This is a genomic window from Corallibacter vietnamensis, from assembly GCF_039537875.1.
Classification (GTDB): Bacteria; Bacteroidota; Bacteroidia; order Flavobacteriales; family Flavobacteriaceae; genus Corallibacter; species Corallibacter vietnamensis.
The window spans coordinates 82,839-198,181 of the sequence record NZ_BAABBI010000001.1 but is presented as its reverse complement, the minus strand read 5'-3'; the positions used below and the strand labels follow the sequence as shown (position 1 = coordinate 198,181).

The window sequence follows — 115,343 nt, the reverse complement described above, 5'->3', positions numbered from 1 at the left end:
GTTGATTTTAGCAATGTATCTAGCATTGTAAGTGTTAGGTTTTAAAACCTCTCGTATAGTTACATAAATGTTTGATGTACTAGTTTTAGAAAAATCATAAATACTTGAGTAATGACTTTTATAAAGCTTTTGATTATGGATGTTTACAGTGAGTATGCCTATGGATAACATAGCAAGATATGATACTAATCCAAACCAAACAGTTGGTTTAAAAGCGCGCAAACTTGTTTGATAAATAACAAAAAGTATGATGATAAGAGTGATTGATAATAGCAAAGAAACATCAAGCGAGATTGTTGAATAATATCCCACTAAAATACCAGCAATTAACCAAAAAGCTAGTTTAACTATTGCAAAATCAAGAAGTTTCACAATAGTAAGTTACAGAAAAAAATTATAATACGCGGCGTGCCTGTACAAAAGCAAAGTACCAGTAACGTTCTGATAATGAAGAAATCATAACGCCTTTACTTGTTGAGGCATGAATAAACTCAACATAACCAGTACGTGTGCTAGTAACAATACCAACATGGTTTACTGACCGACTATTTTTTCTTGTAGCAAAAAACACCAAGTCACCTTTTCTAACTTCTTTTAAATCTATCCAGTTACCATGAGTAGCAAGACTTCCGGTAGTTCTAGGTAACAAAATATTTTCACTTTTATAGGCTGTGTTTACCAGTCCAGAACAATCCATACCTTTTCTAGTAGTGCCACCATATTTATATTTTACACCTTCAAACTGTTTAGCGTACTTAACAATTTTATCAGCTTCAGCTGAACTTGAATAGTGCTTTGTGGTAGGTTTGGTAACTGTTTTTGTTGTCCTTGTTTTAGAAGTTGATTTACCTTGTTTTGTAGACTTACAAGACGATAAACATAAACAGAAAAATAATAATAAAACCAGTTTTTGCATGGCTCGAAAATAAACAATTTTGTTATTAAAAATGATATAACATTATAAAAAGTTGATTGGGATTATTTTAAAAAACAATTACATTTACCTCATAAAATGTATTGATGTTTATGAATGTTATTGACTTGTTTTCTGGATGTGGCGGATTGGGATTAGGTTTTAAATGGGCAAATTACAGCACAGTATTAGCAAGTGATATAGATGAAAATTGCGAAAAAACATATACGCATAACTTTCCCAATGTTCCTTTTATTCAAAAGGATTTAAGAGACATATCAACCAAGCAAATACAGGATATTGTTTCAGGAAAATCTATCGATGTTGTGGTTGGAGGACCTCCATGTCAAGGCTTTTCTCTAGCTAATAAAAACAGAAATAAAGTTGAGGACGACCCGAGAAACGAGCTTTTTTATGAGTTTGTTAGAGTGGTGAAAGATTTACAGCCTAAAGCATTTATTATGGAGAATGTAAGAGGTTTGTTATCTATGAAAAAAGGTCAAGTTATTAAACTAATGAAAGAAGCATTTGAAAATGCAGGAATAGGTTATGAGGTAGATTATAAAATTTTATTAGCTTCAGATTATGGCGTGCCTCAAAATAGGCAACGTGTTATTATGATGGGAATAAGAAAAGACTTAAATATCAAGCCAGAATTCCCTAACAAATCTTATTCAAGGCCTGTTACAGTTTGGGAAGCTATCTCTGATTTACCTCAAATTAAAGCCTCTGAAGGAGATGAGAAAATGTCTTATCCAATTGAAGAAGCAAATACTTACCAATCATTTATGAGAACCAAAAGCAAGTCTGTTTTTAATCATGTTGCTATGCGTCATACTCAAAGATTAATAAACAGGTTTCAGGTAATTAAGGCAGGCGAATCTTTAGCTCATGTTTCGCAAGAGCATGCGGCTGTGAAGCGAGGTAATCCAAAAGAAAAATCAAAAATTGTATTTTCTCAAAACAATCAACGGTTGCATGCAAACAAACCTGCGCCTACCATTGCTGCGTCTTTTCAGAGTAATTTTATACATCCTTTTTTACATAGAAACTTTACAGCAAGAGAAGGTGCAAGGCTTCAATCTTTTCCAGATACATTTATTTTTAAAGGAATGCGAACCAAAATGAGTTGGGAAAAAGGTTTGAGTCAGTACCAACAAATAGGAAATGCTGTACCGCCTTTATTAGGATTTGCAATTGCAAAAAAACTTCACGAGTTGTTAGAAGGTTCTAAATTTAAAGAGTCAGATTTTAGGCTGTTTGAAGCGCCTGAATTACAGGAGACTTTTAAAGATTAATTCGGCTGTTTTTTTACTAGCACCTTTACCACCAAGTTTCTTTTCAAGCTCATAATAATTCATGAAAAATTTTGTGCGTTGATATTCGTCAAGTATCTTATCAAGTTCTTTTTTTAGGTTTTTAGAGTTGAAATCATCTTGAATAAGTTCTGTAACAACCTCTTTATTCATAATTAAGTTTACTAACGATATAAACTTTAAGTTGACAATACGTTTTCCTATTTGATAAGATATCCAGCTACCTTTATAGCAAACTACTTGAGGTACTTTGAATAAGGCTGTTTCTAGTGTAGCAGTTCCTGAAGTAACTAGCGCTGCTGTTGAAACGCTTAATAAATCATATGTTTTATTTGATATAAAGTGTACGTTGGAGTTTTTTATAAATTGTTTGTAAAAGCTATATTCTTGACTTGGAGCTCCTGCAATTACAAACTGATAATTAGGATAATCATTTACTAAATTTAACATTACAGAAAGCATTTTTGAAATCTCCTGTTTTCTACTGCCTGGTAGTAAAGCAATAATAGGTTTTTCACTCAATTCATGTTCTGCTCTAAAAGTGTATTCATCAACTTGTGTTCTACCTGCAATAGCATCAATTAAAGGGTGTCCAACAAAAGTAACATCATAATCATAGGTTTTGTAAAAGTCTTTCACAAAAGGTAAAATCACATACATAGCATCAATGTCATGTTTTATGGCTTTTACTCTTCCAGCTCTTGAAGCCCAAACTTGTGGGGAAATGTAGTAATTGGTTTTAAAGTTTTGTTGTTTTGCCCATTTGGCAATGCGTAAATTGAAACCAGAATTATCAATGAAGATAATAACATCAGGTTGGTAGTTTTGAATATCAGTTTTGCAAAACGAGATGTCTTTAAATATTTTAGAAAGATTCATTATAACTTCAGCAAAACCCATAAAAGCACGCTCTTTATAGTGTTTTACTAAAGTACCTCCAACTGCTTGCATAAGATCGCCACCCCAAAATCTAAAATCGGCATTAACATCTTCTTTGTGTAATGCTTTCATTAAATTAGATCCATGTAAATCTCCAGATGCTTCTCCTGCAATAATGTAGTATTTCATGTGTTATTTAAATCTTACAAAAACTTAATTATAAATGTTGCTATAGCTATTAGCACGGTTGCCAAAAGCACACCACGCGCACGATAGTCTTGTTTCTTTTTTATAAAGATAAAGAAAGCTCCTAAATTTAAAATAGCACCAAGGCTAACAAGTTTTCCTAGGAAACCTTCAGCAGAAGCAGATTTTAAAACCGAAATAAAGCCTTCGTCATTTCCTAATATCATACTGGCTAAAAACAACCCGACAGTATTGGCTACAATACCTATGATAAACCCTGTTAAAACTTCTTTTTTAATCATTAAAATCCCAAGTGTTTAATTGTTGAATACTGTGATGTGCAGTTAAATCAAATTGTACCGGAACTACAGAAACGTAGCCGTTTTCTAGCGCCCATTCATCGGTATCTTTTCCTTTATCTAAATTTACAAATTTTCCAGTAAGCCAATAGTAATCTTTACCATGAGGTGTTTGGCGTTTGTCAAACTCTTCTTTCCAGTTGGCTCTAGCTTGCCTACATACTTTAATGCCTTTTATATCTTTTTTACTGATATTAGGAATGTTTACGTTAAGAACAATATCATTAGGAATTCCGTGTTTTAACGCGTTTTTTAAGACCGTTTTAGCTACTTTTTTTGCCGCTGTAAAATCAGCATTATAATTATAATCTAATAAAGAAAAACCAATAGCAGGAATTCCTTCTATGCCTGCCTCAATAGCAGCACTCATTGTTCCTGAATAAATAACATTTATAGACGAATTAGATCCGTGGTTAATTCCTGAAATACAAATATCTGGTTTACGGTCTAAAATTTCATTAATAGCTAGTTTAACACAATCAGCAGGAGTTCCAGAGCAACTATATTCGTTTTTAGAATCATCGTCAATATGCACATGATCTAAATGTAATGTAGAATTTATTGTAATAGCATGACCCATGCCACTTTGCGGACTATCAGGAGCTACTACAACAACATCTCCAATTTCCTTTGCAACACTTATTAAAGCTCTAATTCCAGGAGCGGTTATGCCATCATCATTAGTTACTAAAATCAAAGGTTTTTTTGCCATATTTATGTTCTTTTTTTAGTCTTGCTAAAATACGTATTTTATGTTTGAAACACCTAAATTCTTTGGTTTAACAAAAAATTAGTAGCATTTGGTTTTATTGGCATGGTTTTTTCTTTAATTTAGTGAAAAATAACCCATGCTTTTTTTTAGAATTATGAAAAGGAATTATAAAATATTATTGCTTTTGCTATTACTAGCATTTGCATCCTGTAGTTTTACTGCAAAAACTTTTGAAAACCCAGATAAAGATAAATTGTTGGTTCAAGTGATAACCTATGTTTTAGAGCGAGGTCATTTTGATCCTAAAGATTTAAATGATGATTTTTCAGAGCAAGTTTACTCTCATTATTTAGATCAAATAGATCCGCTTAAGCGTTATTTTTATAAGTCAGATATAGAAGAGTTTGAAAAATATAAAAATCAGTTAGATGATCAATTAAAGGTTTATGACATTTCTTTTTTCAATATTACTCATGAGCGTTTAATTCAGAGAATTGAAGAAGCAAAAGAAATTTATAAAGAGGTTTTAGAAAAGCCTTTTGATTATACTGTTGATGAAGATTTTAATTCTGATTATGAAAAAACAGATTATGTAAAAAACAAAAGGCAAATGAAAGACCGTTGGAGACAACAGCTTAAGTTTACCAATTTACCTAATTATGACGCCTTAATGGAAGAGCAAAAAGCTCTAAAGGATGGAACATTAAAAAATGATTCAGAAAATAAAACTGTTTCAAAAACAACAGAAGAAATAGAACAAGAAGCGCGAGCAGAAACTTTAAAGTCAATAAATATGTACTTTAATGATTATGTAGATGACCTTGAACGTAAAGATTGGTTTTCTATGTTTGTAAATGCTGTTGTTGAAGAATTTGATCCGCACACATTTTATTTTGCACCAGAAGACAAAGATAGATTTGACCAACAAATGTCTGGTAAGTTAGAAGGAATTGGAGCACGCTTACAAAAGCGTATGGATAATACCAAGATTGTAGAACTTATTTCTGGAGGTCCAGCTTGGAGAGGCAAAGAGCTTGAAGTAGGTGATATCATTATGAAAGTTCGTCAAGAAGATGAAGAGCAGCCTGTAAATATTGTAGGTATGCGTCTTGATGATGCAATCAAATTAATCAAAGGCCCAAAAGGAACTAGTGTCATTCTTACTGTAAAAAAAGTAGATGGTAGCATACAAGATATTCAAATCACTAGAGATATTGTTGAGCTAGAAGAAACGTATGCAAAGTCTTCAACAGTTGAAAAAGATGGAAAACGTTTTGGTGTTATTGATTTGCCAAAGTTTTATGTAGATTTTACTGACTATAAAAAACGAAATGCGGCATCAGATATCAAAAAAGAGATAGAGCGCCTAAAAGAAGAAAACATTGAAGGGCTTGTGCTAGATTTAAGAAATAACGGAGGTGGCTCATTACAAACTGTGGTTGATATTGCAGGATTGTTTATAAAAGATGGGCCTGTGGTTCAAGTGCGTTCTACTGGCGAACCAAAAGAGGTTTTAAAAGACACTGATAAGTCTATAGTTTGGGATGGACCATTGGTAATTATGGTAAATGAGTTGTCGGCATCTGCTTCAGAGATTTTAGCTGCTGCGATGCAAGATTATAAGCGTGCTATTATTATTGGAAGTAAGCAAACCTACGGTAAAGGAACTGTTCAAAATGTGCTAGATCTTAACCGAATGGTAAAAAATAATAAAGAAGGCGATTTAGGAGCTTTAAAGTTAACAACACAAAAGTTCTACAGAATTAACGGAGGCTCAACACAGCTAGAAGGTGTAAAAAGTGATGTGGTTGTTCCAGATAGATATAGCTACATTAATGTAGGCGAGAAAGACCAGGATAATCCGTTGCCTTGGGATAAAATAGATGCTGTAGATTATACCAATTGGGAAAATTACTACGACTATGAAAAGGCTATTCAAAATAGTAAAAATAGAATGAGTAAAAATGAGCAGCTTAAACTTATTGATGAAAATGCTAAATGGGTAAAAACTAGAATAGATGAAACAAATCATTCTTTAAATTACTCAAAATATAAAGCTTCATTAAAGCTAAACGAAGAAGAAGCTGAACGTTTTGATAAGATTTCTGACTATAAAACAAATCTTACTTTTGAATCTTTGCCTTACGAAAAAGACCTATTTGTTCAAGACACAATTCTTAAAGAAAAAAGAACACGTTGGCACCAGAGCTTAAGTCAAGATGTTTATATAGAAGAAGCCTTAAATGTGCTTAACGATTTAAAAATGTCTTATACTATAAAAAAAGTAGCAAACATCAAAGATTAATAATATCAATGAGTCATACATCAAACTCATTAGGCCAATTAGCGCTCCTGAAGTTCAAACAAAACTTCTGGGGCGTTTTTAGTTTTGGTTTTATTACTGTTGTTGGGTTAATATCAATATTTGCTTATGCATTTGCTCCAGACAATTCACAGCATGCAAACCAGATGCACTTGTCTATACATTCTAAAAAGCCAGGTTTTACGGTGAATATGCTAACTATGCCTGCAATGATTGAATCTAATCAGTCAAGTATTAGTAAATTATTTTTTGGTAAAAAAGATGTTCAAACCGAAATTCCAATTTCAGATTATCGCCTTGAAGGAGATAATCTTTTTTACACGGAATTTACTTCAGATGGATTGCAAGGTATTGAGAAACATGTAGTTTTGAATAAGACAGTAACAGCTAATGATGTCATAAAAGAAAAAACCTTTTGGTTTGGTACAGATAAGTATGGTCGAGATATGTTAAGCCGAATTTTAGTAGGAGCTAGAATTTCTTTTTTTATAGGGTTTGTGGCGGTTTTTATCTCATTAGTAGTTGGTGTTTTTATGGGGAGTTTAGCAGGTTATTATGGTGGAAAATGGGATGCATTTATTATGTGGATTATAAATGTAACTTGGTCTATACCTACTTTGTTATTGGTTATAGCAATTACATTAGCTCTAGGAAAAGGGTTTTGGCAGGTCTTTATTGCAGTGGGCTTAACAATGTGGGTTGAAGTGGCAAGAGTGGTGCGCGGACAAATTATTAGCGTTAAAGAAATGCAATATGTTACTGCGGCAAGAGCTTTAGGATACACAGATTTTAGAATTATCACAAAGCATATACTGCCTAATATTTTAGCGCCAGTTATTGTGATTTCAGCAGCCAATTTTGCTGCGGCTATATTGATAGAAAGCGGGTTGAGTTTTTTAGGAATTGGGGCACAACCACCTATGGCTAGTTGGGGCGCTATGATAAAAGATCACTACAACTATATTATTCTAGGAAAACCATATTTAGCGCTTATCCCAGGTTTTTGTATTATGAGTTTGGTAATGGCTTTTATGTTGATTGGTAATGCTTTAAGAGATGCGCTAGATGTGAAGCATTGAGAATGTAATTCTAAAAATAAAAAAGCAATTATTACAACAGGAAATTTGTTAGTTTATGTTTTGGTTAATGTTAGAAATGTAATTTAAAACATCATCTTTTCCAATGTTTTTAGAAGATGAGGTTACAAAATAATTTGGCATTTCTACCCAAGTTTCAAGCATGATGTTCTTGTAGTCTTCTATATGGCGTTCAATAGCTTGAGGCTTTAATTTATCGGCTTTAGTAAATATAATAGAGAAAGGAATGTTGTTTTCTCCCATCCAAGCCATAAATTCTAAATCAATAGGTTGTGGTTTGTGTCTGATATCAACTAAAACAAACGCAGAAACTAATTGTTCGCGTTTGCTGAAATACTCGGTGATAAACTTTTGAAATGTTTTTTTTGAGCTTTTAGAAACACGTGCATATCCATAACCAGGTAAGTCAACCAAATACCAGTTCTTGTTTATTATAAAATGATTTATAAGTTGAGTTTTTCCCGGTTTTCCAGAGGTTTTAGCTAGACTTTTTCGGCTAGTTAACATGTTTATTAATGATGATTTTCCAACGTTGCTTCGCCCTATAAACGCATATTCAGGTAATGCATTTTTAGGACATTTTTCTACGTCAGAATTACTCATTACAAATTCAGCCGATTTTATTTCCATGAAGATTTCTTTTTTTACGTTTTAAAAACCTCTTTTAGAGAGCCAGTTTTCTAATAAATTATTAAATTCTTCAGGATGTTCCATCATTGCGGCATGTCCACATTTGTCAATCCAGTATAAGTCAGAATCCGGTAAAAGCTCGTTAAACTCTTCAGCAACTTCAGGAGGAGTTACTGTGTCATTTTTTCCCCAAATAATACAGGTTGGTGTATTCATTTTAGGTAAATCAGCAGCCATATTATGACGAATGGCGCTTTTTGCAATGGCTAATGTTTTTATTAATTTGTTTCTGTCATTTACTGTTTCGTAAACTTCATCTACAATTTCTTTTGTAGCTACTTCTGGGTCATAAAAAACATCTTGTGCTTTCTTTTTTATAACGTCATAATCACTGCGTTTGGTATAACCGCTGCCCATTGCACTTTCATAAAGTCCAGAACTACCTGTTATAATTAATGCTTTAACTTTTTCAGGAAAAAGCTTTGTGTGGTATAAGCCTATGTGTCCGCCTAATGAGTTTCCTAAAAGAATAACTTGGTCAAAGCCTTTAAATTCAATAAAATCGTGTAGATATTTAGCAAAACTCTTAACATTGGTTTTAAGTAAAGACATGGTGTAGATTGGTAATTCAGGAACCAAAATCTTGTAGCCCTTCTCGCTAAAATTTCTTGTAACAGAATCAAAGTTGCTTAATCCGCCCATTAACCCGTGTAAAACAATGATTGGTGTGCCTTCTCCAACTTCAATATAACTAAAGTTTTTCTCTTTTTTTAAACGATGCGTCATTAACTAATTAGTCTATTTCATTAAAAACAAATATAGGTAAATCATTGTTAATATTTCGATAATAATTAAACGGCATTTTAAAGAATCAAATTATACATGTTAATAAGTAATTGGTAGAAAGAATTTTTTTGTTTAATCTATTGATTTGTAGTGTTTAACTGTGTTTTCAGCTTTTTTGCATGTTACGTTTCCTTGTTTTGAGAAAAAATTTATCAACAAAGTGGTATAATGTGGTAAAAAGTGGTATATTTTTCAATATATTTGAAACTTAATCGTTATAACTATATAAAATCGCTTTGAGCTCATTAATAGGAACATACGAATGTAAGGTTGACGCAAAAGGAAGGCTAATGCTTCCTGCTGCGCTAAAAAAGCAACTTGCTCCTGTGCTTCAAAATGGATTTGTATTAAAGCGAGCTGTTTTTCAGCCGTGTCTAGAATTGTATCCTATGGAGCAATGGGAAACGCTTATGCAGCGAGTGAATAAGTTGAACAGATTTAAGAAAAAGAACAATGATTTTATTCGTCGTTTTACAGCGGGAGTAAAAATAATTGAGGTAGATGTTACTGGTCGTGTTTTGATTCCAAAAGACTTAATTGGGTTTGCTGGTATCTCAAAAGAGATTGTGGTGTCGTCCTCTATTGATATCCTTGAGATATGGGATAAAGATAAGTATGAGCAGGCTATTGATGATGCTATGGGAGATTTTGCAGATTTAGCTGAAGAAGTAATGGGACAAGACGATGACGATGGAATATCATAATCCAGTATTATTAAAAGAAACCGTTGATGGTTTAAATATAAATCCTGATGGTGTTTATGTAGATGTGACTTTTGGTGGTGGCGGACACAGTAAGGAGATATTAAGTAGGTTGAGTGAGAAAGGGCGATTGTTTGCTTTTGATCAGGATCCAGATGCATTACAAAATAAGATAGATGACGAGCGTTTTACGCTTATACATGAAAACTTTAGATACTTAAAAAGGTTTTTGAGGTTTTATGGTGTTAAAGAAGTTGATGGTGTTTTAGGAGATTTTGGAGTTTCGTCGCATCAATTTGATGTGGCAGAACGAGGGTTTTCTACCAGGTTTGAGGCGGATCTTGATATGAGAATGAATCAACAAAGTGCTTTGTCGGCATATCATGTGGTAAACGATTATGCTGAAGAGCAAATTCGTCAGGTTTTGTGGCAGTATGGTGAGTTGAGGCAGGCACCTGCGATGGCGAGAGTTATTGTTGAGTCTAGAGAAAATGAGCCAATAAAAACTAGTGAGCAGTTAAAGGATGTTTTAAAGCGCTTTTTGCAGCGCAAAAAAGAAAATAAAGTGTTGGCACAGATTTATCAGGCTATTCGTATAGAGGTAAATCAGGAAATAGAAGTTTTAAAGGAGTTTTTATTGCAAACACCAGAAGTGTTGAAAAAAGGTGGGAGATTAAGTGTGATATCGTACCATTCTTTAGAAGATAGATTGGTAAAACGATTTATAAGAAACGGTATGTTTGAGGGAGAGCCAGAAAGAGATGTGTTTGGGAATTTTGAAGTGCCATTAAAGAAGGTTGGGCGTTTAATTGTGCCAACTAGTGATGAGATAAAAATAAATAATAGAGCAAGAAGTGCAAAACTTCGTATTGCTGAAAAGTTATAAATGAAGCGTAGTGTCTATAACATATTAAAAGGAACATTTTTAGTAAGTGATGATGCTTTTAAAAACTGGCGAATGATTTTGTTTATTTCAGTTTTAGCAATTGTTATGATAGCGAGTTCGCATAGTGCTGATAGAAAGGTGCATTTGATAGCAAAGCTTAATAATGAGGTGAAAGAACTTCGTTCGGCATTTGTAGAAGGAAGAGGAAAGTTGATGCGGCTTAAAAAAGAATCAACGGTGGAAATTAAGATGAAAGAAAAAGGAATTGTTCTTTCTGAAATACCACCAACAAAAATTAAAGTAAAATCTAAAAATTGAGTTCAACTTGGCAGTAAACGAGAAGAACATATTAAACCGATTGTATTTTGTGGCAGGATGTATGTTCATCTTCGCACTTCTCGTTGTGTTTAAATTATTGTCTATTCAATTTGTTCAGGGAGATAAGTATCGAAAATTAGCAGATAAGCGTTTGATTAAAGATGTGGTTATCCCGGCTAATAGGGGTAATGTATATTCGGTGGGAGGTAATTTGTTGGCAACATCAATCCCAAAATATGATATTCGTATTGATGCCTTGACACCGTCAGCAGAAACTTTTGAGGAATATTTAAAACCGCTTTCAGATTCGTTAGCTGCTTACAGTGGTAAGTCTAGTTCTTATTATCAAAAGCAAATAAGGAAAGCGCGAGCTTATAAAAATAGATATCATCTGTTAGCAAGAAATATAGGGTATTCAGATTATTTGCGTATCCGAAATTTTCCGTTGTTAAATCTTGGTGCTTATAAAGGAGGTTTGATAGTTGAGCAAACAACCAAGCGAGAATACCCAATGGGAGGTGTTGCTCATAGATCTATCGGTTATGAGCGTTTTGATGATAAAGGGAATGTAACCAGAGCAGGTATTGATGGTGCTTTTGGCGATAAGTATTTGCGAGGTAAAGACGGTAAGAGGTTGAAGCAAAGTATTGGCAAGGGACAATGGAAGCCAATCGCAGATTATAATCAAGTAGAGCCAAAAGATGGTTACGATGTGTATACAACTATAAGTACAAATATTCAGGATATAGCCCATAATTCATTGTTGCAACAGTTGGAGTATTATGAGGCTGAACATGGGTGTGTGGTTGTTATGGAAGTGGCTACAGGAGAGATTAGAGCTATTTCAAATTTAGGAAGAACAAGTAAGGGAACTTACTATGAAAAATTGAATTATGCTGTAGGTGAATCTCATGAGCCTGGTTCTACGTTTAAAACTATGGCGTTAATGGCAGCTTTAGAGGATAAAATTGTAGATACGGCAACAGTTATAGATACAAAAAAAGGTAGGAAACATTTTTACGGTCGTACTATTACAGATTCTAAACATGGTGGTTATGGAAAAATATCTGTGGCTAGAGCTCTAGAGGTGTCTTCAAATATAGGAATAGCAACTATTATAGACGAAGGGTATTCAAAACAACCAGAAAAATTTATAAATCGTCTTAAAGCTTGGAAACTTAATGAGGTGTTAGGCGTTTCTATTTTAGGGGAAGGCAAGCCAGTTATACCGGAGCCAGGCCATAAAATATGGAGTAAAAACGCATTGCCGTCTATGGCTTATGGGTATAATATGGAGTTGACACCGCTTCAAACATTAGCTTTTTATAATGCTATAGCTAATAATGGAGTTTTGGTAAAACCTAGGTTTATTAAAGAAGTAAGAGAGCTGAATAAGGAGGTTGAGGTTTTTGATAGAGAGGTAATTAATGAAAAAATATGTTCTGATAAGACTCTAAAAGAGATTCAGGAGATATTAAAAAATGTGGTTGAGCGTGGTACTGGAAAGTCTTTGTATTCACCATATTTTTCAATGGCAGGTAAAACAGGAACTGCAAAGTCCGAATATTGGATGAGTGATTGGGAGGATAAGCCGAGATATGTTTCCTCTTTTGCGGGATATTTTCCTGCGGATAACCCTAAATATTCTTGTATTGTGGTTATTCATAAGCCAAGTATAAAGAAAGGATATTATGGGGCAGATGTATCTGGTCCTGTTTTTAAGCGTGTGGCTCAAAAAATATTTACAGATACACCAATAATTGATGAGGTGAAATCATTAGAGGTTAATAATGATGATGTAAGTAAAGAGTTTGATGGGTATTATGAAACAGCGCAAACTTACAGAACTATTATGCCTAATGTAACAGGATTGCCACTTATGGATGCAATAACATTGTTAGAAAACATGCAAGTTGATGTAAAGGTAAAAGTGTTAGGGAATGGAGTGGTAACATCTCAATCAGTAGATAAAGGAGTTAAGTTGAAAGATAAGCAAACCGTTGTGTTAAAAGCATCATGATGAATTTAAAAGACATATTATACAAAGTAACCTTAAACGCAGTTGTAGGGAATACATCGGTGTCTATTAATGGTATCCATTTTGATTCTAGAAAGATTGTTAAAGGAGATGTGTTTGTTGCGGTAAAAGGAACTGTGTCTGATGGTCATGAATTTATAGATGCAGCAATTTCGCAAGGGGCAACTGTGATTGTTTGTGAGGTATTGCCTAAAAATAATGTTGCTGGAGTTACGTATGTAGAAGTAGAGAACTCATCTATGGCTTTGGCTATAATGGCTTCAAATTATTACGGTAATCCATCTGAAAACTTAAAGTTAATTGGTGTTACAGGAACAAATGGAAAAACAACCATTGCATCTTTATTATATCAGTTGTTTAAAAACGCTGGCTATAAAGTTGGGCTTTTGTCTACTGTAAAAATTATGGTTGATAATAAAACATATCAAGCTACTCATACAACGCCAGATTCTTTAACTATAAACAGGTATTTAAAAGAAATGAATGATGAAGGTGTTGAGTTTTGCTTTATGGAGGTAAGCTCACATGGAATTCATCAAAATAGAACAGAAGGATTGCGTTTTGAAGGCGGTATTTTTACAAATCTATCACATGATCATTTAGATTATCATGAAACATTTGCAGAATATCGGGATGTGAAAAAACGTTTTTTTGATCAGTTGCCAACAACTGCTTTTGCATTAGTAAATACTGATGATAAAAATGGTGAGATTATGGTGCAAAACACCAAAGCAAAAAAAATCACCTATGCATTAAAAGGCTATGCAAATTACAAAGCGCAGATTTTAGAAAATCAGTTTAGTGGTTTACTTCTTAAGGTAAATGATAGTGAGGTTTGGACGCGATTAATAGGAAGTTTTAATGCGTATAATATCTTGGCGATTTTTGCAACAGCAGAACTTTTAGGTCTGGAAAAGGTTGAGGTTTTAAGGTTGATAAGTGAGCTTGAAAGTGTTGCAGGGCGTTTTCAGTATGCTATTTCTGATGACAAAATCACAGCTATAGTTGATTATGCTCATACTCCAGATGCGCTTAAAAATGTTCTTGAAACCATTAATAGTATTCGTACAAAAAACGAAGAATTAATTACGGTAGTAGGTTGTGGAGGGAATAGAGATAAAACCAAGCGTCCTAAAATGGGGCACATTGCATCGGCATTAAGTACAAAAGTCATTTTCACAAGTGATAATCCTAGGAATGAACACCCTGAAGCTATTATAGAAGATGTAGAAGCTGGTGTTGAACCTCAAAATTTCAAAAAAGTTATATCAATCACTGATAGAAAACAAGCTATAAAAACAGCTTGTCAAATGGCGCAATCAAATGATATTATTCTAATAGCTGGAAAAGGGCATGAGACGTATCAGGAGATTAGTGGTGAGCGTTTCGATTTTGATGATTTTAAAATAGTAAGAGAATTTTTAAAGCAATTACAAAAATAATATGCTGTATTACGTATTCGAATATTTAGAAAAACATTACCAATTTCCGGGAGCATCGCTTTTTGGGTTTTTAACCTTTAGGGCGGCTATGGCAATTATATTGTCGTTGCTGATTTCAACCATATTTGGGCGTCGTATCATTCGTTTTTTGCAAAAACAACAAGTAGGAGAGACTATTAGAGATTTAGGTTTAGAAGGGCAAGTAGAGAAAGCGGGTACACCTACTATGGGTGGTATCATAATTATTTTGGCAACCCTAATTCCTGTGTTGCTTTTTGCAAAACTTGAAAACATTTATATCATTTTATTGGTTGTGACCACGCTTTGGATGGGTGTTATTGGTTTTATAGATGATTACATTAAAAAATTTAAAAACGATAAAGAAGGTTTAAAAGGCAGGTTTAAAGTATTAGGGCAAGTTGGTTTAGGAATTATTGTAGGAGCAACTCTATATTTTAATCAAGATGTTACTATCAAGGAGAAATTGCCTGTAGCGCAACAGCAAGAAATACTGGCTCAAAACCCAGATGTTGAGGCGTCAAAGTTGTTCAAGCCAGAAGAAAAGTCAACCAAAACAACCATTCCTTTTGTTAAGTCAAATGAGTTTGATTATGCAAACTTGATTACTTGGATTAGTCCAGATTTGGCAAAGTATGCATGGGTTATTTTCATTTTAGCGGCTATATTCATAATAACTGCAGTGTCTAATGGCGCTAACTTAACAGATGGTATAGATGGATTAGCAGCAGGAACATCGGCTATTATAGTACTTACGTTAGGGATTTTTGCTTGGGTTTCAGGTAATATTATTTTTTCAGAATACCTTAATATAATGTACATACCAAGGGTTGAGGAAATCACAATTTATATTGCAGCATTTGTAGGTGCGTTAATAGGTTTTTTATGGTACAACACATATCCTGCTCAAGTGTTTATGGGAGATACTGGGAGTTTAACAATTGGTGGTGTTATTGCGGTTATTGCTATTGCGGTACGAAAAGAATGGTTGATACCTGTATTGTGCGGTATTTTTCTAGCAGAAAACCTATCGGTAGTTATGCAGGTAAGCTACTTTAAATACACTAAAAAGAAATATGGCGAAGGTAAGCGTATTTTCAAAATGTCGCCTTTGCATCATCATTATCAAAAATCTGGATATCATGAAAGTAAAATTGTTACCAGGTTTTGGATTGTAGGCATTCTATTGGCCATATTAACAATAGTGACATTGAAAATAAGATAGATGAAACAATTAGTGGTTTTAGGAGGTGGAGAAAGTGGCATTGGTACTGCGCTTTTAGGAAAGGCAAAAGGCTACAATGTATTTGTTTCTGATAAAGGAAAAATTAAACAGAAATATAAAGAAGTTCTTATACATAATGAGATTGAATGGGAAGAAGAAATGCATACAGAAGCACGTATTCTTGATGCTGATTTAATCATGAAAAGTCCGGGTATTCCTGAAAAGGCACCTATGGTGAAACATATCAGAGAATGCGGTATTGAGGTGGTTTCAGAGATTGAATTCGCATCAAAATATACCAATGCAACTATAGTAGGTATTACAGGAAGTAATGGAAAAACAACAACAGCTAGCTTAACACATCATATTCTTAAACAAGAACTTGAAGTGGGTTTAGCAGGTAATATTGGAGATAGTTTTGCCAAGCAAGTGCTTGATAGTGATTATAAAAACTATGTGCTAGAGATAAGTAGTTTTCAGCTAGATGACATTGCTACTTTTAAGCCTAATATCGCTATCATAACCAATATCACGCCTGATCATTTGGATAGATATAATTACCAATTTGAAAACTATATCGCTTCAAAATTCCGAATAGCGATGAATCAAACAGAAGACGACTATTTGATTTATGACGCCGACGACGAAGTAATAACCAATTGGCTAAAGGCTAACCCAGTAAAATCAACATTATTGCCATTTTCATTAACCAAAAAGGTTGATAATGGCGCGTATTTAGAAGATAAAATAATTAAAATAACAATAGATAATAACCAAATAGATATGCCAACATCAAATTTAGCATTAGAAGGTAAACACAATGTAAAGAATGCTATGGCTGCTTCGACGGTAGCGCATTTATTAAAAATAAGAAAACAAACAATTAGAGAAAGTCTAGAAAACTTTCACGGCGTAGAACATCGTTTAGAGCCTGTATTAAAAATTAATAAAGTGCAGTATATAAACGATTCTAAAGCAACCAATGTCAATGCTACGTACTATGCTTTAGAAAGCATGGATAGGCCAACAGTATGGATTGTTGGAGGTGAAGATAAAGGAAATAATTATCAAGAGTTGTTTTCTTTTGTAAATGAAAAAGTAAAGGCAATTATTTGTCTTGGAGTAAATAACGAAAAGCTTTTAGAGAATTTTAGCTCTATGGTTGATGTTATTGTGGAAACACAATTCATGACTGAAGCTGTTAAAATAGCATACAAATTAGCTGAAGCAGGTGATAATGTTTTATTATCTCCAGCTTGTGCAAGTTTTGATTTGTTTGAAAATTATGAAGATAGAGGGCGTCAATTTAAAGATGCTGTTAGAAACTTATAAGAAATTAAAATTTCATGCAATCTGTTTTTAAAAACATAAAGGGTGATCGATTAATATGGGCTATTGCTGCGTTGTTGGCAATATTCTCATTTCTTCCTGTTTATAGTGCGGCTAGTAATTTGGCGTATGTAGGAGGTAATGCCAGTACCTTTAGTTCTTTTGCAAAACATTTTATGCATTTGTTTTTAGGGTTTGCTATTATGTTTGGTGTTCATAAAATACCTTACAGATATTTTAGAGGGCTGTCTATGGTTATGATTCCTGTGGTTTTGGTTTTGTTGGTGTTAACCATGTTACAAGGAACAACAATAGAAGGCGCTAATGCTAGTAGATGGATTCAAATTCCTATTGTAAATATGTCTTTTCAAACATCAACGTTGGCATCTGTGGTGCTAATGGTTTATGTGGCAAGATATATGTCTAAAATTAAAGATGAAAAAATAACTTTTAAAGAGTCTATTTTGCCGCTTTGGTTGCCTGTGTTTTTGGTGTTAATTATGATATTACCCGCAAACTTTTCTACAGCTGCAATTATCTTTTTAATGGTGTTGATGTTAGTTTTTTTAGGAGGATATCCAATACGATATTTAGCAGTAATTATAGGAGCAGGCGTTTTGGGTTTGACAATGTTTATATTGGTAGCAAAGGCTTTTCCGGATGCTATGCCAAACAGGGTTGATACTTGGATGAGTAGGATTGAAAACTTTTCTAATGGTGAAGATACTGAAGAAGACTATCAAATAGAAAAGGCTAAAATAGCTATTGCATCTGGACAAATACGAGGTTTAGGACCAGGAAAAAGTCTTCAGAAAAACTATCTGCCACAATCTTCTTCTGATTTCATTTTTGCGATTATAGTAGAAGAATACGGGTTAATAGGAGGCTTTATATTAATGCTTTTTTATCTCTGGCTACTGTTTAGAATTGTTATAGTGTCTCAAAAAGCTGATACCATTTTTGGTAAATTGTTAGTATTGGGAGTTGGTTTGCCTATTGTATTTCAGGCATTGATAAATATGGCTGTTGCAGTAGAGCTGTTTCCTGTAACAGGGCAAACCTTGCCGTTAATAAGTAGTGGAGGAACATCTATTTGGATGACGTGTTTGTCAATAGGCATCATATTGAGCGTTAGTGCCAAACGAGAAGAAATTAAAGAACAAAAAACACAAGAAGACAATCCGTTAGAAGTATTGTCTGAAACAATATAATGAGCGCATATAAAATCATATTATCAGGAGGTGGAACAGGTGGTCATATCTATCCGGCTATTGCGATTGCTAATGAGTTAAAGTCGCGATTCCCTGATGCTAAGTTTTTATTTGTTGGAGCCAAGGATAAAATGGAGATGGAGAAAGTTCCACAAGCAGGTTATCAAATAGAAGGGCTTTGGATTTCTGGTATTCAGCGTGAGTTAACACTGAAAAATTTAAGTTTCCCATTTAAGCTAGTAAGTAGTTTATTGAGAGCAAGAAAAATTGTAAACTATTTTAAGCCTGATATAGCAATAGGTACTGGCGGATTTGCTAGCGGACCATTATTGCAAATTGCAACTACAAAAAAAATTCCTAGTTTAATTCAGGAACAGAATTCTTATCCAGGAATTACAAATAAGTTGCTTTCTAAAAAGGCTAATAAAATATGTGTTGCTTATGATGGACTTGAGCGTTTTTTTCCTGAAAACAAGATTGTAAAAACAGGAAACCCTGTAAGGCAGGATTTGCTAGATGTAGATACAAAAAGAGAAGAAGCAATTAAGGCTTTTTCTTTAAAAAGTGACAAGAAAACGTTACTTGTTTTAGGAGGTAGTTTAGGGGCGAGACAAATAAATAAGCTAATAAAAAAGGAACTCGATTTTATACAAACTCATAATATGCAGGTTATTTGGCAATGCGGAAAACTGTATTATGATAAGTACAAAATTTATAACAATACAAAAGATGTTCAGGTGCATGCTTTTATAAATAATATGGATTATGCTTATGCCGCTGCAGATGTTATTATTTCTAGAGCAGGAGCCATTTCTGTTTCAGAATTATGTATTGTAGGAAAGCCAGTGGTTTTTATTCCTTCGCCAAATGTGGCAGAGGATCATCAAACAAAAAATGCGCTTTCGGTTGTTGAAAAGCAAGCGGGAATTATGATAAAAGAAGCTGATTTAGAGGTTGATTTTCAAAATAAATTTTCTCAATTAATGGCTTCTCCAGAAAAACAAGCTGAACTGTCAAAAAATATTAAAAGTTTAGCATTGGTCAACGCTACAAAAGAAATTGTTGATGAAGTTGAAAAATTATTAAAAAAGTAAATGAATTTAAATAACATACATAACGTATATTTTATTGGAATAGGTGGTGTTGGTATGAGTGCATTGGCGCGATATTTCCATGCTAATAATAAGCGTGTGTCTGGTTATGATAAAACACAAACAGAGATAACAAATGCACTTGTTGATATGGGTGTTTCTGTGCATTTTAATGATTCGATAAGTAATATAGATACGCAGCAATTACAGGTAGATAATACGCTAGTGGTGTTTACACCAGCGGTGCCAAACACCCATAAAGAGTTGAGTTTCTTTTTAGATAATGGGTATCAAGTTATGAAGCGATCTAAAGTATTAGGTCTAATAACTGAAAACACCTTTTGTTTAGCTGTTGCGGGTACGCATGGTAAAACAACTACAACAAGTATTCTAGGGCATTTAATGAATTGTTGTGATGTGCCTGTTACGGCATTTTTAGGAGGAATAAGTGAGAATTACAATTCTAATTTAATTTTGAAAGGAACCGATGTTTCAGTAGTTGAAGCTGATGAATTTGATCGTTCATTCTTAACGTTGTCTCCAGATATTGCTTGTATAACGTCTATGGATGCTGATCATTTAGATATTTATGGTGACGCTTCAGAATTAAAAAAATCATTTCAAGATTTTGCTGGAAAAATAAAACCTAACGGAAAATTATTCGTTAAAAATGGGTTACCATTACAGGGTGTTACTTACGGCATTGAAGACGATGCAGATTATAGCGTGCAAAATATTAAAATTGACAATGGAGCCTATGTTTTTGATGTGAAAACACCAAAAACAATAATAAAAGATATTCAATTTAACCTACCAGGTAGACATAATTTGTCAAATGCGTTAATAGCCTTGGCAATGGCTGCTGAATACGGCTGCCCTCACTTACAGCTTGCCAAGGCATTAGCGTCTTACAAAGGGGTTAAGAGGCGATTTTCATATCATATTAAAACTGATGATTTGGTTTATATAGATGATTATGCACATCATCCGGAAGAGATAAATGCTGTTTATCAAGCTGTTCGCGAAATGTATCCAGGTAAAAAGGTGTTAGCTATATTTCAGCCTCATTTGTTTAGTAGAACAAGAGACTTTGTAGATGAGTTTGCAGCTAGTTTATCGCAGTTTGATGAGTTAATGTTGCTAGATATATATCCGGCGAGAGAGCTTGCAATAGATGGCGTGACGTCACAATGGTTATTGGGTAAAATTAATAATGAAACAAAAAAAATAATCTCTAAAAAAGAGCTTATTAATGAAATAAAGAAAAGCAAAGCACAAGTTGTTTTAACAATAGGTGCTGGAGATATAGGAGAGGAAGTAAAACACATAAAACAAGCTTTACAAGTTGCAAGTTAATTGGAATTACATAAAAATGTTTTTACTACTAGTACTAGTAGTGTTTCTTTTTGCATTTGCATCAGGTAGAAATAATGTAAGAAAAATTTCTAATCCTATTGTAGAATTTAAAGGGGATAACAATCTATTTATAACGCAAGAGGCTGTTAGTAAATTGTTAATACAAAATCAACAAGAGGCTAAAAACACATCTAAAGAAACCTTAGATTTGAATGATTTAGAAGCTGCCCTAAATTCTAATCCAATGATAAAGTCTGCTGATGTCTATGTGTCTGTAAACGGGATGCTTAAGGCGGAAGTGGAACAAAAAAAACCAATAGCACGTGTGCACTCTGAAGCATCATATTATATCGATGAGCAGGGAGGCTACATGCCATTGTCATCAAATTATTCAGCCAGAGTTCCGCTTGTAACAGGTGCTGTTGATAAAAATAATTTATCAGATGTTTTTAAAGTGGCGCAAAAAATTCAAAATGATGCGTTTTTAAAAACACATGTAATAGAGGTTTATCAAGATGAATCAAAAGGTATTTTTTTAAAATTAAGACAATATCGTTTTACAGTGCAATTAGGAAATCTAAATAATTTAGATAAAAAAATAAATAATTTAAAAGCATTCTATAAAAAGGCATTAAAAGATAAAAAGCTTAATGCTTATTCAAATGTGAATTTGAAATTTGATAGTCAAGTTGTCTGTACTAAAGCGTAAACTATGGAAAATAATATAGCAATAGGATTAGATATAGGAACCACAAAAATTGTGGCTATGATAGGTAGGAAAAATGAGTACGGAAAGGTAGAGATTTTAGGAATAGGAAAATCTAAAAGCCTTGGTGTACATCGTGGTGTTGTAAATAATATAACCCAAACCATTCAATCTATACAACTAGCAGTTCAAGAAGCTGAAGCTGCATCTCAAGTAAAAATAGAAGAAGTAACAGTAGGAATTGCAGGACAACACATACGTAGTTTACAACATAGTGATTATATAACAAGACCAAACTCTGAATTAGTAATAGATGAGAGTGATATAGAACGTCTTATTAATCAAGTGCACAAACTTGTTATGTTACCTGGAGAAGAAATTATACATGTACTACCTCAAGAACATAAAATAGATGGTCAAGCCGAAATAAAAGAACCAGTTGGTATGTACGGCGGAAGACTAGAAGCTAATTTCCATGTTGTAGTTGGGCAAGTTTCATCTATTAGAAACATAGGTCGTTGTGTGAAAAGTGCTGGCTTAAACCTTGAAGGTATCACACTAGAGCCGCTAGCATCTGCAAATGCCGTTTTAAGTCAAGAAGAAAAAGAAGCAGGTGTTGCATTAGTTGACATTGGTGGTGGGACTACCGATTTAGCAATCTTTAAAGACGGAATTATTCGCCATACGGCTGTAATTCCTTTTGGAGGCAATGTTATAACAGAAGACATAAAAGAAGGATGTTCTATTATAGAAAAACAAGCAGAGCTATTAAAAATTAAATTCGGTTCCGCTTGGCCTGGAGAAAACAAAGAAAACGAAATTGTATCAATACCAGGATTACGAGGGCGTGAACCAAAAGAGATTACTCTAAAAAATCTGTCAAAAATAATTCATGCTCGTGTTGTAGAAATTATTGAACAAGTATACGTTGAAATAAAAAATTACGGACACGAAGAGCAAAAAAAGAAGCTTATAGCAGGTATTGTACTTACTGGAGGTGGAGCTCAATTAAAACATTTAAAACAACTTGTAGAATATATTACAGGGATGGATACCAGAATTGGATATCCAAATGAGCATTTAGCAGGTGATAGCGATGATGAAATAACAAGTCCGCTATTTGCTACAGCTGTTGGTTTGGTTATGGATGGTTTAAAACGTCAAGAACGAAAAAAACTAGAAATAATAGAAGAAGAGCAACAAGCTATAATAGAAGAAGAAACCAATGATGAAACAGTGCAGGAAGAAGAAATAGTTAAACCAAAACCTAAACGACAATCATTTTTAGATAAACTTACAGAGCGTGTAAAAGATTTTCTTGATAACGCAGAATAAACAAAATAGAATAAAAAGTAAAAACCGATAAATTAGAATTTATGAGCAGCAACGAAGAATTCGAAACCAATATTTCATTTGATTTGCCAAAAAATCAATCAAATGTTATTAAAGTTATTGGTGTTGGCGGTGGTGGTAGCAACGCTATCAATCACATGTTTCAACAAGGCATAAAAGGTGTAGATTTTGTCATTTGTAATACAGATGCACAAGCACTTCAAAATAGTGGTGTACCAAATAAAATACAGTTAGGTGTTAATTTAACTGAAGGTTTGGGTGCAGGAGCAAATCCAGAAATTGGAGAAAAATCAGCCGTAGAAAGCGTAGAAGACATTCAGCGTATGTTAGACACAAACACTAAAATGGTGTTTATCACAGCTGGAATGGGTGGTGGAACCGGAACCGGAGCTGCACCTATAATTGCTAAAATGGCTAAAGATTTAGATATCCTAACTGTAGGTATTGTAACAATGCCATTTCAGTTTGAAGGAAAAATGAGAAATCAACAAGCCCAAATAGGTATTGAAAAACTACGTGATGTTGTAGATTCTTTGGTTGTTATTAATAATAATAAACTTCGAGAAGTTTATGGAAACCTTGGTTTTAAAGCAGGATTCTCAAAAGCAGACGAAGTGTTATCTACCGCTGCTCGTGGTATTGCAGAAGTTATTACTCATCACTACACACAAAACATCGATTTACGTGATGCCAAAACTGTATTAAGTAATAGCGGAACTGCAATTATGGGATCTTCTACTGCAGCAGGACAAAATAGAGCACATGAAGCTATAAGAAAAGCATTAGATTCGCCATTACTTAATGATAATAAAATTACTGGAGCTAAAAACGTATTGTTGCTTATCGTTTCTGGTACCCAAGAAATTACTATTGATGAAATAGGAGAAATTAACGATCATATTCAAGATGAAGCCGGTCATGGAGCTAACATTATTATGGGTGTTGGTGAAGATGAGTCTTTAGAAGAATCTATAGCTGTTACAATTATTGCAACGGGTTTTGACATAGATCAACAAGACGAAATTTCTAATACTGAAATAAAAAAGGTGATTCACGCGTTAGAAGATGACAAGCCATTAGAACAAGATCTAACAAAAAAAGAAAGTGATCCAGTTATTATAACACCAAACATTGAGTTAGAGAAAAAGGAAGAAGTTCCAGTAGTAAAACATACATTAGATATTGATGACTACGAAGAACTTCAAAGCCCGAAAGACACTGTTGTAACACCAGAAAAACCATCTGATATTGTAAAAACAACCGAAACAATAAAAGATATTAATGTTGTTTATGATGAAGTGTTAAATGTAAATGAAGATGATTTTGTTATAACACCTGCAAAACATGAAAATACTGTTGATAATACTAATGAAATTCAAGAGGAAGAACAGCAAATCACATTAACGTTTGATATGCCAATCCATGAAGACACAATAGAGGAAAAAACAGAAAAAGAAGACTTTGTAATTCATGATTTAGACGAAAGTATAAAAAAGCTTCCTGTTAATGATCATGTAGAGGTTATACCAGTAACAGAATCTAATAAATCAGGAGAGATTCGTTATGCTTTAGATGATTATGAGGAGACATCACAACCTCATAACGCTAGTAGAAAGCAAGAGAAAACAATTGAAATAGAGCAGAATCTAGATAAAGAAATTGTTTTTGAAAAGAAAGTAGTTGCTCCTGAAGTTGTTGAAGATGCAACTAGTGAAGAAATAGACCCAATGAATAGCCCTATTTCTGACATGCTTAAAGAACGAGCAGAAGAACGTAGGCGTAAAATGAAAGACTTTAACTATAAGTTCAACAATTCAAAAATTGATGACATAGAAAAAGTTCCAGCATATAAACGCCAAGGAGTAAACCTTGATCAAGTTCAGCATTCATCAGAAGCAAATATGTCTGGTACAAGTATTAGTGTTGATGATAATGATGATATTCAATTAAGAAATAATAACTCTTTTTTACATGATAATGTAGACTAGAATTTACAAGTAAGTTTAGTGTTTAAGCTTCATGAAATCCCGAATAGCTAATTACAGTTTATTCGGGTTTTCTTTTTTATCTTCGCATAATAAATTACAAGTTATGAGTTTACAACAAGATGTTATGACAGCTATGAAAGCTGCAATGAAAGATAAAAATCAAACAGCGTTAACAGCTTTAAGAGCTGTGAAATCTGCTATTTTACTAGCGCAAACAGAAAATGGTGCATCAGGTGACTTAACAGAAGAAAATGAGCTTAAAATGCTTCAAAAATTAGTAAAGCAAAGAAAAGATAGCGCTGCTATATATTTAGAACAAGGTCGTGAAGATTTAGCTCAACCAGAACTTGATGAGGCAGAAGTGATTAGTCAGTTTTTACCCGAAGCTTTAAGCGAAGAAGAAATTGAAAAAGTAGTTGTAGCAGCCATTGATAATTCTGGAGCAGATGGCATGAAAGATATGGGGAAAGTTATGGGAATAGTAAGTAAAGAGCTTGCTGGAAAAGCAGATGGAAAAACTATTTCATCAATAGTAAAAGCAAAATTAGCTGAATAAATCTATAAGGTGAATTTCTAATAAATTAGAAATTTGAGGCCTCGTAGTTCAACTGGATAGAATATCAGATTTCGGCTCTGAGGGTTAGGGGTTCGAATCCCTTCGAGGTCACGAATGAATATTAAAGCTGCATATTAAAAATCATGCAGCTTTAATGTTTTTTATAAATAGTTTTAGTAAGATGTTAGTATGTGTTTAGTTTATGATAGAACTCCCAGATTTACCTAACGAAACATTAATAATGTTAGCTATTTTGCTAATAGCTTTGGTGTTTTTAGTTTTTTATGCCATTGTTAATATGATTGATATGGTTTATGTTATGTATGCTAAAAGACCACTTTATAGGTTTTTGATGCCTCCTTTTAGCAAGCTTTCAAAACCTCACTTAAAAGTTTTAGAGACGCAATTTCCTTTTTATAGTAAACTTTCTCAAAAGAATAAACGTGTATTTCAGCACCGTTTAGCAAAATTTATAAAACGTAAAAATATTGTAGGGCGTGACGGATTAGTTGTAAATGATGATATGATTGTTTTAATATCTGCAACATCAATTATGCTAACACTAGGGTTTAGAGATTATGCTTTAAGAGGTGTAAAGCATATTATAGTTTATCCATCAATATTTTATTCAAACACTAATGAATCACATCATAAAGGTGAATACAATCCAAAACTAGAGACGCTTGTTTTTTCTTGGGAACATTTTTTAGAAGGATACGATGTAACCAATGATAATTTAAATTTAGGAATTCATGAGTTTGCTCATGCAATTCATTTAAATAGCTTAAAAAACAAAGATGTAAGTGCTACTATATTTGTAGATGGTTTTAGTAAGCTTACAGCGATGTTATCAGACAATAAGTCCTTAAAAAATAGATTGATTAGTTCAGAGTATTTTAGAGACTATGCCTTTACTAATCAATTTGAATTCATTGCGGTTCTTATTGAAAATTTTATAGAGACACCGCAAGAATTCAAAAGTCAGTTTCCAAGCATTTACGTTAGTATAAAGCAAATGCTCAATTTTAATTTTAAAGGATATTAAGTGTTACGAATTAGCTATTTTTCGTAAATCTTTAATAGTTTTTATTTGGTTGTCACTTTTAAATACATAACTACCAGCAACTAAAACGTCAGCGCCAGCATCAACAAGCGCTTTTGCATTTTTGTTAGTTACACCACCATCAATTTCTATTTTGGTAGAGGCACCTTTTCTTTCAATTAAGGCTTTTAGTTGTTTTACTTTTTCGTAAGTGTTTTCAATAAAACTTTGACCGCCAAATCCAGGGTTTACACTCATTAAGCATACCAAGTCTATATCGTTTATAGTATCTTCAAGAACATTAATGTTTGTATGCGGATTAAGCGCTACGCCAGCTTGCATGCCTTCAGCTTTTATAGCTTGTAAGGTTCTGTGTAAATGTGTGCAGGCTTCGTAATGCACAGTAAGTATGTTACTGCCTAAATCGGCAAATGTTTTAATGTATCTGTCTGGATCTACAATCATTAAGTGAACATCAATGGTTTTTTTTGCGTGTTTTGAAATTGCTTCAAGAACAGGCATTCCAAAAGAAATATTAGGAACAAAAACGCCATCCATAATATCAATGTGAAACCAATCGGCATCACTATTATTTACCATTTCTATATCGCGTTGTAGGTTGGCAAAATCTGCTGCTAAAACTGAAGGTGCTATTAATTTACTCATTAGTGTGTTGTTGTTTTTTGCAAAAATAGTGCAAAAAAATGAACCCTCGGTAATCAGCCGAGGGTTCTTTCATCAATCAAAAAACGAACAGTTATGTTTTGTAACTGTTGTTACGGTTATTTAGTCGTAAAAACATTACGAACCTAAAAATATGTTTAAGGAAATTTTTATTGTTTTAATTTACACAAAGCCGAATATAAGAAATTAATTCAACTTTTGATAATCAAACAATATTATCCTAAATAAGTTTTCAGTATTTTACTTCTAGAAGTATGCTTTAATCTACGAATAGCTTTTTCTTTAATTTGTCTTACACGCTCACGTGTTAAATCAAAGGTTTCGCCTATTTCTTCTAGAGTCATAGGGTGCTGGTTTCCTAAACCAAAATATAAACGAATCACATCAGCTTCACGAGGAGTTAATGTCTCTAAAGCACGCTCTATTTCTGTGCGTAATGATTCGTGTAATAATTCCTTGTCAGGATTTGGAGATTCTCCACTATTTAATACGTCGTATAAGTTAGAGTCTTCACCTTCAACAAGTGGTGCATCCATACTTACATGACGTCCAGAATTTTTCATAGACTCCTTAACATCGTTAATAGTCATGTCTAACTCTTTTGCAATTTCTTCAGCACTTGGCGGACGCTCATGCGCTTGTTCTAAAAATGCGAAAGTTTTATTAATTTTATTAATAGAACCAATTTTGTTTAATGGTAAACGTACAATACGCGATTGCTCTGCAAGCGCTTGTAAAATAGATTGACGAATCCACCAAACAGCGTAAGAGATAAATTTAAAACCACGAGTTTCGTCAAAACGTTGTGCCGCTTTTATTAATCCTAAATTACCTTCATTAATTAAATCTGGTAATGTTAATCCTTGGTTTTGGTATTGCTTTGCTACCGATACCACGAAACGTAAGTTAGCTTTTGTCAACTTCTCTAAAGCTACTTGATCTCCAGCTTTAATGCGTTGTGCTAATTCTACTTCTTCGTCTGCAGTAATTAAGTCAACTTTACCAATTTCTTGTAAATATTTATCTAGCGAAGCTGTTTCTCTGTTAGTAACCTGCTTCGTAATTTTAAGTTGTCTCATTTAAAAATGCTCCTGTAAATAATTAAGTGAATATTACTTTGTCTATATGGTTATACGTAATAGGTTCTCTTTTTGTTACAAAAAACTTTAATTTTTTTTCAGGGCATTCCTTCTCCTGTTTAAAGTAAACAGGAAAAGTCGCGCTATTCGTTATATCTTTTGTTTTACAAAAGGATGTCACTACTATCGCTAATGCATTTTTATAGCTGTTACTATAATGTCTCTCTCGTATAAAACAGAAATTTGTCTAACAAGCTCTCTTAAAACAGGGCCTAAAATTCTTTTGTCTTTGTTTGTTAAAACGTTGGTTCCAACTTTAACAACAATTCTTTTTATAGTGTCTTGCATGTTATTTGTCTTTACCAAGTTCTACAGCTCTATCAAAAGCAGCATAAGCAGCGTCTTGAATAAGTTGTTTTACATTATTGTCTTCCATGCTATCAATTGCAGCTTGTGTTGTACCGCCTTTAGAGGCAACTTTATCAATCCAGCGTTCAGGAGAAATATTTGATTGATTAAATAGTTCAATAGCGCCTTCAAAGGTATTGCTTACTAGAATTTTTGAATCGTAATCCGAAAATCCCATTTTTTGAGCTGCTTCTAGCATTGATTGCATAAAGTAAAAAACATAAGCAGGTCCACTTCCTGAAATACCAGTTGATGCATCTATAAATTTTTCTGAAGTAACATGTATTGACGTACCTGTTGTATCTAAAAGTTGCCTTATCATAAGTAGCTCTACTCGAGATACAGCATTTGCTTCTGTATATGACGTAACACCTTTACCAACCTTTGCAGGTAGATTTGGCATAGTTCTTATTACTTTTTGTATGCCAAGCTCTTTTTGTATAGTCTCTATATTTACACCAGCCATAAGTGATACAAAAATTTGTTCATCATTTATAAGCGGTTTCATATCCTTAAAAAGGTCTTCACTGTGATAAGGTTTAACAGCTAGAAAGACAATGTCAGATTTAGGTAAGGCATCATCTAGCGATGTGTAAACATCAAATTTTTGTGTAGCTCTTAAGCTTTCAATTTTTTTTGGATCGGTATCAAAGATTCTTAATTTTTGTTTTCCTAAAAGAACGGAATCTGCCATACCTTCGGAATAGGTTAAGCCCATATTACCGGCACCTATTACTAATACTTTCATAATTAAATTTTAATTAAACTTCTGTTGTCAGTGTTATTAAGCCTCAAGGACTGTGCGATAGTGCCAAAAATTAAAATTGATTTAAAAAATCACGAATATGATAATGATTGATGAAATGGTTATGAGTATCTTAATTTTTAGGAGGTTATTATTGATAATCTCTAAATATGAGGTTTTTTTATGTGTGACATCTTGTCCCGAAAGTGAGATAATGTCAGTGTATTTTATAAAAAAAACCTATCCAAAATGGATAGGTTTTTAGTTATTTGAGTAAGAGAAAAAGGGTTTTTACTTATCTTCTCTTGGTTTTCTGTCGTCACGACGATTATCTCGGTTACGGTTATCACGTCCTTTATTGTCGCGATTTCCACCTTTGTTGTCTCTTGGAGCTCTTTCTTTATAACCTTCTGGTTTTGGTAAAAGTGCTTTACGAGATACTTTGTCTTTTTTAGTTCTTGGATCTACTCCAAAGTATTTTACATCAAAAACGTCACCCATGTTTACAACATCAGAAACATTTTCTGTACGTTCCCAAGCTAATTCGCTTACGTGTAATAATACTTCGTTTCCTGGTGCTTCCATATATTCTACAACAGCTCCAAAATCTAACATTTTAATTACTTTTACTTCGTAAACGCTACCAACTTGAGGCTTAAATAACATGGCATCAATACGCGCTAAAACAGCATCAATTCCTTCAGATCCTACGCCTAAAACTTCAACAATTCCTTCTTCTGTAACAGGGTCTTCGTTAATAACGATAGTTGTTTCAGTTTCTTTTTGTAATTCTTGAATGTTTTTTCCGCCAGGGCCAATTAAAGCACCAATAAACTCATTAGGTATACGTCTTGTTACCATTTTTGGCGCGTGACCTTTAACATCTGTGTTAGGTTCAGAAATAGTATCTGTTAATTTGCTTAAGATATGTAAACGACCATCACGAGCTTGTTTTAGTGCATTTACTAAAATCTCGTAAGATAATCCTTTAACTTTAATATCCATTTGGCAAGCTGTAATACCATCTGCAGTACCAGTTACTTTAAAGTCCATATCACCTAAGTGATCTTCGTCTCCTAAAATATCAGATAATACAGCGTATTTACCAGATTCTGTATCGGTAATTAATCCCATTGCAATACCAGAAACAGGTTTTTTCATTTGTACACCTGCATCCATTAATGCCATAGTACCAGCACATACGGTTGCCATAGATGAAGAACCGTTAGATTCTAAAATCTCTGAAACTACACGTACAGTATAAGGACAGTCCTCTGGTACCATACCTTTTAATGCACGTTGCGCTAAATTACCATGTCCAACTTCGCGTCTAGAAGTACCTCTAATTGGTCTTGCTTCTCCTGTTGAAAATGGAGGGAAATTATAATGTAAATAGAAACGCTCTTCACCTTCAAAAGATGGCATATCTATTTGATTTGCTTCTCTACTTGTTCCTAAAGTTACGGTTGCTAATGCTTGCGTTTCACCACGAGAGAAAATAGAAGATCCGTGTGTAGATGGTAAATAATCTACTTCACACCAGATTGGTCTAATTTCGGTAGTTTTACGACCATCTAAACGTAATCCTTCGTTTAAAGTTAAATCACGTACAGCCGCTTTTTCTGCTTTGCTGTAGTATTTAGAGATTAAGTCTCCATAATCTTCAACTTCTTCTTCAGAAAAAGTAGCGATTATTTCTTCTTTAATTTCAGCAAAAGCTGCGCCACGTTCTTGTTTAGAAGATCCTGCTTTAGCTACAGCATATACTTTGTCGTATGCCATATCGTGGATCTTTTTAGCTAAATCTTCGTCTGCTCTTTCAGGTTCGTATTCTCTGGTTTCTTTTTTACCAAATGCTTCTGCTAATTTTGTTTGAGCTTCACACTGTATTTTAATAGCTTCGTGAGCAGCTTTAATAGCTTCAGTCATTTCTTCTTCAGAAATTTCATCCATTTCACCTTCAACCATCATTACAGAGTCAGCAGATGCACCAATCATCATGTCGATATCAGATTCTGCTAATTGTGCTAATGTTGGGTTGATGATAAATTCTCCATTAATACGACCAACTCTTACTTCTGAGATTGGAGTTTCAAAAGGAATGTCTGACAATTGTATAGCAGCAGATGCAGCTAAACCAGCCATAGCATCTGGCATAACTTCTGGGTCATGAGACATTAATTGAATCATTACCTGAGTTTCGCTGTGGTAGTCTTTTGGGAATAATGGACGTAAAACACGGTCTACAAGACGCATAGTTAATACTTCTCCGTCACTTGGTCTTGCTTCTCTTTTGAAGAATCCACCTGGATATCGTCCAGCAGCAGCAAATTTTTCGCGGTAATCTACTGTTAATGGTAAAAAGTCTACGTCTGCAGCTTTATAGTTAGATACTACAGTACATAATAGCATACATTTACCAGATTGTACAACAACAGAACCATGTGCCTGTTTTGCTAATTTTCCGGTTTCGATAGAGATTTCTCTACCGTCACCAAGGTCTATGACCTCTTTGTAAGTTTGTGGAATCATAAATTTTTTAATTCTAATTAAACAATGGTCGTTGTGTTGTTGTTGTGTGTAGTTGTTGTTTTGACCAATGAAAAACTATAATTAGCTTCTTCAAAATCCGTTAGTTATACTCAAACGAATGAGTTGTTATAAATGAAAAAAAGAGGCGCGAAGCCTCTTTTTGATTATTTTCTTAATCCTAATTCTTTTACAATTGCACGGTATCTCATGATATCCTTTTTAGTAAGATAATCTAAAAGCGCACGACGCTTACCTACTAATTTTACTAGAGAACGTTCTGTGTTAAAATCTTTACGATTTTGTTTTAAGTGCTCTGTTAAGTGGTTTATTCTGTAAGTGAATAATGCAATTTGTCCTTCAGCAGAACCAGTATTTGTTTTACTGTTACCGTGTTTTGCGAAGATTTCTTCTTTCTTTTCTTTTGATAAATACATTCTAATATTATTGTAAATGATTGTTATGTACACGAAAGGTTTTCTTTCGAGCGGCAAATATAGTAAATATTTATTATTTTAAATTGGTAAGTGTATTTTTTTAGCGTAAAATACTTTGTTACTAACTTTTACGTTTTATAAATGTTTTAGCATAAATAATAAACCTATCTAAAAATTCAAGCGTATGAAACGATTTTTTTTAAAAGCAAGTGTTTTATGTTTTCTGTTATTTATAGCTGTGTTAACATCTTGTAGTGATAATGAAGATAATAGCACTGTAAATATGCAGTCTCAAGACCAAGATATTTCTGAAATGATCTTATCATCTGATATGGATGTTGTTACAGCTTCAATAGAAGATTACATGATAGAGATATACGAGAATCAAGAAGACGAAGAAGCTAGAGGTGTAGCTGGCTCAAGTAAATTAATGCCCGAATGTGCTACGGTAACTATTGATGCTGAACAGAATTTTAGAGAATTAACTATTGATTTTAGTTCTCAAGGTTGTGTAATAAGAGGGCATCTTTATAGAGGGCAAATTGTGTTGACTTATACACGCGATATTGATGCAGAAGAAATTAGTTTGAGTTATGTATTAAACAATTTCTATTTTGATAATAAGCAAGTGTCAGGCAGCAATACAATTTTAAAAACTTTATCTAATGTAAACGGCAACCCACAATTTACACATAATGTAAACTTAACGGTTACTTGGCCAAATGGTGTAGAAGCTACAAGAGATGGTCAAATTGTTAGAGAATGGGTTGAAGGTTTTGGTAGTGGTGTTTTTACTGATAATGTTTTTGAGGTAACTGGATATTGGGCTTCTGGATTTGTAAATGGAAATACGCACAATTATGAAATAGTAACGCCTTTACGAAGAGAAATGACATGTTATTACTTTGTTAGTGGTGTTTTGTCAGTGGAACGAACTTTGTTTTCAGGTGAATTAGATTATGGTGATGGCAATTGTGATAATCAAGCAGCCTTTACTTTTGAAAGTGGTACGGTAATAAATATCTTTATTTAAAGTTCTTAATATATAAGATAAAAAAAGCGAGCCAATTGGCTCGCTTTTTTTATGCTCTTAATGGTTGATTTGTAATTAAATCAATATAAAGATTTACTTTGTTTTTTAACTCTTTTCTATGGGTTATAAAGTCAAGGAAACCATGCTCTAATAAGAATTCAGATGTTTGAAATCCTTCTGGTAATTCTTGACCTGTAGTATCTCTTACTACACGAGGACCAGCAAAACCAATTAAAGCTCCAGGTTCGCTAATGTTTATGTCTCCTAGCATGGCAAAAGAAGCTGTAGTACCTCCTGTTGTTGGGTCTGTACATAATGATATATAAGGTATGCCAGCATCTGCTAATTGAGCTAACTTTACAGAAGTTTTTGCTAATTGCATTAAAGATAACGCGGCTTCCATCATTCTTGCTCCTCCTGATTTAGAAATAATCATGAAAGGTGTTTTGTTTTTTAAGGCGTAATCAGCAGCACGTGCTATTTTCTCACCTACAACACTACCCATAGAACCACCGATAAACGAAAAATCCATACAAGCAATTACTAAATCTTGCCCTTTAGATTTTCCTACAGCAGTACGAACAGCATCTTTTAGTTTTGTTTTTTCTTGAGCAGCTTTTAAACGGTCTGGATATTTTTTAGTGTCTTCAAACTTTAGAGGGTCTTTAGATTCTAATTTAACATCTAGCTCTTTAAACTTGTTATCGTCAAAAAGAATTTCAAAATATTCTTTACTGCCTATTCTTACGTGGTAACCATCTTCTGGGCTCACGTAAAAGTTTTGTTCTAATTCTTTAGTATCAACTATTTTTCCGGTAGGAGATTTATACCACAAGCCTCTAGGCGTGTCTTTTTTCTGTTCGGTTGTAGTCTGAATTCCTTTTTCTTTTCTTTTAAACCAAGACATATCGATTTACGATTTTAGATTTATGATAAACGATTTTTTTTAGGAAAATCGTAATTTATCTTTGAATTATAGTGTGTTTATGTTGTTAAGATCGTCGAATGCTTTCTTTAATCTTTCTACAAAAGTTTTTTCTCCTTCTCGAAGCCAAACTCTTGGGTCATAATATTTTTTGTTTGGAGCGTCATCACCATCTGGGTTTCCTATTTGAGATTTTAAATAGTCAGATTTATCACTCATATAATCTCTCACGCCGCTCATAAATGCATATTGCATATCTGTATCAATATTCATTTTGATAACACCGTAGCTTATTCCTTCTCTAATTTCTTCAACTGTAGATCCTGATCCTCCGTGAAAAACAAAATCGATGTGGTTATGACCAACACCATATTTTTCTGAAATATATTCTTGAGAGTTTTTAAGAATTTTTGGAGTTAATTTTACATTTCCTGGTTTGTATACACCATGAACGTTACCAAAGGCAGCTGCAATTGTAAACTGACTGCTTACCTTGCTTAATTCTTCATAAGCGTAAGCTACTTCTTCTGGTTGCGTGTATAATTTAGAATCATCTACATCTGTATTATCCACACCATCTTCTTCACCACCAGTTATTCCTAATTCTATTTCTAGAGTCATACCCATTTTGCTCATACGCTCAAGGTATTGCTTACATATTTCTATGTTTTCTTCAATGGGCTCTTCACTTAAATCAATCATGTGAGAGCTATATAAAGGCTTTCCTGTTTCTTTAAAATGTTGCTCGCTAGCGTCAAGTAAACCGTCAATCCAAGGTAATAGTTTTTTAGCACAGTGATCTGTATGCAAAATGACAGGAACACCATAGGCTTCAGCCATTAAGTGTACATGTTTAGCACCAGCAACTGCACCAGCTATAGCTGCTTTTTGATTGTCGTTTGATAATCCTTTACCGGCATTAAAAATAGCACCGCCGTTAGAAAATTGAATAATCACAGGAGCGTTTAAGTCTCTAGCAGTTTCTAATACGCCATTTATGGTATTTGAACCAACTACATTAACTGCAGGAAGTGCAAACCCTTTTTCTTTTGCTAACTTGAAAATCTCTTGAACTTCGTTTCCTGTTGCAACTCCAGGTTTTATATTGTGTGCCATTTTTTAAATTTAATTTTGTTTAAAAAGCAAAAATAAGAAAATTAAATGGCTTAAAAAGGGTAATTTATACCAATGTTATAAACAGCATTTCTAAAGTTGTAATCATTAAACCATCTGTTTTGATTTCCGTAAGATGGATCATAGGTTTTAAAACCTATATCAAAACGAAATACTACAAAGCCAAAATCATATCTAAAACCAAAACCAGAACCAACGGCAATGTCTTCTAAAGCGCTAAAACTATCAAAAGTGGCTTTGTCATCTTCTACATTATCTAAAGCATTCCAGATGTTTCCGGCATCTATAAATAAGGCACCATGTAGGTCTTCAAAAATGTTAAATCTATGTTCAACATTAAATGCGAGTTTTAGGTTGGCTTCATTAAACTCGTTATTACTATTAGATCTTCCTGGTCCTAAACGGTAAGCAGACCATGCCCTGTTGTCATTTGGGCCTCCAGCAAAAAAACTTTTCGAAAACGGAATACTGTTTGAGTTACCATATGGAATTGCAATACCGCCAAATGCTCTTATAGCTAAAACATTTTTTCTACCTATATCCCAGTGCTTAATATAGTCAAGCTCGGTTTTGATATATTGAGAGTAAACTACGTTGAATAATTCGTAATTGCCATCAATGTTTTTGTTTACATCTGCTAATTTTGAAATGGCTGTTAAGAAGTTTCCAGCAGATTCTAACTTAAATCTGAATATAGAAAAGTCTTCGTCATATAAATTCTCTCGTTTATCTTTTATAAAACTATAGCTTGTTGCAAATATTAAGTTATTCTCTGTAAGTCGCTGTCTTCGTTCTTCTATATTATTTATGGTGGCAATGTTTGTTGTTGTTAATCCTGAAGGTGGATTGTTACTTAAGGATTCGTTTATAAATGTTTGGGCTTGATCAGGAATATTTAATGGTTCACCTGGATTAACATAATTTATGTTTGTAGCTATATCATTTAATGTGTTGAATGAATTCTGGTAAACATTAAAATAGTTTGAAGGGTTTAGGTTTCTTACATACTGAATATTAAACAAGTCAAATCTGTTTGTTACTGTGTTTGATGGTCGCCATTTATAATTAAAAGCTCCTGTAAATGTCTGTTTGTCTAAACCTACATTGGTTTGACTCGATGTTGATAAACTGATTCGTGTACTCGGAGACATGTTTTTAGGAATAATTTTTTCGGTGTTGAAAAGAAAAAATATTCTTGGAAATGTTAGGTTCAGGTTTACACCCATTTCTTGAATGTCAAAAAAACGATCATCACCATTTGATGCATCTTTTGAGGCTCCTATAGATCCGAATGCAGAAATTTCTAATGTTTCAGCACCTCTAAAAATGTTTCTCATTAGTAACGATGGGTTTAGTGACACACCAAAGGCTTGTATGTTACTTTGTGAAACTTCTGTGCTAAAACCTAATTGGAATTTTTTTAAAGGTGTTAAATAGATATTTGCTGTTAGTGTTGTGTCTGGGTTTTCAACATACTCTATGTTAGGATACTTAAAGGTTCGTAACTCGCTAATGTGTTGATAAGAGTCTGTCCTGTCGCTGTCTTTAAAAACATCGTTTGGTTTTATAAATACAACATCTGTTAAGGCTTTAGGTCTGTGACGTAATTTAGAATAGCTATATAAATTGTACCCTTTGTAGGTTGTTGAATCTAAGATAGGTTTGTTTCTATTACTATAAGAGAAATCTGGATATATATTTACATCTTTAATGTTGTAAATTTTAAAAGGCTCTCTAATAGTTGTGTCTTGTATTCTGATGGCTCGATTTTCAATTTGAAGCTCTACATTTACTTTTTTGTTTGTGTTTATGGTATCCATTTCAAAAAAGACGTAATCTTCACTAAAATGATAAACACCAGAATTTCTTAAGTAGTCTGTAATTCTATTTTTTTCGTTTTCAAATGTAGCCGTTTTGTATTGTTTTCCTGATTTTATAAGTGATTTATGTTCCTGTATTTTGTATAGTGAATCTACAACAGGCGATAGTATTTTAGTAGATAAGGAATCTATAATATAAGGTTCGCCGGTTTTTACAAAGTAAGATACCTCTGCTTTTTGGTTGTCTTCTTTTTCAGTTTCAGATGTCGCTTTAACATTAAACCAGCCGTTATTAAAGTAATATGCTTCAAGTCTGTTTGTAGACTTTTCAGTTTTGTTGTCGTCTATGATAACAGGAGCTTCCCCAGTTTTTTTTAACCACTTATTAAAGTTAATTCGGGATTCAACATATTTATCTAATTGTTTTTTAGATAAGAAGTTTTCTAAATGTTCACGCTTTTTAGGTTTTTTATCAATTCCAGCATTTATTATAGAATCTATATTAGGCCTTGCAGAATTATAAATGTATAGACGTAAAGGTATACGAGCAAGTTTTCTGTTGGGTCTTTGGTAAAGTAAATTGTTTATAGTTTCAGTTTTGTTTACTTTATCATTGACAGTAATGATGTTTTTTGTTAGTAAATGCTCATTGGCAGGAACTCTTTTTACAGAGTTGCAAGACGCTAAAAATCCTGTAATTACAATAAATAATGCTATTTTTGATAAAAATATTTTCAAGTATTACGTATTAATTATTTAGTAATTATATAAGTATTGTTTTTGAGCGGTAAGCTATGTGTTTCATAATAAACCCAAAAGTACACTATTTCCGCTGAAAAATATTAAAATGATATAATTTGAAATATGATTTTAGGATAAAATTATAATTCTATTTTTTTAATCATTCAAAAAAAAGAAACACACATTTGATGTTATCTAAAAACCAAATAAAACTTATAACAAGTTTAAAACAAAAAAAATATAGGCAAAACCACGGTTTGTTTGTAGCTGAAGGTTATAAAACCATCCAGGAACTGTTGCAATCTTCAATAGAGCTATATCATTTATACACCACAGAACCTTTCAATATTGATGCCAAACATCAAACACTGATAGAAGATTCTGATTTAAAAAAAATAAGCTTTTTAAAATCACCAAATACAGCTTTAGCGCTATTTAAAATCCCTGAACCCAAACCTGTTGCAACAAATGAATTGATAGTTGCTCTTGACGACGTGAGAGATCCAGGTAATTTAGGTACAATAATTCGTCTTTGTGATTGGTTTGGTATAACAAATCTGGTTTGTAGCGAGGCAACTGTAGACTGCTACAATCCTAAAGTGGTTCAGGCAACTATGGGGTCTATAACACGTGTTAATATAAATTATAAGCCATTAAGTGTTTTTCTGGAAACATGTAAAACTGAAACTTTTGGAGCCTTTATGGATGGCGAAAACATCTATAAAAAATCACTTCCAAAACAAGGTATTATTGTTTTAGGGAACGAAGCAAATGGAATTTCAAAAGATGTTGAAAACCTTGTGAATTCAAGAATATCAATTCCTAGATTTGGTAATATTCAAGCCACAGAAAGCTTAAATGTAGCTACTGCAACAGCAATACTTTTAAGTGAGTTTAAGCGGGCTACTATTGAAAAGTGAAATTTATAAATATACCTTGAGTTTTCATGCTGTGAATATTTCCTGTCCAAGGGCTATTTGGGTCAACATCTCTGACTAGCTCATCATTAATAGCGAAAATACCACGAATAGAAGGTGTGAATTTAAAGAAGTATAAATAAAAATCGATACCAAAACCAATTTCATAAAAATACATGTTTTTCTTAATTCTGAACTGACCATTACTGTTGTCATCAGGATTATTTTCGTTACTTGATAAGTTTAAAGCAGTAGAAACACCACCTACAATAAAAGGTTTAAAGTTGTTAAGGCGTTTTGTTGAAATTTTAAGTAACAACGGTATATGAATGTATGTTGACCTTATTTCTCTGGTTAAATCAGAATCTGTGTATTCAAAACCAGTAAAGTAACTTTCGTCATAAGTTATTGTTCTGGTGTTAAAAACAGCCGTAGGCTCTAGTCTAAGGTCTAAATACTCGTTAATTCTTAAGTTACCAATAAGTCCAACGTTAAAACCTGTGCTTTTCTCAACTAAAATATCTTTTTTATCTTGAACATAGTCAAAATTAAATGAGTAGCTATTAACACCAAGCGTGTAGCCATAGGATAGCCTTTTTTTATCAATATTGTCAAGATTTCTTATTCGCTCTTTACTGAAAAGTTGTGCGTTAACAGATTGTGTTAATAACAAAAAGGAGCATATAAAAAGAATGTGCTTCATAGTTTTATTTTGATGATGTATAGATTGTGGCCACGCCAAATGTTTGTGGTAAATCTTTAACATCTATAAACCCAATTTTACGTAAAATATTGTTTAAGGCTTCACCGTAAGGAAAAACAGATGCCGATTCAGATAAATATTTGTAAGCACTTCTGTCTTTAGAAAAAATCTTACCAATAGCAGGTAAAATATTTTTTGTGTAAAAATTATAACCTTGTTTAAAAGGTGTTTTTGTAGGAACAGATGTTTCCAGAATTACAAATGTGCCGTTTGGTTTTAAAACCCTGTATATTTCGGCAAGCCCTTTTTCTAAAGTTTCAAAGTTGCGCACACCAAAAGCAACGGTTATAGCGTCAAAAGTATTGTCTTCAAAAGGCATGTTTTCAGAATCACCCAATACCATTTCAATAGTACTATTTAGGCCTTTTTTTTCTATCTTTTGTTTTCCAATTTCAAGCATACCGCTGCTTATATCTAAGCCAACAATTTTTTTTGCTTTAGTTTGAGCTAGGTTTATAGCTAGATCACCAGTTCCAGTAGCAATATCTAATATAGTGTCAGGATTTTTACGGCCTACTATTTCAACAACTTTTTTACGCCACTTTATGTCTATACCAAAAGAGATAACACGGTTTAAACCATCATAATCACCAGAAATAGTATCAAACATTTTTGTAACCTGTTCTTTCTTTCCTAGGTTACTATCTTTATAAGGAGTTACTTTTGACAAAATGTAATTTTTTCGCAAATATAAGCTATTCGCCTTGCATTAAACAATCTGTCGACAAATATTTGTATTCTAACGAATTAATATATATATCGTAAATTTTGCAGTATATTTGCACTACTTTATAGTATAACTACACATGAAAATTATTATTGCCGGTGCTGGTGAAGTAGGATTTCATTTAGCAAAATTACTATCTTATGAGTCCCAAGAAATAACTCTTATTGATACTAAAAAAGATAGCCTACTTTATGCAGATACTCATTTAGATATCAAAGTTGTAAAAGGAGACGCAACGTCTATTTCTATTTTAAAAGACTCTCGTGTTTCAGAAAGTGATTTGGTTATTGCTGTAACCTCTTCAGAAACTACCAATATCACAGTTTGTGTATTGGCAAAACAATTAGGGGCCAAGCGAACCATTGCTAGAATCTCTAACACAGAATTTATAAGTCATAAAGAAGAAGTTGGTTTTACCAAGTTTGGTATAGACGAGCTTATTTCTCCTGAATCTATTGCTGCTTCAGAAATTAGGTTATCTCTAGATCAGTCAGCTTTTAATGATAGTTATGCCTTTGACGATGGCGCCTTAACTATGGTTGGTTTAAGCTTACCTAGAACAGCAAATTTTGTTGGTAAAACGGTAAAAGAAGCAGCTCAAATATTTCCTGAAATACATTTTGTGCCTATTGCAATTCAACGTTTTGGAACACAATATACCATAATTCCTAGAGGAGACACACAGTTTAGAGAAGGTGATAATGTAGTTTTTATTACATCTGAAGGTGGTGCAGAAGAATTATGTAGCATTACAGGTAAAACCAATACCGAGATAAAAAATGTCATGATTCTAGGAGGAAGTAAAATAGGTTATAAAACAGCTAGAGATCTTTGTCAAAGTAAGTTTAAAATTAAGCTAATAGAAAAAGATAAAGAGCGCGCTTTTGAACTAGCTGATGAACTACCTAAAGTTCTTGTTATTAATAGCGACGGTAGAAATGTAGACTTGCTTGAAGAAGAAAATATAAAAGACATGGATGCTTTTATAGCGGTAACAGGTAACTCTGAAACCAATATTATGTCTTGTTTGGTGGCAAAGTCAAAAAATGTGAAAAAGACAATTGCTTTGGTTGAAAACATGGATTATTTTGAGCTATCACAATCTATTGGTATTGATACCTTGATAAATAAAAAACTACTAGCTGCCAACAATATTTTTAGATATGTAAGAAAAGGTGAAGTTGTGGCTATGACAAAGCTTAATAATATGAATGCCGAGCTATTAGAGTTTAAAGTAAAGTCGAGCTCATTAATTTGCAACAAGCAAATTAAAGATGTAGATTTTCCTCGTTCTGCAATTATAGGTGGTGTTATTCGTCAAGACAAAGGTTATACAGCTTTAGGTGGCTTTAAAGTGCAAGAAGGCGATCGCGTTGTAGTTTGTGGTTTGCCAAGGTCTATTAAGCAAGTAGAAAAACTATTCTTATAGAATGCGACTAAATTATAAAATCATTTTTCATTTTTTAGGACTGTTATTATTATTTAACGGCGGTTTCATGTTATTAGCAACATTGATAAGTTTGATTTATAATGATGGCGTTACTTTTAGGCTTTTTCTTTCGGGTATTTTAGCATTGCTATCTGGTGCAACAACCATGTTTGTTACCAGATCCCATAAGAAAGAAATGAATAAACGTGAAGGTTATATTGTTGTAGCTTTAGGTTGGGTTATTATGTCATTGTCAGGAGCATTGCCTTATGTTATAACAGAAAGTATTCCGAGTTTTACAGATGCATTTTTTGAAACCATGTCAGGCTATACAACAACCGGAGCAACAATATTAAACGATATAGAGGTTGTGCCAGAAGGTGTTTTGTTTTGGCGAAGCCTTACACATTGGATTGGTGGTATGGGAATTATTGTATTAGCAATAGCAATCTTACCATTATTAGGAATAGGAGGAATGCAAATGTTTGCTGCCGAAGCACCAGGTCCTGGAGGAGATAAACTACATCCTAGAATAACAGATACAGCAAAGCGATTATGGCTTATTTATGTAGGTTACACATTAGCAGAAACACTTTTGTTAAAAGTGGCAGGAATGTCGTTTTTTGATGCCATTAATCACTCGTTGGCAACCTTATCAACAGGTGGTTTTTCAACTAAAAACGCAAGTGTTGCTTACTGGAATAATGAGCCTATTATTCAGTACATAATTATTTTCTTCATGTTTCTAGCTGGAACAAATTTTGTTTTAAGCTACTTTGCTTTTAAAGGAAAAGTTCAAAAAATTATACACGATGAAGAACTTAAACTTTATTTTAAGTTTATAACAATATTTACAATTATAGCAGCTGTAATTATTTATTTTAAAGCAGATTTATCTATATCTACAATTGATCATCCTATGGTTTGGGGGCGTGCTGAAAGCGCTTTTCGTCATGCGTTGTTTCAAGTTTTAACTGTGGTTACAACGACTGGCTTTATTACGGCAGATTATACATTATGGACACCATTTTTAGTCGTGTTTTTCTTTGGTCTTATGTTTCTAGGTGGTTCCGCAGGAAGTACTTCTGGAGGTGTAAAAGTAGTAAGGCATTTGGTGCTAATTAAAAATGGTTTTTTAGAGTTTAAACGCGCACTTCACCCTAATGCAGTATTACCAGTTCGATATAATACTAAAGCGGTTACAGGAGATATTGTATTTAATATTCTAGCCTTTTTCATTTTATACATGTTATCCTTTATTGTTGGTGCTTTGGTGTTCTCTATGTTTGGAATTAATTTTGAATCTTCAATAGGTTTGTCAGCGTCTAGTTTAGGTAACGTAGGTCCTGCTTTAGGGAGCTTTGGACCTGTAAATAACTATGCTGCCTTACCAGAGTTAGGGAAGTGGTGGGCGTCGTTTTTAATGCTTATAGGGCGTTTAGAACTGTTTACGGTTCTTATTCTTTTTACGCCGTTCTTTTGGAGAAATAGGTAGCGCTTTGTAACATTTATAATACTATTGCTACTTATATACTAAAGAAGCTTTTTAATTAGATCTTAAACTGATCATCTTGGGCTAAACTCCAATATTATCTTTTATACTTATCAACGTTACTTGACAACCTTTTCAGGTTGTTGAGAAGACTTTTTACGCAAAATTTTTAACTTATAAACTACTTTAGTTATGGGAGGAGAAGGCTCAATGATGACTGCTAATAATTCTTTAAAGAATAATAGAAGTTTAGTGGCAAAAAGAAAAGAGGCAAATGCTTTAAGTGGCAGTTATGCTAGTGTTCAAATGAAAGAGTTTCCAAAGGCAACTCCAGAAATGCTTGAAACTATTAAAGTTAAACTTCAAAAAGAAAGAAAACAACGACTTATTAAACAGATTGTTGTGTGTTCAATCGTTATTGTGCTAATCATAATAAGCTGTATAATATTTGGATAAAAAAAAGCCACTTTTTTTAAAAGTGGCTTTTTTATTTGAGTTTTTATTTTTTAACTCACAGCATCTTTGATTCTTTTTAAAGCTTCAGTAATTTGTTCTTGGCTTGCAGCGTAAGAAATACGTATACAATCAGGGTTTCCAAAAGCTTCTCCAGTAACGGTTGCTACTAATGCTTCTTCTAGTAAAAATAAAGAGAAATCGGTAGCGTTATTTATAGTTTTACCTCGTAATGTTTTACCAAAATAGTGTGATACATTAGGAAATACATAAAAAGCACCTTCTGGTATGTTGGTTTTAAATCCTTCAATGTCATTTAGTAAATCTAGTATGAGTTCTCTTCTTGTTTTAAATTCATCAACCATAAACTGTACACGCGAAGGTGATTCGGTCAACGCCGTAATAGCGGCACGTTGTGCAATACAGTTGGTTCCTGAAGTGATTTGACCTTGCATTTTCGTACAAGCTTTTGCAATCCATTCTGGAGCACCAATGTAACCTATTCTCCAACCAGTCATAGCAAAAGCTTTTGCTAATCCATTTACAGTTATGGTACGATCATACATGCTAGGTATGGCTGCAAAACTAAAGCTTTTTGTGCCATAGCTAATGTGTTCGTAAATCTCATCTGATAGGATGTATATATTAGGGTGCTTTTCTAAAACAGCAGCTAGCGCTTTGTATTCAGCTTCACTGTAAATGGTTCCACTCGGGTTGTTAGGCGAGTTGAAAAAAATCATTTTAGTTTTAGGTGTAATTGCAGCTTCTAATTGCTCTGGTGTGATTTTAAAGTCATTCTCTATAGTCGACGGAATTTCTTTGTAAGTAGCTTCACATAGCGTTGCAATGGCAGAATAGCTTACCCAATAAGGCGCAGGTAATAAAATTTCGTCACCTGGATTTAATAAAACTTGAGCAACATTAGCAATAGATTGTTTTGCGCCAGTAGAAACTACAATTTGGTTTGGTTTGTAATCTAAACCGTTGTCGCGTTTAAATTTTAAGCAAACAGCTTCTTTTAATTCAACATATCCATCAACAGGTGAATAAGAGTTGTAATTGTCGTTTATAGCTTGAATAGCTGCATCTTTAATATAACCAGGTGTGTTAAAGTCAGGTTCGCCTAGACTTAACCCGATTATATCTTTGCCTTCAGCTTTTAATTCTCTTGCTTTTGCAGCCATAGCCAAAGTTGCAGACGTTGGTAGGCTATTAATTCTGTCAGATAGTTGGTGTTGGTTGCTCATTAAAAAAAAAGTATTGTTAAGCTTGTACGGCTGGTTTCATTCCCATTTCGCGTAAATATCTAAAATGAGCCATTATAGCCTTACGTGTTGTTTTGTATTCGTTGTATGGTAAGTTAAATTCTTTAGCTGTTTCTTTCACTATTTTAGAAATTTTAGTGTAATGTATGTGGCTAATATTAGGAAAAATATGGTGCTCTACCTGATGATTTAAACCACCTGTAAACCAATTAACAATTCTGTTTTTAGTGCTGAAATTTACAGTTGTTAAAAGTTGGTGAATTGCCCATGTGTTTTTCATAGTGCCATTTTCTTCTGGTAAAGGCATTTCAGCATCTTCAATAACATGTGCTAATTGAAAAACGATACTTAAAATTAATCCTGCAGTATAATGCATTACAAAAAAACCTAGTAAAATTTTCCACCAAGCAATGTCTGTAAGTACAATAGGTAAAACAATCCAGATAGAAACATAAATAAGTTTTGAAATAACTAATTTACTCCAGTTTGCTAAAGGATTAGGGAACTTTCCGTATGATAACTTTCGTTTCATATACCTGTGCATTTGCTGGAAATCTGTAGTAATTGCCCAGTTGATAGTTAATAACCCATATAATAGTATAGAATAGTAGTGCTGAAACTTATGGTGCCAATGCCATTCAGAATGTTTAGAAAAACGTAAAATTCTACCAGCTTCTAAATCTTCATCATGCCCATGAATATTTGTATATGTATGATGTAAAACATTATGTTGTACTTGCCAGTTGTATACATTTCCTGCAAGTATGTATATACTGCTTCCCATTATACGGTTTATCCATTCTTTATTTGAAAAAGAACCGTGATTTCCATCATGCATTACGTTCATACCAACACCAGCCATGCCAACACCCATAACTATTGTTAAAAGTAATTGTGTCCAACCAGGGATGTTAAGTGTAAGTATTAAAAAGTATGGTGTTAAGAATATAGAAAACATTACAATGGTTTTTAACCAAAGTTTCCAATTTCCTGTTCTTTTTATGTCGTTTTCTTTAAAATAGGCATTTACACGTTTGTTAAGCGTTCTGAAAAATTTAGCAGAATCATTACGTGAAAATGAAAGTGTTTGTTTTGTCATTGCATTGTTTTTTTAATAGCATAACGAAAATAAAATATTGTTATGATACTATTTGGCAAATATAATTAATATATGATGGTATCTTAATAAACTTTTCACAAAAAAATGCACAAGAAATTAGCTATTTTTGCACAAAAATTTACAATATGGAGCTTATACAGAAATACTTCCCAAACTTAACAGATGATCAAATTGAAAAGTTTAAAAAGCTTGAATCACTATACCAAGATTGGAATTTAAAAATAAATGTTGTTTCCAGAAAAGATATAGATGAGCTGTATTTGCGACATGTTTTACATTCTTTAGCTATTGCAAAAGTTATGCCGTTTAATTCTGGTGCGAAAATTATGGATGTTGGTACTGGTGGTGGTTTTCCAGGTGTTCCTTTAGCAATTTTGTATCCAGATTGTTCATTTCATTTAGTAGATAGTATTGCTAAAAAACTTAAAGTGGTAAATGAGGTTGTTGATGGATTAGGTTTAACTAATGTAAAAACAACACATACACGCGTAGAAGAAATAAATGAAACCTATGATTTTATAGTAAGTAGAGCTGTTGCTGCAATGCCTACATTTGTACATTGGGTAAAAGGTAAAATAGCTAAAAGACAAAATCACGAACTTAAAAATGGGATATTGTACCTTAAAGGAGGTGATTTATCTGAAGAGCTTCAAGATTATAAGTCTGCAACTATATATAACATTACTGATTTTTATAGCGAAGATTTTTTCGACACAAAAAAAGTAGTGCATTTACCTATGAAATTTAAGGGTTAAACTCTATTTAACTAACAGTTTTATTCTTAAAGATTGCGTGTTTTGGGTTTCAATATTTAAAATATATAAGCCTGAAGCTATGTTTATTGGTATGCTTGTTTGCTTGTTTAAAGTTAAAGTTTGTGTGTAAACCAGCTTGCCTGTTGTGTCTACTATAGATATTTTAGTGTTATCATACTGATGAGAGCTTAATATTGTTAAATTGTTTCTTACAGGATTTTGGGTTAATCTAATAGTGCTATTAGGTTGTAAGATGTTTGTAGATAATGTTTCTTGAAATATTTCATTTAAAGCAAAATCAACATTTTGTTCGGTCAATGTTACATGAGGTTCATTTTCCTGTGGCATATACCAAGCGTCAAAAGGAGTGATGTTGTTTATGCCTCTAGATGATGTGATTCCTGTAGGTGTGTGAAACCAATTTATTTCATTAGAAGTTATTTGAAAAGCCATAGCGCTTACAGTTGGTATGAAATTAAAAAAATCAGTTTTTAGTGCATTTAAAAATTCCCCAACAAGTCCGTTGGTATCCAAGTCTTCTGTCAATCCGCCAATATCAAATAGTCCGCCTGATGCAGCATCAATTCCGTTAGAGTATGAAAAAGAGCTGCTACTCGCATTGTTTACTCTGTCATTTGCCAAAGGAAACCACCAAGCAAAATCTAAATGAACTTTACTGGTTGTTAGTTGAGACCCTGCGTTTGGAGTAAAATAAGTTTGTACTTTAAGATCTGCACCTGTCATAATGTTTATATCAGCATTTAGAATTTGACTTCCTGGAACTAAATCATTTGATGCAGCAGAATTATCTTGATATCGGTTGTTGCTACCACTACCGTTTATAATAGAAACCTTACGAGGCAATTCTGGAAATCCAGAGTCTGTTAGTGCATTTATTCTAGAGTCTAAAATGCTTTTGTGATTATGTGCTCTTGGTAACGATAAGGAGCTGTTGAAGGTAACACCATCACTATTTGTAATATGTGGTTCAAACTGATCAGTCAGCATTTGTCTTGCTGCTGATGATGTTAACATGCCATTAATAATAGGTTGTAACTCCTCAACATTTTGATCGCCTAGAACCCAAAAATCATCTAGCCCAAAGGCTAAAAAATTAAACTGATGCTGAAACCCAATAGGAACATTGGCACCGTGGTGTGGAGAGTCAAAAGAAATCCATAGCCTTGTGTCGTGATTCATGTTGACATTTTCCATATAATTTAGAGCATAACGTGAAATTAATCCGCCCATGCTTGGACCAATTATTACATTTTGATTGGTGCCTATTTTTTGTAAATTTATGAGGTTTATTAAATCAACGAGTAACATAGCGTTACGCTCAATAAAATCTACACCGCCATCAATGATAGTTGTATCTGAAAGTCTTGTGTAAACAGGGAAGTTTAATATGATGATGTCATAACCTTCTTCACGAACTAGATCTCCTAAATTTGATGTAGTACCATCAGATTCAAAATTTAATAATTCATAAATTCCAGAAATACGTCTTCCGTCACCAGGATCAAAACCATCAACAAGAAAAATTGGCTTATCAAGGATGTTATCGCTGCTTAAAAACAACTCATACTCGCCAACACCAGGATGTGATGTGGTTTCTCCATAAGGACTTAAATCGGCAATAGTGCTTCCTGTAAAGGTGGTTATACTGCGGTTGTAATGTTGTTCTAAATCTTCATTAGAATATGTTATGTTTATTGTGGCTGTTCGCGTTATAACGGTATTATCAGACAGTGTCAATCTAAAAATTATATTTTTCTCTCCTGCCTCAAGATAGTTTACAGTAATATTCTCATTTGTATTTATGTTTCTAAAGCCAAGATCATCATTAAAATCTATTTCAATGAGGTTTATCGGGTTACTTGTGGTGTTTATAATGTTTTCTTCTGATAGGTTGTAAGTTGTTAGTAATCCTCTTTTTTGTGAGCGCAAAGGTGAGGCAATGCTTATGTGTTCTCTTTTAAAAAGGTTTTCTTGAAAGTTGTTTCTAATTAAATAACCTTCTGAATCTCTAGAAACAGCGTTATTTTGTAAAGCTTCATTAGTAAAAGATTCAAATTCTGAATGTAAAATAGCAAGCGGAATAATATTGGTAAAATAGCTTTCCTTTTCTGTTGCCTTAATACTAGACAAAGGCTTTAACCTATTTTGTAAATCTCCATGAGCAATAGCTTTGTATGCTTGGTAGAAGTTTGAAGTGTTTATAGTTTTTTTGTTGTAATCTGTAATGTCTAATATAGGAGAGCTAGGTATTAATACAGAGGTTTCCATACCTAGGGTGTTGAATTTTTGAAATGGATTTTTGTTTTGGGAATAGATGATTGAGGTGGCAAAAAGTAGGAAAAGAAAATAACTTTTTTTCATATACATTAGTTTGTCAATTACATAAATATAGACAACTAATTGGTTGTTTACTAGTAGTATAGATGAATAACCAAAAAAGCCTTTAAAATGAAAATTTTAAAGGCTTTTTGAATAAAAATTATATATTAATTATCCTAAAAATGGATATCTGTAATCTGTAGGAGTTACAAAAGTTTCTTTTACCATTCTTGGTGATACCCAACGTAATAAGTTTTGAGCAGAACCAGCTTTGTCATTGGTTCCTGATGCTCTTGCACCACCAAAAGGTTGTTGACCAACAACAGCTCCTGTAGGTTTGTCATTGATATAGAAGTTACCTGCGCTATTTTGTAAGGCTTTAGTAGCTTCATCAATAGCATATCTGTCTGTTGATAGAATAGCACCTGTTAATGCATATTCGCTAGTTTCGTCAACTAATTTTAAAGTTTCAGAATATTGGTTTTCATCATATACATAAATTGTAATTACAGGACCAAATAATTCTGTACACATAGTTGTGTATTTTGGGTTTGTAGTCACTATAACTGTTGGTTCAATAAAATACCCTTTAGACTTATCATAGTTTCCACCTACAATAATTTCAGCGTCTGCATCAGCTTTTGCACCATCAATATACTTTGCTAATTTATCAAACGAGCCTTCGTGAATAACAGCTGTAATAAAGTTACTCATATCTTCTGGAGAACCCATTTTAAATGATTTAACATCTTCTATTACAAAGTTTTTAACGTCTTCCCAAAGGTTTGAAGGAATATAAGCTCTAGATGCTGCACTACATTTTTGTCCTTGAAATTCAAAAGCACCACGAACAATAGCAGTTGCTACTTGTTTAGCATTTGCAGATTTGTGGGCAACGATAAAATCTTTTCCTCCAGTTTCACCTACAATTCTTGGATAGGTTTTGTAGTTGTGAATGTTGTTTCCTATTTGTTTCCAAAGGTCTTTAAAAACGTGTGTAGAACCTGTAAAGTGTAACCCAGAAAAATCAGGACTAGCCATTACTGTATCAGTAATCATAACAGGATCTCCAAACACAACGTTGATAACGCCATCAGGAACACCAGCTTCTCTAAATACATCCATGATAACTTTTGCAGAGTAAATTTGGCTGTCACTTGGTTTCCAAACAACAACATTTCCCATTAAAGCCATACAAGCTGGTAAGTTTCCAGCAATAGCTGTAAAGTTAAATGGTGTTACTGCGTAAGTGAATCCTTCTAACGGACGATATTCAATACGGTTCCAAGCATCGCTTGTGCTTTCTGGTTGGTCCATGTAAATGTCAGTCATAAACTGAACATTAAAACGTAAGAAATCTATAAGCTCACAAGCCGAATCAATTTCTGCTTGATGAATTGTTTTAGATTGCGCTATCATTGTAGCAGCATTTATTTTAGCTCTGTAAGGACCTGCGATTAATTCAGCAGCTTTTAAAAAGATACCAGCACGGTGTTCCCAAGGTAGTTGAGACCACGTTTTTCTTGCTTCAAGTGCAGTTGCTATAGCTTCTTCTACGTGAGATTTTTCAGCTAAATGATACGTTCCCACAATATGTTGATGATCATGAGGAGGCGACATAGTTCTAGTGTTACCTGTTTCAATATCTTTTCCGTTGATATATAAAGGCACATCCACTTTACTGTTGAACATCTCTTTGTATGCGTTTAAAACAGCATCTCTTTCTGGAGAACCAGGTGCATAAGATTTTACAGGCTCATTGACTGCAATCGGTACATTAAAGAATCCTTTTCCCATGAGTTTATTTTATTTAAATAGTTATTATAATTTTATGGCAAAGGTATGATTTTTTGACTATTCAAAAGATTGAACATTAATAAATTCACGTTAAAAAAGTTTCTCTTTTTTTTGTAAGTTGCTAACTCATTTGCTGACTATAAGTTTTATGTGTACTGTGACTATAATCCCTAAAGGGAATAACGATTTTATTTTAACCTCTAATAGAGACGAAGCACCTAATAGAAAAACGATAGATCCTGATTTTTATTTAGAAAATGACACCATGTTATTGTATCCTAAAGATAGCTTAGCAGGAGGAACATGGGTTGGTGTTAGTGAGAAAAACCGTTTGATTTGTTTGCTTAACGGAGGTTTTACATTGCATAAACGTCAAGAAAACTACAGATTAAGCAGAGGAGTTGTTGTAAAAGATTTGTTGATATCAAATGATGTTATGCAATCTATAAGCGCCTATAATTTAGATCAAGTTGAGCCTTTTACTATAGTTGTGGTTGATTGGAATTCGCAATTAAAGTTTTATGAATTAGTTTGGGATGGCGAAAAGAAGCATGTTTCAGAACTGCCTTTAAAACCTAGATTATGGTCGTCTTCTACCTTGTATAACGAATCGATGAAAGAGGAGCGAAAATTGTGGTTTGAGGATTTCAAAGAAAATGCTGATTTTACAGCGGAAAGTATACTTCATTTTCATAAAACTACGCACAATGAAAATAAAGTTTATGGGTTGGTTATGGATAGAGACTTTGTAAAAACAACAAGTATAACACAAATAACAAAAACTTCTGATAAGGTTGAAATGCGCTTTGAGAACTTACAAAAGAACGAAGTGATAACGTCAACGTTTCTATTTTCTGAATGTGCTCATGACTAATACCGGAATTATCTTAACATTAGCTTACCCTGAAACCATAGTGCTTCATGCCGAAGAATGGTATTCTCCGCTTTTAAAATATGTTGGAATAGGTAATAAAACACATGTAAGAGCGGGACATGCAGCTTTGGTTTTAATTGAAAAGTCAACCGGGATATTAGAGTATCATGATTTTGGTCGTTATATAACGCCCGAACCTAATGGTCGTGTAAGAGGTAAAGACACAGATTGCGAATTAGACTTTCCTATTGTTGCTGATATTGAAAATGATGCTGTTTTAAACCTAAAGGACATTCTTAAATTTTTAGCTACACATCCTAAACTAACGCATGGAGATGGTACGTTGTATGCTTCGGTTTGTAGTCAGGTTGATTATAAAAAAGCCAGATCTCATATCAATAAAATGCAAAATCTACATTTTATTCGTTATGCTGCTTTTATTAAAGAAGCTTGTAATTGTGCGCGATTTGTGACTGATGTGCTAATTGCGAGTATCACTAATAAATCAATTAAAAAGAAATTGATAAGTTCTCAATGGTTTACACCAAGTACAATAGGAAATGTTGTGCTTTCTAAAACTGTTGGAGATGTGTTTTTGGTTTCAGAAACTGGGGAGATTTCAAAGTTTAAATCTACAATAGGTAAAGAAAATAGACGTTTGTTTTTAGATAGACTGAAAAATTATAGTCCTAGTGTAATAGGGACATTAGAGCCTAAACAAAATGCTGAAAAAGAAGATCATGCGCAATGGTTGCCTGGTATTGCGGCAGGAGCTTGGTTTGAGTTAACAGCGCTTAATAAAAAAGATTTCAGATATAGACGTATTTCTCCTTATGGAAATGTTGATGTTGACGCAACTTATCAAGTAAGTAGTGAGGATTTTGACTATTCACAGCCGTATACTTTTGAGCACTATTCAAACTGTAAGTTTTTTCATGTAAAACAGCGTGATCAGCTTTTTAGATTTGATAGAAAACCTTAATTAAGAGCAAAAGGAGCACTTAACTTAAATGATGGAATGGCAACCTTAAATTTCTTTGTGGTTGTGAAGTTTACCATGCTGTAGTAGCCTTGCATGGCTCCAAAAGGTGATGTTAGTAAGCAGCCAGAAGTGTATGTGTGAGATTCTCCCGGTTTTAAAACAGGTTTTTTCCCTATAACGCCTTCACCAGAAACAATTTCAACATTGTTTAATGCATCTTTTATTGTCCAGTGTCGGGCATTAAGCTGAACAGAATCTTTACTCTGATTTTCAATAGTTACTTTATAGCCATAAGCAAACTGTATTTTATAATTTTTATAAAAAGTGCCTTCAAAGGTTGTTTCAACCGATATTTTTATGCCTTTAGTAACTTGTTGAACCATATTTTTTTAGTAGCTCATAATATTTGAGTTATGCTAAATTAATAAAATAAAAGATATTACTGAAAAATCCTGTAATTACTCGATTAAATAACGCTTTAGTTAGATATGTCAACGGATGAAGCTTCGCCAATACCAATTAATTTATCATACCTAGCACCTAGCTCTCTGTAGTAAACAAGTACCTTATAGTTGTTTTCTGTTTGGTAAAAATTTCCACCAATAGCGCCTTCGTCAATATTATTATCTTTATCTACAACAACATATTTGTAACTATAAAAACCTTGTTTTAATAGTAATTCTGTAAAATATGCTCCTGATGCATTATCATAAGTCATTTTATTACTGTCTTCAAGGGCATAATTATTAAAGTTACCGTAAACGTAAATAGACTTTCCATCGGTCATTTTTGGAGCTAATAAAGAAAAGTGAATCCATGCATAATCGGCTTCAATATCTGGATTATCAGCATCAATAGCGGTGATTAAAAAGTTTCCGTTTATGTCTGGATTGTATGTGTAAGGTTTGTTGGCTCGTACTGTGTTTGTAAAAAGATAGTTGTGATAGAGATCTTTTAATTCTATGGATTGAATACCTGTGTTTGCAGCTCTAATATCTTTGTTTTCAAAAAACAAATATTCGTTTCCAGCCCAAAAACTTGATTCGTTTGTGTATTTGTAAATTAACTCATTACCAATAGTGTATTGAGGTTTTAAATCTGTGATAGCGGTATTAAGATTGTTGTTTTGTATTATGACTGTTTTTACATTTTGCAGAGGGTTGTTAAAGCGAATTCCTGTAGCGTTTACAACAATATCAACACTTTGTTTACTTTCAATAAACTTTACATTTCTAGAGCGTTTTATGTTAACACCAACACTTGCGCCATTTTCATAAACCATAAATTTTCTTGAAAAAACAAGTTCATCATAATCATTAAACACTTTTATCATGTAATTCCCTGAAACTTTTAGAGAACGCGTACGGTCATTTGGAATAGTAAGTTTGTAATGCGAGTAAATTTGAAATGTATTGAATGAGTTTTCGTAATTGCGTATGCGTTGATTATCAAAGCCTACCATAAATTCTGCGCGAGCTAATGGAGAAGGCGTCCAGTCAAAATTATAATGTTCTATCTTGTAGTAATAATTATCTTCTTCACCGTTTAATGCATCAAATTCTAAAGAGATATATTCTCCAAGTCTTAAAACGGGTAATTGACTTTCTTGAGTGTTACTTCCTTTAAAAATAATGGTTTTAATGTGGTCTGGCGGATTTAATTCTGCTTCTTGAGAAAAGTTAAATAAAGGAATTAGGATAACTGCGAATAGAATTCTAATAGATAAACTCATTTAGTGCTGATATTAGTTTTGTAAAGATAAACAAAATTTATGCCTAACCGAATCGCATTATTTAGAATAAATATAAATAAATAACATAAGGCATTTTAAAAAACAATTTTTGGTATTTACTTTGTAAATTTGCACGGATTTTTAGACAACTAATTTCAATTTTATACATATGTCAAACGACATTAAGATTAAAAAAGGTCTGGACATAAACCTTAAAGGTGCTGCTGAAAAAACGACGGAAAACGCCATTATCAGCAACTACTGCACTATTAGTCCAGAAGATTTTCATAGTATTACTCCTAAACTTATAGCAAAAGAAGGCGCTAAAGTAAAAGCAGGCGAAACTGTATTTTATGATAAAGCCAATGAGGCTATTAAGTTTGTTTCTCCAGTTTCTGGTGAAGTGATCGAGGTAGTACGAGGTGCAAAACGTAGAATTTTAGATATTAAAATTCAAGCAGATAAAGAACAGTCTTATCAGGATAACGGTAAGTTTGATGTAGCTTCAGCTGATGCTGATGCTGTAAAGTCTCACTTATTAGCATCAGGATGTTGGCCGTTTGTAAAACAGCGTCCGTATGATGTTGTTGCAAACCCTAATAAATCTCCAAAAGCGATTTTTATTTCTGGTTATGCATCAGCGCCATTAGCAGCAGATTATGATTATGTGTTGCAGGGTAAAGAGGCTGAGTTACAAGCAGCAGTTTCTGCTTTAGGAAAATTAACCGAAGGTTCAGTGCATGTGTCTGTAGGTAAGGGTTCCAATTCACCGTTAGCAGGATTATCTGGAGTAACAATTCATAAGGTTTCAGGACCGCATCCGTCAGGAAATGTAGGAACACAAATCAATAAAATAGATCCAATAAATAAAGGAGAAGTTGTTTGGACAGTGAACCCACAAGATCTTGTAATAATAGGAGAATTGCTTTTAACAGGTAAATTTAACGCTGAACGTGTTGTAGCTTTAGTTGGATCATCTGTAAAAAAGCCTAGATACTTTAAAACCAAAATAGGTAGCGAAGTAGCAACAATGGTTTATGATAACGGTGTTGATAAAGATGGAAATGATCGTATTATTTCTGGAAATGTATTAACAGGAAAACAAATTAAACCAGATGGAGCTTTAGATTATTATAGCAATACAATTACGGTAATTCCAGAAGGTGATGATTATGAGTTTTTTGGATGGAATAAACCTATTTTTAATAAGATTTCTACTTCAAGAGCCATGACGTTCTCTTGGTTAAATCCAAAGAAAAAATACGATTTAAATACAAATACAAATGGTGAGCATCGTGCTTTTGTTGTAACAGGAAGCTACGAAGAAGTTTTTCCATTAGATATATATCCAATGCAAATTCTTAAAGCATGTATGTATCAAGATTTAGATGAAATGGAAGCTTTAGGAATGTACGAAGTTGCACCTGAAGATTTCGCTTTAACCGAGTTTATTTGTGTGTCTAAACAACCACATCAAAAAATTATAAGAGAAGGTTTAGACTTAATGCTTAAAGAGATAGGATAATGGGCTTAAAAAGTAATTTACATAACTTAAAAGAAAAGTATAAAGGCACCAAAATGGCGCCAGCGTTTAATGCGCTACATACATTTTTATACCTGCCAAACGAAACAACTCACAATGGAACGCATATTAAAGCGGCTGATGATTTAAAGCGTACAATGAATACGGTAATTATGGCGCTAGTTCCTTGTTTAATATTTGGAATGTTTAATGCCGGTTATCAGCATTTTGCAGCAATAGGATCACCAGTAGAATTCTTATCATGGGATGCTTTTTATATTGGTTTAATTAAAGTATTACCATTGGTAATTGTATCGTACGGAGTTGGTCTAGCAATAGAATTTATTTTTGCAGTAATAAAAGGGCATGAAGTAGAAGAAGGTTACCTTGTAACAGGAATGCTTGTACCGCTTATAGTGCCTGTAGATATTCCGTTATGGATGCTAGCAGTAGCAGTAATTTTTGGTGTAGTTATAGGAAAAGAAGTATTTGGTGGTACAGGAATGAATATTCTTAACCCAGCACTTACTATACGCGCATTTTTATTCTTTGCATATCCAACTTGGATGTCAGGAGATAAAGTATGGGTTCATGGAGCTGTAGAGCGCGCTCAAGAAATTGCTGGCGGAGCTAATGTAGATGCTATATCAGGAGAAACAATTCTAGGAAGTTTAGCACAAGGTCATGAAGCAGGTTATTCTATAGCTGATATGTTTTACGGTTTTATACCGGGATCTGTAGGAGAAACATCTACACTTTTAATCTTATTAGGAGGTTTATTCTTAATCTTCGCTAAAATAGGAAGCTGGAGAATTATGCTGTCATCTGTATTAGGTGCACTAGTAATGGGCTTAATATTTAACGGTGTTGTTGACGCTGGTTGGATTACAGAAAGTAGCAAGTTTTACGGATTAATGAGCACAGAGTTTTGGCACCATTTATTAATTGGTGGATTTGCCTTTGGTACTGTGTTTATGGCAACAGACCCAGTTACCGCTTCACAAACTAATAAAGGAAAATGGATTTACGGATTTTTAGTAGGGTTTATTTCTATTTTAATTCGTGTATTCAACCCAGCATATCCAGAAGGAGTTATGTTAGCAATTCTGTTAATGAATGTATTTGCTCCAACTATTGACCATTATGTGGTACAAGGAAATGTGAAAAAGAGAAAAAAACGTTTAAAAGTAAAAACAGCTTAAAAAATGAGCAATAAAACAGATAGCAACGTATATACCATATTGTTTGCCATAGGAATGGTGATTGTAGTTGGTGCTTTATTAGCTTTTACAGCAGCATCACTTAAGCCTACAATTACTAAAAACGTAGAGTTAGAAAAACAACAAAACATCCTATACGCAATGGGTGTTAATGAAAACGATGAGAGTAGTGCAAACTTTGTTTCTACAGATGTTGCTCCAAAATTGTTTAACGAATACATAACAAAACAAATCGTTATACAAGATGGTCAAATTACAGAAGACGACCAAGCTTACTTAATTGATATTAAAAAAGCAAAAGCAAACGCTAAAGGAAACCCATCAAAAAGAAAGTTACCTTTATTTATTGGCGAAAAAGACGGCCAAACATATTACATAGCTCCAATAAGAGGAAAAGGACTTTGGGATGCTGTTTGGGCTTACATTGCCATGGATAAGGATATGGTAATACAAGGCGCTTATTTTGATCACAAAGGAGAAACACCAGGTTTAGGAGCAAATATTAAAGAGCGTTTCTTTATGGATGATTTTATAGGGGAACATTTACTAGATAGTAATGGAAACTTTAAAGGCGTTGCTATTACTAAAAGCAATGCAGATCCTACCAATAAAGATAAGACAGATAACGAGGTTGATGCTATTGCAGGTGCAACAATTACAGGTGATGGAGTGGCTGCTATGATAAAAAGTGATTTATCATTGTATGTGCCTTATTTTAAAAACTTAAAAAAATAATCTTATGGGATTACTTTCAAAAAAAGACGCAAAATTAATAACAGACCCGTTAGCAGATAACAACCCAATTACTATTCAGGTATTAGGTATTTGTTCGGCATTAGCTATTACAGCACAATTAAAGGCATCTATCGTAATGTCTTTGTCAGTGTTATTTGTAATGGGAGCAGGAAACGTAGTAATATCATTAATACGTAACATAATCCCATCAAAGATTAGAATTATTGTTCAGCTTACAGTTGTTGCAGCATTGGTAATTATTGTAGATCAAGTATTGAAAGCTTATGCTTACTCTTTAAGTAAAGAACTTTCTGTATTTATTGGGTTAATTATTACTAACTGTATTATTATGGGACGATTTGAAGCATTTGCTTTAGGAAACGGACCATGGAGATCATTTTTAGATGGTATAGGTAATGCTTTAGGATATGCTGTTATTCTTGTTATTGTTGGTTTCTTTAGAGAACTTTTAGGTTCTGGTACTTTACTAGGATTTAAAGTATTAGGAGACCCAATAGAAAAAACAGGATTATATGCTATTGGATATGAAAATAACGGGTTCATGTTATTATCACCCATGGCCTTAATAGTAGTTGGAATCATTATTTGGGTACAACGTAGTAGAAACAAAGATTTAATTGAAGACTAAAATTGACTTGTTGTTCTGAATTACTTCAGGATTTCATCAAAATATAGAATATGGAACATTTAGAATTATTTTTCAAATCAATTTTTATAGATAACATGGTATTTGCCACGTTCTTAGGGATGTGTTCTTACCTAGCTGTATCTAAAAAAGTAAGCACAGCAGTTGGTCTTGGTGCAGCTGTAATATTTGTACTAGCTGTAACTGTACCTGTAAACTGGTTATTAGATCAGTATATTTTACAACCAGGAGCATTAACTTGGTTAGGTGCAGAATATGCAGATTACGACTTAAGCTTTCTTTCTTTTATAATGTTTATTGCTACAATTGCTACCATGGTACAATTAGTAGAGATTGTGGTTGAGAAGTTTTCTCCATCACTTTATAACTCATTAGGAATTTTCTTACCTCTTATTGCTGTAAACTGTGCAATTTTAGGAGGTTCTCTTTTCATGCAGTCTAGAGAAATTGAAACAATAGGTTTAGCTTTTAACTACGGAATATCTTCTGGTATTGGTTGGTTTTTAGCAATTTTAGCCATTGCTGCAATTAGAGAAAAAATACGTTATTCAAATGTACCTGCACCTTTAAGAGGTTTAGGAATTACATTTATCATTACAGGTTTAATGGCCATTGGATTTATGAGTTTTGGTGGTATGCTAACTGGTGGAGATGAAGAAGAAGCTAAAGAAGATAAAACGGCACAAGTAGAAGCTCCTGTAAAAGAGGAAACAAAAAAAGAGATAGCTAACAACACAAAAGTAGTAGAGTAACATGATCGTATTAGTAGCAGGTACATTAGGTACAATTTTAGCAACTGTAGCAGCTTTTTTAGTAGTAACACTATTACTAGTAAGTTTGTTACTATTTGTAAAACAAAAATTATCTCCATCAGGTCCAGTTAAAATAAAAATTAACGGAGAGAAAGAAATAGAGGTAGCTTCAGGTGGTACATTGTTATCAACTTTAGGTAACCAAAAAATATTTTTACCATCAGCTTGTGGTGGTGGAGGAACGTGTATTCAATGTGAGTGTCACGTATTATCTGGAGGAGGTGAAGCGCTTCCAACAGAAACACCTCACTTTACACGTAAAGAGTTAGCACACGGAGCGCGTTTATCTTGTCAGGTAAAAGTAAAGCAAGACATGGAAATTACCATTCCAGAAGAAGTGTTTGGTATTAAGAAATGGGAAGCAGAAGTAGTTCGTAACTACAACGTAGCTTCATTCATTAAAGAATTTGTAGTGCGTATCCCTGAAGATATGAACTATAAAGCAGGTGGATATATTCAAATAGAGATCCCTCCTTGTGAAGTAAAATATGCTGATATAGATATTACAGCACATCCAGAAGAGCATGAAACACCAGATAAGTTTCAAGCAGAATGGGATAAATTTGGTCTTTGGCCATTAGTAATGAAAAATGATGAAACAGTAGAAAGAGCTTACTCTATGGCTTCTTACCCTGCTGAAGGACGTGATATTATGCTTAACGTTCGTATTGCTACGCCGCCATGGGATCGTAACAAAAATGGTTGGATGGATGTAAATCCAGGTGTAGCTTCATCTTATATATTTAATCAGAAACCAGGTGATAAAGTAACTATTTCTGGACCTTACGGAGAGTTTTTTATTAATGAGTCTGAAGCAGAAATGCTATATGTTGGTGGTGGAGCAGGTATGGCGCCAATGCGTTCTCACTTATATCACTTATTCAAAACATTAAAAACAGGACGTAAAGTAACATACTGGTACGGTGGTCGTTCAAAACGTGAATTATTCTATTTAGAACATTTCCGTGCTTTAGAAAGAGATTTCCCTAACTTTAAGTTCTATTTAGCATTATCTGAACCATTAGAGGAAGATAATTGGAAAGTAAAAGAAAGTATTGATGCACCAGGAGATGGGTTTGTAGGGTTTATTCACAATTGTGTTATAGATAACTACTTAAATCTACATGATGCACCAGAAGATATAGAACTATATTTCTGTGGACCTCCATTAATGAACAAAGCCGTTCAAAAAATGGGTGAAGACTTTGGAATTCCAGATGAGAACATCCGATTTGATGACTTTGGAGGATAGTAATTATTCAGAATTCAATAATAAAAAAACCAGCATTAATGCTGGTTTTTTTATTTGTATTCCATTATTAAAAATACAGCTGTGCTATCTCCAACATTTAAAACCTTATGTGTCGTGAGACTATCTTTTTTAAAGCTATATCCGGAAGGAACATTTACTTCGCGAGTGCCTTTGTAATCTGTAATTCTGAATTTACTCCCTTTTATGGTGTAACCAAAATGCGGATTATGATAATGTTTTTCATGTCCTACACCAGGAGGAAAAGTGCATTTCAGTATCCTTAATTTTGAGTTGTTTTCAACAACTTTACAAACAGCCTTTCCTTTCCAACCAGCTTCTAATGGATCAGGCAAATTTTTATGATTCACCTTACATGAAATTAATAAAGCAGGCACAAAGAGTAACGTAAAAGCAATGTGTTTCATATCTTAATATATAGGTAAATAAATAGATGTTGTTACAATATAAGCATATGATGTAAACTTACTACATGTTCTGTTTTTTTACAATTCAAAACGCATGAGGTTTAAACAGCAAGTTTGTATCTTTGCGGTATGAGTAAACCACTAACAAAGCAAGAACTTCATAACTTGGCAATGAACCATGTTGGTAAAGATTTAGAAAAGCGTGGGTTTGAATTTGTGGCCATAAATAGTAAGTTAAAAAAGCATCCACAGTTTGTTTGCATAGACAAAAATAGTCAGTATTATTTTGTCATTGTAAGAGCTGTTATGTTACCTGATAATCCTAATAATTATGATGTTGTTTGGATGGAAACCTTTAAAAAACATGCTAGAGAAAAAGACGCTAAAGTCTTATATGCGGGTGTTGGTTTAAGCAACCCAAATGGTGAGGATTTACCTATTTATTTAAACGAAGATTACCTAATGGAGTACAATGGTATTCAGGTTATTGAAACTAATTTAAACTAAATGAGAAAAGCTTTATATCTACTTATACTTTTATTGGTGTTTTCATGTAGCAAGGAAGTAGAAAACATCAATATTTCAGGTTCGGTTTTTGGAACATCATATGCTGTAAAATATTACTCAAAAAATGGCAGTAATTATCAGAAACAATTTGATAGTTTGTTTGCAGCTATAAATAAATCGATGTCTACATATATACCAGATTCAGATATTTCTAAAATAAATAAAAATGAATCTGTAAGTGTAGACCAACATTTTATAACTGTTTTCAATAAAGCTAAAGAAATTTATAATGCTACAGAAGGTGTTTTTGATCCCACAATTGGCGCAGTGGTTAACGCTTGGGATTTTGGCCCTGAAGGAAATATTGAGTCATTAGATAGCCTTAAAATTGATGCCTTAATGAAGTCTGTTGGTTTTAACAAAGTAACAAGAGACTCGCATATTATCAATAAAGAATATCCAAAAACATTTTTAGATTTTAATGCTATAGCAAAAGGTTACGGAGTGGATGTTATTGGTGAGTTTTTAGAAAGCCAGAATATTTCCAGCTATATTGTAGATATTGGAGGTGAAATTAGAACTAAAGGTGTTAATAAGGCCAAAAATCAGCCTTGGCGTGTTGGTGTTGAAAAGCCCCATTTTGATGGGTCGCAATCCATTTTAAAAGCCATAGAATTAAAAGATAAAGCCATGGCGACTTCCGGAACATATAGAAAGTTTAAAATTGATGAAAATGGCAATAGATATGCTCATATTATTGATACAAAAACAGGTTATCCATCTAAAACTAATGTGTTAAGTGTGTCAGTTATTGCAAAAGATTGTATGACTGCTGATGCTTATGCAACAGCTTTTCAAGCTATGGGAATTGAGGGTGTAAAAGACTTTCTTCAATCACATCCTGAATTAAAAGCATTTTTAATTTTTGAAAATGAAAAACAAGAGTTTGAGACTTTAAGTCTTAATGGTTTTCCAGAATAAGTTATAATTTCTATTTTAGAAGTCCATAAAGCCTTTTTGGAAATTCACTAATATTTAAAATGGCTTAAATCACTAATATTGATTATTACAATTTAAGTTATAAGTCATTTTTTTTAGTTTATCATACTGTCACTCCATGATCAAAAACACTATTATCTTTATTTTTTTATGTTTCAATTTTAGTTTTTTTTGTTATTCTCAACAAAAAGAAATAGATAGTATAGAAACTGTATTGTCTAAAATTAAAATTGATAGTTTATACTTTAAAGAAGTAGGCCAAGTAGCAAAACAATTTAGAAGAGGTAACGTAGATGTTTACAATTATTTCTCTAAAAAATATTTAAGCTTGTCTAAATTAATGCCTGATAGTGAAGAAAAAGCAGATGCTATTAGAGAAAGGGGAATTTACTACACAAACACAAATCAATTAGATTCTGCAAAATTTTATTGTAATAAAGCTTTAAAAGTTTATCAAGCTATAAATGATGAATATGGTGTATGCATTACTAGAAATTCTTTAGCTATAATCTATAACAGTAAGGGAGACTATGTTAATGCAATTAGTAATTTTAAAGGCGTTATATCATATCTCGAAACCAAAGGAGATAAAATGAAGCCTAGCGTTTTAAACACTAAAATGAATATTGGAGGACTTTATGGAGATATGGAAGACCATAAAACAGCAAACCAATATTTTTTAGATGTTTACAATGATTCGATGACAAAACGAGATTCAAGCCTATTAAGCAGTATTTGTATCAATCTATGTGTGAATTACAAAAAACTAAACGAGCTTGATAAAGCTATTGCTTTTGGTTTAGAAGCCGAAAACATTGAGAAAAGACCTAGAAGTTTAGCTAATTTATATCAGAGTTTAGCTTCTGCATATGATAAAAATAAAGAATTCAAAAAATCTTACGCTTATTACTTAAAAGAATTAACTATTCGGGAAAAATTAAAGGACAGTTTAGGTATTTATACTACAAAACACAATATAGCTTATCTACTATTAGATTTGAGAGAATACGATCAAGCCGAACATTATTTTTTAAGTTCTAATGAATTTTTTATTAAGCATAATGAACTAAATAGAATCAAACAAAGTTACCTTGGTCTAAGTGATATAAATATTGCAAAGAAGAATTATAAAAAAGCTTTAGATTATTATAAAAACAGTATTAAGGTAAAGGACACCTTGTTAAGTGAAGAGAAACAAAAAGCTATAACAGATTTAGAGGTTAAATATGAAACCGAAAAAACTAGACGAGAAAAAGATATTGCCGAAAAGCAACTTCAAATCTCAACTTTAGAAAGCAGTAAAAATCGAAATTTATTTATTGGCTCATCTATTATAGCAGCTCTAATTTTGGTGTCAGCATTAATTTATTACAGCCGATTCAAAGCTAAAAAGCAAGCCGAAATAGTCACGTTAGAATTAAAAGAAACACAAAAGCGATTAGCGTTAGAAAAGCAATATAAAGATAGTGAACTTAAAGCGTTAAAAGCACAAATGAATCCGCATTTTATATTCAATGCATTAAACTCAATTCAGGATTATATTGTGTTAAATCAAAAGCATTTAGCAAGCGATTATTTAGGCAAGTTTGCCGATTTAATTCGTAATTACCTTCATTTTAGCGATACAGGATTTATTTCAATTCCAGAAGAAGTTCACAACCTAAAACTTTATTTGGAGTTAGAAAAACTGCGGTTTGAAGATGCTTTAGATTATCAAGTAACTATTGATGATAAAGCAAATTCCGAAGCCATCAAAATACCAACAATGCTTATTCAACCGTATGTGGAAAATGCCTTAAAACACGGATTATTACATAAAAAGGATAACCGACAATTAAGTGTTTCTGTTACCAAACCTTCAGAAAACATAATACAATGTATTGTAGAAGATAATGGTATTGGTAGAGAAAAATCTAAAACTATAAATCAAAAACGTCAATATCAGCATAAATCATTTGCATTAAAAGCAACTACAGAGCGTTTAGATTTGCTCAACTATGGTAAAGAACGAAAAATAGGCGTAGAGATTTTGGACTTAAAATCTGCTAATGAAGCCACAGGAACCAAAGTGATTTTAAACATACCAATAGTAAATAAATAATTATGAAGGCTTTAATTATAGACGACGAGAAAAAAGCAAGACAAGTGCTGCAAATATTGGTAGAAGAAAACTGTCCCAAAATAACCACAATTTTACAAGCCGATAATTTAATATCTGGCGTAGAATTAATCAAGAAAGAAGCACCAAGTATTGTGTTTTTAGATATAGAAATGCCAGAGCATTCTGGATTAGAAATTTTAAATTTTATTGAAAAGGAAGTTCATAATTTTGAGATAATTTTTACTACAGCATACAGTGAGTATGCTATACAAGCCTTTCAATTATCAGCAATAGATTATTTATTAAAACCAGTAAGAGCAAGTCAGGTTAAGGATGCAGTAGATAAAGCCATTAAATTTTTAGGCAATTCGCAAATCAATAAACGTTTAACAGAATTAAAAAGCAGCTTAGAAGAAGCTAATTTTAAAAAGATAGGATTACCAAATAGCAACGGAATAAAATTTGTGAACTTTACTGATATCATTATGCTTGAAGCAGATGGCATGTATACCAATGTTACTACAAAATCAGAAGGTAATATTTTAGTAAGCAAACCTTTAAAATTCTTTGTAGACTTACTTCAAAATATAAAAATGTTTTATCGTCCGCATCGTTCATTTTTAATCAATCTAGCATTTATAAAAGAATATATTAAAAAAGATGGCGGTTATATTGTAATGGAAAATGATAAAACGGTCTCAATTTCTAACGATAAGAAAGATGAATTTTTAACCATAGTTCAAAACATATAGCTTTAAAAGCTGAAAAGCTGATTTTAGAAGTTTGCCACTAAACACAAAGATGTTTAGTGGCATTTTTGTTTTCATATTAATCAACAATTTAAAAATCATGAAAACAAAATTACTAATGTTCTTATTCTTTTCTGTCTCTTTCATTACTAATGCGCAATGGAGTCAGGTAGGAAGCCCACAGTTTACAAATTTTACAGATAATGTTGCTTTATCATTTCATCCAATAAATGGAAGACCTTATGTTGTATATAATGATGTAACAGATGGTAATAAACCAAAAGTGATGCGATATAATGGCGTATCTTGGGTTGCAGTTGGAGGAACAATTTCTAGCATGGCATCTGCTAACCATGCTATTAAATTCAACCCTGTCACAAACGAACCTTGGATAGCTTACAGAAGAACAGCAGACGACCAGATGGATGTCTATAGTTTTGATGGTGTAAGTTGGGTTGCTAGAGGTGTTAATCTTAATTATGGCTTTACAGATAACCCATTTCAAATTCAATTTAACTCGAGTGGAGATGTAAGAGTAGCAGGAAAAATAACCAGCAAAAAGTTAAGAATTATTCAATTTCCTGGTGGTACATTATCTGGTTCTGCGTTAGAAGAAGTTTTAATTAATTCACCTCAATATGTTTTAGATCACAGTTACGATTACGTTAATTATAACGATTATTTTGTTGCTTATGCAGGTACAGATAACTCTAGTGTGGTTGGAAGAAAACCTGTAGGTAGTAGCAGTAATGTTACTAGTTTTGATATGTATGCATATATAGGTGGAAGAACATTACGAAACATTTCAGGAATCAACAATAAGACATTAGCAGCAGCTTATAGAATAAATGGAACTGTTGAAGAGATTTTGATATTTCAAAACACGTCATTAGTTAGTTATTACAACACTACCAAAAACGTGCTTAAGTTTAGAGAGAATTTAAGCAACAATAAAAATTATTTAATGTACTCTGACGTTTCAGAAAATTTGTCTTTTAGTATAATAAATGATAATGGTACTATTAGTAGTTCTTTACCATCGCCAGGTGTTTCTACATCAAGCGCCAGTTTTTTTGCAGAGATGGAAATGAATCCTGTAACAGGTAATATGTTTATAGCATATATGGACTCTGGAAAGTTATCAGTTCAAGAATTTACACCTGCACCAACCTTATCAAGAATATATGTAAATGCTAATGCTTCTGGAGGAAATGGTAATGGTGATTCTTGGGCAAATGCAACAACAGATTTACAAACGGCAATTCAGTCAGCAGGAACAACTACTTCTGAAATTTGGGTGGCAGCAGGAACATACAAACCAGGAAATAATAGAACAGACTCATTTAATATAGCTATTGATGGACTTCATGTTTATGGTGGTTTTAATGGTACAGAATCTTCAATTTCAGAACGCGATATATTGGCAAATCCAACTATTTTATCTGGTGATTTGAATGATAATGATTTAGGACATGGTACAGGTACAAGAGGAGACAATTCGTATCACGTAATGCAAGTATTAAATGCAGATAACGCAGTGATTGATGGATTTAAAATTATGTATGGTCATGCCAATGGATCTGGTACAAATGGTTACGGTGGTGCTATTAATATTGGAGGTCAAACATCCAATTTAAAAATTTACAATTGTGAGTTTGATGAAAACTTTGGATTAGCTGGAGGCGCAGTACGCTCATATTTGAATAATGATACAAGTATGACCTTTCAAAACTGTATATTTAATAACAATTTGAGTCGCTATGGCTCTGGTTTGTATTTTCTTGTAAATCAAAATAGAACAGTTACATTAGATATGGTTAATTGCTTGTTTACCAATAATACGTCTTATAATGTTAGTGGTTCAGCTTTAGGCTATACAGGAAGTTCAGCTTGGATAAGAGCAAATGATTCGGGTTCTAACCTAACGACAACTATCACCAATTGTACTTTTGCAAACAATGAAGATATTGGAACATACTCGAGTTCTCTTAAAGGCACTTTAGCATTAAGTAGAAGATCAGACGGAAATAGTACACACAATGCAACTATAAACAATTCAGTATTTTATTTCAACGATCAAGGTGCATCAGGAGGTGTTGGACTTTCAGTAAACCCAGGTCATGTTTCTTATCCAAATACGGTTTTTGTAAATAATTCTATAAGTGAAGATAATTTTAACAACTTATCATACTTAACAAATACATCAAATGCAGACCCATTATTTACCGATGTTAGTAACAACGATTTTACGTTACAGTCTGGTTCGCCTGCAATAGATGCTGGAGATAACAGTTTAGTGCCACCTGGTATTACTGCAGATTTATTGTTTAATCAACGTATACATAATACAACTGTAGATATGGGAGCTTATGAATTTGGTGCTAGTTCTACGTTATCTGTGGAAGATTTCGGTTTATCAACTGATTTAATTAAAGTGTATCCAAATCCAACAAATGGTATTTTAAATATAAAAACCAATTCAACTATTAAATCTATAGAAGTTTATAATGTTTTAGGAACGAAAGTAAAAACAACTAAATTATCAAGTGTTAATCTTTCTAGTTTGTCTAATGGATTCTATTTAGTAAAAGTTAATACGGAAACAGGAAGCGTTACAAAACGCATTATTAAAAGGTAACAACAATTAACATTGAAAGATTAAAAGAGGAAAGTCAATTTAAAGGCTTTCCTTTTTTTATAGAGCTTGTATAATAATTTGCAACCAACCAGCAACAAAAAGTAAACCTCCAATAGGCGTAATTGGTCCTAGAAAGCGTAATTTCTTTCCTTTGGCATCACTTAAAATTAAGCCATAGATACTAAAAGAAAAAAGGACAATACCTAAAGTAAAACACCAATACATTGCTGATGTAGAGAACTCTTGACTAAAACCAAGTATTAACAAAACGATAGCGTGATACATTTGATATTTTACACCTGTTTCAAAACTTTTAAGTTGGTCTTTAGATAGTGTTTTCTTTAAAGCATGTGCACCAAATGCACCAAAAATTATGGCTAGCATTCCGAATAATGCGCCTGTAATTATAAATGCTTGTTGTGTCATATTAAGAGTTATTTATAAACAACCGGAATAATTTCGCCTTTTGCTAAACAGTATTTATGTATGTCAGCATCAGATAACGATGCGGTGTAATCTACTTCTTCAACCTTAAAACCAATACGTCTTAATTTGTCAAAATAATCACGACCATAAATACGCACATGGTCATATTGACCAAAAATTTTAGCACGTTCTTTTTTATCAGTTATACTATCGTCTTCAAACGTAGTTTCACGGTTTAAATCTTGCGGAATTTGAAAAACACCAAAACCACCAGGCTTCATAACACGATACAATTCCTGCATGGCTTTAGTATCATCAGGAATATGCTCTAAAACATGATTGCAAAAAATAACATCATAGCTATTATCAGCAAACGGAAGGTTACAAATATCAGCTTTCACATCAGCAATAGGTGATAGTAAATCTGTGGTTGTATAATCTATATTTTTTAATGCTTTAAAACGTTTCAAAAAACACTGTTCAGGAGCAAAATGGAGCACTTTGTTTTTTGCTGAAAAGAAATCAGTTTCATTCATTAAATACAACCACAACAACCTGTGACGCTCTAAACTTAAGGTTGAAGGCGACAAAACATTGTTGCGTTGTGTGCCGTAACCATAAGGTAAAAAGGTTTTAAAGCTTTTACCATCAATAGGATCAGTGTGGTTTTCTCCTTTTAAAAATGTCGCTATAACAGGACGTACTAAATAACTAAACCTAATTAATAACGGTCTAGGTATGAGGTTTAGTAGTATTTTAAAAAGCTTTTTCAAATAGTTTATGCTAATATGGTTTTGTTAGAAAGTATGTTTTCATAAATACCATCCCAAAGCGCAATACGTTGTTTTAATGCATCTTTAGCCACTTTTAAAACATCTTGCCATTTTTGGTCGTCATTACCGCAAAGCTCTTCTATCATTTTTAACGATAAAGGTCCGTGCTCGTCTCCATCAAGCTCTATATGTCTGTTAAGATAATAGGTTAACTTGCTGTAAGAGTTATCATTGGTTTGTGACTGATTGATAATTTGAAAAAACATATCAGGAATCACATCTTCACGACCAAATGTAAATGCCGAAGCTATTTTGTGAGGTTCATTTGTGCTGATAATTTCAAACGTATAGTTGATGAAATTTTCGGTAGCAGTATCTAAATTACAGTTTTTAATAGCATTTTCAAGCGAATCGCCATTATTTAAAAAGTGTACTAATTGATGCATTTGAGATGTGCTAGCACCTATTTGATTCATGGCATCTAGATACATTTCGTAATGACTTTTAGGAGCTCCTAGTTCGTTAACATCGCTTTCTTCTCCTAAAACAATTTCATTGATAAAACGAGCAGTAGCAGGATTTTTTGCAGGTAACCAAGGTAACGATGTTGTTGTTAACTGGTTTTGTAGCGCTTTTAAAAGTGACATGAAATCCCAAACAGCAAATACGTGCTGTTCCATAAAAATTTTAATATCATCAGGTGTTGAAAGTGCTTTGTATAGGTCGTGATTATTTAAGGAATCTCTTAATGATTTAAGTTCCTTTTCAATAAACGCAATGGTGTTCATAATGAGGAATTAAAGAATTAAAGCTTGTTGTCTAAACTCATTTTCTTCGTCAGATGTAATGCCTAATGCTTCATAAACATAAGCAAAGGTTGATAGTATTTCTGGTTTGCCATCAACTAGAGCTACGTCGTGTTCAAAATGTACACTAGGTTTTCCGTCAAGCGTTACAATTGTCCAACCGTCTTTAAGTTGTTTTACGCGATGTGTGCCACCATTAATCATAGGTTCAATGGCTACAACCATACCTTCAATAAACTTTTTTCCTCTACCACGTCTACCGTAATTTGGCATTTCAGGGTCTTCGTGCATTTTACGTCCAAGTCCATGTCCTACCAATTCACGCACGACACCATAACCTTGAGCTTCGCAATGGTTTTGAATGGCATAACCTACATCGCCAACACGGTTTCCAGATTTGAATTCTCTAATACCAACGTAAAGCGATTCTTTAGTAACTTCTATAAGTTTTTTAGTTTCAGGGTCAACTTCGCCAACTTCAAAAGTGTAAGCATGGTCACCATAAAACTCGTTCATTAATGCACCACAGTCTATAGAAACTATATCGCCATCTTCTAGTGGTCTGTCTGTAGGTAAACCATGAACAACCGCTTCGTTTACACTACAAAGTAATGTAGAAGGACAGTCGTAAAGACCTTTAAAACCAGGTAATGCGCCTTGAGCTCTTATAAAATCTTCAGCAAGTTTATCTAATTGATTTGTGGTAACGCCAGCTTTTACTTCTTTAGCAAGCATACCAAGTGTTTTTGATACCACCAAAGCACTTTGGCGCATCAATTCTATTTCTTCTTTTGTTTTTACTATAATCATCTTATCGTCTTAAAAATGAAAGCCACCCTTTCTTTTTTTCTGTTTTTTTTGGGTGATGTTTGGGGTCTAAAAGCATTTGGTAAATTTCTCCCCAACCAATAAATCCACCAATATTTCTGTCGTCAATAAATAAATCAGCGTGAATTTTTCTGCTTTTAGCATAGTTATATTGTTCTTCCGGAAAACTTTTGTTTACCGCATAAAAATCAATACCGTTTTCTTTGCAGAATGTGACAGCCTCTTCTAAACGAATATCGCTACGATAAGTCCATAGAATTAATCTATGACCATCTTCTTGTAGTCGTTTTAAGGTTTCAAATGCAAATAGTTTTGGTTTTCCTATTTTAGGATAAGCGTCATCTACGATGGTGCCATCAAAATCTACAGCAATAATTAGCTTGTCGTTAAAATTCATATTTTAATATTGAGTGCAAAAGTACAATAATATTAACGGTTAATTAAATCAAAGCGTGTCTATCCATTTTTTCAGGTTGAGGAACACCGATTAATTTTAAAATTGTTGGTGCTAAATCACCTAAAATACCATCGTTTATTTGCTTTAAGTCATTATCAATAAGAATAACTGGAACAGGGTTTGTTGTATGTGCTGTGTTAGGAGAACCATCTGGGTTAATCATGGTTTCACAATTACCGTGATCAGCAATTAACAGTGTTGTATATCCGTTTTCTAAAGCAGCTGTAACAACATCTTTCACGCAGGTGTCAACAGCTTCGCAGGCTTTTACTGCAGCCTCCATAACGCCTGTATGGCCAACCATATCACCGTTTGCAAAGTTAAGGCAAACAAAGTCGGTTTCACCTTTTTCTAGTTCAGGAACTAAAGCATCACGCAACTCAAAAGCACTCATTTCAGGTTTTAAATCATAAGTAGCAACTTTTGGTGAATGTCTTAATATTCTAGATTCTCCAGGGAATGGTTCTTCTTGACCTCCAGAAAAGAAAAACGTTACGTGTGGATATTTTTCAGTTTCGGCAATTCGTATTTGTTTTTTATTGTGTTTTGATAATACTTCGCCAAGTGTATCTGTAAGATTTTCTTTGTTGTATATAACATTGATGTTTTTAAAGTTTTCATCATAATTTGTCATTGTTACATAATGCAAGTCCAATTTATGCATGTTTTGTTCGTGAAAATCTTTTTGTGAAAGTGCTTCGGTAAGTTGACGACCTCTATCTGTTCTAAAATTGAAGAACACAACAACATCACCATCTTTTATTTTAGCAATAGGCTGTTTAGCATCATCAACCATTACGATAGGTTTTATGAACTCATCTGTAATATCGTTGTCATAGTTAGCGCTAATAGATTTTAAGGCATCTTGAGATTGTTCGCCCATACCATGAACTAATGCATCATAAGCAAGCTTAACACGTTCCCAACGTTTGTCTCTATCCATTGCGTAGTAACGACCTGTTATGGTTGCTAGTTGCGTGTTGGTATTTTCAATATGTTGTTGAAGTTCTGTTACAAAACCAAAACCAGATTTAGGGTCAACATCACGACCATCAGTAAATGCGTGTATATAAGAGTTTTCTACCCCAAAAGAATTGGCTGCTTTTACTAAACCTAATAAGTGGTTAATGTGAGAGTGAACACCACCATCACTTAATAGTCCTAAAAAATGAATGGGTTTATTGTTGGTTTTAGCATACTCAAAGGCATTGACAAGTGTTGGTTCGTCCTTAAGTGTGTTGTTTTTTACGGCTAAATTTATTTTAACTAAATCTTGATATACAATACGTCCAGCTCCTAAATTCATATGGCCAACTTCACTATTTCCCATTTGACCTTCAGGAAGACCGACATGTAACCCATCGGTTCTTAAACTTGCGTATGGATAGTTTTTATATAAAGAATCTATAAAAGGTGTTTCTGCTTGATCTATTGCAGACACTTTAGGGTCAGGGGATGTTCCCCAACCGTCTAATATCATCAAAATAACTTTTTTATTCATGGCAATTTGCTTTGTGTGTAAAGATAGATGATTATAAGTTTTTTTGTTTAAATCTGTATTGTAAAAAGCATAGTTAAATAATATTTAGATATTTTTTTAGTAATGGTTAAGATATCTTTTGAAATTAATACGGTCTTAACATATTTGTATACAAAAAGTTAAATAAATGTTATTACTTATTTTACAGTGTAACAATTAAAAAATTAAGTCGTCTCTTTAGTATATCAAAAAACAAATCATTAATTAAATAATTAAAATCTTTCATCATGAAAAAAACAATCATTATGTCCGCAATCGCATTAAGTTTTACATTAGTAACAGCTTATGCCAATCCAATTAAAGTTAACAACGATAATAGCTATGTTTTAGAGAATATAGTTGAAGCGAGCCCTTTTCACCTATCTATTGTAAAAGGTGATTTAGAGACTGTAAAAAAGTTAATTGAATTAGGTTCAAATGTTGATAAAAAATGGAACGGACTTACACCAGTTATGTATGCAGCAAAATTTAATAGAACTGAAATTTTAAAGTTGCTTATAGAAAAAGGAGCAGATGTAAAAAAGAAGTGCGACAAAGGTCATACAGCTTTAGATTATGCAGAAATGTCTAATGCAAAAGAGGCAAAAGTCATTTTAGAAAATGAATTAGAAAAGAAGTAATTTTTAGAAGTTACTTTTTAAGTTGGTTAGTTGGAAAAAGCCTTGCAGTAGCACGGCTTTTTTTATTGTGAGGTTTTATATTTTTTTATGGCTTCTTTAATTTTTTGTATTCTGTTTTCTGGGTCAGGATGTGTGCTTTGAAATTCGGGAGTGCGGTTAGGGCCAGCAGCAGATTTTAGTATTTTCATAACGCCAATCATTTCTTCTGGGTTGTACCCAGCTTTTATCATAAAACGAACCCCTAAATCATCACTTTCTAATTCATCCTCTCTACCATATTTCATGTTTATTATGTTAGCAATAGCGGCAGCGCCTTGAGCGGTACTTGGGTCAATTCCTACGGCAACACCATTAAGGAGGCCTTGAGTTAAATCTTGTTTAGACATTCTATCGGCCGAATGTCTTCCTAAAACATGACCTATTTCATGGCCTAAAACACCAGCAAGTTGATCTTCGTTTTCAAGTTTTGAAAATAGGGCATACGTTATAAATATTTGTCCGCCAGGAAGAGCAAAAGCGTTAATGGTTTGAGCATCAGCTAATAAATGAAAGTCATATTGATATCCGGTTTTTTTAGCAATGCTATTATTAACTAATTTTTGCCCAACATTATCAACAAAAGCTTGGTAATTGTCATCTGGATATAAGCCGCCATATTGAGCTTGCATTTGAGGAGTGCTTTGTAAGCCTATAGCTATTTCTTGTTCTTCAGAAATTGATATGTGCTGTTCTTTTCCGGTATATGGATTTGTTTCAGCACTAGAGCAGTACTTAATGACTGCAAATAATACAATTGCAATACCAATTAGTAGCTTGACCTTTCGATTTCCTGTTCTCATAATTGCTTGTTTTTAAGTAATTAAATTTACGAAACAAATCGAAAACTTTCTAAATAAATTTCTTACTCATTGTGTAATGTAACCCTATTTTAGGAATTTGAAAAGCATCTCCATTTACATTATACCCTTGGTTTTTATAAAACGAAACAGCAACTTCTCTAGCATTAAGCCATAAACGTTCGGTTTGTAAATCTTTTAATAATTTTTCAGCTTCTAAAATGAGTAATTCTCCCAATCCTTTTTTTTGATATGCCTGTAAAATTGCCATACCACGAAGTTGATACTGGGATTTTTCACTATAAAAATCATGCTTGTTTTTCATTAAAGTGACCACTCCAATTAATTCTTTTTTAAAATATAATCCTAAATGATATGTTGTTTTTAAGGTGTCGCCATCAAAAATACAATCCTCAATTGAACGTCCTGCTCTTAAAATAGGGTGTCTTACAATATGTGTTTCATTTGCAGATATTTTTTTAACGTTTAAGTAAGGGTTCTTTGTTTTATAGAGCTTGGCAGGCATATTGTCATATATACCATTATTCAAAAATGATAAACCACATTTCTCGATAACTTTTTGAGATGCTAAATTATCTATATGGCAATGCGCATAAATATTTTTTAGTTTTAAGTTTTCAAAACCGTATTTTATTGAAGCTTTAGCGCTTTCTGTAGCATAACCGTTATTCCAGAATTTTTTATAAAAGCGGTAACCTACTTCAACAAGTTTTTCTTTAGGGTGATATTTTAAGCCACACCACCCTAAAAAGGTGTTGTCTTCTTTAAGGCAAACAGCCCATCTACCCATGCCGTGTAATTTATATTGATTGTAGTCTTTTAGGAACATTTTAGCATCATTAATGCTATCAAAAGGAGTGTCGCCAGTATGCTTTATGACATCAAAATCGTTGTTCATGTAAAAAAAATGCTCAGCATCTTCAATAGTGAATTCTCTTAAATAGAGGCGGTTAGTTTCAATTATGGTAGTCATTGTATAAACTTCTAAATCTTTTCTTTTGTAAAATTAAATTCTTAATTATATTTGCACTCGCGATTGCGGGAGTAGCTCAGTTGGTAGAGCGTCAGCCTTCCAAGCTGAATGTCGCCGGTTCGAACCCGGTCTCCCGCTCAAAAAGCTTCACATTAGTGAAGCTTTTTTCATTTTAAAGCGTTTAGTTTAGTTCCTGAACCTACCTCATAAGGAGTTTTGTTATACTCAAAAATCCTAGCTTTATGAATTCCTTTAAGTGTAATTTCGTTATCATTTACTTCAAGCCAACTGCCTTCTCGAAGTCCTACTACTGGTTGTGTGTTATATGCATGAAATTCTTTAATTCGTGTTTCACGAGTTTCTCCCATATGTGTTGAGTTTGGAATAGGGTCTAAATAATGTGGGTTTATATTAAACGGCACAAAACTTAATGTTTTAAAACTTGGAGGATAAACAATAGGCATATCGTTTGTTGTATGCATTGTTAAGCCACAAATATTACTACCAGCACTGGTTCCTAAATAAGGTGTTCCGGAATTAATACAATCTTGAAGCGGTTGTATTAAATTATTTTTATAAAGCTGATTGACTAATACAAAGGTATTCCCGCCTCCGGTAAAAATAGCTTCAGAATTTTCTATGCCTTCTATTGGGTTTTTGAATTCATGTAATCCTATAACATGTTTATTAATTTTCTTAAAGGCTTTTTTAGCTTTTATGGTGTAATCATCATGAGATATACCGCCTGGTCGGGCATAAGGAATGAATGTTACTGTGTTTATGTTTTTAAAAAAAACTGATAAATCATTGAGAAGGTATTCTAAATAACCGCTTCCATGTATGGTAGATGTACTTGCTATGAGCAATTGTTTCATATCGTATAGTTTATGTAAAGGTAGATAATCATTGGTTTTAACAAAAGTTTGTGTTCGTATTGGAATTTCTTTAAGATTTGAAAACGTTACTTTATAACACCAAAAAAAAACTAACTTGAAACCAAAATTACTCTTTATTTTTTTTAGTGCTATTACTTGGTCTTTATATTCTCAAAATGTTAGTCGAATTGAAATTGAAGGTAAAATTATAGCAAAAGCAAATGAAGTTGAAAGCGTTACTGTGTTCAACTCATCATCTAATAAAGGAACATTTGCTGACGAAAACGGAAATTTTAAGCTAAAAGTGGCTTTGCATGATAGAATACAAATTTCAGCATTGCAATTTAAAACCGTGACTGTTATAATTGATGATGAGATTTTAGCCTCAAAAAAACTAGCTGTTTTTTTGACAGAACAAATAAACGCGCTTGATGAGGTGCTTATTTTACCATCAGGGTTAACAGGAAGCCTAGAAGTAGATGTTGATAGTGTTAGGCTTATTAGTCCTATAGTTATGGATTTTGGAGATATTAAAGAATATGAGTTTCCTATAGATCATCTTACAAAAGCCGATAATACAATAACTAGGCAAGGACAATTTTATAATGGGATAAATTTTGCTGAAATACTCGGAATAAATAGGTGGTTAAATAAACGTAGAAGAAGGCCAAGTTATGAAGAGCTAGACGCCGAGCAAGAAAGAAAAACATATGATTTATCTCAAAAATACTCTTCAGAATATATTCAAGAAAACTTTAAGATTCCATCAGATAAGATTCAAGCGTTTTATGATTATATTTATAAAAATGGATTTAATGTTAAACTATTAAACAAGAAAAATGAGTTGGAGTTAATGGAGTTTTTATTGCAAAAAAGTAAATCATTTTTAAAACAAACTGATGCAAAAAATTAGTTTTATTATTTGCTTATTTAGTTTGCAATTTTTTCAAGCTCAAACCATAGAGCTACAAGGAAAAGTGCTAACAAGTCTAGATGTAGAGAACATTCATGTTTACAATAAAACTTTAAAAAAATATGCCATTACAAATAAGTTGGGCGTATTTAATATCACCGTAAAACTTAATGATACACTTGTTATCTCTTCTGTTCAGCATGAATTAAAATCATTTTCTGTAGATGAAACTATGATGTTTGAAAAAACACTAGTTATAGCTTTAGAACCACTGCTAAATAATTTAGATGAGGTTGTTGTAGGTAAAGTACTCACAGGTAATATGCTTTTAGATGTTGAAAATGTCGATGGCGAACCTGTTACGTCAAAATCATTAGGTATTCCAAGTTATCAAGGTAAGCCCAAAACGCAATCACAACGTCTACTATCTGAAGCAGTAGATTTTAATCCAAAGTTAGGAGGTTCTTTAGGAGGATTAGGTGTTACAGTATCTATTCAGCCTATTTTAAACGCAATATCAGGTCGTACAAAAAAGTTGAAAAATCGCGTTGTTTTAGAAGAGAGAGAGAGTACTATGTATCGTATTAAATCACGATTATCTAAAGATTTGTTTGCTACCAATACTCTCAATGAAAATAAGGTTATGGAATTCTTTTTTTTCGTTTCTGAAGAAGCAGATTTTTTAAGTCGTACTAAAGGAAAAACCGATGTAGAAGTTTTATCTTATTTAGAAGAGCGATTACATGTTTTTAAAACTAACCTAAATCAAAAAGGTCAATGAAACAATTTTTACTTATATTTTTACTACTTGTTTTTTTTAGTATGAAATTTTCATACGCGCAAACTATTGATTTACATGGTAAAGTGCTTACAAATTTAGATGTAGAGAACATTCATGTGGTAAATAAAACTTCAAAAAAATATGCAATAACTAATGAGTTGGGTGAGTTTAATATTGCGGTAAAACGCTATGATACGTTGGTTGTTTCTTCAATTCAGCACAAATTAGAATCTTTTGTAGTTGATGATACGATGATAGAACAAAAAGCCATAGTGGTAGCACTAGAGCCTTCTGTAAACAGTCTAGATGAAGTTGTTGTAGGGAAAGTACTTTCAGGAGATATGCTAATGGATATTCAAAATGTAGAAGGAACGCCTGTTACTGCCAAATCTTTAGGTATTCCTAGTTACCAAGGTAAACCTAAAACACAAGCACAGCGGTTACTTAAGGAGGCAACATCTGGTGGTGGTATTATTCCGCTTAATCCAATAATAAATGCCATAACAGGACGTACAAAAAAACTAAAGCTGTATGTTGAGTTAGAGAAAAAAGAAATCTTAATGTACCGTATCAAATCTAGATTAGAAGACGATTTGTTTGGTTCCTACACATTAGATGAAGATCACATTATGGACTATTTTTATTTTGTTTCTGAAGATGAAAATTTTCTAGAACGCTGTAATGACAAAAACGATATTTTTATATTAGAATTTCTTGTTGAGAAACTTGAAGAGTATAAACAAAATTTGAAGAATTAAGAAAACAATTAACACCAGCTGTTACTTTTTTAATTATCATATAACGTATTTTTACAGCATTATAAATAATTATGAAAGCAATAAAAATTTTCTTAACAGTGTCCTTTTTAGCCTGTTTTGCATTTACATCCGCTCACAAATATTACGTGAGTATCACACAAATAGAATATGTAAAAGAGCAAAAATCAGTTCAATTGATATCTAGAATATTTATTGATGATTTTGAAAGATTACTTCGTGAGCGTTATGATGAGACAATAACACTTTCGAAAAATAATGAAGCAAAAAATGCCCAATATTACATTGAGAAGTATTTAAAAGAAAAAATTCAAATACATATAAATGGGTCTAAAGTAGCGCTAGAGTATATAGGTAAAGAATATGAAAATGATATTATGTATTGCTACCTTGAGATAACACAAGTGTCTGCTATAAAAACTTTTGAAATAAAAAATCATGTTTTGTATGACCTATTTGATGATCAACAAAACATAATAAGAACCAAAATTAACGGTAAAAACAAGAGTTTTGTACTTATAAAAGAAAATGATAAAGGTTTGTTAAATTTTAAATAAAGAAACTGCTAAATCTTAAAAAATCGTTAATTTCCAACCTAAATTTTTGTAACTAAATATCATGATGAAAAAAGTAAAGTATCTTTTTCTTTCGGTTTTGTTTGTATCGGCAGGAATGTTTGCCCAAGAACAAGATCAAGAAAAGCCAGAGCGTAAGCCAGGTCATACAAACAACAACAAGTTTAAGCAATTGTATGATGAGTTTTCTACACCAAACATGTTCAGAACGGCTTCTGGAGCACCAGGACCAGCTTACTATCAGCAACAAGCAGATTATAAAATGGATATCAATCTAGATGATAAGAATGCCAAAATATCTGGTTTTGAAACAATAACTTACACCAATAATTCTCCAGATCAACTAAAATACCTTTGGGTACAGTTAGATCAAAATATGCGAGCTAAAGACTCTCAAACACCATTAATTCAAGGTAGTGGCGTTGCACCAGCACAGCAATTAGGTAGCTTTACATCTAGTTATATGTCTGATGGTTTTGACGGAGGTTTTAAAATTGAAGCAGTAACAGATACTAATGGTGAAGCTTTACCGCACATGATAAACCGCACTATGATGCGTGTTGAGTTGCCTAAACCAATTAAAACCGGAGAAAAGTTTTCATTCTCTATAAAGTGGTGGTATAACATTAACGATTACGTAAACATGGGTGGCCGTTCAGGTTATGAATACTTTCCAAAAGATGGCAATAGAAATTATATTATAGCACAGTTCTATCCAAGAATGGCTGTATATAATGATGTTGAAGGATGGCAAAACTCTCAATTTTGGGGGCGTGACGAATTTGCATTACCATTTGGTAATTTTGAAGTAAATATTACTGTACCAGCAGATCATATTCTTGATGCAACAGGAAAACTTACAAACCGCAAAGACGTTTTCTCAAAAGAAATGATGAAGCGTTATGAAAAAGCTAAAAAATCTTACGATAAACCAGTAATGATTGTTACTCAAAAAGAAGCAGAAAAAGCAGAAAAAGGATTTTCTAATGACACAAAAACATGGAAATTTTACGCTGAAAATGTTCGTGATTTTGGATTTGCATCATCAAGAAAATACATTTGGGATATGATGGCTGTAAAAATAGGCGATAAAGACGTTATGGCTGTATCTATGTATCCTAAAGAAGGAAACCCTCTATGGGAAGAATGGTCTACGTATGCTGTTGCAAGTACTTTAAAATCATATTCTAGAATGACGTTTGATTACCCTTATCATAAAGCTATTTCTGTTCACGCAAAGCAGCAAGGTATGGAGTATCCAATGATTTGTTTTAACTATGGTCGTCCTGATGAAAACGGAAAATATAGTGACAGAATAAAATACGGAATGATTAGCGTAATTATTCATGAAGTAGGTCATAATTTCTTTCCTATGATTGTAAATAGTGATGAGCGTCAATGGACATGGATGGATGAAGGATTAAATACATTTGTTCAATATGTAGCAGAACAAGATTTTGGTAAATGGTACCCAGAAGCACTATCAGAAGGAGATGAGACCTATCCTTCAAGTCGTGGGCCTGCGGCTAAAATAGTTCCTTACATGGGCGGAGATCAAGATTACATAGCTCCAATAATGACAAAAGGCTTAAACACATATCAATTTGGAAACAATGCTTATGGTAAGCCAGGAACAGCATTAAATATTTTAAGAGAAACCGTAATGGGACCAGAATTGTTTGACTATGCGTTTAGAGAGTATGCACAACGCTGGATGTTTAAACACCCAACACCAGAAGATTTCTTTAGAACAATGGAAGATGCATCTGCATTTGATTTAGATTGGTTTTGGAGAGGTTGGTTTTACACAACAGACTATGTTGATATAGGTGTTAAAGAAGTGAAAAAATATTACGTATCATCTGAACCAAATGAAAGAATTAAAGAAATGGTTAAACAACGTGGCATGAAAATGAGTGATTTACCACCGCTAGTTTATATGGTAGAAGAAGGAAGTGATGAGTTTAAAGAAAGCATGAAAAAAGGATCACTTTTAGAAAAGTCACCAACGCTAAAAGAATATATAATGGATAATTTTACTGCCGAAGAGCGTAAAAACTTAAAAGAGCCTAACTATTTTTATAATATTACTTTTGAAAAACCAGGTGGTTTAGTAATGCCTATAATTGTAGAGTATACTTATGCAGATGGAACTTCTAAAACAGAAAAGTATCCAGCGCAAATTTGGAGACTAAACGATAAAGAAGTTTCTAAAGCAGTCGCTTCTGATAAGGAAATTGTTAAAATAACAGTAGATCCTAATTTAGAAACAGCCGATGTTGATACATCAAACAACTCTTGGCCAAAAGAAGCACAACAAAGCAAATTTGATGAGTTTAAAAATGGTGTTAAAAACTAATAACCGTTAAATATCATTTAAAAAGCCAACTTTCTAGTTGGCTTTTTTTATTCTCATTAAACAACTCACTATATTTGCACAGTGATACCACAAATGATATATCTGTTTATAGGAACCACTGAAGTCATGTTTATACTATTTATAGTAGTCATGGTGTTTGGTGCTGATAAAATCCCTGAAATAGCCAGAGGATTAGGAAAAGGCATGCGTATGCTTCGTGATGCCTCAAACGACATCAAGTCTGAAATTACAAAGAGTGCTGAAAATAGTGGTATTGATACTAGTGTAACAAAAGACATTCAAGACGAATTAAATAAAGTAAAAGACGATTTAGAGGAGTTTACAGGTTCTGTCCGCAGAAAAATGTAAGCTTTTCAATAAACTCCATTACTTTAATTTAAGTATTCCTATTAAATTTAAACCTACACTTTTCGGCTTATAGTCAAGCCATCACGAATAGGTAATAGTACAGTCTCAATTCGAGTATCTTCTTTAAGTAATTTATTGTAGTTTAAAAGAGTTTGGGTAGATGTGTCATCCTTTTTTACCTTATCTAGTATTTTTCCACTCCATAAAACATTATCAGATAAAATAACGCCACCTGTATTTAGTTTGTCAATAATAACATGAAAATAATTCACATAGTTAGGCTTATCGGCATCAATAAAAACCAAATCAAACGTTTTGTCTAATTCAGGAATAATATCTAAAGCACTACCTAGATGTTGATGTATTTGATGCCCATAATCAGATTTGTCAAAATAACGACGTTGAAAATCTACCAACTCCTCATTTATATCTATGGTGTGTAACTCGCCATCGTGCTGCATACCTTCGGCAAGACACAATGCAGAATATCCTGTGTAAGTGCCTATTTCTAGTATGTTTTTAGGGTTTATTAATTTAGAAATGATACTTAAAACACGGCCTTGATAATGCCCGCTTAACATGCGCGGCTGTAATATTTTTTGATACGTTTCGCGGGTTAACTGTTGTAGTAACTCTGGTTCGTTTTCAGAATGTGCAACAACGTAATTGTCTAGTTCGTCAGATAAAAAATGCATTAGCCTAAAATTCTATTTATAAGTTTTTGTTTAGCTGCTTCATCATTACCACAAAGCCATTGTATCACATTGTCTTCCCAAATAGCATCACGCTCATTTTCATTAATAATATTGCGTTCTATAGCCAAATCCAAAATTTTACCTGGGTATGATGATTGTTTAGCGCTTTCCATTTCACCTAGAGGATAAGGGTCATCAAGTCCCATTAAAACTTGTTTTGATGTTTGATTTTTTATTAGTAATTGCAAGCCTCCGGTATCATGAACCAATGTGTCAAAAAAGATGTTAGGATGCGCCACGGCTTTTCTAGGATGGCTTTTACCTTCAAATAAATCTGGACGCCCATCAAAACCTTGAATACGACGACCTAAATTAATTTGTGCTAGTTGTCCGCCATGTGCAAAACACGTACGCATATTAGGGTATTTATCTTGATATCCGTTTAAGGTTAAAAAGTGATAAGCATCTGCACATTGAGCCAACATCCAAATTAAGTGAAAACGCCATGATGTGTTTTCTAATTTGATGAATTTTTCACCATCATAAGGGTGAATTTCTACGGCCAAATTGTATTTGTTAGCCAATTCAAAAATAGGCTCATTTTCTTCATCAAAAATACAGCGCCATGTGCCTATGGTATCCATGTAGTGCGTAGGTAAGCAAAGTAACTGTAAGCCTAATTCTTCTACACAGCGTTCAATCTCCCAACAAGCACCACGAACAAAACCAGGATGCACCACAAACCCTGTTGTAAATTTATTGGGGTTTTCATGCTGTATTTTAGCATTAAAATCATTTTGAAAACGCAAGGCTTGTTTCATTTCTTCTACACGCAAACCATTACCATACAATTGCGAAAGGTTTAAAACCACAGCATGATCTATTTTAAAACGCTCCATCCAAGCTAGCTTTTCATCTAAAAAAAAGCTAGAATCGGTTATAGGGCGGTTCCAATCTTTTTGAAGCATGAATTTTCGGTCTTTGTCAACCCAAAAAATACCTTTGTCTTTCATAAACTGTGGTATTTCTTCTGGATATGGTAATAAGTGCGAATGACCGTTAATACGTAGTTTGCGTTTTTGTTCCATAGCGTTTTCTAAAAAAAGTAGAAATCTTTTAAGGTTAGTAGGTTATTTTTTTGGTGGTTGCATTACGTGCCCACAATTATTGCACGTACGTTTTTCCTCATCACTGTAATATTTGTCAAAAATTACAGGCATATCGGTTTCTATATTATCTAACGGAAATTCTTCGCGATATAATAATGAGTTACAACTTTCACAATACCATTCTAAAGCATCGTTCACGCCTTCATCACGCGGATATTCTATAACAAGTCCTACAGTATCAGCCTTACGTTGCGGAGAATGCGGCACTTTAGGTGGTAATAAGTAAATATCACCTTCCTTAATATGCACATCTTCAGGTTTACCGTTGTTCATAATTTTAAGAACCATATCACCTTCAACTTGATAGAAAAATTCTGGAGTTTCATTATAGTGATAATCCTTTCGGCTATTTGGGCCACCAACAACCATTACAATATAATCACCATTAGGCCATACACATTTATTGCCAACTGGCGGTTTAAGCAAATGTCTATTTTCTTCAATCCATTGCTTAAAATTTAAAGGAGATACTAAATTGCTCATATTATTATTTTTTTGGCGTGCCCCTTTCAGGGTCGGGCTTTACGCGCTACATGGTAGCTAGCTTCAATCCCTCACGCAGATTTTTTATAAAGTTACAAAGATTTTGTACGACCGCCATCAACAGGAAGATTAATTCCGTTTATGTAGCTGGCACATTCACTCGCTAAAAATGTAATAGCATATGCTAACTCTTCAGGCTTGGCAAAACGTTTTGCAGGAACCGCTTGTTTCATTGCATTAGCAGATTCTTCTTCACTATTACCTGTTTTAGAAGCTTTGTTTTTTATAATTTCTGTTAAACGTTCAGTGCCTGTTGCTCCAGGAAGTACATTGTTTACGGTAATACCAAATTGTCCTAGCTCATTTGCAAGCGTTTTACTCCAGTTTGCTACAGCACCACGAATTGTGTTGCTTACGCCAAGTCCGTCAAGTGGTTGCTTTACTGATGTAGAAATAACATTAATTATACGCCCAAAACCTTCAGTTTTCATATAAGGAACAACAGCTTGCGCTAATACGTGGTTGCACTTTAAATGCTGTGTAAAAGCGTTTTCAAATTCTTCAAGTTTGGCGTTAAAAACTGGACCACCAGCAGGACCACCTGTGTTGTTTACTAAAATATGAAACCCATGATTTTTAGTGATAAAATCAGTGATTTTTTCTTGTAAATCTTCAGGATTTGAAAAATCAGCCACTATATAACTGTGGTTTCTATGACTTGGTAGCTCGGCTAAAACAGCTTTTAATTTGTCTTCGTTTCTTGCAATCAGGGTAACATTAGCGCCCTCGTTCGCCAATGATAAAGCAGTGGCTTTACCTATTCCGGCAGTACTACCACAAACAAGTGCGTTTTTGTTGTTTATATTTAGATTCATAATTGTTTAAGTTGTTTTTGTTTTAAGTGTTTTTTATGACTTAATATTTAATGCATACATTTTTAGGTTCAGTAAAAAATCGTAAGGCTTCAAATCCGCCTTCACGACCTACGCCACTTGCTTTTACGCCACCAAAAGGTGTTCTTAAATCACGCATTAACCATGTGTTTACCCAAACAATTCCTGCGTGTATTTGACTACTTAAACGCATGGTGCGTTTTAAGTTGTTAGTCCATAAAGTTGCAGATAAGCCATACTTTACTTTGTTAGCCATTTGTAAGACTTCGTCTTCTGTTTTAAAAGGCATAATGGTTACTATAGGTCCAAAAATTTCTTCTTGGTTTACACGGCATTCATCTGATGTGACTTCTATAACTGTAGGTTCTAAATAGTAACCATTTTCGTAACCTGACACAGTAACCTCATTTCCTCCGCATAAAACAGTGCCGCCTTCTTTTTTGGCAATATCAATGTAGCTTTTTACTTTTTCAAGATGAGGTTTTGAGACTAAAGCTCCGATATTAGTTGTGCTTTCAGAAGGATGTCCTACTTTAAGTTGTTTTACTTTCTCAACAAAATCTACTTTAAATTTTTCATAAATAGCTTGTTCTACAAAAATTCTACTTCCACATAAACAGATTTGTCCTTGGTTAGCAAAAGATGAACGAACAGATGTGGCTAGCATATCCTCATAATCACAATCTGCAAAAATGATGTTTGGGTTTTTTCCACCTAGCTCCAACGACAGTTTTTTAAACATAGGAGCTGCTACTTTAGCGATATGAGCTCCTGTTGCAGTGCCTCCTGTAAACGAAATAGCTTTGATGTCTGGATGTTCTATTATGGCTTGTCCGGTGGTAGTACCTAAACCATGAACGATGTTTAATACGCCTTTTGGTAAGCCAGCATCATTACAAATTTTGCCTAATAAATAAGCCGTCATAGGTGTGACTTCACTTGGTTTAGCAACTACGCAATTTCCAGCGGCTAGCGCAGGAGCGATTTTCCAAGTAAATAAATATAGTGGCAGATTCCATGGTGAAATACAACCTACAACGCCAATAGGTTGGCGTAATGTGTAATTTATAGCATTTTGTCCTGCACTTTCATGGCTTTCGCTAGCAAATTGAGTGATTGCATTTCCAAAAAAGCGAAAGTTACTAGATGCTCTTGGGATATCTATAGCTTTTGCAAGACTGATAGGTTTGCCATTGTCTTTGCTTTCTGCTTGTGCTAGTTCATCTAAATGAGCTTCAATACCTTCAGAGATTTTAAGTAGTATGCGGCTACGTTCTTCTAAAGTGGTTTGAGACCAGCTAGGAAAAGCAGACTTTGCGGCTATATAAGCATTTTCAACATCGTCTTTTGAAGAATTAGGGATTTGTCCATAAACGTTACCATTTGATGGGTTGTAATTATCTATCCAATCATTTGATATTGGATTGTGAAAATTTCCGTTTATGTAGTTTTTGATGTTTTCCATTTTTGTTCTTCTGAAATTGATTTCGCATTAAGTACGGAATGACAAGTCTATACGTTTTTCTTATATGCCATTACCTTAATCTCAACCAATAAGTCCGGATGAGGTAATTGGTGTACGGCAACTGTAGTACGAGTTGGTCCTGTTGCTTTCTCAAAAAATTCAGCATAAGCTTTGTTATAACCAGCAAAATCATTCATGTTTACTAAAAAGGTTGTAACGTCTACAACATCTTTAAGACTAGCGCCTACAGTTTTAAGATTTTTGTCAATATTTTTTAAAACCTCTCTGGTTTGCACTTCAATGTCTAGTACTTTGGTGTTCATTTCGTCTATTAACTCGACACCAGCAATAGTGTTGTCAGCTCTTCTGGAGCTTGTTCCAGATACAAAAATAAAATCGCCCACAACTTTTACATGTGGGTAAGCACCTCTTGGTGTTACTTTGGTTCCTGCGTTCATAATTATGATTTCAAACCAGCAATCCTGTCATCTTCAAGGATGTTTTCGGTTTCAGTTTTTACTTTTTCTAAATTTAATTTTAAATCGTCGTTTATGTTTAGTTTTCCATCAGCTAACATATTTAGAATCGCCTTGTCTTGAGCGCGACCTTTTAGCATAGCTTCTCTATAACCAACATCTTCGTTAAAGGTTACTAGTGAATATTTTGAAGAATAGTCATGTGGAAACTCTTTTTCTAAAGCCATTTCTAAACTGCGTTTTTCTCTAAAATTAGCATGATTTACATGGCCTTTCATTTCGTAAAAGTTATCAATGGCTAAATCTGCTATGGCGTCTGTATCTTGCTTTCTAGAAGACTCATAGGCTTTAAAAACAGCTTCCCAATCATCATGTTCTTGATCTAATATTTTATCAAATTCTACTACATCTTCAAAAGAGGCGTTCATACCCTGCCCGTAAAAAGGTACAATAGCATGAGCTGCATCTCCCATTAAAAGCGTATTTCCTTTATAATGCCAAGGAGAACATTTTACAGTGCCAAGAGGTGCTGTTGGATTCTCAAAGAAATCATCAACAAGGTTTGGCATAAGTTCTAATGCATCTTTAAAATATTTTTCAAAGAACTCTAATACGCGCTCTTTTGTGGTTAGGTTGTTAAAGTTATATTCACCTTCGTCAAAGCTTAAAAATAGCGTTACTGTAAAGCTGCCATCAAGATTTGGTAATGCGATAAGCATAAAAGACTCACGTCCCCAAATATGAAGTGCGTTTTTATAGGTTTTATAGCTGCCATTTTCACCTGGAAGAATGCTTAACTCTTTGTAGCCATGTGTTAGGTAATCTTGAGAGAAGCTAAATAAGAACTTTTTGCCTAAATAATAGCTTTTGCGTAAGGCAGAGCCAGCGCCATCAGTGCCTATTATAATATCAGCATCTTCAATAAACTCTTTGTTAGTATCGTAATCTTTAAAGGTTGCTGTTGTTTTTTCAAAATCTACAGCTTTACATTTTTTATTAAAATGAATCGTAACATTTTTATGTTGCTCGGCTTCGTTAAGAAGTAAGGCGTTTAACTCACCTCTAGAGATAGAGTTGATATATTCGTGTTCGCGACCACTGTATGGTGCCAAAGTTGTATTGCCTTCTATATCGTGAAGCATACGACCATTCATAGGGATACAAAGCGGTTCTACTTTATCTTGAATACCTACAAGGTTCATAGCTTTGATGCCTCTATCTGAAAAAGCAAGGTTTATAGAACGCCCTGCAGATATATCTACTTTACGTAAGTCTGGACGCATTTCATAAACTGTAACATTGTAACCACGTTGACCTAATCGTAAAGCGAGTAGTGAACCACATAACCCTGCGCCAATGATGAGAATATTTTGTTTTTTGTTCATTTTTTTATTTCTATACCTAATGAATTGCTATATGTTTTTTTCAAGCGTTGTTTTTATTTCTTGAATTTCTTGATAAGACAATCTAATTTTTTTTAAATTAATAAATTCTTCTTTATTGTCTAGGTTTATGCACGAAATAGTGTCTTTTATAGCATTAAATTTTATAGTTGAAAAATCATTAAAAAAAACACGCTTAACAAGGTTGTTTTTAATGATGTATTCTATTTTTTTATTAGTGATTGTAAGTGAATCTTGTCCTAGATTTAAGCCAAAAGATAGTAATCCTAAAATGTGATATTCTAAAAAACCAATATCAGATTTTTTTGATATTTTTAGAATTATTTGTTCTCTATCTATGTTATAGTTGGCTGTTTTCATTCACTTATACCAGTTCTTTTAGTTTTTCAACAGTTTTATATACATCCTGATAGCTATTGTATAAAGGAACAGGTGCACAGCGAATTACATCTGGTTCACGCCAATCACTAATGACACCAGCTTCCGTTAATTTTTTATGTAAATTTTTATCAGCATTTTTAACTTGAATAGAAAGCTGACAACCACGCTCTTTTGGGTTTTCAGGTGTGATGATACGAATAGTATCTTCTCCTAATTGTTTTAAAAGAAACTCAAAATACCCTGTGATTTTTCTAGATTTTTCAGTTAACACTTCCATACCAACTTCAGCAAAAATATCTAATGAAGCACGAATGGCAGCTAATGATAAAATAGGCGGGTTGCTTAATTGCCAACCTTCTGCACCTGGTAGTACATCAAATTCATGGCGCATATTAAATCGAGTTTGTTTATTATGACTCCACCAGCCAGTAAATCGGTTTAGGGATTTATCATGAGCATGACGTTCATGAACAAAAGCACCTGCCAAACTTCCTGGTCCGGAATTTAAATATTTGTAAGTACACCAAATAGCAAAATCAGCGCCTGAATCGTGAAGATTAAGCTGTACATTACCAGCGCCATGAGCACAATCAAAACCAACCATACAGCCGTGTTTGTGACCTAGTTGCGTAATGCGTTTCATGTCAAAAAATTGCCCCGTGTAATAATTGGTATTTCCTATCATTATTAAAGCAATCTCATCACTGTGTTGCTCAACAATGCTTTCTAAATCTTCATAATGATATAGTTCTTCACCTTCTCTGGGTTTCCATAATATTAAACCCGCTTTATCATCAAAGCCATGATGACGTAATTGAGACTCAACAGCATATTTGTCACTAGGAAAAGCATCAGCTTCTATAACTATTTTATAGCGTTTTGATGTTGGTTTATAAAAGGAAACCATCATAAAATGCAAATTAGCAGTTAAGGTGTTCATTGTAACCACTTCAATAGGTTTTGCACCAACAACTTTTGCCATGTTTTCGGTTAAAAATTCATGGTAAGGTAGCCATGGGTTTTTTGCATCTGTATGGCCTTCTACACCAAGATTTGCCCAATCTTTTAGTTCTTGATCAATATATGATTTGGTGGTTTTAGGTTGTAGTCCTAATGAGTTTCCGCAGAGATAAATCATCTCATTTCCATCTTTATCTTTAGGAATAAGAAATTTATCGCGATACGTTTTTAATGGATCGTTTTGGTCAAGTTTTTTAGCAAAATCAAGACCTGTTTTATAGTCAGACAATGTGTGTTGTTTTTCGGTTTCCTACAAAAATAAGAATTATAGGTAAGGAATAACATCATATTATATATATAATTTGGGTAGTTGTTTTTGTTTTACCAAAAGAAAAAGCACTTTAATTATTCATTAAAGCGCTTTTTGTGAATATATAGACGCAAATGCGGGATATTATAATTTATATACGTATTTAGTCTATGTTTAGATGTTTTACTTACAAAATAAATAGTTTTAGTTGTAGGTTATTTTAATTTTTGAAAGTTTAGCAATAGGATTGCCATCATTTTTTTTGTGGTCTAAAGCAATTTTTATGCCGTTGAAGTCTTGAAGGTTTTCAAATGTGTTTGATACTGTAGGTTTGTGAGAATTTCCTTTTCTATAAACCCATTCTTTAATGAAGTAATTGTTGTCATAAAAAATATCATAGGCATCTCCAGGCGTGTAACCACCTTTTTTAGGGTAAGTGACTGTTATTTTATTCATGGTTGTTTTGCTAACAGGGGCAGTGGCTTCAACGGATTCAGAAATTGTTGCAGATGTATCCCATATTAATTGAAAGGGAATTAATAACCAGAATTTGTCATTTATAAAAGCACGATCTATTTTTTTTGCCGTACTGTTCATAGATTTTCGGTTGTAACTAATGGTGTCTGTATTTGTTGTTAATTTAATATCGTCAGTTTTTGGTTTCCATTCCCAAAATCGATTTTCACCAAATTTAAATTGAATTTCATTGACAGCATCCCATTTTTCAAAACCATGGGCATGTGCAATTTTTTCAACGACAGACAATTCTTTGCTTTCGGTAGTTTTATTTTCTTTACAAGCAGCAAAAAGGATGATTAAGAATAAAAAGCTTATGTTTTTTTTCATATTTTTAAGTTTTAGGCAAAGATAAAGATTAGCTATGAGTGATAATCAACATTATTTTGATATAAATAAAAATACTTGGAATGATAAAGTTAAAGTTCATTCTAAAAGCGACATGTACGATTTAGAAGTTTTCAAAAAAGGAAAAAGCTCGTTAATGTCTTATGAGACGAAGGCTTTGGCTGATGTTTCAGGAAAGTCGCTATTGCATTTGCAGTGTCATTTTGGTCAGGATACATTAAGTTGGAGTAGAGCAGGAGCTAAATGTACTGGAGTAGATTTAAGCGATGAAGGTATTAAGCTGGCTAAATCGCTTAATAGTGAATTGCAATTAGATGCTGAATTTGTGTGTTGTAATGTTTTAGATACTTCTAAACATGTAACTGATATGTTTGATGTTGTTTTTACGAGTTATGGCGTTATAGGTTGGTTGCCAGATTTAAAACCTTGGGGACAAATGATTGCTGAACGGCTTAAACCTGGAGGTGCGTTTTATATGGTTGAGTTTCATCCTATTGTTTGGATGTTTGATTATTTAGATAATAAGCCGGTTATGAAATATGGTTATATGCAAGATGAGGTTATTTATGAAGAGTATGAAGGAACTTATGCAGATACAAACTCAAAAATGATAAGCAAAGAGTATGGGTGGAATCATGGTTTAAGCGAAGTTGTTAATGCGTTAGCACTAGCAGGATTACATATAGAATATTTAAATGAATACGATGAGAGTCCTTATGATGTATTACCTGATTTAATAAAAACTAAATCAGGTATGTATGCTACAAAAGACAAATTGTATCCGTTAATTTTTGAAATAAAAGCGAAAAAAATTTAATGATTTTCCTTTAAAAGCTCTGGAAATTTTCTTTTAAAACGATTTAATCTTGGGATAGATACGTTTTGTATATAAGGATTTTCAGGGTGCAAACGCTCATAGTTTTGGTGGTAATCTTCGGCTTTCCAAAACTTTTGAAACGGATAAACTTCAGCTGCTATTTTAGCGTTTAATTTTTTAGATAATGCCGTTTTTTTTGTTTCTATAATTTGTTTTTGCTCATCATTTTGATAAAAAATAATAGAGCGGTATTGCGAACCTATATCATTGCCTTGCCCGTTAACTTGTGTTGGGTTTTGTGATCCAAAATACACGTCTACTAGTGTTGAAAAGCTTACTATGTTTGGGTCATAGATAACTTCAACGGCTTCGGCATGTCCTGTTCGTCCGGTATTACTAGCTTCATAAGTTGGTTTTTTTGTATGACCGCCAGAATAACCTGAAATAACTTCGCTTACACCTTTTACGCTTTCATAAATAGCTTCAACGCACCAAAAACATCCGCTTGCAAAATAAGCACGAGCTTTACCTTTTTGAATAGGAATTTCAACAGGTTCGGCGTTTATAATTGCTAATTGTTTAGGGCTTGTTTGCGCAGTATTATTACAACTAAATAATAAACTGATAATAAGTAATGGAATGACTTTTTGCATGGTTTAATTTTTTTAATGTAGTCGGTAATAATGGTGAAACCTTAAAGATAATATGCTAAAATTATATTAAATAAAAAAGCCTTTACAAGAATGTAAAGGCTTTTTGATGTGTTATAACTGTTTTGCAATTATAGTTTTGCAAATAATTTTTCCATTTTTTCTTTTTGTTCTTCAGCAAGTGCTTCATCAACTAGAATACGACCACTGTGCTCATCAGTAATAATTTTTTTACGTGATGCAATTTCCATTTGAACTTGTGGTGGAATTGTAAAAAATGATCCTCCAGAAGCCCCTCTTTCAATTGGCACGACAGCTAAACCATTTTTAACATTGGTACGAATTCTTGTATAAGCAGCTACTAAACGCTCTTCTATAGAGGCTTTGTAATCTTCAGATTTCTTGATAAGAGCTTGCTCCTCTTTTTCGGTTTCAGCTAAAATAGCATCTAATTCCCCTTTTTTGTGTTTAAGGTGAGTTTCACGCTCTTTTAAGCGGTCTTTAGTTTGAGAGATAACTTCTTTCTTTTGTTCAATTTGTGCTTTAAACTCTTTAATGTGTTTTTCAGCTAATTGAATTTCTAACTCCTGAAATTCTATTTCTTTAGTGATAGAGTTATATTCTCTGTTATTACGAACATTTTTTTGTTGTTCGCTATATTTTTTAATTAATGCTTTAGCTTCTTCAATAAGATTTTTCTTTGAGCTAATATCATTGTTTATAGTCTCTAAACTAGATTCAAGTTTTTCTAGTCTAGTGTTTAGTCCAGCAACTTCATCTTCTAAATCACGAACTTCTAAAGGAAGTTCTCCGCGAACATTTCTTATTTCATCGATACGAGAATCGATAAGTTGTAAATCGTATAAAGCTCTTAAACGCTCTTCTACAGATACTTCTTTCTTTTTTGCCATACTTTAAAAATACTTTACAGGATTGGTATTGGTCTTTGATAAAACGACTGCAAAATTAGTAATTTTTTTTGTAAGATACGCTACTAAAAGGTTTTTTGTGAACTGCTCACTTTCATAATGCCCTATATCTGCCAAAACTATTTGGTTTTCTGCACTGAAAAAGTCATGGTATTTTAAATCGGCAGTAATGTAAATATCAGCATTTAAGGCTTTTGCATTAGGAATGCCAAAGCTGCCAGAACCACCTAAAACTGCTACTTTTTTTATAGGTTTGTCAAGTAATTTTGAGTGTCTTATGCAATCTGTTTGCATTTTATTTTTAAGGTGTTTTAAAAAATCAATTTCAGACATCGAATTTTTTAATTCACCTATCATGCCCATGCCAATATGCTGGTTTGTGTTTTCAAGTGTAGTGATTTCGTAAGCAACCTCTTCGTAAGAGTGCGTTTTAAATAGTGTTTTTAAAATGATGCTTTCTAGATGTTTTGGGAATGTAACCGAAATTTGCGTTTCTGGTTCGTGTTGCGTTTCACCTTTTTTTCCAATAGTTGGATTAGAGTTTTCATTACCATTAAATGTTCCAATGCCATTAACATTAAAGCTACAGTTGTTGTAATTACCAATACTACCAGCTCCAACATTAAAAAGAGCTTCGCGAAGCGTTTCAGCTTCTTTTTCAGGTACAAACGTGACTAGTTTTTTTATGGTTTGTGATTGCGGAATTAAAATAGCTCTGTTTGTTAAGCCAAGTTGCTCACATATCATATTGTTAACACCTTTATTAGAATTGTCTAAAGCTGTATGTATGGCATAGATCGCGATATCATGTTTTATGGCTTTCATGACAACACGTTCTACATAGGTTTTGCCTGTAAGTTTTTTTAGCCCTTTAAAAACAATAGGGTGAAAACTTACAATAAGGTTGCAGTTAGTTTCTATGGCTTCGTCAACAACACTTTCTAGCGTGTCAAGTGTTACTAAAACTCCAGTGATTTTTTGTTTTTTATCACCAACTAATAGCCCAACATTGTCAAAGCCTTCAGCGTAGCTTGTTGGCGAAAGTTCTTCTAAATAATTTATAACATCATTTACAATCATAGTCATTCATGTATTTGCTCAAAACTACACATTTTTTCATTGACATAAGATGATATTTTGCCTATTATGTTGTTTGATAGTTGTGTTATCTTGAATGATATAATTGTTATCTTGCCACTCAATTAATAATCATTTGTAATTTATTTTGAAGTTTCTACGATATATATTATTTCCTGTTGTTCCTATTTATTATGCAATTACTTGGTTAAGAAATGTTATGTATGATAAAGGATTAAAACCTTCTACATCGTATGATTTTCCTGTGATATGTGTTGGTAATTTAAGTGTTGGTGGTACAGGAAAAACGCCTATGATAGAATACTTGATTAGATTATTGCAATATGATTATAAACTAGCAACTTTAAGCCGAGGATATAAACGTGAAACCGAAGGTTTTAAGCTTGCAAATCATTTAGATTCAGCTAAAACTTTAGGAGATGAGCCTTTTCAGTTTTATAGTAAATTTAAAAATACAGTCTTGGTAGCTGTAGATTCTGATAGACAAAACGGCATACAACAATTAAAATCTCAAAGTCCTACTCCAGAAATTGTTTTGCTTGATGATGCCTTTCAGCATAGAAAAGTAAAAGCGGGATTATATATTTTACTTACTACTTATAATAAATTATACTGTGATGATATTGTGTTGCCAACAGGCGATTTAAGAGAGCCAAAACAAGGCGCAAAGCGAGCACAAATAATAGTGGTTACAAAATGTCCGAATACATTACAGGAAGCAGAAAAGGCGCAGATTGTAAAACGATTGAAACCAGAAGCTCACCAAGAAGTGCTTTTTAGTAGTATAGGATATGCCGATAATGTTGTTTCGTCTGCTGGCGTAGAAAAGCCAATTGCAACATTAAATACATTTACACTTATAACAGGTATTGCAAATCCAAAGCCGTTGATAGACTTTTTACAGTCGCAAGGGTTACAATTTAATCACCTTAATTTTAAAGACCATTATGCTTTTACTGAAAATGACATTAAAGCATTTGAAAAACTATCTTGTATAGTTACTACAGAAAAAGATTTTATGCGTCTTAAACAGTATGATTCTCTTAAAGATATATTATACTATTTGCCAATTGAAACAGAAATGAATGAGCAGGATAAAATGCAGTTTGATACTTTAGTGAAAAAGTTTGTAAAGGGTTAAGTCGAAGTAGTTTTGTTATTATCTATTAGGGCATTGTACAGTTTTTTCTCGAAGTCTTCTTGCTTAAACGGTTTAGAGATAATGTCATCAAAACCAGCTTCGTCAAACTCTTGCATTTTATCTTCAAGTGTAACAGCGGTTAAGGCAAATATGGTTATCTCTTTATTGAATGTTCTAATGATTTTAGTTGCTTCAAGTCCGCTAATTCCTGGCATATGAATATCCATTAAAATAACATCGTAGTTTTGGGTTTTAACCATATCTACGGCTTCTTCGCCATTATCTACAACCTCACAATAAAGTTTCATTTTATTAAGGATTTTCTTGGTAATCATTTGATTGATTTTATTATCCTCAACAACTAGAATCTTAATGTTGCTTAACTCAAGCTCATTAATATCTTTAAAGTATTCTTCTTTTTTCTGTTTTTCTACTTCTTCTGAATATTTCAATGGAATTTCAAAAATAAATTTAGACCCTTTACCTAATTCACTTTCTAGGTATATTTTTCCTTTTAAAATTTCAATCAATCCTTTTACAATAGATAAACCTAAACCAGTACCACCGTATTTTCTGTTTATTTGTATAGAGCCTTGAGAGAAACTTTCAAAAAGAACTTTTTGTTTTTCTTGACTGATACCAATACCGTTGTCTTCAATTTCAAATCTAACTGTATAGATATCGTCCTTTTTTTCTAGTTTGTATGCTCTTACCCAAATATCACCATCTTTAGTAAACTTAATTGAATTTCCTACTAGGTTGATTAAAATTTGAGATATTTTAAGTTGATCTGCCATAAAGTTTTTTGGCAAATCATTATCGTAGCTTAAATGAATTTGAATGTTGTTATCTAGCGCAGAATTGTTTAATGCAGCTATAACATTGGTCATTTTTTTCTTCAGATTAAAAACTTCAGGTTCAACCTCTACTTTGTTGGCTTCTATTTTATTGATTTGAAGAATATCATTAATAAAAGTGAGTAAATAATCTCCGGAGAATTTTAAAGATTTTAAATGTTGAACTTGACTAGGTTTAGGGTCTTCATCTAGTAACATACTGGTTAATCCTGTTACAGCATAAAGCGGTGTTCTTAATTCATGTGTTACTGTAGAAAGAAAATTTGCTTTTGTTTTTGAAGCTAATTCTGCTTTTTCTTTTGCTATAATTAATTCGCCATTTTTTTTGTGTAACATATTGTTGGTTTTTAACCTTATGTTATTGTTTTTATATAGCGATAGTGTTAGTAGTGATAGTATGGTTATTAAGGCAATACTTAATATCGTTGTAAGCTTGCTTAAGCTTATTTCTTCTTTCTTTTCTTCTAGGTCAGCGGCTTGTTCCTTTTGGTATTCGGTTTGGTTATCTATTAAAAACTGAATGCGTTTTTCTTGAGATAAATTGTTTCTTTTTAAGGTAATTAAAGAATCAGTTAACTCGGTATGCTTAAGTAAATATTCATGAGCTTTTTGATAATTTCCAGCTTTGTAATTTAAGTCGCTCAATACACGATAGCCATTGTTTAATACGTTGTTAAATTGATTGTCTTTGGCTATATTAAGACCTTTGGTGGCTGTGCTTAAACCTTCGTCAATGTTTTCTAAATTCCCTAATGCTTGGCCTTTATTTATTAAAGCACTACTTAAAATTTTGTTTAAATCATACCTGTTGGCTAAAGCAATAGATTTATCTAGTTGAATTCGTGCATGTCTATTGTCTTTTAAGGCAATGTAAGTTTTTCCTTCGTAGAGTAGAACTTCGGCAACGAATTCGTCAAGGTCTTCTTGTTCAAATAAAGATTTAGATGATTTGTAATAATCTAAAGCTTGTTTGAAATCTTTTTTACTAGAATAAACATTTCCTAATGTTTTATAGGTTTCAGCAAGGTTTATGTCATCTTTAGCAAAACGCTGAACTTCATTGGCTTTGATAAGTGATTTTATAGCTTCATCTAGCTCTTCAAAAATATAGTGAAGTTTTCCAATTTTTGAGTAGATGATTCCAATACTTTTTTTGTTGTCTATTTTTTCAGCAAGTTTTAAAGCTTCTTCTAGTTTTTTTTGAGCATTAAAATAGTCGCTATTGTCCATGTCGCTTTGCGCTTGGTCAATGCGGTAATCAATGCTTATTTGAATAGCTTCAGGGTCATCTTGAATAGAGTCTTGTGCTGAAGTATTAAAGCTTACAAGCAGTAATATGGCAAATATGTAGTTTTTTACTTGGGACATATCAAGTCGCTATTACCAACAAATATAATTATTAATTCGATAAAAGTGATTCTTTGTTCGATAAATCGTTTATTAAATCTATGATTCTCTGCGAATAAGCAGTTTCATTATCGTACCATCCTATTATTTTTACCATATTGCCAATTACAGAAGTCATTTCAGAATCAAAAATACATGAGTGCCTGTTTCCTACAATATCTATTGATACAATAGGATCTTCGGTGTATTCTATTATATTTTTATAAGTGGTTTTTGCAGCTTCTTTAAATGCGTTATTAACATCCTCTATACTTACCGTTTTACTTACGTTAAATGTAATGTCTGTTAGGGATCCATTAGCCACAGGAACGCGAATGCCACAGCCACCTATAACATTTGATAGATTAGGGAAAATTTTGGTTAATGCTTTGGCTGCTCCCGTTGTTGTTGGTACTATAGATTGTCCTGCCGCTCTTGCACGTCGTAAATCACGATGTGGTTGGTCATGCAAGCTTTGATCTGTAGTGTAAGAGTGTACAGTTGTAATATAGGCTTCATTTATACCACAAAGTTTGTTAATAACATCAATCATAGGTGCGGCATTGTTGGTTGTGCAAGATGCATTTGAAACAATGGTTTCATCTCCTTTTAATAGATGGTCGTTTACGCCAAGAACAATGGTTTTTATGGAGTCGTCTAGCGGTGGCACGCTCAAAATAACACGTTTGGCACCGTTAGTTACATGAGATTCTAATTCTTGTAGTGTTTTGAATTTTCCAGTAGATTCTATAACAAAGTCTACCTTTAGAGGTTTCCAGTTGCAATCTAAAGGGCTTTTAAAATGAAAAAGCGGTATGCTTTTATTGCCAACTATAATATGATTTTCATCAAAAGAAATAGGTTTGTTTAAAACACCATGTATGCTATCATATTTTAAAAGATGACTTAAGGTTTTAGAATCGGCTAAATCATTAATGGCAACTACTTGAATGTTTTTGTGCTCTTGAAGTAATCTAAAAACACGACGACCTATTCTGCCAAAGCCGTTTATAGCTACAGTAATCATTAATTAATGTGTTTTTGAGCTTTGTAAGATGATCTTACAAGGGCGCTACTTTCTACATGACGAAAACCTAAATCTAAACCTATTTGTTTGTATTCTTCAAATTGATCTGGTAAAATAAACTGTTTTACAGGCAGGTGTTTTTTACTTGGTTGTAAGTATTGCCCAATTGTAACTACATCTACATCATGTTCTTTTAAGTCATGAAGGGTTTGTATAACTTCTTCACGAGTTTCTCCTAATCCTAACATGATTCCCGATTTTGTGCGGCGTTGTCCTTGTTGCTTTAGATATTTTAATACTCCTAAACTTCTGTCGTATTTTGCCTGAATACGAACTTCTCTTGTTAGTCTACGAACGGTTTCTATATTGTGTGATACTACTTCAGGAGCAACATCTATAATTCTGTCTATATGTCTTTCTGTGCCTTGAAAATCAGGAATAAGAGTTTCCATAGTTGTTTCAGGGTTCATTCTTCTTACGGCTTTTACGGTTTCAGCCCACATAATGCTCCCCATATCTTTTAAATCATCTCTGTCAACACTTGTTAGAACAGCATGCTTTATTTTCATGATTTTTATAGATCGCGCCACTTTTTCTGGTTCATCCCAATCTACTGTTTCAGGTCTTCCTGTTTTTACACCACAAAACCCACATGATCTGGTGCAAACATTTCCTAAAATCATAAATGTAGCGGTTCCTTCTCCCCAACATTCTCCCATGTTAGGGCAGCTTCCAGAGGTACATATTGTGTTAAGTTTATACTTGTCTACTAATCCACGTAATTCGGTATACTTCTTACCTGTAGGTAGTTTTACTCTTAACCATTTTGGTTTTCTTTCTGGTAAAATGTTTGAAGCTGTTTCTGTATTCATATGCATATTTTTCCTCTGCAAAGATACAAAAGATAAGTTGTATAAAAGAGTGATTAACTTGCTTTAAGGAATGATTTTAAAAAGGTGTTTTTTTGCTAGTTCAAACTTTTTGTCTATGTGCTTTTTACCTTCAGTATATTCTGCGCCCCAGCGATTTACTATGTTTATTTTGCTCATACGTTTCATGTACTTTAGATGTTTTTTGTAAAGATATTTTTTACTTAAGTATTTGAAGTGTAATAGTTTGAATTCAAATAAGATGTCTTGATTACCTGATGCGTAAAATTCTGGGTCGCAAGAATGTGCGCCATAATCAAAGTTTATGTTTTTAACTTTTTTAGGACTAAAAATGATTGTTTTATCAAACCTGTAATTTCTTACACCATATTTTACTTGGTCTAATAAAGAGATTTTGTAGTCTTTTGGGAATTTTTTTGAGAACATTTCATAGCCTATTACACTACATATTGCAGGTTTTTGTTCTTCTAGAAGTTTTAATTTTTCAGGTAGGTTTTCTGCGTATAAAAACTCATCCATATCACAAACTATTACATAGTCAGCATCACTTTCTTTCCAGCAGTTGTTTTTTATGTCTGTTTGAATGTCTTCTCTGTAAAGGTTTGGTTCACCAAAGTTTTTAATTTTTACATCGGGATATTCATTGGTAATGATTTTAATAGAATCATCGGTGCTATTGTTGTTTAAGACAGTTATTTCTGTACAAAATTTAGAATAATAATTAAGCGTGTGTCTAATCATTAAAGATTCATTAAAACACAGTATGTAGGCACTAATTTTCATATTGAATGATTATTTGTTTTTTGAATAATTTCAGATAGTAATTTTTTAGCTCGTAATAATTTTACCTTAACATTGTTTATTGGTTCGTCAAGCTCTTTTGAAATTTCTTTATAGCTTAACTCTTGAAAATATCTTAAGTTTATAATTTTTTGGTAGTGAGGCTTTAACTTCTTTATGTCACGAAGTAGTTTGGCTAAATTTTGTTCTGTTATAATTTTATCTTCAGGAGTAGGAGACTCATCTAATATTTGATTAAAAGAAGAATCATCATTAGATATGGTTTGAGAAAGGTGTTTTTTTTCTTTTCTAACAAGGTCTATATGAATGTTTTTTGAAATGGTTATTAACCAAGTTTTAAAAGTGTATGTCTCATTAAAAGTATGTATTTTATCAAAAGCTTTAGAAAATGCTTGAATGGTTACATCTTCAGCATCGTTTTCGTTTTTTATACGTTTTAATTGAAACCCATATACATCGTCCCAAAATGTGTCTAATAAATAATTAAATGCTTTTTGGTCATTTTGTTTTGCCTTTTTTATGGCGTCTTTTATTTCCAATGTGTAGGTTTTGAGAATAGGTTTATGATAAAGATAGTTAATTGAGAGGTAATTAAAAAAAGTTCTAATATTGGAAGTAAGAAAATTAAATCTTGTTCATTTAGTTTTTTTGCTGAAAATCCTATGGATAGAAATTGAGCGATAAATCGTAAAGCAATTAACGCAACTACTACGTTTATAAAGCTTTGAGATGCAATTAATGTTATAGATAATATCCAGAATAACAACTGCGATATATAAAAAAGCCCTAATAAAAATTTATGTGCTTTTTTATAGTGATTTGCAGCAGTAATATGTCGTCTCTTTTGTTTTATCCAGCTAGCCAATGTGGTTTTAGGATTTGAAGTTGTAAAGCTTTCTTTTGTAACACAAATAGCAGTGTTTTTTGAGTTCCCTACTTGGTTTATAAATAAGTCATCGTCTCCAGATCTTATATGCATATGCCCCATAAAACCATTGGCTTTAAAAAAAAGATCTTTAGTATAAGCCAGATTTCTACCAACACCCATATACGGCATTCCTAGTTTAGCAAAAGCCATATACTGTGTAGCGGTAAGAAGAGTCTCAAAGCGTACTAGCTTATTTAGTATAGAGTTTTTAACTTTAGAATAAGCGCCATACCCTAAAACAATACTTTTGCTGTTATTAAAATGAGATACCATTTCTGATATCCAATGTTTTGATACAGGTTTACAATCAGCGTCAGTAAATAGTAAAATGTTGTGCTTGGCAGCTTTAATGCCTAGAGTGAGAGCATATTTTTTGTTTGCCCAAAATGCTTCGTTATTTTTTACGTTTACTATTTTTATTGAATCATTTGTATTAGCAAAGTCTTCCATAACCTCTAGTGTATCATCAATAGAAGCATCGTTAATTAATACAATTTGATAGTTTGCGTAATCTTGATTTAAAATGTAAGGTAAAAAAGTTCTTAAATTAGTTGCTTCATTTTTAGCGCAAATAATTACAGATACAGGGACGTTTTCTTTTGTTTGTTTTTTTTCTTTGGAAAAAGCAAATTTCCCAAATACAAACAAATAAAACATAACTTGAATACTAACAACACCAGCAAAGGTGTAGCAAACTATTTCAAGAATGTTCATGTATGCTTACGAATGTTGAGGTTCGTTGCAGTTGCTAAATTGGTCTGGTGTTTTACCACAAAAGCCACAAGCTTCTCCGCTTTTATTAAGCATTGGGTTCTGGCTAGCGCATGTACCGGCAAATTCTCCGTCTTTTTTTGCCCAGATTTTTATGGCAATTCCTGCGATTCCTAATCCTAATAGAATTAATGTGATTAAAAGAAGTTTCATGTGTTTATTTTTCTTTCTTTTCTAATTATTACAAGACGTTATTAATGTGGTGCCTGTAATTTTTTACAAAGGTAGCCATTTTTACTTAAAAACACGTACAACAAAGCCTCACTTTATAAAATGCAAAGTGAGGCTTTGAGCGTGTAAATAGACTATTGTTTATTTATTTTTTTGAAAGCTAATTTCAGCAACAGCATTTTCTTTTGAGCTGTTATTTATTTTGCTTCCTTTTTCTTCAATGGTAATGCTTAAGCCTAATGCGTTTTCGGTATAAGGTATTTCCATTAGTTTTCTGTCAGTTTCGCTTAAAATACCAAGATTTACCATTTTGTCTTGTACTTCAGCCCAAATTTGATAGCATTGTTCTTCTGGTAGTTGCGGTAGAGAAACCACATCTATCATAGATTTTTTTTCTTTTGGATTTATGTAAGCGACTGTTTTAAGGTTTTTAGCTCTGTTGTTTCCGTTTATGATATACTTTTCAGTTTCAGGGTTGTTAAGCTGTTTAAACTGACGCATGATATCGTCCAATCTTTTGTTTTGAGAATCAATATCGCTTCTTAAATCAAAAATTTCATCTACTACTTTTTGATTTTCTAAATTAAGACTTTGTTTTTGAGTGTATAAAAACAAAGTTGTTCCTGCAAATATAAAAGCGGCAATACTAGCAGCAATACTGTAGTTAGTCCATTTTTTTTGCTTTGTTTCAGGATTTAAACTTAAAACAGGAGTTTCTTCATCAAGCGCATCAAAAATGTTGTTTAAGATGTCTTTAGGAGCTTCAACAGCATCACGTTTAGCAACAATTTCTAAATTGTGCTGTAGTGTGTTGTAGGCATTCTGTACTTCTGGGTATTTAGATATATAGGTTTCTACCATTTCAGTTTCAGCAGAGGTAGTGCTACCTAATAGATACTTGTCTAGAAGGTCAGAATTTAAAAATGTATTTATTTTATCATTCATGACTTTTTTAATTCTGGATCGTAAATTTTTTTCAGTTCACGTAATCCAATTTTTAATCTTGATTTTATTGTACCTAGCGGAATTTCTAATTCGTCGCTAGCTTCTTGTTGTGTCATGCCTTCAAAAAAGAGGGCGTTAATAACTATTTGATATTTCTCGTCTAACGTCTTTAAGTGCGTTTTAATGTCTAATACATCTTGGTTTAAACCTTGTGATGTTAATTTATATACGTTTGAAGTTTCAATTTGGACTTCTTTACTTGTTTTATTTGACTGATAACGAACTTTATCGATGGCTGTGTTGTAAGCAATTCTGTATAACCAAGTAAACAATTTTGCTTTCTCTGGGTTGTAAGATTTAGATTTTTTCCAAACTTTAATAAAGGTTTCTTGCAAGGCATCTTGCGCCAAGCTTTCATCTGTTAAAACCTTTGAGATTACACCAAATAAGGCGTCAGCATAGTTTTCATACAGTAATGAAATGGCTTTTTTATCACTTCTATGTAATAAACTAACAATTTGTTTTTCAATTGGTGTGCTCAAATTTGTTGATAGGTTTGTTAGTAAATATCAAATTTAGAGATTTCTTTTTTATTTAAAGAATATTTACTTCAGCTTCAATAGAAATATCAAAAAGCTGCTGGATGGTTTTTTGTATAAGTTTTGATAGATTTAAAATATCTGTACCACTGGCACCACCGTAGTTAACGAGTACTAATGCTTGTTTGTTATGTACTCCGTAATTTTCAAATCGTTTTCCTTTAAAACCAGCTTTTTCTATAAGCCAGCCTGCAGGAACTTTAATGTCTGTGTTTGAGATAACATATCCAGGGATTTCAGGGAAATTCTCTTTTAAGAGATTGTATTTTGTTATTGAAATTACTGGATTCTTAAAAAAACTACCGCTGTTACCTATTTGTTTTGGGTCTGGTAATTTGCTTTGTCTTATTGCTATAACAGCTTTAGAAACGTCTTGTATTGTTGGTTGTGTTATATTTTGAGTTTCTAATTCTGACATTATAGCTCCATAACCAGTGTGCAATTCATGATTTTTTTTAGACAACTTAAAGGTTACATTGCAAATTATATATTTTCCTTTTGCTTCGTGTTTAAAAATAGATTGTCTGTAGCCGAAATTGCAGGTTTCATTTGTAAACGTTTCTATGTTTTTTGTTTCAAGATTAAGAGCTTCACATGAAACAAAAGTGTCTTTTATTTCTACACCATAAGCACCTATGTTTTGTATAGGAGCTGTGCCTACATTTCCCGGAATTAGTGATAGGTTTTCAATACCACCAAAATCATGCTTTAAACACCATAGTACAAATTCGTGCCATACTTCACCAGCATTCGCTTTAACAATAACGTGGTCTTCGGTTTCTGAAATAATAGAAATTCCTTTAATGTTAATATGAATGACAAGTGCATTAACATCTTTTGTTAATAACATATTACTGCCACCACCCAAAATGAGTTTGTTAGGGTAGATATTTGATGATAAAATATCTATGAGCGAATCAATACTTGAAATAGATGTAAAGTGTTTTGCTTTTACATCTATTCCAAATGTATTGTATGGTTTTAAGGATATGTTATTTTGAATTAGCACTAGTCTTTGTAAACTTTAAGAGCTTCTTTTAATATGTTTACAGCTTTTACAAGGCTTTCTTTGTTAAGAACATATGCAATTCGTATTTGGTTAAGTCCAACACCTGGTGTTGAATAAAAACCTGCAGCAGGAGCAACCATAATGGTTTCTCCGTTTACATCAAAATTTTCTAAAAGCCACTGCGCAAAATCATCAGAGTTTTTTACAGGTAATTCTACAATACAATAAAAAGCTCCTTTAGGTTTGGCAACTTTTACACCTTCTATTTTCTCTAATTCTGAAATTAATGTGTCTCTACGGTCAACATACTCATCTATAACATCAGTAAAATAGCTTTGCGGTGTTTGTAATGCAGCTTCACTAGCAATTTGGGCTAATGTAGGAGGGCTTAATCTTGCTTGGGCAAACTTTAATGCCGTAGCAATTATTTGTTTGTTTTTTGAGACTAAACAACCTATTCTAGCGCCACACATACTATAGCGTTTTGATACTGAATCTATCATAATGGCATGCTCCTGAATACTTTCTTCTTGCATGATAGAGTAGTGACTTACACCATCATAAGCAAACTCTCTGTAAACTTCATCTGCAATTAAAAATAAATCATGTTTTTTTACAATCGCAGCAAGTTTTTGAATTTCTTCTTTAGAATATAGATATCCTGTTGGGTTGCCAGGATTACATATAAGAATAGCTTTTGTTTTTGGTGTGATTAATTTTTCAAATTCCTCAATAGGAGGTAATGCAAAATTATCTTCAATTTTTGAAATTACAGGTACAATGTTTACTCCAGATGCTGTTGAAAACCCGTTGTAGTTAGCATAAAATGGCTCTGGGATAATTATTTCATCATCAGTATCCATAATACTTCCAAAAGCAAATAGTAATGCTTCACTACCACCAGTTGTTACAATAATTTCTTCTTTTGTAACTTTAATGTCATGGTTGTTGTAATAAGCAGCTATTTTGTCTCTATAACCATCAGAACCTTCAGATCTAGTATATGCTAAAATGTCTAAAGAGTGAACTTTTACAGCATCTAAAGCTACTTCAGGAGTTTTTATATCCGGCTGACCTATGTTTAAATGATATACAACTTTTCCTTCTTGATATGCCTTTTCAGCATAAGGAACTAACTTTCTTATTGGAGATTGAGGCATTAATTGCCCCTTTTGAGATATTGTTGGCATGTCTATTCTTAAATTAAAGTAGCAAAGTTCCGAAATTTATATTAAAGTTTTTTTAAAATAGACTGTTAAATATTGAACTTAAATTAAAGATTTGTAAATTGATTAGGTGCTAAATATGAATTTATGAAAAAATGTATCTGTATTTTATTTGCATACTTTTTTGCGAATTCATTTTTATTAGCGCAAAACCAATTTGTTGTTCAAGGAAAAAAAGGTGTTGATAAGATACATTTTCAATTAATAAATAATCTTATTGTTATTCCGGTATCAATAAACGGTGTTGAGCTATCCTTTATATTAGACACAGGCGTAAGTAAACCAATAATTTTTAATTTTTTAAACAGTGTAGATTCACTTCAGATAAAAAACTCCGAAACTATTTTTTTAAGAGGCCTTGGCGAAGACAAGCCCGTTAAAGCATTAAAGTCAACCAATAATATTTTTAAAATAGGAAATGCTGTAAATGTAAACCAAGATTTATATGCAATTTATAACGCCAAACTAAACTTTGCACCAAGATTAGGAATCCCAATTCATGGAATTATAGGGTATGATTTTTTTAAAGATTTAATCGTTGAAGTACACTATGGAAGACAATTTATTAAGGTGATAAATCCAACTGATTTTAATAACAATAAATGTAAAAAGTGCGATGTGCTGCCTTTAGAGTTTTTTAATAATAAACCTTATTTAAATATTAATGTAACGCTTAATGGAAGAGATGTGCCCGTTAAGCTTTTAATAGATTCAGGAGGTAGTGATTCTTTGTGGTTATTTGAAGATGAAATGCTGAATATACAAGTAGTCAATAATTATTTTTATGACTTTTTAGGGCATGGGTTAAGTGGTACTATTTATGGAAAACGATCAAAAGTGGAAAGCGTTTCTGTTGGGCGTTTTGTTTTTAATAATGCTAATGTGGCTTTTCCTGATGCCAAGTCTATAAATCATGTAAAACATTTTAAGGGTAGAAACGGAAGTCTTGCAGGTAATATCTTAAAAAGATTTAATTTAATATTTGATTATCATAACAAACGAGTTTTATTCAAGAAAAGTCGTTACTATAAGGATGACTTTAGCTATAACAAAAGCGGAATAGAATTAATGCATGATGGTTTAAGGTTAGTAACACAGAAACATCGTTCTATAAGACAAGCTCGTGTTATAACAACAAATGTAGATGATTCAACCCCTGTAATTAACAATCAGGTTGATTATAAACTTGTTTTAAAACCAGCCTATTCTATATCAGAGTTAAGAGAAAAATCGCCAGCTTATAACGCAGGGCTCAAAGTAGGAGACATAATTCTGGTTATCAATAATAAAAAGGTTGAAGAATTTACGCTGCAAGAGATCATGCAAAAGTTTTATGGTAAAGCAGGAGAACTCATAAAAATAAAAATAGATAGAAATGGTACAGAGTTAAAGTATCAGTTTTATTTAGAGAGTTTGTTAAATTAAAAAAGGTCTTGAATAACATTATATTCAAGACCTTTTGTGTTTTTAGTATTGGGCTACTATTTCTCCATAACACTTTTACTGCTTTTGCTTAAAACACTTTGCTTTGAAGGGTCAATAACTTCACCTTTAATTTTTAAAACAACAGTTGGTGTTTCAGCATTAGACATTACAGTTATGTTTTTTCTAATAGGCATAACTCTGTTAGTGTCGTACTTAACCTGAATTTCACCAGTTTTTCCTGGCATAATAGGGTCTTTTGGTTTTTTAGGAACTGTACAACCACAACTAGATTTTACGTTTGATATAATAAGAGGAGCATCACCTGTGTTTGTAAATTCAAAAACACGAACGCCATCAGCGCCCTTTTCTATGGTGCCATAATCAATAATGGTGCTTTTAAACTCTATTTTAGCGACTTTATCTTGAGCATTTACTGTAAAACTCAATAATCCGATAAATAATATGGTAATGAAATTTTTCATGATATATAATATTTAATTACTTGGTAAACTTACTTACTTTTTGTGCGTTCTACAAAAAAAATAGACATAATACGTGTTAAAATAACATATCACCTATTTAAAGGCAAACAAAACATTTTATAGAACAACAAAATATAAGTATTTTTGCCTTTCTTAATTCAAAAACTATTCCAAAGATGAGTATTCCATCAAAATATGATGCACAACAGGTAGAAAACAAATGGTATGACTACTGGATGAAACATAATTACTTTCATTCTACACCAGACGAAAGAGAACCATATACTATTGTAATTCCGCCGCCAAACGTAACAGGAGTACTTCACATGGGACATATGTTGAATAATACTATTCAAGATGTGTTAATTCGTCGTGCGCGTTTACAAGGTAAAAATGCCTGTTGGGTTCCAGGAACCGATCACGCATCTATTGCTACCGAAGCAAAAGTTGTTGCCAAATTAAAAGCACAAGGAATAGATAAAAATGATTTAACTAGAGACGAGTTTTTAAAACATGCTTGGGATTGGACGCACGAATATGGTGGCGTAATCCTTGAGCAATTAAAAAAACTAGGTTGCTCTTGCGATTGGGATCGTACTAAGTTTACTATGGACGACGATATGAGCGAAGCCGTAATAAAAGTGTTTGTTGATTTATACAATAAAGGCTTAATTTATCGTGGTTATCGTATGGTAAATTGGGATCCTGAAGCTAAAACAACACTTTCGGATGAAGAAGTTATTTACGAAGAAAAGCAAGGAAATCTATACTATTTAAATTATAAAATTGAAGGTAGCGACGATACGCTAACCATTGCTACAACACGTCCTGAAACCATTTTTGGTGATACAGCAATTTGTATTAACCCTAATGATGAGCGTTTTGTTCACTTACGTGGAAAAAAAGCAATTGTACCAATCTGCAACCGTGTAATCCCTATTATTGAAGATGACTATGTAGATTTAGAATTTGGTACAGGTTGTTTAAAAGTAACACCAGCGCATGACGAAAACGACAAGATGCTAGGTGATAAGCATAATCTTGAAGTAGTAGATATTTTTAATGAAGATGCTTCTTTAAACAGTTATGGTTTACATTACGAAGGAAAAGATCGTTTTGAAGTTAGAAAAGGGATAGTAAAAGAACTTGAAAGTTTAGGTCTAATTGAAAAAATTGAAGACCATAAAAACCGTGTTGGAATTTCAGAGCGAACGAAAGCCATTATCGAACCACGATTAAGCGACCAATGGTTCTTAAAAATGGAAGATTTAGTAAAACCAGCAATAGAAGCGGTTTTAGGTGAAGATGCCGATATAAAACTATTCCCAAAAAAGTTTGAAAATACCTATCGTCATTGGATGGAAAACATTCGTGATTGGAATATTTCGCGTCAATTACTTTGGGGACAACAAATTCCTGCATACTATTATGGTGACGGAAAAGAAGATTTTGTAGTAGCAGAAAACATCAATGATGCAGTAAAACTTGCTCAAGATAAAACAGGAAATTCTTCACTTAAAGCTGAAGATTTACGTCAAGAAACCGATGCATTAGATACTTGGTTCTCATCATGGTTGTGGCCAATGTCGGTTTTTGATGGTATTCGTAATCCAGAAAACGAAGAAATTAAATACTATTACCCAACAAACGACTTAGTAACTGGTCCAGATATTTTATTCTTTTGGGTAGCACGTATGATAATTGCTGGTTACGAGTATAAAGATGAAAAACCTTTTCAGAATGTATACTTAACAGGATTGGTACGTGATAAGCAACGTCGTAAAATGAGTAAATCTTTAGGAAACTCACCAGACGCATTAAAACTTATTGAAGAATACAGCGCCGATGGTGTTCGTGTTGGATTATTATTAAGTAGCGCAGCAGGAAACGATTTATTGTTTGACGAATCATTGTGCCAACAAGGAAAAGGTTTTGGTAACAAAATCTGGAATGCCTATCGTTTAGTTGATGGTTGGGAAGTTTCAGAAAGCATTGAGCAACCAGAAGCAAGTAAGATTGCGATAGAATGGTACGAATCTAAATTCCAAAAAGCATTAATCGAGATAGAAGATCACTTTAGTAAATACCGTTTAAGCGATGCATTAATGGCTATTTACAAGTTGATTTACGACGATTTTTGCGGTTGGTTACTAGAAATGGTAAAACCAGCATACCAACAACCAATAGATGCTAAAACTTATAATGCAATTATCTCAATTTTTGAAGATAACTTAAAAATTGTACATCCGTTTATGCCATTTTTAACTGAAGATTTATGGCATTACATAAAAGATCGTACGCCAGAAGAAGCTCTAATTGTAGCGAGTTGGCCAACAGCAAAAGCAATAAACGAAACCTTGATTTTAGAATTTGATTTTGCTTCAGAAGTGATTTCAGGTATTCGTACTATTAGAAAAGAAAAGAACATTGCGTTTAAGGATGCGATTGGATTTTCGGTAATAAATAACGAAAAAGCATCTACTACGTTTGATGCGATTATCCAAAAAATGGGTAATCTTGAAGCGATTAAATATGTAGATGAAGCAGTTGAAGGCGCATTAACCTTTAGAGTAAAATCAAACGAATATTTTGTGCCAATGGTTGGAGCTATAGACGTTGAAGCCGAAATTAAAAAGCTAACCGAAGAGTTAAACTACACCGAAGGTTTCTTAAAATCGGTACAGAAAAAACTATCTAACGAGCGTTTTGTAAACAATGCACCAGAGCAAGTTGTAGCTTCAGAAAAGAAGAAAGAAGCAGATGCATTAGCTAAAATTGAAACGTTGAAGGCGAGTTTAGCTACATTAAAATAATGAGTAAACGAACGCTTTATACTATTATAGCTGCTCTTATTGTTGTTGGTATTTATGTTTATGAAGCATATTTGAAACAAGAAGAGCAGTTAGAAATAGTAAACAAAGGAGCGCAAGCGAAAACTTTAACAAATGAATTCTTTTTACCAACAAGTACCACAAATCAATTGGTGCATCATGAAGGGTATTCATTAAGTTATAGTGAAGCTCACGAGCAAGCAGAATGGGTAGCTTATGAGTTGAAAAAAACTCAATTGTCATACAATGATTTTGATAGGCCTTATTTTGAAATAGACCAAGCGGTTAAAACAGGTGCTGCGAGTTGGAAAAATTATAAAAATTCAGGCTATGATCGTGGGCATCTTTGTCCAGCAGCAGATAGGCGTTATAGCCAAAAAGCTTATGATGAGACATTTTTAACAAGCAATATTTCGCCACAAAAGCATGATTTTAATTCTGGTATTTGGAATACATTAGAACAAAAAGTACGCTATTGGGCAAAAAAATATGATGGTGTTTTTGTTGTGACAGGAGGTGTTTTGAAAGGAACCATGAAAACCATAGGAAATGAGCATGTTTCTGTTCCAAACCAATTTTATAAAATAGTATTTGATTATAACAACGGAACACCTAAAGTAATTGCCTTCTTATTACCACATAAAAACTCTAAAGAACCTCTTCATAACTTTGTTGTTTCTGTTGATTTTTTAGAAGATTTAACTGGAATAGATTTCTTTTCAGAGTTAGATGATGCAATTGAAAATGAGATAGAAGCTTCTGATAGTTATAGGAATTGGCGTTTTTAATGAAGCTTGTTTAGCATTCCTTTCCACCGTAAACGTCTAATAAATTTTCCTTCCTCTTCAGAAACCAAATAATCTGTTCTATTTCTTTTAGCTTTAAAAAAGCCTGCTATGTAATCTTTAAATAAAGAAAAACTCTTTTTTTTGTACGCTAATTTTAAGGCGGAAATTAAAGTAATAGTAAAGCCATAGCGCATTTTATACATAGCTTCGCCTTGCAAATGTTTTGCAGCTTTGTTATAGCTTATGCCTGTAGGTTTTAAGTGTTTTACATGAAGAGACTCGTCGGTTTGTATATCCCAGTTATGGTATTTAGCTAAAAGTTCATCTATGGTATCCCAACCCATAGAAGTTTTTAGTTTGCCAATATCTTGAAAGCAGGCTTTTCTATATGCTTTTAATGCACCACGTATATGATCTTTTCTCGTTAAGTTTTCTAAAACCCATTGGTCGTTTTTTTCTATGTAGCAAAAACCAGCAACCATACCTAGTTTTGGGTTGTTGTTATAATGAAAAGCGAGTCGTTCTAAATAGTTTTCTGGAAAAATCAAATCGGCATCAAACTTACAAATCACATCATAATCACAATCTAAATCTTCGTAGCCTTTGTAAAATGCATTGATTATTTTGCTGCCAGGGAGATGTTTGTTAGAAGACTTTACACTTATCAAAGAAACCCAAGTATGGTTTTTTCTGAAATTGCTTACAATGTTTTGAGTTTCATCTGTTGAGTTGTCATTAACTACAACTACTTTTTTTGGTAGTAATGTTTGATTTGCTAATGACTCTAAAGTTAATAAGATAGAATCTGCTTCATTATGAGCTGGTATGACAATGTAGAAGTTCACTCAATAATAAATACAGAAATTAAATGCAATTTAGATTTTGGCACAAAAAAACAATTTCTAATTCCATCATCAGCTATTCTTTTAATGGTTTCTACCTTTTTTAGTCCATTATCGGTGTGATTGTAAAATTCATAATCCAAGGAGTTAAAAATGTTTTCTAAATCACTTTCAATTGTATTAAACAAAGTTTCACAAATAATTATTGGCTCTAATTTTTTAATCTCATCTAATCCTGAATTTAAAATTATTGCTTCAGTGCCTTCAGTATCAATTTTTATTAAATCTATTTTATTCAAACTTCTAGATATAATAAAATTGCTTAAAGTTGTAGATTTTACCTTGTTTACCTTAAAATTTCTAGAGGTTTTTTTAGTGCCTGCGTTTCCTTCACCTGCAAGATTATAATTTAAATATTTGTATTTTTTATTTTGAACCTCATAGAAGTCTATTTCTCCTGTGGAGTCAGATATTGCAAGATCGATGGATTCAATTTTGTTTTGAAAATGATTTAATTTAATATTTTTCTCAAGATAATATTTAGGGCCTAAAGCAGGTTCAAAGGCAAAAGCTTTGATTTTTGAGTTTGATTTAGAAGCTAATAAAGAATAATAACCAATATTAGAACCGATATCTAAAAACACATCAATATTTTTCGAGAGTTTTTCAAAAACTTCAGAATACTCAAAATTTTTGTAACCATTCCAAAATAGTAATTGGGTTAAATAACTAGTTTGATTAGTTGCAATTTTTAGGTTGCCTGAATCTGTGTTAAGTTTTATTAAACCTGAAGGAGGAATTTTAATTTTATTTAAAAACAAACCTTTAATGAGAAAGTTAATATTTCTAATGAGAAAATTTATTTTTGAATTATAAATAAATCGGTAAATTAAATTCATGAATGTTTTTTATATATTGCAAATATATACACATTCTTAAAGAATAATTAGTAATAAATGATGAAAAGTTGAATGAGAATCTTAAATGTAATTTTATTTTTTTTACCCTTTAATTTATTCGCTCAAAGCCTTTCAGATGGTTTGCTACTACATTATGAATTTGATGGAGATACTGAAGATTCAAGTACGAACACTAATCATGCGGTGAATTTTGGGGCGACTTTTGTTAATGACAGATTTGGTAATACAAATGCCGCAATTCATTTTGATGGTGTTGACGATTATATTAATTTTCCAAATATTTCTCAATTAAAACCAGATTTACCTGTTTCTTTTTCATTTTGGATTAAGTATGAAAGTTACAATATAAATGATAGAGAAGTATTTAATACGTCTTTTGAAGAAGATAGAAATACAGGAGTTTTTTTTAACTCTCAAGCATCTACAGGTAATTATGCTGTGAATTTTGGAGATGGTTCTTACAGCTATGTTTCTTCAACACGTAGGAGCTATGTGTCAAATTCAGCAATTGATGTTGGTAATTGGCATCAAATTGTAATAGTGGTGACTTCAGCCAATAATATGGAAATCTATTTTGATTGTAATGAAAGCGGGGGTGGTTATTCTGGTTCAGGAGGGTCATTGCAATATTCAGATTTACCAGGGTGTATTGGGAGACATGATAGGGCTTTGGGTGTCTCTGCAAATTATTTCAAAGGAGCTATTGATGATTTTAGATATTGGGATAGAGCCCTTACTGCTGAAAATATTGCTGAACTACTATCATCGACATTAATAAGTTCGGTGGCATATATAGATCCAACGGATTGTGGTTTAGACGATGGAACTATAATAATATCGGATTTAAATTTGAACGCAAACTATACAATAACATATGAATACATGGGGTCTGGATTTACACATAGTATGCAATCAGATGGCTCAGGTGGAATTGTAATAGTAGATTTGCCAGAGGGTATTTATGAAGATATAGTTATAATGGATGACTCAACGGGTTGTTCAAGTAGTTTGGGAGATATTGAACTGACATCGCCAACTCTGGATGCGACCCTCTCATCTATAGATCCAACAGACTGTGATGCAGATGATGGCAGCATAATCATTTCTGGATTGTTGACAAATACGGAATACACTATTAGTTATAATGACGGTTCAAGTCAAACTGAGACATTGTTTTCGGATTCCAATGGAGAAGTAATCTTGACTGATTTGGCATCAGGGCTTTATCAAAGTATTTCAATTGAAGAGGTAACTACTGGTTGTATAGATGATTTGGGTCAAGTAATGCTTATTGCGCCTGAACTAAATTCTGAAATAACTTGGACAGATCCAACGGATTGTGGTTTAGACGATGGAACTATAATAATATCGGATTTAAATTTGAACGCAAACTATACAATAACATATGAATACATGGGGTCTGGATTTACACATAGTATGCAATCAGATGGCTC

110 protein-coding genes, 2 tRNA genes and 1 pseudogene (1 of these 113 only partly in view) are annotated in these 115,343 nt (G+C 33.0%); 52 read left to right on the top strand and 61 right to left on the bottom strand.

Features of this window, described 5'->3' with window-relative positions; translation table 11 throughout:
• Together ABD690_RS00985 and ABD690_RS00980 are read right to left on the bottom strand one after the other, a co-directional pair.
• Positions 1 to 372: the beginning of a ComEC/Rec2 family competence protein gene (locus tag ABD690_RS00985; RefSeq protein WP_344726130.1), read on the bottom strand. 1,671 nt of this gene lie to the left of the window's left edge; the window shows 372 of its 2,043 coding nt (coding positions 1-372); it begins with the start codon at positions 370 to 372; its stop codon lies beyond the left edge, outside the window.
• Positions 373 to 394: 22 nt separating this feature from the next.
• Positions 395 to 916, bottom strand: coding sequence for a C40 family peptidase (locus ABD690_RS00980; RefSeq protein WP_344726128.1), 522 nt, complete (start codon positions 914 to 916; stop codon positions 395 to 397).
• Positions 917 to 1,026: 110 nt separating this feature from the next.
• On the opposite strand from ABD690_RS00980, the gene ABD690_RS00975 reads away from it, so the two are divergent.
• Positions 1,027 to 2,211 carry a DNA cytosine methyltransferase gene (locus ABD690_RS00975; RefSeq protein WP_344726126.1) on the top strand — a complete coding sequence of 395 codons (1,185 nt, stop codon included), beginning with the start codon at positions 1,027 to 1,029 and terminating at the stop codon, positions 2,209 to 2,211.
• Here the strand turns inward: ABD690_RS00975 and lpxB are convergent.
• Genes lpxB through surE form a run of 3 tightly spaced genes read right to left on the bottom strand, consistent with a single transcriptional unit; the run spans position 2,188 to position 4,365 of the window.
• Positions 2,188 to 3,297, bottom strand: coding sequence for a lipid-A-disaccharide synthase (gene lpxB / locus ABD690_RS00970; protein ID WP_344726124.1), 1,110 nt, complete (start codon positions 3,295 to 3,297; stop codon positions 2,188 to 2,190). The genes ABD690_RS00975 and lpxB overlap by 24 nt on opposite strands.
• 14 nt (positions 3,298 to 3,311) lie before the next feature.
• On the bottom strand, positions 3,312 to 3,596 hold the full coding sequence (locus tag ABD690_RS00965) for a hypothetical protein (protein WP_344726122.1): 285 nt from the start codon (positions 3,594 to 3,596) through the stop codon (positions 3,312 to 3,314).
• Positions 3,589 to 4,365: a 5'/3'-nucleotidase SurE gene (gene surE / locus ABD690_RS00960; protein ID WP_344726120.1), complete on the bottom strand. Its 777-nt coding sequence runs from the start codon at positions 4,363 to 4,365 to the stop codon at positions 3,589 to 3,591. Before surE ends, ABD690_RS00965 begins: the two co-directional genes overlap by 8 nt.
• Positions 4,366 to 4,519: 154 nt before the next feature.
• Between surE and ABD690_RS00955 the strand changes: the two genes are divergently transcribed.
• Both ABD690_RS00955 and ABD690_RS00950 read left to right on the top strand, forming a co-directional pair.
• Positions 4,520 to 6,670: a carboxy terminal-processing peptidase gene (locus tag ABD690_RS00955; protein ID WP_344726118.1), complete on the top strand. Its 2,151-nt coding sequence runs from the start codon at positions 4,520 to 4,522 to the stop codon at positions 6,668 to 6,670.
• Between the two features lie 8 nt (positions 6,671 to 6,678).
• Positions 6,679 to 7,767, top strand: coding sequence for an ABC transporter permease (locus tag ABD690_RS00950; RefSeq protein ID WP_344726116.1), 1,089 nt, complete (start codon positions 6,679 to 6,681; stop codon positions 7,765 to 7,767).
• Positions 7,768 to 7,815: 48 nt separating this feature from the next.
• Here ABD690_RS00950 and yihA read toward each other — a convergent pair whose 3' ends face one another.
• On the bottom strand, positions 7,816 to 8,415 hold the full coding sequence (gene yihA / locus ABD690_RS00945; RefSeq protein ID WP_344726114.1) for a ribosome biogenesis GTP-binding protein YihA/YsxC: 600 nt from the start codon (positions 8,413 to 8,415) through the stop codon (positions 7,816 to 7,818).
• A gap of 21 nt (positions 8,416 to 8,436) precedes the next feature.
• The gene (locus ABD690_RS00940; RefSeq protein ID WP_344726112.1) at positions 8,437 to 9,201 is read right to left on the bottom strand and encodes an alpha/beta fold hydrolase; all 765 of its coding nucleotides are present in this window, start codon (positions 9,199 to 9,201) and stop codon (positions 8,437 to 8,439) included.
• A 296-nt stretch (positions 9,202 to 9,497) separates the two neighbouring features.
• Here ABD690_RS00940 and mraZ point away from each other — a divergent pair, with 296 nt between their 5' ends.
• The 16 genes from mraZ to ABD690_RS00860 all read left to right on the top strand — a co-directional run bounded on the left by mraZ (position 9,498) and on the right by ABD690_RS00860 (position 26,524).
• Positions 9,498 to 9,965, top strand: coding sequence for a division/cell wall cluster transcriptional repressor MraZ (gene mraZ / locus ABD690_RS00935; RefSeq protein ID WP_344726111.1), 468 nt, complete (start codon positions 9,498 to 9,500; stop codon positions 9,963 to 9,965).
• Positions 9,952 to 10,848 carry a 16S rRNA (cytosine(1402)-N(4))-methyltransferase RsmH gene (gene rsmH, locus ABD690_RS00930; protein WP_344726109.1) on the top strand — a complete coding sequence of 299 codons (897 nt, stop codon included), beginning with the start codon at positions 9,952 to 9,954 and terminating at the stop codon, positions 10,846 to 10,848. Before mraZ ends, rsmH begins: the two co-directional genes overlap by 14 nt.
• Positions 10,849 to 11,166: an FtsL-like putative cell division protein gene (locus tag ABD690_RS00925; protein ID WP_344726107.1), complete on the top strand. Its 318-nt coding sequence runs from the start codon at positions 10,849 to 10,851 to the stop codon at positions 11,164 to 11,166.
• Positions 11,167 to 11,227: 61 nt separating this feature from the next.
• Complete coding sequence (locus ABD690_RS00920) at positions 11,228 to 13,186, top strand: penicillin-binding protein (protein WP_344729265.1); 1,959 nt, start codon at positions 11,228 to 11,230, stop codon at positions 13,184 to 13,186.
• Positions 13,183 to 14,646: a UDP-N-acetylmuramoyl-L-alanyl-D-glutamate--2,6-diaminopimelate ligase gene (locus tag ABD690_RS00915; protein WP_344726105.1), complete on the top strand. Its 1,464-nt coding sequence runs from the start codon at positions 13,183 to 13,185 to the stop codon at positions 14,644 to 14,646. Before ABD690_RS00920 ends, ABD690_RS00915 begins: the two co-directional genes overlap by 4 nt.
• Before the next feature lies 1 nt (position 14,647).
• A complete protein-coding gene (gene mraY / locus ABD690_RS00910; protein WP_344726103.1) occupies positions 14,648 to 15,889 on the top strand; it encodes a phospho-N-acetylmuramoyl-pentapeptide-transferase in 1,242 nt (413 codons plus the stop codon).
• Positions 15,890 to 17,221 carry a UDP-N-acetylmuramoyl-L-alanine--D-glutamate ligase gene (gene murD, locus ABD690_RS00905; protein ID WP_344726101.1) on the top strand — a complete coding sequence of 444 codons (1,332 nt, stop codon included), beginning with the start codon at positions 15,890 to 15,892 and terminating at the stop codon, positions 17,219 to 17,221.
• A 14-nt stretch (positions 17,222 to 17,235) separates the two neighbouring features.
• Positions 17,236 to 18,429 carry an FtsW/RodA/SpoVE family cell cycle protein gene (locus tag ABD690_RS00900; RefSeq protein ID WP_344726099.1) on the top strand — a complete coding sequence of 398 codons (1,194 nt, stop codon included), beginning with the start codon at positions 17,236 to 17,238 and terminating at the stop codon, positions 18,427 to 18,429.
• Complete coding sequence (murG, locus tag ABD690_RS00895; protein ID WP_344726097.1) at positions 18,429 to 19,523, top strand: undecaprenyldiphospho-muramoylpentapeptide beta-N-acetylglucosaminyltransferase; 1,095 nt, start codon at positions 18,429 to 18,431, stop codon at positions 19,521 to 19,523. The genes ABD690_RS00900 and murG overlap by 1 nt, the downstream gene beginning before the upstream one ends.
• On the top strand, positions 19,524 to 20,876 hold the full coding sequence (murC, locus tag ABD690_RS00890; protein ID WP_344726095.1) for a UDP-N-acetylmuramate--L-alanine ligase: 1,353 nt from the start codon (positions 19,524 to 19,526) through the stop codon (positions 20,874 to 20,876).
• Between the two features lie 16 nt (positions 20,877 to 20,892).
• Positions 20,893 to 21,585, top strand: a complete 693-nt coding sequence (locus tag ABD690_RS00885) for a cell division protein FtsQ/DivIB (protein ID WP_344726093.1) — start codon at positions 20,893 to 20,895, stop codon at positions 21,583 to 21,585.
• A gap of 3 nt (positions 21,586 to 21,588) precedes the next feature.
• Positions 21,589 to 22,917: a cell division protein FtsA gene (gene ftsA / locus ABD690_RS00880; RefSeq protein ID WP_344726091.1), complete on the top strand. Its 1,329-nt coding sequence runs from the start codon at positions 21,589 to 21,591 to the stop codon at positions 22,915 to 22,917.
• A 41-nt stretch (positions 22,918 to 22,958) separates the two neighbouring features.
• Positions 22,959 to 24,923, top strand: coding sequence for a cell division protein FtsZ (gene ftsZ / locus ABD690_RS00875; RefSeq protein ID WP_344726089.1), 1,965 nt, complete (start codon positions 22,959 to 22,961; stop codon positions 24,921 to 24,923).
• 103 nt (positions 24,924 to 25,026) lie between these two features.
• Positions 25,027 to 25,479: a GatB/YqeY domain-containing protein gene (locus tag ABD690_RS00870; protein WP_344726087.1), complete on the top strand. Its 453-nt coding sequence runs from the start codon at positions 25,027 to 25,029 to the stop codon at positions 25,477 to 25,479.
• Positions 25,480 to 25,516: 37 nt separating this feature from the next.
• Positions 25,517 to 25,590, top strand: a tRNA-Arg gene (locus ABD690_RS00865).
• Between the two features lie 91 nt (positions 25,591 to 25,681).
• Positions 25,682 to 26,524 (top strand): zinc-dependent peptidase, encoded by an 843-nt coding sequence (locus ABD690_RS00860; protein WP_344726085.1) that lies wholly within the window; start codon positions 25,682 to 25,684, stop codon positions 26,522 to 26,524.
• Between the two features lie 3 nt (positions 26,525 to 26,527).
• On the opposite strand, the gene rpe is transcribed toward ABD690_RS00860, so the two are convergent.
• The 6 genes and pseudogenes from rpe to rpsO form a co-directional block, all read right to left on the bottom strand.
• Positions 26,528 to 27,187: a ribulose-phosphate 3-epimerase gene (gene rpe / locus ABD690_RS00855; RefSeq protein WP_344726083.1), complete on the bottom strand. Its 660-nt coding sequence runs from the start codon at positions 27,185 to 27,187 to the stop codon at positions 26,528 to 26,530.
• Between the two features lie 233 nt (positions 27,188 to 27,420).
• A complete protein-coding gene (locus ABD690_RS00850) occupies positions 27,421 to 28,284 on the bottom strand; it encodes a sigma-70 family RNA polymerase sigma factor (protein ID WP_053971370.1) in 864 nt (287 codons plus the stop codon).
• 201 nt (positions 28,285 to 28,485) lie between these two features.
• Positions 28,486 to 28,632 (bottom strand): annotated as a pseudogene (locus ABD690_RS00845) (glutamate 5-kinase); the annotation flags it as partial.
• Between the two features lies 1 nt (position 28,633).
• On the bottom strand, positions 28,634 to 29,440 hold the full coding sequence (proC, locus tag ABD690_RS00840; RefSeq protein WP_344726076.1) for a pyrroline-5-carboxylate reductase: 807 nt from the start codon (positions 29,438 to 29,440) through the stop codon (positions 28,634 to 28,636).
• A 288-nt stretch (positions 29,441 to 29,728) separates the two neighbouring features.
• Positions 29,729 to 31,969 carry a polyribonucleotide nucleotidyltransferase gene (locus tag ABD690_RS00835; protein WP_344726074.1) on the bottom strand — a complete coding sequence of 747 codons (2,241 nt, stop codon included), beginning with the start codon at positions 31,967 to 31,969 and terminating at the stop codon, positions 29,729 to 29,731.
• A 164-nt stretch (positions 31,970 to 32,133) separates the two neighbouring features.
• Positions 32,134 to 32,403: a 30S ribosomal protein S15 gene (gene rpsO / locus ABD690_RS00830; RefSeq protein ID WP_106686917.1), complete on the bottom strand. Its 270-nt coding sequence runs from the start codon at positions 32,401 to 32,403 to the stop codon at positions 32,134 to 32,136.
• Between the two features lie 184 nt (positions 32,404 to 32,587).
• On the opposite strand from rpsO, the gene ABD690_RS00825 reads away from it, so the two are divergent.
• Entirely contained in the window at positions 32,588 to 33,436 is an 849-nt protein-coding gene (locus ABD690_RS00825; RefSeq protein WP_344726066.1) for a hypothetical protein, read from the top strand.
• Between the two features lie 49 nt (positions 33,437 to 33,485).
• Here ABD690_RS00825 and accD read toward each other — a convergent pair whose 3' ends face one another.
• The 3 genes from accD to tamL form a co-directional block, all read right to left on the bottom strand.
• On the bottom strand, positions 33,486 to 34,343 hold the full coding sequence (gene accD, locus ABD690_RS00820; protein WP_344726064.1) for an acetyl-CoA carboxylase, carboxyltransferase subunit beta: 858 nt from the start codon (positions 34,341 to 34,343) through the stop codon (positions 33,486 to 33,488).
• Between the two features lie 66 nt (positions 34,344 to 34,409).
• On the bottom strand, positions 34,410 to 35,477 hold the full coding sequence (gene fbaA / locus ABD690_RS00815; RefSeq protein ID WP_344726062.1) for a class II fructose-bisphosphate aldolase: 1,068 nt from the start codon (positions 35,475 to 35,477) through the stop codon (positions 34,410 to 34,412).
• Positions 35,478 to 35,527: 50 nt separating this feature from the next.
• Positions 35,528 to 38,053, bottom strand: a complete 2,526-nt coding sequence (tamL, locus tag ABD690_RS00810; RefSeq protein ID WP_344726060.1) for a translocation and assembly module lipoprotein TamL — start codon at positions 38,051 to 38,053, stop codon at positions 35,528 to 35,530.
• A gap of 191 nt (positions 38,054 to 38,244) precedes the next feature.
• Here tamL and ABD690_RS00805 point away from each other — a divergent pair, with 191 nt between their 5' ends.
• Entirely contained in the window at positions 38,245 to 38,976 is a 732-nt protein-coding gene (locus ABD690_RS00805; protein ID WP_344726058.1) for a TrmH family RNA methyltransferase, read from the top strand.
• On the opposite strand, the gene porT is transcribed toward ABD690_RS00805, so the two are convergent.
• Complete coding sequence (gene porT / locus ABD690_RS00800; protein ID WP_344726056.1) at positions 38,963 to 39,676, bottom strand: type IX secretion/gliding motility protein PorT/SprT; 714 nt, start codon at positions 39,674 to 39,676, stop codon at positions 38,963 to 38,965. The genes ABD690_RS00805 and porT overlap by 14 nt on opposite strands.
• Positions 39,677 to 39,680: 4 nt before the next feature.
• Positions 39,681 to 40,406, bottom strand: coding sequence for a bifunctional demethylmenaquinone methyltransferase/2-methoxy-6-polyprenyl-1,4-benzoquinol methylase UbiE (gene ubiE / locus ABD690_RS00795; protein ID WP_344726054.1), 726 nt, complete (start codon positions 40,404 to 40,406; stop codon positions 39,681 to 39,683).
• A 136-nt stretch (positions 40,407 to 40,542) separates the two neighbouring features.
• On the opposite strand from ubiE, the gene trkA reads away from it, so the two are divergent.
• The 3 genes from trkA (at position 40,543) to ABD690_RS00780 (ending at position 43,840) form a co-directional block, all read left to right on the top strand.
• Entirely contained in the window at positions 40,543 to 41,892 is a 1,350-nt protein-coding gene (trkA, locus tag ABD690_RS00790) for a Trk system potassium transporter TrkA (protein ID WP_344726052.1), read from the top strand.
• 1 nt (position 41,893) lies between these two features.
• Positions 41,894 to 43,387, top strand: a complete 1,494-nt coding sequence (locus ABD690_RS00785) for a TrkH family potassium uptake protein (RefSeq protein WP_344726050.1) — start codon at positions 41,894 to 41,896, stop codon at positions 43,385 to 43,387.
• A gap of 189 nt (positions 43,388 to 43,576) precedes the next feature.
• Positions 43,577 to 43,840: a hypothetical protein gene (locus ABD690_RS00780; protein ID WP_344726048.1), complete on the top strand. Its 264-nt coding sequence runs from the start codon at positions 43,577 to 43,579 to the stop codon at positions 43,838 to 43,840.
• A 50-nt stretch (positions 43,841 to 43,890) separates the two neighbouring features.
• Here the strand turns inward: ABD690_RS00780 and ABD690_RS00775 are convergent, their stop codons facing one another.
• On the bottom strand, positions 43,891 to 45,084 hold the full coding sequence (locus tag ABD690_RS00775; protein WP_344726046.1) for a pyridoxal phosphate-dependent aminotransferase: 1,194 nt from the start codon (positions 45,082 to 45,084) through the stop codon (positions 43,891 to 43,893).
• A 16-nt stretch (positions 45,085 to 45,100) separates the two neighbouring features.
• Positions 45,101 to 46,201, bottom strand: a complete 1,101-nt coding sequence (locus ABD690_RS00770) for a fatty acid desaturase family protein (protein WP_344726044.1) — start codon at positions 46,199 to 46,201, stop codon at positions 45,101 to 45,103.
• A 146-nt stretch (positions 46,202 to 46,347) separates the two neighbouring features.
• On the opposite strand from ABD690_RS00770, the gene rsmG reads away from it, so the two are divergent.
• Complete coding sequence (rsmG, locus tag ABD690_RS00765) at positions 46,348 to 46,977, top strand: 16S rRNA (guanine(527)-N(7))-methyltransferase RsmG (protein WP_344726042.1); 630 nt, start codon at positions 46,348 to 46,350, stop codon at positions 46,975 to 46,977.
• A 3-nt stretch (positions 46,978 to 46,980) separates the two neighbouring features.
• Here rsmG and ABD690_RS00760 read toward each other — a convergent pair whose 3' ends face one another.
• On the bottom strand, positions 46,981 to 49,359 hold the full coding sequence (locus ABD690_RS00760; protein WP_344726040.1) for a T9SS type A sorting domain-containing protein: 2,379 nt from the start codon (positions 49,357 to 49,359) through the stop codon (positions 46,981 to 46,983).
• Positions 49,360 to 49,488: 129 nt separating this feature from the next.
• Positions 49,489 to 51,114 (bottom strand): L-glutamate gamma-semialdehyde dehydrogenase, encoded by a 1,626-nt coding sequence (gene pruA / locus ABD690_RS00755; RefSeq protein WP_344726039.1) that lies wholly within the window; start codon positions 51,112 to 51,114, stop codon positions 49,489 to 49,491.
• Positions 51,115 to 51,262: 148 nt separating this feature from the next.
• Between pruA and ABD690_RS00750 the strand changes: the two genes are divergently transcribed.
• Positions 51,263 to 51,988: an NRDE family protein gene (locus tag ABD690_RS00750; protein WP_344726037.1), complete on the top strand. Its 726-nt coding sequence runs from the start codon at positions 51,263 to 51,265 to the stop codon at positions 51,986 to 51,988.
• Positions 51,981 to 52,970 carry a DUF6695 family protein gene (locus ABD690_RS00745; protein WP_344726035.1) on the top strand — a complete coding sequence of 330 codons (990 nt, stop codon included), beginning with the start codon at positions 51,981 to 51,983 and terminating at the stop codon, positions 52,968 to 52,970. The genes ABD690_RS00750 and ABD690_RS00745 overlap by 8 nt, the downstream gene beginning before the upstream one ends.
• On the opposite strand, the gene apaG is transcribed toward ABD690_RS00745, so the two are convergent.
• Positions 52,967 to 53,353, bottom strand: coding sequence for a Co2+/Mg2+ efflux protein ApaG (apaG, locus tag ABD690_RS00740; RefSeq protein WP_344726033.1), 387 nt, complete (start codon positions 53,351 to 53,353; stop codon positions 52,967 to 52,969). The genes ABD690_RS00745 and apaG overlap by 4 nt on opposite strands.
• Before the next feature lie 95 nt (positions 53,354 to 53,448).
• Entirely contained in the window at positions 53,449 to 54,702 is a 1,254-nt protein-coding gene (locus tag ABD690_RS00735; RefSeq protein WP_344726031.1) for a type IX secretion system plug protein, read from the bottom strand.
• 169 nt (positions 54,703 to 54,871) lie between these two features.
• On the opposite strand from ABD690_RS00735, the gene ABD690_RS00730 reads away from it, so the two are divergent.
• From ABD690_RS00730 to nqrF, 6 genes are read left to right on the top strand one after another with little or no spacing between them, the layout of a single operon-like run.
• A complete protein-coding gene (locus tag ABD690_RS00730) occupies positions 54,872 to 56,227 on the top strand; it encodes a Na(+)-translocating NADH-quinone reductase subunit A (protein ID WP_344726029.1) in 1,356 nt (451 codons plus the stop codon).
• On the top strand, positions 56,227 to 57,426 hold the full coding sequence (locus ABD690_RS00725) for an NADH:ubiquinone reductase (Na(+)-transporting) subunit B (RefSeq protein ID WP_344726027.1): 1,200 nt from the start codon (positions 56,227 to 56,229) through the stop codon (positions 57,424 to 57,426). The genes ABD690_RS00730 and ABD690_RS00725 overlap by 1 nt, the downstream gene beginning before the upstream one ends.
• Before the next feature lie 3 nt (positions 57,427 to 57,429).
• Positions 57,430 to 58,179, top strand: a complete 750-nt coding sequence (locus ABD690_RS00720; RefSeq protein ID WP_344726025.1) for a Na(+)-translocating NADH-quinone reductase subunit C — start codon at positions 57,430 to 57,432, stop codon at positions 58,177 to 58,179.
• 4 nt (positions 58,180 to 58,183) lie between these two features.
• Complete coding sequence (locus tag ABD690_RS00715) at positions 58,184 to 58,828, top strand: NADH:ubiquinone reductase (Na(+)-transporting) subunit D (RefSeq protein WP_344726022.1); 645 nt, start codon at positions 58,184 to 58,186, stop codon at positions 58,826 to 58,828.
• A gap of 50 nt (positions 58,829 to 58,878) precedes the next feature.
• On the top strand, positions 58,879 to 59,598 hold the full coding sequence (nqrE, locus tag ABD690_RS00710) for an NADH:ubiquinone reductase (Na(+)-transporting) subunit E (protein WP_344726020.1): 720 nt from the start codon (positions 58,879 to 58,881) through the stop codon (positions 59,596 to 59,598).
• A 4-nt stretch (positions 59,599 to 59,602) separates the two neighbouring features.
• Positions 59,603 to 60,910, top strand: coding sequence for an NADH:ubiquinone reductase (Na(+)-transporting) subunit F (nqrF, locus tag ABD690_RS00705; RefSeq protein WP_344729263.1), 1,308 nt, complete (start codon positions 59,603 to 59,605; stop codon positions 60,908 to 60,910).
• Between the two features lie 50 nt (positions 60,911 to 60,960).
• Here the strand turns inward: nqrF and ABD690_RS00700 are convergent, their stop codons facing one another.
• The gene (locus ABD690_RS00700) at positions 60,961 to 61,335 is read right to left on the bottom strand and encodes a cupin domain-containing protein (protein ID WP_344726018.1); all 375 of its coding nucleotides are present in this window, start codon (positions 61,333 to 61,335) and stop codon (positions 60,961 to 60,963) included.
• Between the two features lie 129 nt (positions 61,336 to 61,464).
• On the opposite strand from ABD690_RS00700, the gene ABD690_RS00695 reads away from it, so the two are divergent.
• From ABD690_RS00695 to ABD690_RS00675, 5 genes are all read left to right on the top strand, one after another.
• Positions 61,465 to 61,842 carry a Na(+)-translocating NADH-quinone reductase subunit F gene (locus tag ABD690_RS00695; RefSeq protein WP_344726016.1) on the top strand — a complete coding sequence of 126 codons (378 nt, stop codon included), beginning with the start codon at positions 61,465 to 61,467 and terminating at the stop codon, positions 61,840 to 61,842.
• Entirely contained in the window at positions 61,843 to 62,823 is a 981-nt protein-coding gene (locus tag ABD690_RS00690) for an FAD:protein FMN transferase (RefSeq protein WP_344726014.1), read from the top strand.
• A gap of 232 nt (positions 62,824 to 63,055) precedes the next feature.
• A complete protein-coding gene (locus ABD690_RS00685) occupies positions 63,056 to 64,942 on the top strand; it encodes a tetratricopeptide repeat-containing sensor histidine kinase (RefSeq protein ID WP_344726012.1) in 1,887 nt (628 codons plus the stop codon).
• 2 nt (positions 64,943 to 64,944) lie between these two features.
• Positions 64,945 to 65,694: a LytR/AlgR family response regulator transcription factor gene (locus ABD690_RS00680; protein ID WP_344726010.1), complete on the top strand. Its 750-nt coding sequence runs from the start codon at positions 64,945 to 64,947 to the stop codon at positions 65,692 to 65,694.
• 97 nt (positions 65,695 to 65,791) lie between these two features.
• On the top strand, positions 65,792 to 68,329 hold the full coding sequence (locus ABD690_RS00675; RefSeq protein WP_344726008.1) for a T9SS type A sorting domain-containing protein: 2,538 nt from the start codon (positions 65,792 to 65,794) through the stop codon (positions 68,327 to 68,329).
• A gap of 57 nt (positions 68,330 to 68,386) precedes the next feature.
• On the opposite strand, the gene ABD690_RS00670 is transcribed toward ABD690_RS00675, so the two are convergent.
• The 6 genes from ABD690_RS00670 to gpmI are packed head-to-tail and all read right to left on the bottom strand — an operon-like array spanning position 68,387 to position 73,120.
• Positions 68,387 to 68,755: a DUF423 domain-containing protein gene (locus tag ABD690_RS00670; RefSeq protein ID WP_344726006.1), complete on the bottom strand. Its 369-nt coding sequence runs from the start codon at positions 68,753 to 68,755 to the stop codon at positions 68,387 to 68,389.
• An 8-nt stretch (positions 68,756 to 68,763) separates the two neighbouring features.
• Positions 68,764 to 69,528, bottom strand: a complete 765-nt coding sequence (locus tag ABD690_RS00665) for a class I SAM-dependent methyltransferase (RefSeq protein WP_344726004.1) — start codon at positions 69,526 to 69,528, stop codon at positions 68,764 to 68,766.
• A gap of 5 nt (positions 69,529 to 69,533) precedes the next feature.
• Positions 69,534 to 70,316, bottom strand: a complete 783-nt coding sequence (locus tag ABD690_RS00660; protein ID WP_344726002.1) for a DUF3050 domain-containing protein — start codon at positions 70,314 to 70,316, stop codon at positions 69,534 to 69,536.
• Positions 70,317 to 70,325: 9 nt separating this feature from the next.
• Positions 70,326 to 71,144 (bottom strand): type I methionyl aminopeptidase, encoded by an 819-nt coding sequence (map, locus tag ABD690_RS00655; protein ID WP_134198654.1) that lies wholly within the window; start codon positions 71,142 to 71,144, stop codon positions 70,326 to 70,328.
• Position 71,145: 1 nt separating this feature from the next.
• Positions 71,146 to 71,559, bottom strand: a complete 414-nt coding sequence (locus ABD690_RS00650; RefSeq protein ID WP_344725999.1) for a BT0820 family HAD-type phosphatase — start codon at positions 71,557 to 71,559, stop codon at positions 71,146 to 71,148.
• A gap of 43 nt (positions 71,560 to 71,602) precedes the next feature.
• Positions 71,603 to 73,120 (bottom strand): 2,3-bisphosphoglycerate-independent phosphoglycerate mutase, encoded by a 1,518-nt coding sequence (gene gpmI, locus ABD690_RS00645; RefSeq protein WP_344725997.1) that lies wholly within the window; start codon positions 73,118 to 73,120, stop codon positions 71,603 to 71,605.
• Positions 73,121 to 73,404: 284 nt separating this feature from the next.
• Between gpmI and ABD690_RS00640 the strand changes: the two genes are divergently transcribed.
• Complete coding sequence (locus ABD690_RS00640; RefSeq protein WP_344725995.1) at positions 73,405 to 73,779, top strand: ankyrin repeat domain-containing protein; 375 nt, start codon at positions 73,405 to 73,407, stop codon at positions 73,777 to 73,779.
• 62 nt (positions 73,780 to 73,841) lie between these two features.
• Here ABD690_RS00640 and ABD690_RS00635 read toward each other — a convergent pair whose 3' ends face one another.
• Together ABD690_RS00635 and ABD690_RS00630 are read right to left on the bottom strand one after the other, a co-directional pair.
• Positions 73,842 to 74,618 (bottom strand): M48 family metalloprotease, encoded by a 777-nt coding sequence (locus tag ABD690_RS00635; protein WP_344725993.1) that lies wholly within the window; start codon positions 74,616 to 74,618, stop codon positions 73,842 to 73,844.
• 49 nt (positions 74,619 to 74,667) lie between these two features.
• Positions 74,668 to 75,609, bottom strand: a complete 942-nt coding sequence (locus tag ABD690_RS00630; protein ID WP_344725991.1) for a GNAT family N-acetyltransferase — start codon at positions 75,607 to 75,609, stop codon at positions 74,668 to 74,670.
• A gap of 65 nt (positions 75,610 to 75,674) precedes the next feature.
• Here ABD690_RS00630 and ABD690_RS00625 point away from each other — a divergent pair.
• A tRNA-Gly gene (locus ABD690_RS00625) sits at positions 75,675 to 75,747 on the top strand.
• 29 nt (positions 75,748 to 75,776) lie between these two features.
• On the opposite strand, the gene pepE is transcribed toward ABD690_RS00625, so the two are convergent.
• Positions 75,777 to 76,484, bottom strand: a complete 708-nt coding sequence (pepE, locus tag ABD690_RS00620; RefSeq protein WP_344725989.1) for a dipeptidase PepE — start codon at positions 76,482 to 76,484, stop codon at positions 75,777 to 75,779.
• A 115-nt stretch (positions 76,485 to 76,599) separates the two neighbouring features.
• Between pepE and ABD690_RS00615 the strand changes: the two genes are divergently transcribed.
• The 6 genes from ABD690_RS00615 (at position 76,600) to ABD690_RS00590 (ending at position 82,257) form a co-directional block, all read left to right on the top strand.
• Complete coding sequence (locus ABD690_RS00615) at positions 76,600 to 77,397, top strand: carboxypeptidase-like regulatory domain-containing protein (RefSeq protein WP_344725987.1); 798 nt, start codon at positions 76,600 to 76,602, stop codon at positions 77,395 to 77,397.
• The gene (locus ABD690_RS00610) at positions 77,384 to 78,178 is read left to right on the top strand and encodes a hypothetical protein (protein ID WP_344725985.1); all 795 of its coding nucleotides are present in this window, start codon (positions 77,384 to 77,386) and stop codon (positions 78,176 to 78,178) included. Before ABD690_RS00615 ends, ABD690_RS00610 begins: the two co-directional genes overlap by 14 nt.
• A gap of 41 nt (positions 78,179 to 78,219) precedes the next feature.
• The gene (locus ABD690_RS00605) at positions 78,220 to 78,936 is read left to right on the top strand and encodes a hypothetical protein (RefSeq protein WP_344725983.1); all 717 of its coding nucleotides are present in this window, start codon (positions 78,220 to 78,222) and stop codon (positions 78,934 to 78,936) included.
• Positions 78,937 to 79,007: 71 nt separating this feature from the next.
• On the top strand, positions 79,008 to 79,511 hold the full coding sequence (locus tag ABD690_RS00600) for a DUF6702 family protein (protein ID WP_344725982.1): 504 nt from the start codon (positions 79,008 to 79,010) through the stop codon (positions 79,509 to 79,511).
• A 64-nt stretch (positions 79,512 to 79,575) separates the two neighbouring features.
• Entirely contained in the window at positions 79,576 to 81,888 is a 2,313-nt protein-coding gene (locus ABD690_RS00595) for a M1 family metallopeptidase (RefSeq protein WP_344729261.1), read from the top strand.
• A gap of 93 nt (positions 81,889 to 81,981) precedes the next feature.
• The gene (locus tag ABD690_RS00590; protein ID WP_344725981.1) at positions 81,982 to 82,257 is read left to right on the top strand and encodes a Sec-independent protein translocase subunit TatA/TatB; all 276 of its coding nucleotides are present in this window, start codon (positions 81,982 to 81,984) and stop codon (positions 82,255 to 82,257) included.
• A 53-nt stretch (positions 82,258 to 82,310) separates the two neighbouring features.
• Here ABD690_RS00590 and ABD690_RS00585 read toward each other — a convergent pair whose 3' ends face one another.
• The 10 genes from ABD690_RS00585 to ABD690_RS00540 form a co-directional block, all read right to left on the bottom strand.
• Positions 82,311 to 82,952: an O-methyltransferase gene (locus ABD690_RS00585; RefSeq protein WP_344725979.1), complete on the bottom strand. Its 642-nt coding sequence runs from the start codon at positions 82,950 to 82,952 to the stop codon at positions 82,311 to 82,313.
• Positions 82,952 to 84,040: an amidohydrolase family protein gene (locus ABD690_RS00580; protein WP_344725977.1), complete on the bottom strand. Its 1,089-nt coding sequence runs from the start codon at positions 84,038 to 84,040 to the stop codon at positions 82,952 to 82,954. The genes ABD690_RS00585 and ABD690_RS00580 overlap by 1 nt, the downstream gene beginning before the upstream one ends.
• Positions 84,041 to 84,082: 42 nt before the next feature.
• Complete coding sequence (locus ABD690_RS00575) at positions 84,083 to 84,604, bottom strand: 3-hydroxyanthranilate 3,4-dioxygenase (RefSeq protein WP_344725975.1); 522 nt, start codon at positions 84,602 to 84,604, stop codon at positions 84,083 to 84,085.
• Between the two features lie 92 nt (positions 84,605 to 84,696).
• Complete coding sequence (locus tag ABD690_RS00570) at positions 84,697 to 85,479, bottom strand: SDR family oxidoreductase (protein ID WP_344725973.1); 783 nt, start codon at positions 85,477 to 85,479, stop codon at positions 84,697 to 84,699.
• A 40-nt stretch (positions 85,480 to 85,519) separates the two neighbouring features.
• Positions 85,520 to 86,962, bottom strand: coding sequence for an aldehyde dehydrogenase (locus ABD690_RS00565; RefSeq protein ID WP_344725971.1), 1,443 nt, complete (start codon positions 86,960 to 86,962; stop codon positions 85,520 to 85,522).
• A gap of 47 nt (positions 86,963 to 87,009) precedes the next feature.
• Positions 87,010 to 87,420, bottom strand: coding sequence for a RidA family protein (locus tag ABD690_RS00560; RefSeq protein WP_344725969.1), 411 nt, complete (start codon positions 87,418 to 87,420; stop codon positions 87,010 to 87,012).
• Between the two features lie 2 nt (positions 87,421 to 87,422).
• Positions 87,423 to 88,823 (bottom strand): FAD-dependent oxidoreductase, encoded by a 1,401-nt coding sequence (locus tag ABD690_RS00555; protein ID WP_344725967.1) that lies wholly within the window; start codon positions 88,821 to 88,823, stop codon positions 87,423 to 87,425.
• A 27-nt stretch (positions 88,824 to 88,850) separates the two neighbouring features.
• Entirely contained in the window at positions 88,851 to 89,201 is a 351-nt protein-coding gene (locus ABD690_RS00550; RefSeq protein ID WP_344725965.1) for a hypothetical protein, read from the bottom strand.
• Between the two features lie 4 nt (positions 89,202 to 89,205).
• Positions 89,206 to 90,471, bottom strand: a complete 1,266-nt coding sequence (gene kynU / locus ABD690_RS00545; protein WP_344725963.1) for a kynureninase — start codon at positions 90,469 to 90,471, stop codon at positions 89,206 to 89,208.
• Positions 90,472 to 90,696: 225 nt separating this feature from the next.
• Positions 90,697 to 91,338: a hypothetical protein gene (locus tag ABD690_RS00540; protein ID WP_344725961.1), complete on the bottom strand. Its 642-nt coding sequence runs from the start codon at positions 91,336 to 91,338 to the stop codon at positions 90,697 to 90,699.
• A gap of 34 nt (positions 91,339 to 91,372) precedes the next feature.
• On the opposite strand from ABD690_RS00540, the gene ABD690_RS00535 reads away from it, so the two are divergent.
• Positions 91,373 to 92,173: a class I SAM-dependent methyltransferase gene (locus ABD690_RS00535; RefSeq protein ID WP_344725959.1), complete on the top strand. Its 801-nt coding sequence runs from the start codon at positions 91,373 to 91,375 to the stop codon at positions 92,171 to 92,173.
• Here ABD690_RS00535 and msrA read toward each other — a convergent pair.
• The 3 genes from msrA to ABD690_RS00520 form a co-directional block, all read right to left on the bottom strand.
• Positions 92,170 to 92,826, bottom strand: coding sequence for a peptide-methionine (S)-S-oxide reductase MsrA (gene msrA, locus ABD690_RS00530; RefSeq protein ID WP_344725957.1), 657 nt, complete (start codon positions 92,824 to 92,826; stop codon positions 92,170 to 92,172). The two genes, ABD690_RS00535 and msrA, sit on opposite strands and share 4 nt — an antisense overlap.
• Positions 92,827 to 92,954: 128 nt before the next feature.
• On the bottom strand, positions 92,955 to 93,734 hold the full coding sequence (locus ABD690_RS00525; protein ID WP_344725955.1) for a zinc ribbon domain-containing protein: 780 nt from the start codon (positions 93,732 to 93,734) through the stop codon (positions 92,955 to 92,957).
• A gap of 3 nt (positions 93,735 to 93,737) precedes the next feature.
• Positions 93,738 to 94,832 carry a Nif3-like dinuclear metal center hexameric protein gene (locus ABD690_RS00520; RefSeq protein WP_344725953.1) on the bottom strand — a complete coding sequence of 365 codons (1,095 nt, stop codon included), beginning with the start codon at positions 94,830 to 94,832 and terminating at the stop codon, positions 93,738 to 93,740.
• A 145-nt stretch (positions 94,833 to 94,977) separates the two neighbouring features.
• Between ABD690_RS00520 and lpxK the strand changes: the two genes are divergently transcribed.
• On the top strand, positions 94,978 to 95,991 hold the full coding sequence (gene lpxK, locus ABD690_RS00515) for a tetraacyldisaccharide 4'-kinase (protein ID WP_344725951.1): 1,014 nt from the start codon (positions 94,978 to 94,980) through the stop codon (positions 95,989 to 95,991).
• On the opposite strand, the gene ABD690_RS00510 is transcribed toward lpxK, so the two are convergent.
• The 11 genes from ABD690_RS00510 to ABD690_RS00460 form a co-directional block, all read right to left on the bottom strand.
• Positions 95,988 to 98,216 (bottom strand): tetratricopeptide repeat-containing hybrid sensor histidine kinase/response regulator, encoded by a 2,229-nt coding sequence (locus ABD690_RS00510; RefSeq protein WP_344725949.1) that lies wholly within the window; start codon positions 98,214 to 98,216, stop codon positions 95,988 to 95,990. The two genes, lpxK and ABD690_RS00510, sit on opposite strands and share 4 nt — an antisense overlap.
• 31 nt (positions 98,217 to 98,247) lie before the next feature.
• Entirely contained in the window at positions 98,248 to 99,261 is a 1,014-nt protein-coding gene (gene gap, locus ABD690_RS00505; RefSeq protein ID WP_344725947.1) for a type I glyceraldehyde-3-phosphate dehydrogenase, read from the bottom strand.
• Positions 99,261 to 100,133 carry a lipoyl synthase gene (gene lipA, locus ABD690_RS00500; protein ID WP_344725945.1) on the bottom strand — a complete coding sequence of 291 codons (873 nt, stop codon included), beginning with the start codon at positions 100,131 to 100,133 and terminating at the stop codon, positions 99,261 to 99,263. Before lipA ends, gap begins: the two co-directional genes overlap by 1 nt.
• Positions 100,134 to 100,196: 63 nt before the next feature.
• The gene (locus ABD690_RS00495) at positions 100,197 to 100,934 is read right to left on the bottom strand and encodes a glycosyltransferase family 2 protein (protein ID WP_344725943.1); all 738 of its coding nucleotides are present in this window, start codon (positions 100,932 to 100,934) and stop codon (positions 100,197 to 100,199) included.
• On the bottom strand, positions 100,931 to 101,491 hold the full coding sequence (locus tag ABD690_RS00490; RefSeq protein WP_344725941.1) for an RNA polymerase sigma factor: 561 nt from the start codon (positions 101,489 to 101,491) through the stop codon (positions 100,931 to 100,933). Before ABD690_RS00490 ends, ABD690_RS00495 begins: the two co-directional genes overlap by 4 nt.
• Positions 101,482 to 102,594: a glycosyltransferase gene (locus ABD690_RS00485; protein WP_344725939.1), complete on the bottom strand. Its 1,113-nt coding sequence runs from the start codon at positions 102,592 to 102,594 to the stop codon at positions 101,482 to 101,484. The genes ABD690_RS00490 and ABD690_RS00485 overlap by 10 nt, the downstream gene beginning before the upstream one ends.
• 6 nt (positions 102,595 to 102,600) lie before the next feature.
• The gene (locus tag ABD690_RS00480; protein WP_344725937.1) at positions 102,601 to 102,804 is read right to left on the bottom strand and encodes a membrane or secreted protein; all 204 of its coding nucleotides are present in this window, start codon (positions 102,802 to 102,804) and stop codon (positions 102,601 to 102,603) included.
• Between the two features lie 159 nt (positions 102,805 to 102,963).
• Complete coding sequence (locus ABD690_RS00475) at positions 102,964 to 103,767, bottom strand: anti-sigma factor domain-containing protein (RefSeq protein ID WP_344725935.1); 804 nt, start codon at positions 103,765 to 103,767, stop codon at positions 102,964 to 102,966.
• Entirely contained in the window at positions 103,764 to 104,309 is a 546-nt protein-coding gene (locus ABD690_RS00470; protein ID WP_344725933.1) for an RNA polymerase sigma factor, read from the bottom strand. Before ABD690_RS00470 ends, ABD690_RS00475 begins: the two co-directional genes overlap by 4 nt.
• Before the next feature lie 52 nt (positions 104,310 to 104,361).
• The gene (gene murB / locus ABD690_RS00465) at positions 104,362 to 105,375 is read right to left on the bottom strand and encodes a UDP-N-acetylmuramate dehydrogenase (RefSeq protein WP_344725931.1); all 1,014 of its coding nucleotides are present in this window, start codon (positions 105,373 to 105,375) and stop codon (positions 104,362 to 104,364) included.
• Positions 105,375 to 106,565: a pyridoxal phosphate-dependent aminotransferase gene (locus tag ABD690_RS00460; RefSeq protein ID WP_344725929.1), complete on the bottom strand. Its 1,191-nt coding sequence runs from the start codon at positions 106,563 to 106,565 to the stop codon at positions 105,375 to 105,377. Before ABD690_RS00460 ends, murB begins: the two co-directional genes overlap by 1 nt.
• Positions 106,566 to 106,688: 123 nt before the next feature.
• Between ABD690_RS00460 and ABD690_RS00455 the strand changes: the two genes are divergently transcribed.
• Positions 106,689 to 108,026 (top strand): aspartyl protease family protein, encoded by a 1,338-nt coding sequence (locus tag ABD690_RS00455; protein ID WP_344725927.1) that lies wholly within the window; start codon positions 106,689 to 106,691, stop codon positions 108,024 to 108,026.
• 56 nt (positions 108,027 to 108,082) lie between these two features.
• Here the strand turns inward: ABD690_RS00455 and ABD690_RS00450 are convergent, their stop codons facing one another.
• Entirely contained in the window at positions 108,083 to 108,508 is a 426-nt protein-coding gene (locus tag ABD690_RS00450) for a DUF1573 domain-containing protein (RefSeq protein WP_344725925.1), read from the bottom strand.
• A gap of 176 nt (positions 108,509 to 108,684) precedes the next feature.
• Here ABD690_RS00450 and ABD690_RS00445 point away from each other — a divergent pair, with 176 nt between their 5' ends.
• Positions 108,685 to 111,321, top strand: coding sequence for a valine--tRNA ligase (locus ABD690_RS00445; RefSeq protein WP_344725923.1), 2,637 nt, complete (start codon positions 108,685 to 108,687; stop codon positions 111,319 to 111,321).
• Positions 111,321 to 112,127, top strand: coding sequence for a DNA/RNA non-specific endonuclease (locus tag ABD690_RS00440; RefSeq protein WP_344725921.1), 807 nt, complete (start codon positions 111,321 to 111,323; stop codon positions 112,125 to 112,127). The genes ABD690_RS00445 and ABD690_RS00440 overlap by 1 nt, the downstream gene beginning before the upstream one ends.
• Here ABD690_RS00440 and ABD690_RS00435 read toward each other — a convergent pair.
• Positions 112,124 to 112,972 (bottom strand): glycosyltransferase family 2 protein, encoded by an 849-nt coding sequence (locus tag ABD690_RS00435; protein WP_344725919.1) that lies wholly within the window; start codon positions 112,970 to 112,972, stop codon positions 112,124 to 112,126. The genes ABD690_RS00440 and ABD690_RS00435 overlap by 4 nt on opposite strands.
• A complete protein-coding gene (locus tag ABD690_RS00430) occupies positions 112,969 to 113,868 on the bottom strand; it encodes an FkbM family methyltransferase (RefSeq protein ID WP_344725917.1) in 900 nt (299 codons plus the stop codon). Before ABD690_RS00430 ends, ABD690_RS00435 begins: the two co-directional genes overlap by 4 nt.
• A gap of 72 nt (positions 113,869 to 113,940) precedes the next feature.
• Between ABD690_RS00430 and ABD690_RS00425 the strand changes: the two genes are divergently transcribed.
• Positions 113,941 to 115,343, top strand: a 1,403-nt coding sequence (locus tag ABD690_RS00425; protein ID WP_344725915.1) for a LamG domain-containing protein, incomplete at its 3' end; no start/stop codon positions are given.

Bases quoted from the DNA above. Each gene is read 5' to 3' on its own strand.
- ABD690_RS00980 (WP_344726128.1), bottom strand. From the start codon at position 916: ATGCAAAAACTGGTTTTATTATTATTTTTCTGTTTATGTTTATCGTCT.
- ABD690_RS00975 (WP_344726126.1), top strand. From the start codon at position 1,027: ATGAATGTTATTGACTTGTTTTCTGGATGTGGCGGATTGGGATTAGGT.
- lpxB (WP_344726124.1), bottom strand. From the start codon at position 3,297: ATGAAATACTACATTATTGCAGGAGAAGCATCTGGAGATTTACATGGA.
- ABD690_RS00965 (WP_344726122.1), bottom strand. From the start codon at position 3,596: ATGATTAAAAAAGAAGTTTTAACAGGGTTTATCATAGGTATTGTAGCC.
- surE (WP_344726120.1), bottom strand. From the start codon at position 4,365: ATGGCAAAAAAACCTTTGATTTTAGTAACTAATGATGATGGCATAACC.
- ABD690_RS00955 (WP_344726118.1), top strand. From the start codon at position 4,520: ATGAAAAGGAATTATAAAATATTATTGCTTTTGCTATTACTAGCATTT.
- ABD690_RS00950 (WP_344726116.1), top strand. From the start codon at position 6,679: ATGAGTCATACATCAAACTCATTAGGCCAATTAGCGCTCCTGAAGTTC.
- yihA (WP_344726114.1), bottom strand. From the start codon at position 8,415: ATGGAAATAAAATCGGCTGAATTTGTAATGAGTAATTCTGACGTAGAA.
- ABD690_RS00940 (WP_344726112.1), bottom strand. From the start codon at position 9,201: ATGACGCATCGTTTAAAAAAAGAGAAAAACTTTAGTTATATTGAAGTT.
- rsmH (WP_344726109.1), top strand. From the start codon at position 9,952: ATGGAATATCATAATCCAGTATTATTAAAAGAAACCGTTGATGGTTTA.
- ABD690_RS00925 (WP_344726107.1), top strand. From the start codon at position 10,849: ATGAAGCGTAGTGTCTATAACATATTAAAAGGAACATTTTTAGTAAGT.
- ABD690_RS00920 (WP_344729265.1), top strand. From the start codon at position 11,228: ATGTTCATCTTCGCACTTCTCGTTGTGTTTAAATTATTGTCTATTCAA.
- ABD690_RS00915 (WP_344726105.1), top strand. From the start codon at position 13,183: ATGATGAATTTAAAAGACATATTATACAAAGTAACCTTAAACGCAGTT.
- mraY (WP_344726103.1), top strand. From the start codon at position 14,648: ATGCTGTATTACGTATTCGAATATTTAGAAAAACATTACCAATTTCCG.
- murD (WP_344726101.1), top strand. From the start codon at position 15,890: ATGAAACAATTAGTGGTTTTAGGAGGTGGAGAAAGTGGCATTGGTACT.
- ABD690_RS00900 (WP_344726099.1), top strand. From the start codon at position 17,236: ATGCAATCTGTTTTTAAAAACATAAAGGGTGATCGATTAATATGGGCT.
- murG (WP_344726097.1), top strand. From the start codon at position 18,429: ATGAGCGCATATAAAATCATATTATCAGGAGGTGGAACAGGTGGTCAT.
- murC (WP_344726095.1), top strand. From the start codon at position 19,524: ATGAATTTAAATAACATACATAACGTATATTTTATTGGAATAGGTGGT.
- ABD690_RS00885 (WP_344726093.1), top strand. From the start codon at position 20,893: ATGTTTTTACTACTAGTACTAGTAGTGTTTCTTTTTGCATTTGCATCA.
- ftsA (WP_344726091.1), top strand. From the start codon at position 21,589: ATGGAAAATAATATAGCAATAGGATTAGATATAGGAACCACAAAAATT.
- ftsZ (WP_344726089.1), top strand. From the start codon at position 22,959: ATGAGCAGCAACGAAGAATTCGAAACCAATATTTCATTTGATTTGCCA.
- ABD690_RS00870 (WP_344726087.1), top strand. From the start codon at position 25,027: ATGAGTTTACAACAAGATGTTATGACAGCTATGAAAGCTGCAATGAAA.
- ABD690_RS00860 (WP_344726085.1), top strand. From the start codon at position 25,682: ATGATAGAACTCCCAGATTTACCTAACGAAACATTAATAATGTTAGCT.
- rpe (WP_344726083.1), bottom strand. From the start codon at position 27,187: ATGAGTAAATTAATAGCACCTTCAGTTTTAGCAGCAGATTTTGCCAAC.
- ABD690_RS00850 (WP_053971370.1), bottom strand. From the start codon at position 28,284: ATGAGACAACTTAAAATTACGAAGCAGGTTACTAACAGAGAAACAGCT.
- proC (WP_344726076.1), bottom strand. From the start codon at position 29,440: ATGAAAGTATTAGTAATAGGTGCCGGTAATATGGGCTTAACCTATTCC.
- ABD690_RS00835 (WP_344726074.1), bottom strand. From the start codon at position 31,969: ATGATTCCACAAACTTACAAAGAGGTCATAGACCTTGGTGACGGTAGA.
- rpsO (WP_106686917.1), bottom strand. From the start codon at position 32,403: ATGTATTTATCAAAAGAAAAGAAAGAAGAAATCTTCGCAAAACACGGT.
- ABD690_RS00825 (WP_344726066.1), top strand. From the start codon at position 32,588: ATGAAACGATTTTTTTTAAAAGCAAGTGTTTTATGTTTTCTGTTATTT.
- accD (WP_344726064.1), bottom strand. From the start codon at position 34,343: ATGTCTTGGTTTAAAAGAAAAGAAAAAGGAATTCAGACTACAACCGAA.
- fbaA (WP_344726062.1), bottom strand. From the start codon at position 35,477: ATGGCACACAATATAAAACCTGGAGTTGCAACAGGAAACGAAGTTCAA.
- ABD690_RS00805 (WP_344726058.1), top strand. From the start codon at position 38,245: ATGTTATCTAAAAACCAAATAAAACTTATAACAAGTTTAAAACAAAAA.
- porT (WP_344726056.1), bottom strand. From the start codon at position 39,676: ATGAAGCACATTCTTTTTATATGCTCCTTTTTGTTATTAACACAATCT.
- trkA (WP_344726052.1), top strand. From the start codon at position 40,543: ATGAAAATTATTATTGCCGGTGCTGGTGAAGTAGGATTTCATTTAGCA.
- ABD690_RS00785 (WP_344726050.1), top strand. From the start codon at position 41,894: ATGCGACTAAATTATAAAATCATTTTTCATTTTTTAGGACTGTTATTA.
- ABD690_RS00780 (WP_344726048.1), top strand. From the start codon at position 43,577: ATGGGAGGAGAAGGCTCAATGATGACTGCTAATAATTCTTTAAAGAAT.
- ABD690_RS00775 (WP_344726046.1), bottom strand. From the start codon at position 45,084: ATGAGCAACCAACACCAACTATCTGACAGAATTAATAGCCTACCAACG.
- ABD690_RS00770 (WP_344726044.1), bottom strand. From the start codon at position 46,201: ATGACAAAACAAACACTTTCATTTTCACGTAATGATTCTGCTAAATTT.
- rsmG (WP_344726042.1), top strand. From the start codon at position 46,348: ATGGAGCTTATACAGAAATACTTCCCAAACTTAACAGATGATCAAATT.
- ABD690_RS00760 (WP_344726040.1), bottom strand. From the start codon at position 49,359: ATGAAAAAAAGTTATTTTCTTTTCCTACTTTTTGCCACCTCAATCATC.
- pruA (WP_344726039.1), bottom strand. From the start codon at position 51,114: ATGGGAAAAGGATTCTTTAATGTACCGATTGCAGTCAATGAGCCTGTA.
- ABD690_RS00750 (WP_344726037.1), top strand. From the start codon at position 51,263: ATGTGTACTGTGACTATAATCCCTAAAGGGAATAACGATTTTATTTTA.
- ABD690_RS00745 (WP_344726035.1), top strand. From the start codon at position 51,981: ATGACTAATACCGGAATTATCTTAACATTAGCTTACCCTGAAACCATA.
- apaG (WP_344726033.1), bottom strand. From the start codon at position 53,353: ATGGTTCAACAAGTTACTAAAGGCATAAAAATATCGGTTGAAACAACC.
- ABD690_RS00735 (WP_344726031.1), bottom strand. From the start codon at position 54,702: ATGAGTTTATCTATTAGAATTCTATTCGCAGTTATCCTAATTCCTTTA.
- ABD690_RS00730 (WP_344726029.1), top strand. From the start codon at position 54,872: ATGTCAAACGACATTAAGATTAAAAAAGGTCTGGACATAAACCTTAAA.
- ABD690_RS00725 (WP_344726027.1), top strand. From the start codon at position 56,227: ATGGGCTTAAAAAGTAATTTACATAACTTAAAAGAAAAGTATAAAGGC.
- ABD690_RS00720 (WP_344726025.1), top strand. From the start codon at position 57,430: ATGAGCAATAAAACAGATAGCAACGTATATACCATATTGTTTGCCATA.
- ABD690_RS00715 (WP_344726022.1), top strand. From the start codon at position 58,184: ATGGGATTACTTTCAAAAAAAGACGCAAAATTAATAACAGACCCGTTA.
- nqrE (WP_344726020.1), top strand. From the start codon at position 58,879: ATGGAACATTTAGAATTATTTTTCAAATCAATTTTTATAGATAACATG.
- ABD690_RS00700 (WP_344726018.1), bottom strand. From the start codon at position 61,335: ATGAAACACATTGCTTTTACGTTACTCTTTGTGCCTGCTTTATTAATT.
- ABD690_RS00695 (WP_344726016.1), top strand. From the start codon at position 61,465: ATGAGTAAACCACTAACAAAGCAAGAACTTCATAACTTGGCAATGAAC.
- ABD690_RS00690 (WP_344726014.1), top strand. From the start codon at position 61,843: ATGAGAAAAGCTTTATATCTACTTATACTTTTATTGGTGTTTTCATGT.
- ABD690_RS00680 (WP_344726010.1), top strand. From the start codon at position 64,945: ATGAAGGCTTTAATTATAGACGACGAGAAAAAAGCAAGACAAGTGCTG.
- ABD690_RS00675 (WP_344726008.1), top strand. From the start codon at position 65,792: ATGAAAACAAAATTACTAATGTTCTTATTCTTTTCTGTCTCTTTCATT.
- ABD690_RS00670 (WP_344726006.1), bottom strand. From the start codon at position 68,755: ATGACACAACAAGCATTTATAATTACAGGCGCATTATTCGGAATGCTA.
- ABD690_RS00660 (WP_344726002.1), bottom strand. From the start codon at position 70,316: ATGAACACCATTGCGTTTATTGAAAAGGAACTTAAATCATTAAGAGAT.
- map (WP_134198654.1), bottom strand. From the start codon at position 71,144: ATGATTATAGTAAAAACAAAAGAAGAAATAGAATTGATGCGCCAAAGT.
- ABD690_RS00650 (WP_344725999.1), bottom strand. From the start codon at position 71,559: ATGAATTTTAACGACAAGCTAATTATTGCTGTAGATTTTGATGGCACC.
- gpmI (WP_344725997.1), bottom strand. From the start codon at position 73,120: ATGAATAAAAAAGTTATTTTGATGATATTAGACGGTTGGGGAACATCC.
- ABD690_RS00640 (WP_344725995.1), top strand. From the start codon at position 73,405: ATGTCCGCAATCGCATTAAGTTTTACATTAGTAACAGCTTATGCCAAT.
- ABD690_RS00635 (WP_344725993.1), bottom strand. From the start codon at position 74,618: ATGAGAACAGGAAATCGAAAGGTCAAGCTACTAATTGGTATTGCAATT.
- ABD690_RS00630 (WP_344725991.1), bottom strand. From the start codon at position 75,609: ATGACTACCATAATTGAAACTAACCGCCTCTATTTAAGAGAATTCACT.
- pepE (WP_344725989.1), bottom strand. From the start codon at position 76,484: ATGAAACAATTGCTCATAGCAAGTACATCTACCATACATGGAAGCGGT.
- ABD690_RS00610 (WP_344725985.1), top strand. From the start codon at position 77,384: ATGCAAAAAATTAGTTTTATTATTTGCTTATTTAGTTTGCAATTTTTT.
- ABD690_RS00605 (WP_344725983.1), top strand. From the start codon at position 78,220: ATGAAATTTTCATACGCGCAAACTATTGATTTACATGGTAAAGTGCTT.
- ABD690_RS00600 (WP_344725982.1), top strand. From the start codon at position 79,008: ATGAAAGCAATAAAAATTTTCTTAACAGTGTCCTTTTTAGCCTGTTTT.
- ABD690_RS00595 (WP_344729261.1), top strand. From the start codon at position 79,576: ATGAAAAAAGTAAAGTATCTTTTTCTTTCGGTTTTGTTTGTATCGGCA.
- ABD690_RS00590 (WP_344725981.1), top strand. From the start codon at position 81,982: ATGATATATCTGTTTATAGGAACCACTGAAGTCATGTTTATACTATTT.
- ABD690_RS00585 (WP_344725979.1), bottom strand. From the start codon at position 82,952: ATGCATTTTTTATCTGACGAACTAGACAATTACGTTGTTGCACATTCT.
- ABD690_RS00580 (WP_344725977.1), bottom strand. From the start codon at position 84,040: ATGGAACAAAAACGCAAACTACGTATTAACGGTCATTCGCACTTATTA.
- ABD690_RS00575 (WP_344725975.1), bottom strand. From the start codon at position 84,604: ATGAGCAATTTAGTATCTCCTTTAAATTTTAAGCAATGGATTGAAGAA.
- ABD690_RS00570 (WP_344725973.1), bottom strand. From the start codon at position 85,479: ATGAATCTAAATATAAACAACAAAAACGCACTTGTTTGTGGTAGTACT.
- ABD690_RS00565 (WP_344725971.1), bottom strand. From the start codon at position 86,962: ATGGAAAACATCAAAAACTACATAAACGGAAATTTTCACAATCCAATA.
- ABD690_RS00560 (WP_344725969.1), bottom strand. From the start codon at position 87,420: ATGAACGCAGGAACCAAAGTAACACCAAGAGGTGCTTACCCACATGTA.
- ABD690_RS00555 (WP_344725967.1), bottom strand. From the start codon at position 88,823: ATGAACAAAAAACAAAATATTCTCATCATTGGCGCAGGGTTATGTGGT.
- ABD690_RS00550 (WP_344725965.1), bottom strand. From the start codon at position 89,201: ATGAAAACAGCCAACTATAACATAGATAGAGAACAAATAATTCTAAAA.
- ABD690_RS00540 (WP_344725961.1), bottom strand. From the start codon at position 91,338: ATGAAAAAAAACATAAGCTTTTTATTCTTAATCATCCTTTTTGCTGCT.
- ABD690_RS00535 (WP_344725959.1), top strand. From the start codon at position 91,373: ATGAGTGATAATCAACATTATTTTGATATAAATAAAAATACTTGGAAT.
- msrA (WP_344725957.1), bottom strand. From the start codon at position 92,826: ATGCAAAAAGTCATTCCATTACTTATTATCAGTTTATTATTTAGTTGT.
- ABD690_RS00525 (WP_344725955.1), bottom strand. From the start codon at position 93,734: ATGGCAAAAAAGAAAGAAGTATCTGTAGAAGAGCGTTTAAGAGCTTTA.
- ABD690_RS00520 (WP_344725953.1), bottom strand. From the start codon at position 94,832: ATGATTGTAAATGATGTTATAAATTATTTAGAAGAACTTTCGCCAACA.
- ABD690_RS00510 (WP_344725949.1), bottom strand. From the start codon at position 98,216: ATGTCCCAAGTAAAAAACTACATATTTGCCATATTACTGCTTGTAAGC.
- gap (WP_344725947.1), bottom strand. From the start codon at position 99,261: ATGATTACTGTAGCTATAAACGGCTTTGGCAGAATAGGTCGTCGTGTT.
- lipA (WP_344725945.1), bottom strand. From the start codon at position 100,133: ATGAATACAGAAACAGCTTCAAACATTTTACCAGAAAGAAAACCAAAA.
- ABD690_RS00495 (WP_344725943.1), bottom strand. From the start codon at position 100,934: ATGAAAATTAGTGCCTACATACTGTGTTTTAATGAATCTTTAATGATT.
- ABD690_RS00485 (WP_344725939.1), bottom strand. From the start codon at position 102,594: ATGAACATTCTTGAAATAGTTTGCTACACCTTTGCTGGTGTTGTTAGT.
- ABD690_RS00480 (WP_344725937.1), bottom strand. From the start codon at position 102,804: ATGAAACTTCTTTTAATCACATTAATTCTATTAGGATTAGGAATCGCA.
- ABD690_RS00475 (WP_344725935.1), bottom strand. From the start codon at position 103,767: ATGAATGATAAAATAAATACATTTTTAAATTCTGACCTTCTAGACAAG.
- ABD690_RS00460 (WP_344725929.1), bottom strand. From the start codon at position 106,565: ATGCCAACAATATCTCAAAAGGGGCAATTAATGCCTCAATCTCCAATA.
- ABD690_RS00455 (WP_344725927.1), top strand. From the start codon at position 106,689: ATGAAAAAATGTATCTGTATTTTATTTGCATACTTTTTTGCGAATTCA.
- ABD690_RS00450 (WP_344725925.1), bottom strand. From the start codon at position 108,508: ATGAAAAATTTCATTACCATATTATTTATCGGATTATTGAGTTTTACA.
- ABD690_RS00445 (WP_344725923.1), top strand. From the start codon at position 108,685: ATGAGTATTCCATCAAAATATGATGCACAACAGGTAGAAAACAAATGG.
- ABD690_RS00440 (WP_344725921.1), top strand. From the start codon at position 111,321: ATGAGTAAACGAACGCTTTATACTATTATAGCTGCTCTTATTGTTGTT.
- ABD690_RS00430 (WP_344725917.1), bottom strand. From the start codon at position 113,868: ATGAATTTAATTTACCGATTTATTTATAATTCAAAAATAAATTTTCTC.